At 51.6% G+C, this 115343-nt stretch carries 103 protein-coding genes, 3 pseudogenes and 1 riboswitch (2 of these 107 running past the window's edge); of the genes and pseudogenes, 24 read left to right on the top strand and 82 right to left on the bottom strand.

The features are described 5' to 3' along the window. A protein-coding gene (locus DL346_RS26365; RefSeq protein ID WP_165822689.1) for a PH domain-containing protein crosses the window boundary here: on the top strand, positions 1-528 show its 3' portion. It extends 924 nt beyond the left edge of the window; only the last 528 of its 1452 coding nucleotides appear in the window; its start codon lies beyond the left edge, outside the window; its stop codon occupies positions 526-528. A gap of 44 nt (positions 529-572) precedes the next feature. Beyond that, the gene (locus tag DL346_RS29200; protein ID WP_165822688.1) at positions 573-728 is read left to right on the top strand and encodes a hypothetical protein; all 156 of its coding nucleotides are present in this window, start codon (positions 573-575) and stop codon (positions 726-728) included. 160 nt (positions 729-888) lie between these two features. Here the strand turns inward: DL346_RS29200 and DL346_RS26360 are convergent, their stop codons facing one another. The 5 genes from DL346_RS26360 to DL346_RS26340 form a co-directional block, all read right to left on the bottom strand. Then, entirely contained in the window at positions 889-3078 is a 2190-nt protein-coding gene (locus tag DL346_RS26360; protein WP_420849604.1) for a hypothetical protein, read from the bottom strand. Between the two features lie 94 nt (positions 3079-3172). Beyond that, the gene (locus DL346_RS26355; protein ID WP_338066331.1) at positions 3173-5188 is read right to left on the bottom strand and encodes a glutaminase family protein; all 2016 of its coding nucleotides are present in this window, start codon (positions 5186-5188) and stop codon (positions 3173-3175) included. A 162-nt stretch (positions 5189-5350) separates the two neighbouring features. Then, complete coding sequence (locus tag DL346_RS26350) at positions 5351-5533, bottom strand: twin-arginine translocase TatA/TatE family subunit (protein ID WP_112885363.1); 183 nt, start codon at positions 5531-5533, stop codon at positions 5351-5353. Between the two features lie 32 nt (positions 5534-5565). Continuing rightward, the gene (locus DL346_RS26345; protein WP_112885362.1) at positions 5566-6126 is read right to left on the bottom strand and encodes a RidA family protein; all 561 of its coding nucleotides are present in this window, start codon (positions 6124-6126) and stop codon (positions 5566-5568) included. A gap of 22 nt (positions 6127-6148) precedes the next feature. Next, positions 6149-7753, bottom strand: coding sequence for a flavin monoamine oxidase family protein (locus DL346_RS26340; RefSeq protein WP_112885361.1), 1605 nt, complete (start codon positions 7751-7753; stop codon positions 6149-6151). Positions 7754-8130: 377 nt separating this feature from the next. Between DL346_RS26340 and DL346_RS26335 the strand changes: the two genes are divergently transcribed. Both DL346_RS26335 and tatC (DL346_RS26330) read left to right on the top strand, forming a co-directional pair. Next, positions 8131-8361, top strand: coding sequence for a MerR family transcriptional regulator (locus DL346_RS26335; RefSeq protein ID WP_112885360.1), 231 nt, complete (start codon positions 8131-8133; stop codon positions 8359-8361). Further along, entirely contained in the window at positions 8358-9116 is a 759-nt protein-coding gene (tatC, locus tag DL346_RS26330; protein ID WP_112885359.1) for a twin-arginine translocase subunit TatC, read from the top strand. The genes DL346_RS26335 and tatC (DL346_RS26330) overlap by 4 nt, the downstream gene beginning before the upstream one ends. 41 nt (positions 9117-9157) lie before the next feature. On the opposite strand, the gene DL346_RS26325 is transcribed toward tatC (DL346_RS26330), so the two are convergent. The 7 genes from DL346_RS26325 to DL346_RS26295 all read right to left on the bottom strand — a co-directional run bounded on the left by DL346_RS26325 (position 9158) and on the right by DL346_RS26295 (position 17439). Then, positions 9158-10069 carry an ATP-dependent DNA ligase gene (locus tag DL346_RS26325; RefSeq protein WP_112885358.1) on the bottom strand — a complete coding sequence of 304 codons (912 nt, stop codon included), beginning with the start codon at positions 10067-10069 and terminating at the stop codon, positions 9158-9160. A 157-nt stretch (positions 10070-10226) separates the two neighbouring features. Continuing rightward, positions 10227-11948, bottom strand: a complete 1722-nt coding sequence (locus DL346_RS26320) for an extracellular solute-binding protein (protein WP_112885357.1) — start codon at positions 11946-11948, stop codon at positions 10227-10229. Positions 11949-12011: 63 nt separating this feature from the next. Then, entirely contained in the window at positions 12012-12926 is a 915-nt protein-coding gene (locus tag DL346_RS26315) for a carbohydrate ABC transporter permease (protein WP_112885356.1), read from the bottom strand. Positions 12927-12966: 40 nt separating this feature from the next. Then, positions 12967-13926: an ABC transporter permease gene (locus tag DL346_RS26310; RefSeq protein ID WP_112885355.1), complete on the bottom strand. Its 960-nt coding sequence runs from the start codon at positions 13924-13926 to the stop codon at positions 12967-12969. Positions 13927-14288: 362 nt separating this feature from the next. Further along, the gene (locus tag DL346_RS26305; protein WP_112885354.1) at positions 14289-15515 is read right to left on the bottom strand and encodes a GntR family transcriptional regulator; all 1227 of its coding nucleotides are present in this window, start codon (positions 15513-15515) and stop codon (positions 14289-14291) included. 239 nt (positions 15516-15754) lie between these two features. Next, on the bottom strand, positions 15755-16360 hold the full coding sequence (locus tag DL346_RS26300) for an MSMEG_1061 family FMN-dependent PPOX-type flavoprotein (protein ID WP_112885353.1): 606 nt from the start codon (positions 16358-16360) through the stop codon (positions 15755-15757). Between the two features lie 83 nt (positions 16361-16443). Beyond that, positions 16444-17439: a LysM peptidoglycan-binding domain-containing protein gene (locus DL346_RS26295; protein ID WP_112885471.1), complete on the bottom strand. Its 996-nt coding sequence runs from the start codon at positions 17437-17439 to the stop codon at positions 16444-16446. 143 nt (positions 17440-17582) lie between these two features. On the opposite strand from DL346_RS26295, the pseudogene DL346_RS29965 reads away from it, so the two are divergent. After that, a pseudogene (locus tag DL346_RS29965) lies at positions 17583-18404 on the top strand (stalk domain-containing protein); the annotation flags it as partial. Next, positions 18399-18575, top strand: a complete 177-nt coding sequence (locus DL346_RS29640) for an excalibur calcium-binding domain-containing protein (RefSeq protein WP_240633449.1) — start codon at positions 18399-18401, stop codon at positions 18573-18575. The pseudogene DL346_RS29965 and the gene DL346_RS29640, both read left to right, overlap by 6 nt. Before the next feature lie 154 nt (positions 18576-18729). Here the strand turns inward: DL346_RS29640 and DL346_RS26285 are convergent, their stop codons facing one another. The 5 genes from DL346_RS26285 to DL346_RS26265 form a co-directional block, all read right to left on the bottom strand. Beyond that, positions 18730-19752, bottom strand: coding sequence for a zinc-dependent alcohol dehydrogenase (locus DL346_RS26285; protein WP_112885351.1), 1023 nt, complete (start codon positions 19750-19752; stop codon positions 18730-18732). A gap of 99 nt (positions 19753-19851) precedes the next feature. Next, positions 19852-20391 carry a hypothetical protein gene (locus tag DL346_RS26280; RefSeq protein WP_112885350.1) on the bottom strand — a complete coding sequence of 180 codons (540 nt, stop codon included), beginning with the start codon at positions 20389-20391 and terminating at the stop codon, positions 19852-19854. 210 nt (positions 20392-20601) lie between these two features. After that, positions 20602-22431, bottom strand: a complete 1830-nt coding sequence (locus tag DL346_RS26275) for an ABC transporter ATP-binding protein (protein ID WP_165822687.1) — start codon at positions 22429-22431, stop codon at positions 20602-20604. Beyond that, positions 22406-24250 (bottom strand): ABC transporter ATP-binding protein, encoded by a 1845-nt coding sequence (locus DL346_RS26270; RefSeq protein ID WP_112885348.1) that lies wholly within the window; start codon positions 24248-24250, stop codon positions 22406-22408. The genes DL346_RS26275 and DL346_RS26270 overlap by 26 nt, the downstream gene beginning before the upstream one ends. A gap of 320 nt (positions 24251-24570) precedes the next feature. Further along, positions 24571-25641, bottom strand: coding sequence for a phosphotransferase (locus DL346_RS26265; RefSeq protein WP_112885347.1), 1071 nt, complete (start codon positions 25639-25641; stop codon positions 24571-24573). 149 nt (positions 25642-25790) lie between these two features. Between DL346_RS26265 and DL346_RS26260 the strand changes: the two genes are divergently transcribed. After that, positions 25791-26861, top strand: a complete 1071-nt coding sequence (locus DL346_RS26260) for a Gfo/Idh/MocA family protein (protein ID WP_165822686.1) — start codon at positions 25791-25793, stop codon at positions 26859-26861. Between the two features lie 111 nt (positions 26862-26972). Here the strand turns inward: DL346_RS26260 and DL346_RS26255 are convergent, their stop codons facing one another. Continuing rightward, positions 26973-27914: an aldo/keto reductase gene (locus tag DL346_RS26255; protein WP_112885345.1), complete on the bottom strand. Its 942-nt coding sequence runs from the start codon at positions 27912-27914 to the stop codon at positions 26973-26975. A 209-nt stretch (positions 27915-28123) separates the two neighbouring features. Further along, positions 28124-33367 carry a DUF4350 domain-containing protein gene (locus DL346_RS26250; RefSeq protein ID WP_165822685.1) on the bottom strand — a complete coding sequence of 1748 codons (5244 nt, stop codon included), beginning with the start codon at positions 33365-33367 and terminating at the stop codon, positions 28124-28126. Positions 33368-33584: 217 nt separating this feature from the next. Between DL346_RS26250 and DL346_RS26245 the strand changes: the two genes are divergently transcribed. Beyond that, positions 33585-34706, top strand: a complete 1122-nt coding sequence (locus DL346_RS26245) for a HupE/UreJ family protein (RefSeq protein ID WP_112885343.1) — start codon at positions 33585-33587, stop codon at positions 34704-34706. 1286 nt (positions 34707-35992) lie between these two features. Here the strand turns inward: DL346_RS26245 and DL346_RS26230 are convergent. Then, entirely contained in the window at positions 35993-36694 is a 702-nt protein-coding gene (locus DL346_RS26230; RefSeq protein WP_240633435.1) for an ankyrin repeat domain-containing protein, read from the bottom strand. Positions 36695-37041: 347 nt separating this feature from the next. Here DL346_RS26230 and DL346_RS26220 point away from each other — a divergent pair, with 347 nt between their 5' ends. Both DL346_RS26220 and DL346_RS29630 read left to right on the top strand, forming a co-directional pair. Continuing rightward, entirely contained in the window at positions 37042-37392 is a 351-nt protein-coding gene (locus DL346_RS26220; RefSeq protein WP_112885340.1) for an ASCH domain-containing protein, read from the top strand. Between the two features lie 58 nt (positions 37393-37450). Beyond that, on the top strand, positions 37451-37840 hold the full coding sequence (locus tag DL346_RS29630) for a hypothetical protein (RefSeq protein WP_240633448.1): 390 nt from the start codon (positions 37451-37453) through the stop codon (positions 37838-37840). A 514-nt stretch (positions 37841-38354) separates the two neighbouring features. On the opposite strand, the gene DL346_RS26210 is transcribed toward DL346_RS29630, so the two are convergent. The 15 genes from DL346_RS26210 to DL346_RS29625 form a co-directional block, all read right to left on the bottom strand. Further along, complete coding sequence (locus DL346_RS26210) at positions 38355-39728, bottom strand: hypothetical protein (RefSeq protein ID WP_112885338.1); 1374 nt, start codon at positions 39726-39728, stop codon at positions 38355-38357. 23 nt (positions 39729-39751) lie between these two features. Continuing rightward, on the bottom strand, positions 39752-40993 hold the full coding sequence (locus DL346_RS26205) for an NAD(P)/FAD-dependent oxidoreductase (RefSeq protein ID WP_112885337.1): 1242 nt from the start codon (positions 40991-40993) through the stop codon (positions 39752-39754). Positions 40994-41006: 13 nt separating this feature from the next. Continuing rightward, positions 41007-41327: a MocE family 2Fe-2S type ferredoxin gene (locus DL346_RS26200; protein ID WP_112885336.1), complete on the bottom strand. Its 321-nt coding sequence runs from the start codon at positions 41325-41327 to the stop codon at positions 41007-41009. A 54-nt stretch (positions 41328-41381) separates the two neighbouring features. After that, positions 41382-42437 carry a fatty acid desaturase family protein gene (locus tag DL346_RS26195; RefSeq protein WP_240633433.1) on the bottom strand — a complete coding sequence of 352 codons (1056 nt, stop codon included), beginning with the start codon at positions 42435-42437 and terminating at the stop codon, positions 41382-41384. Between the two features lie 120 nt (positions 42438-42557). Further along, entirely contained in the window at positions 42558-43448 is an 891-nt protein-coding gene (locus DL346_RS26190) for an AraC family transcriptional regulator (RefSeq protein ID WP_112885335.1), read from the bottom strand. Positions 43449-43597: 149 nt separating this feature from the next. Next, complete coding sequence (locus tag DL346_RS29960) at positions 43598-43804, bottom strand: discoidin domain-containing protein (protein ID WP_112885334.1); 207 nt, start codon at positions 43802-43804, stop codon at positions 43598-43600. Between the two features lie 83 nt (positions 43805-43887). Then, a complete protein-coding gene (locus DL346_RS26180) occupies positions 43888-44259 on the bottom strand; it encodes a DUF7402 domain-containing protein (RefSeq protein ID WP_112885333.1) in 372 nt (123 codons plus the stop codon). Between the two features lie 480 nt (positions 44260-44739). Continuing rightward, the gene (locus DL346_RS26175; protein WP_112885332.1) at positions 44740-45348 is read right to left on the bottom strand and encodes an SGNH/GDSL hydrolase family protein; all 609 of its coding nucleotides are present in this window, start codon (positions 45346-45348) and stop codon (positions 44740-44742) included. A 19-nt stretch (positions 45349-45367) separates the two neighbouring features. Then, positions 45368-46444 carry a beta-galactosidase BglB gene (bglB, locus tag DL346_RS26170; protein WP_240633432.1) on the bottom strand — a complete coding sequence of 359 codons (1077 nt, stop codon included), beginning with the start codon at positions 46442-46444 and terminating at the stop codon, positions 45368-45370. Beyond that, complete coding sequence (locus DL346_RS26165) at positions 46444-48210, bottom strand: hypothetical protein (protein WP_112885331.1); 1767 nt, start codon at positions 48208-48210, stop codon at positions 46444-46446. Before DL346_RS26165 ends, bglB begins: the two co-directional genes overlap by 1 nt. An 89-nt stretch (positions 48211-48299) precedes the next feature. Next, complete coding sequence (locus DL346_RS26160; RefSeq protein WP_165822683.1) at positions 48300-50522, bottom strand: helix-turn-helix domain-containing protein; 2223 nt, start codon at positions 50520-50522, stop codon at positions 48300-48302. Between the two features lie 156 nt (positions 50523-50678). Continuing rightward, positions 50679-52385 (bottom strand): type 2 periplasmic-binding domain-containing protein, encoded by a 1707-nt coding sequence (locus DL346_RS26155; protein ID WP_240633430.1) that lies wholly within the window; start codon positions 52383-52385, stop codon positions 50679-50681. A 58-nt stretch (positions 52386-52443) separates the two neighbouring features. Next, positions 52444-53319: a carbohydrate ABC transporter permease gene (locus DL346_RS26150; RefSeq protein ID WP_112885329.1), complete on the bottom strand. Its 876-nt coding sequence runs from the start codon at positions 53317-53319 to the stop codon at positions 52444-52446. Positions 53320-53334: 15 nt separating this feature from the next. Continuing rightward, complete coding sequence (locus tag DL346_RS26145; RefSeq protein ID WP_112885328.1) at positions 53335-54300, bottom strand: ABC transporter permease; 966 nt, start codon at positions 54298-54300, stop codon at positions 53335-53337. Between the two features lie 578 nt (positions 54301-54878). Beyond that, positions 54879-59072, bottom strand: coding sequence for an OmpL47-type beta-barrel domain-containing protein (locus DL346_RS29625; RefSeq protein ID WP_240633428.1), 4194 nt, complete (start codon positions 59070-59072; stop codon positions 54879-54881). A gap of 210 nt (positions 59073-59282) precedes the next feature. On the opposite strand from DL346_RS29625, the pseudogene DL346_RS26135 reads away from it, so the two are divergent. Further along, a pseudogene (locus tag DL346_RS26135) lies at positions 59283-59464 on the top strand (tyrosine-type recombinase/integrase); the annotation flags it as partial. Positions 59465-59547: 83 nt separating this feature from the next. Here the strand turns inward: DL346_RS26135 and groL are convergent. The 8 genes from groL to DL346_RS26095 form a co-directional block, all read right to left on the bottom strand. Beyond that, a complete protein-coding gene (gene groL / locus DL346_RS26130) occupies positions 59548-61185 on the bottom strand; it encodes a chaperonin GroEL (protein ID WP_112885327.1) in 1638 nt (545 codons plus the stop codon). Between the two features lie 77 nt (positions 61186-61262). Continuing rightward, positions 61263-61544, bottom strand: coding sequence for a co-chaperone GroES (groES, locus tag DL346_RS26125; protein ID WP_112885326.1), 282 nt, complete (start codon positions 61542-61544; stop codon positions 61263-61265). Between the two features lie 218 nt (positions 61545-61762). After that, on the bottom strand, positions 61763-62545 hold the full coding sequence (gene tatC / locus DL346_RS26120; protein WP_112885466.1) for a twin-arginine translocase subunit TatC: 783 nt from the start codon (positions 62543-62545) through the stop codon (positions 61763-61765). Between the two features lie 56 nt (positions 62546-62601). After that, positions 62602-62835, bottom strand: a complete 234-nt coding sequence (locus tag DL346_RS26115) for a twin-arginine translocase TatA/TatE family subunit (protein WP_112885325.1) — start codon at positions 62833-62835, stop codon at positions 62602-62604. 114 nt (positions 62836-62949) lie between these two features. Next, the gene (locus tag DL346_RS26110; protein ID WP_112885324.1) at positions 62950-63981 is read right to left on the bottom strand and encodes a molybdopterin-binding protein; all 1032 of its coding nucleotides are present in this window, start codon (positions 63979-63981) and stop codon (positions 62950-62952) included. Continuing rightward, on the bottom strand, positions 63978-64472 hold the full coding sequence (locus DL346_RS26105; protein ID WP_112885323.1) for a MogA/MoaB family molybdenum cofactor biosynthesis protein: 495 nt from the start codon (positions 64470-64472) through the stop codon (positions 63978-63980). Before DL346_RS26105 ends, DL346_RS26110 begins: the two co-directional genes overlap by 4 nt. Before the next feature lie 64 nt (positions 64473-64536). Continuing rightward, entirely contained in the window at positions 64537-65010 is a 474-nt protein-coding gene (gene moaC, locus DL346_RS26100) for a cyclic pyranopterin monophosphate synthase MoaC (RefSeq protein WP_112885322.1), read from the bottom strand. Then, entirely contained in the window at positions 65001-65633 is a 633-nt protein-coding gene (locus tag DL346_RS26095) for a 5-formyltetrahydrofolate cyclo-ligase (RefSeq protein ID WP_112885321.1), read from the bottom strand. The genes moaC and DL346_RS26095 overlap by 10 nt, the downstream gene beginning before the upstream one ends. Positions 65634-65843: 210 nt before the next feature. On the opposite strand from DL346_RS26095, the gene DL346_RS26090 reads away from it, so the two are divergent. Then, complete coding sequence (locus DL346_RS26090) at positions 65844-67784, top strand: ABC-F family ATP-binding cassette domain-containing protein (protein ID WP_112885320.1); 1941 nt, start codon at positions 65844-65846, stop codon at positions 67782-67784. 10 nt (positions 67785-67794) lie between these two features. Here the strand turns inward: DL346_RS26090 and DL346_RS26085 are convergent, their stop codons facing one another. The 24 genes from DL346_RS26085 to DL346_RS25970 form a co-directional block, all read right to left on the bottom strand. Further along, complete coding sequence (locus DL346_RS26085) at positions 67795-70026, bottom strand: YhgE/Pip domain-containing protein (protein ID WP_165822682.1); 2232 nt, start codon at positions 70024-70026, stop codon at positions 67795-67797. Positions 70027-70631: 605 nt separating this feature from the next. Continuing rightward, positions 70632-72227: a 2-isopropylmalate synthase gene (locus DL346_RS26080; protein WP_112885318.1), complete on the bottom strand. Its 1596-nt coding sequence runs from the start codon at positions 72225-72227 to the stop codon at positions 70632-70634. Positions 72228-73065: 838 nt separating this feature from the next. Continuing rightward, entirely contained in the window at positions 73066-74724 is a 1659-nt protein-coding gene (locus DL346_RS26075) for an Ig-like domain-containing protein (protein ID WP_165822681.1), read from the bottom strand. 43 nt (positions 74725-74767) lie between these two features. Then, positions 74768-75703 carry a response regulator gene (locus DL346_RS29825; RefSeq protein ID WP_206098592.1) on the bottom strand — a complete coding sequence of 312 codons (936 nt, stop codon included), beginning with the start codon at positions 75701-75703 and terminating at the stop codon, positions 74768-74770. Positions 75704-75725: 22 nt separating this feature from the next. Beyond that, the gene (locus tag DL346_RS26065) at positions 75726-77369 is read right to left on the bottom strand and encodes a GspE/PulE family protein (protein WP_112885316.1); all 1644 of its coding nucleotides are present in this window, start codon (positions 77367-77369) and stop codon (positions 75726-75728) included. 21 nt (positions 77370-77390) lie between these two features. Continuing rightward, complete coding sequence (locus DL346_RS26060; RefSeq protein ID WP_240633427.1) at positions 77391-78296, bottom strand: type II secretion system F family protein; 906 nt, start codon at positions 78294-78296, stop codon at positions 77391-77393. 24 nt (positions 78297-78320) lie between these two features. Further along, the gene (locus tag DL346_RS26055) at positions 78321-79283 is read right to left on the bottom strand and encodes a type II secretion system F family protein (RefSeq protein ID WP_112885314.1); all 963 of its coding nucleotides are present in this window, start codon (positions 79281-79283) and stop codon (positions 78321-78323) included. 4 nt (positions 79284-79287) lie between these two features. Further along, positions 79288-80712: a TadA family conjugal transfer-associated ATPase gene (locus tag DL346_RS26050; protein ID WP_112885313.1), complete on the bottom strand. Its 1425-nt coding sequence runs from the start codon at positions 80710-80712 to the stop codon at positions 79288-79290. 23 nt (positions 80713-80735) lie between these two features. After that, entirely contained in the window at positions 80736-81584 is an 849-nt protein-coding gene (locus DL346_RS26045; protein ID WP_112885312.1) for a CpaE/TadZ family protein, read from the bottom strand. A 25-nt stretch (positions 81585-81609) separates the two neighbouring features. Then, positions 81610-82326: a Flp pilus assembly protein CpaB gene (cpaB, locus tag DL346_RS26040; RefSeq protein ID WP_112885311.1), complete on the bottom strand. Its 717-nt coding sequence runs from the start codon at positions 82324-82326 to the stop codon at positions 81610-81612. 35 nt (positions 82327-82361) lie between these two features. Next, complete coding sequence (locus DL346_RS26035) at positions 82362-83282, bottom strand: pilus assembly protein TadG-related protein (RefSeq protein WP_112885310.1); 921 nt, start codon at positions 83280-83282, stop codon at positions 82362-82364. 9 nt (positions 83283-83291) lie between these two features. After that, positions 83292-83672: a TadE/TadG family type IV pilus assembly protein gene (locus DL346_RS26030; protein WP_112885309.1), complete on the bottom strand. Its 381-nt coding sequence runs from the start codon at positions 83670-83672 to the stop codon at positions 83292-83294. After that, complete coding sequence (locus DL346_RS26025; RefSeq protein WP_240633445.1) at positions 83669-84178, bottom strand: A24 family peptidase; 510 nt, start codon at positions 84176-84178, stop codon at positions 83669-83671. Before DL346_RS26025 ends, DL346_RS26030 begins: the two co-directional genes overlap by 4 nt. An 88-nt stretch (positions 84179-84266) precedes the next feature. Then, entirely contained in the window at positions 84267-84461 is a 195-nt protein-coding gene (locus tag DL346_RS26020; protein ID WP_112885307.1) for a Flp family type IVb pilin, read from the bottom strand. Positions 84462-84490: 29 nt separating this feature from the next. Next, a complete protein-coding gene (locus DL346_RS26015) occupies positions 84491-84835 on the bottom strand; it encodes a DUF192 domain-containing protein (protein ID WP_112885306.1) in 345 nt (114 codons plus the stop codon). Between the two features lie 84 nt (positions 84836-84919). Beyond that, positions 84920-85012, bottom strand: a riboswitch (cyclic di-GMP riboswitch). 475 nt (positions 85013-85487) lie between these two features. Then, entirely contained in the window at positions 85488-85682 is a 195-nt protein-coding gene (locus tag DL346_RS26010) for a hypothetical protein (protein ID WP_112885305.1), read from the bottom strand. 43 nt (positions 85683-85725) lie between these two features. Beyond that, complete coding sequence (gene tsaD, locus DL346_RS26005) at positions 85726-86760, bottom strand: tRNA (adenosine(37)-N6)-threonylcarbamoyltransferase complex transferase subunit TsaD (protein WP_112885304.1); 1035 nt, start codon at positions 86758-86760, stop codon at positions 85726-85728. After that, positions 86741-87247 (bottom strand): ribosomal protein S18-alanine N-acetyltransferase, encoded by a 507-nt coding sequence (gene rimI / locus DL346_RS26000; RefSeq protein ID WP_276311585.1) that lies wholly within the window; start codon positions 87245-87247, stop codon positions 86741-86743. The genes tsaD and rimI overlap by 20 nt, the downstream gene beginning before the upstream one ends. Continuing rightward, complete coding sequence (gene tsaB, locus DL346_RS25995; RefSeq protein WP_240633425.1) at positions 87234-88094, bottom strand: tRNA (adenosine(37)-N6)-threonylcarbamoyltransferase complex dimerization subunit type 1 TsaB; 861 nt, start codon at positions 88092-88094, stop codon at positions 87234-87236. The genes rimI and tsaB overlap by 14 nt, the downstream gene beginning before the upstream one ends. 3 nt (positions 88095-88097) lie before the next feature. Then, on the bottom strand, positions 88098-88583 hold the full coding sequence (gene tsaE, locus DL346_RS25990) for a tRNA (adenosine(37)-N6)-threonylcarbamoyltransferase complex ATPase subunit type 1 TsaE (RefSeq protein ID WP_112885302.1): 486 nt from the start codon (positions 88581-88583) through the stop codon (positions 88098-88100). A gap of 13 nt (positions 88584-88596) precedes the next feature. Then, on the bottom strand, positions 88597-89748 hold the full coding sequence (gene thiL / locus DL346_RS25985; protein WP_240633424.1) for a thiamine-phosphate kinase: 1152 nt from the start codon (positions 89746-89748) through the stop codon (positions 88597-88599). A gap of 228 nt (positions 89749-89976) precedes the next feature. Beyond that, positions 89977-90846: a YitT family protein gene (locus tag DL346_RS25980; protein WP_112885301.1), complete on the bottom strand. Its 870-nt coding sequence runs from the start codon at positions 90844-90846 to the stop codon at positions 89977-89979. Between the two features lie 227 nt (positions 90847-91073). Continuing rightward, entirely contained in the window at positions 91074-91262 is a 189-nt protein-coding gene (locus tag DL346_RS25975; RefSeq protein WP_112885300.1) for an H-type small acid-soluble spore protein, read from the bottom strand. A 4-nt stretch (positions 91263-91266) separates the two neighbouring features. Next, positions 91267-91452, bottom strand: a complete 186-nt coding sequence (locus tag DL346_RS25970; RefSeq protein ID WP_112885299.1) for a hypothetical protein — start codon at positions 91450-91452, stop codon at positions 91267-91269. Between the two features lie 135 nt (positions 91453-91587). Between DL346_RS25970 and ku the strand changes: the two genes are divergently transcribed. From ku to ligD, 3 genes are read left to right on the top strand one after another with little or no spacing between them, the layout of a single operon-like run. Next, positions 91588-92526: a non-homologous end joining protein Ku gene (ku, locus tag DL346_RS25965; protein ID WP_112885298.1), complete on the top strand. Its 939-nt coding sequence runs from the start codon at positions 91588-91590 to the stop codon at positions 92524-92526. Next, positions 92527-93561 carry an ATP-dependent DNA ligase gene (locus DL346_RS25960; RefSeq protein WP_112885297.1) on the top strand — a complete coding sequence of 345 codons (1035 nt, stop codon included), beginning with the start codon at positions 92527-92529 and terminating at the stop codon, positions 93559-93561. Next, positions 93558-94463, top strand: coding sequence for a non-homologous end-joining DNA ligase (gene ligD / locus DL346_RS25955; RefSeq protein WP_112885296.1), 906 nt, complete (start codon positions 93558-93560; stop codon positions 94461-94463). Before DL346_RS25960 ends, ligD begins: the two co-directional genes overlap by 4 nt. A 927-nt stretch (positions 94464-95390) precedes the next feature. On the opposite strand, the gene DL346_RS25950 is transcribed toward ligD, so the two are convergent. After that, positions 95391-95873 carry a hypothetical protein gene (locus DL346_RS25950; protein WP_112885295.1) on the bottom strand — a complete coding sequence of 161 codons (483 nt, stop codon included), beginning with the start codon at positions 95871-95873 and terminating at the stop codon, positions 95391-95393. Between the two features lie 242 nt (positions 95874-96115). Further along, a complete protein-coding gene (locus DL346_RS25945) occupies positions 96116-97054 on the bottom strand; it encodes an aldo/keto reductase family protein (RefSeq protein ID WP_112885294.1) in 939 nt (312 codons plus the stop codon). 173 nt (positions 97055-97227) lie between these two features. Here DL346_RS25945 and DL346_RS25940 point away from each other — a divergent pair, with 173 nt between their 5' ends. Further along, positions 97228-97560: a winged helix-turn-helix transcriptional regulator gene (locus DL346_RS25940; RefSeq protein ID WP_112885293.1), complete on the top strand. Its 333-nt coding sequence runs from the start codon at positions 97228-97230 to the stop codon at positions 97558-97560. Between the two features lie 78 nt (positions 97561-97638). Here the strand turns inward: DL346_RS25940 and DL346_RS25935 are convergent, their stop codons facing one another. Then, positions 97639-98220: an RNA polymerase sigma factor gene (locus tag DL346_RS25935; RefSeq protein ID WP_112885292.1), complete on the bottom strand. Its 582-nt coding sequence runs from the start codon at positions 98218-98220 to the stop codon at positions 97639-97641. Positions 98221-98310: 90 nt separating this feature from the next. Further along, positions 98311-99444, bottom strand: coding sequence for a glycerate kinase (locus DL346_RS25930; protein WP_112885291.1), 1134 nt, complete (start codon positions 99442-99444; stop codon positions 98311-98313). A gap of 100 nt (positions 99445-99544) precedes the next feature. Here DL346_RS25930 and DL346_RS25925 point away from each other — a divergent pair, with 100 nt between their 5' ends. Beyond that, entirely contained in the window at positions 99545-100234 is a 690-nt protein-coding gene (locus tag DL346_RS25925; RefSeq protein ID WP_112885290.1) for a Dph6-related ATP pyrophosphatase, read from the top strand. A 63-nt stretch (positions 100235-100297) separates the two neighbouring features. Here the strand turns inward: DL346_RS25925 and DL346_RS25920 are convergent, their stop codons facing one another. Together DL346_RS25920 and DL346_RS25915 are read right to left on the bottom strand one after the other, a co-directional pair. Beyond that, positions 100298-101509 (bottom strand): stalk domain-containing protein, encoded by a 1212-nt coding sequence (locus DL346_RS25920; protein WP_165822680.1) that lies wholly within the window; start codon positions 101507-101509, stop codon positions 100298-100300. 101 nt (positions 101510-101610) lie between these two features. Beyond that, positions 101611-102228, bottom strand: a complete 618-nt coding sequence (locus DL346_RS25915; RefSeq protein WP_112885288.1) for a phosphatase PAP2 family protein — start codon at positions 102226-102228, stop codon at positions 101611-101613. 118 nt (positions 102229-102346) lie between these two features. Between DL346_RS25915 and DL346_RS25910 the strand changes: the two genes are divergently transcribed. Continuing rightward, complete coding sequence (locus tag DL346_RS25910; protein ID WP_112885287.1) at positions 102347-103216, top strand: SDR family oxidoreductase; 870 nt, start codon at positions 102347-102349, stop codon at positions 103214-103216. Positions 103217-103239: 23 nt separating this feature from the next. Here DL346_RS25910 and DL346_RS25905 read toward each other — a convergent pair whose 3' ends face one another. Continuing rightward, on the bottom strand, positions 103240-104082 hold the full coding sequence (locus DL346_RS25905; protein WP_165822679.1) for a protein phosphatase 2C domain-containing protein: 843 nt from the start codon (positions 104080-104082) through the stop codon (positions 103240-103242). Positions 104083-104200: 118 nt separating this feature from the next. On the opposite strand from DL346_RS25905, the gene DL346_RS25900 reads away from it, so the two are divergent. Then, a complete protein-coding gene (locus DL346_RS25900; protein WP_112885285.1) occupies positions 104201-104608 on the top strand; it encodes a DUF1761 domain-containing protein in 408 nt (135 codons plus the stop codon). Between the two features lie 63 nt (positions 104609-104671). On the opposite strand, the gene DL346_RS25895 is transcribed toward DL346_RS25900, so the two are convergent. Both DL346_RS25895 and DL346_RS25890 read right to left on the bottom strand, forming a co-directional pair. Beyond that, a complete protein-coding gene (locus tag DL346_RS25895) occupies positions 104672-104947 on the bottom strand; it encodes a DUF6171 family protein (RefSeq protein ID WP_240633423.1) in 276 nt (91 codons plus the stop codon). A gap of 7 nt (positions 104948-104954) precedes the next feature. Next, on the bottom strand, positions 104955-106451 hold the full coding sequence (locus DL346_RS25890) for an alpha-N-arabinofuranosidase (protein WP_112885284.1): 1497 nt from the start codon (positions 106449-106451) through the stop codon (positions 104955-104957). Positions 106452-106680: 229 nt separating this feature from the next. Here DL346_RS25890 and DL346_RS25885 point away from each other — a divergent pair, with 229 nt between their 5' ends. After that, positions 106681-107034: a YmaF family protein gene (locus DL346_RS25885; RefSeq protein WP_112885283.1), complete on the top strand. Its 354-nt coding sequence runs from the start codon at positions 106681-106683 to the stop codon at positions 107032-107034. A 137-nt stretch (positions 107035-107171) separates the two neighbouring features. Beyond that, the gene (locus DL346_RS25880) at positions 107172-107906 is read left to right on the top strand and encodes an MOSC domain-containing protein (protein ID WP_112885282.1); all 735 of its coding nucleotides are present in this window, start codon (positions 107172-107174) and stop codon (positions 107904-107906) included. 117 nt (positions 107907-108023) lie between these two features. On the opposite strand, the gene DL346_RS25875 is transcribed toward DL346_RS25880, so the two are convergent. From DL346_RS25875 to DL346_RS25850, 6 genes and pseudogenes are all read right to left on the bottom strand, one after another. After that, positions 108024-108809: an ABC transporter permease gene (locus DL346_RS25875; protein WP_112885281.1), complete on the bottom strand. Its 786-nt coding sequence runs from the start codon at positions 108807-108809 to the stop codon at positions 108024-108026. A gap of 7 nt (positions 108810-108816) precedes the next feature. Next, complete coding sequence (locus DL346_RS25870; RefSeq protein ID WP_338066329.1) at positions 108817-109623, bottom strand: ABC transporter permease; 807 nt, start codon at positions 109621-109623, stop codon at positions 108817-108819. Continuing rightward, the gene (locus DL346_RS25865) at positions 109620-110597 is read right to left on the bottom strand and encodes an ABC transporter ATP-binding protein (protein ID WP_112885280.1); all 978 of its coding nucleotides are present in this window, start codon (positions 110595-110597) and stop codon (positions 109620-109622) included. The genes DL346_RS25870 and DL346_RS25865 overlap by 4 nt, the downstream gene beginning before the upstream one ends. Positions 110598-110751: 154 nt before the next feature. Next, positions 110752-111315, bottom strand: a pseudogene (locus DL346_RS25860) (extracellular solute-binding protein); the annotation flags it as partial. 580 nt (positions 111316-111895) lie between these two features. Continuing rightward, a complete protein-coding gene (locus DL346_RS25855; protein WP_112885279.1) occupies positions 111896-112375 on the bottom strand; it encodes a DinB family protein in 480 nt (159 codons plus the stop codon). Between the two features lie 132 nt (positions 112376-112507). After that, the gene (locus DL346_RS25850; RefSeq protein ID WP_112885278.1) at positions 112508-113383 is read right to left on the bottom strand and encodes an aminoglycoside 6-adenylyltransferase; all 876 of its coding nucleotides are present in this window, start codon (positions 113381-113383) and stop codon (positions 112508-112510) included. Positions 113384-113552: 169 nt separating this feature from the next. On the opposite strand from DL346_RS25850, the gene DL346_RS25845 reads away from it, so the two are divergent. The 3 genes from DL346_RS25845 to DL346_RS25835 form a co-directional block, all read left to right on the top strand. Next, positions 113553-114101, top strand: coding sequence for a chromate transporter (locus tag DL346_RS25845; RefSeq protein WP_112885277.1), 549 nt, complete (start codon positions 113553-113555; stop codon positions 114099-114101). An 83-nt stretch (positions 114102-114184) separates the two neighbouring features. Further along, positions 114185-115108 carry a GH25 family lysozyme gene (locus tag DL346_RS25840; protein ID WP_112885461.1) on the top strand — a complete coding sequence of 308 codons (924 nt, stop codon included), beginning with the start codon at positions 114185-114187 and terminating at the stop codon, positions 115106-115108. A 140-nt stretch (positions 115109-115248) separates the two neighbouring features. After that, a protein-coding gene (locus DL346_RS25835) for an H-type small acid-soluble spore protein (RefSeq protein ID WP_112885276.1) crosses the window boundary here: on the top strand, positions 115249-115343 show its 5' end (the start). It continues 136 nt past the right edge of the window; 95 of the gene's 231 nt are visible here — the first part of the coding sequence; it begins with the start codon at positions 115249-115251; the stop codon falls past the right edge of the window.

Genomic DNA, 115343 nt, shown 5'->3' with positions numbered 1-115343 from the left:
AAAAAAATATTGAGTCGCACGCTCCAAACCTATTTTCCAACCTGGGACTTTACACTCATTAGCCCCATTGGCAATCCTGCGGATAAAAATTTGTTCCGTAGTCCTAAAAGAAGCATGCTTAGTTTTTGCATTCTCAAATGTATGCTACTGGGAGGTTGTGGGCTATTAACGATTCAGCTTCCTATTCCTCCATCCTATGTTAGTCTCATGTTGTTATTATCGGTGAGTATAAGCTTGATTTGGGGATCCCTACAATATAAGGACGTAGTGATAAATACTTTTCAGCGGAATCAACTATCATTCTCCACAAGATTCATTAATAAGACAACCGTCTTTATGGGAAGACATTGCATACAGCAAATGGTTTACAGACAAAACTTCATACAGTCGCACAACCATCTATGCACGATCATGTTTACAGTTCGAACATCGGCGTTCAAAACTAGGTATAAAGTAAAACATATCGACGAAAAGAATGCCTCGATCATCAATGCCTGGTTTTCTCCCGCAAAAATGACGGATTTATAGCTGATACCTGTAAAAAATGATCCTTTATTACGGAGGAATATATAATGAAAAAATTGTTTGAAGCATTTGTATATGGCGGTTTGACGGGATTCCTGGTCATTCGTATTTTCTTCTATGAGAATAAGGGCGTCATGTTCGCCTTTGCTGGACTTGCCTTACTCGGCGTTATCGGCCGTACTGTCATAAAAAGAAGAGGTTGAGTCAGAAGGGCACTCCCTCTTTAACGGCTGTCGCCGTCCTTGGCGGCATAAGCAACCGGCGCCACAGGTATAAACCTGTGACGCCGTTTTTTTCTCTTTTATATTGCGGCACGCTACACAGGCCGCGTCTTCCGATCGTTCATCGGAAGACGGCTTAGAACTACCACTCCAAGCTGACTGCAATTCCTTCCGGGGCACCCGTGTACCGGAGCAGCACCGTACCGGATTCCGCATCATAGCGGCATTCTGCAGCCGCGCCGCCAGCCAGCGCGCGAACCGGCTCGCTCGCGACAGCGATTCGAGTACTGACGGTCATATCCGACGGGGACTCCGATACGAAGGAGAATCGCGCCGCCTCCAGCTGTTTGTCCCGTATCTTCGAGGAGCTGATAATAATTTCAGGACTTCCGCCCGTCGTCCGCTTCAGACTGCCAAGATCATACAGCAAGCTGTCATCTCCCGGCATGAGCTCCACGCTCTGAAGCACAGGAAGATGCGCCTCAAACAAGTCGATGAACGGACCCTGCAGCACTACATTCTCACGCCCGCCGTCCGCGGCCGTCTCATCAAGCACATGCGTAATCAGGTACGGTCCGCGTTTAATTTGGAGCACTTCATTCTCCTTATAATCGCCCTCCGCTCCGCGAATAGCGAGCGCCCGGCGCACATGTTCCCTCACAACCTTGGCACCATCCGCAGAACGGGAAAGCTCCGCCGGATGCACGGGAAGGAACAGTACGGCACCTTCGCCCACCGCATGCTCGCCTTCAGCCGGATTGCGCCCAAGGCCGAGCGATTCAAACAGATGCTCCTCCGGCCGATCGTACGTGCGGCGCGCTTCGCTGCGGTTCCACCACTCGTTCACCGCATGGAACGGATCAGATCCGTCACCGATGTAGATGAGCACGCCGCCCTCCCTTATCCATTGGCCGATCGACTGATGGATTCCCGGATGCTCCGGTTTCATAAACTCGTAGCTGAGGAGCAAAACCCGGTAACCGTCCAAATATCCGGGGAACGTAAGAATATTGTCGAGCTGCACCGTGCGAAGCGGAATGCCGCTTTTCACCAGAGGCAGCGCAATACCATAGAACGCCGACCAATCGAGCAGCTCCCGCTGCTGCGGAGCGAGCAAGTCGGAGGTCGTCGCGCCGTCTGATTTTAAGACAGCCGTATCTTGCTGCCCTTCCGGAATTACGTCGCCCCGTTGGTACATTGCGGAGTTCGCCAAGCATAGCCCGATGCCGGACGTATACGCTTCGCCCGCCTGTTCCTCTTCATGATGATGCATATCCCGCAGTACTTCCATCACTGTCAGGAGCACCGTCGCATAATCTCCCGGAATCGGTTCTTTGCCAAGGCCGTCCTCCGTCGGGTACTTCCCTTCGAATACGCGCCGAGGCCACGGACAAACCTCGTACTGCTTCACCTCCGGGTGAAGCAAGGAAGCGACGACGGTTGACCGGTAGTTTTTGCGGTAATCGCTCCAGGTGTAGCGAGGATTATCCTCGATCGGATCGTGCAGATACCACATTTCCCGCCCTGTGCCGCGGGTAAGCTCCTGCATATTGCCATATTCCAGGTAGGCGGTTTCGAATGTCCGTTCGCGGCGAATACCCTGGTACACATTCGGTGTCCGAGACGTGCCGGTCCAAATCTGCGCAATGAAGCCGTCGCAGGCCGGCATCGATACAAGCAGCGCCTCCGGGCTGATAATCCGCCACTGCGTATAGTTAATAAGGCTATGCGTAGGCACATAGAAGCGAACAGTACGGCCGTATGTTACGAGCGCGTACTCCTTCATCTGGCTGCAAAGCCGGTCCAGCGCCCTGTAATACATCTGCGCCTTCAGCTTCGATGCGCGGTACTGCGCATCGGGCGAGGAATGAGGCGCGATCCACTCTTCCCCGTAAAAATTCAGCCACTCTCGTTTGAAAGCATCCGAGTAGCCTCCTGCCGCCCAAAACTCCGGCTCTTCCATATGGATCGCTTCTACACCGCAGTCAATTGCCTTCTTTATAAACGTTGCCAAATACTCGGCAAAAGAGATCGTCGGCACCATGTAAGGCACATCCTTGCCATGGAGCAGATGGCTGCCCGCTCTGTCCTTTTGCGCTTCATCCCAATGGTCGCGCCCGTCGAACCGTCCGTACAGATAGTCCTGATACTCTCCCCATGAGACACCTGTCATGAGATGTATCGTATAGCCGGCTTTCTTCCACCCCTCGATCCGGCCCTGCAAATCATTCGAAATGCCGTACACCATCACGAAATCGGTCCGAAGATCATACTTCGGTCCATATGGACGCGCCTCCTGAAAGCCAGTCCATTCGTTCCTCGCCTTCTTCAATCGCTTCATTCCTCCCTAGACTCCGTTATTTTCGCTCTCGTATTGGCGCATCTAGTTTGTATGAATTCTAAATGGAGAACCCGGATCGAACAGGTTACAGTCGAGCCCGCAAGATGCCCTTATCCTTCAGCAGCTTGATGAACATGCCGCCAACGACGCTCCGGTGCTGGAAGTTCAGCTGCCGTGCCGTCAGCGTATCCGTCCAGTCCGAGAAAGGCACGCGATTCGGCGTATCGTTCAGCATGCGCCAAACCGGCTCGATCAAGCGCTCGAAATCGTTTTGGCGCTCCGCCAGCGTTGCCGACCACAAGAGCCAATCCGACTTCGTATAAGTCGCGCGGCTGTCCAGCGGCGTACCGTACACATTGCGCTGCTTTAAGTACCACGCAACTTCTGCCCGGATCGTTTCTTCCTCGAACAGACCGATTTCGAACAGCTGATCCCAGATCAGGTTGTATTTCAAGCTCCAGGTGCCGTCTTGGCCGAACGCCAGCTTCGTATGATCGCCGTCGTCGGCAAGCTTCGCCCACTGCGCCGCCATGTCCTGCGCCAGCTTCAGATAGCGCTCCGATTCGCCTTCGTCGCCTTGCAGCTGCTTCAGGATGGAGAAGCTCGCGACACCCATGACCGCCTTCACCGACAAATTAGCGTTGCGGGCCAAGTGGCCGGCGAAATCGTCCGTGCACAGCTGATTTGCGGGATCGAGCCCGTTCTCCGCCAAGTAGTTGGCCCACTTCGCGAAGAGGTCCATATGCTTGAACAGATAGACCGTTTTGCCGCTAGCCAGTGCGGTTGCCGCCGCCATGACCAGCATATTGCCGCACTCCTCGACGGGCATCTGCCCTTCGATCGCATTTTCGCTGTACACTTGGCCATTTCCGAGCGGATATTGCCCGATATCGTGCGGAGCGAAATCGAAAGGCCATTTCTCGCTTTCGGCATATTTCACGATCGGCCTGATCATGCCCTCTACAAGCGCAGGGTTATAGAGAAGGTACAACGGGACGGACGGGTAGCTGACGTCGACCGTCGCCATGCAGCCGTTGCTGTAGCATTCCTTGGATAAGAAAAGCAGTTCGCCTTCCGTATCCAGAACCAGTTTGTGCGCGGCGATCGACTGCCTGTAGGACAGCGCGAGAATGTCGGCGTATTTCGAGCCGCCGGATGTAACCGCGTCGGCCAGCAATTGCCGATCGAAAGCGGCGCACCGCTCCAGCAGCGACTCGTAATCCGCGAACGCGGCCGCGATCATTTGCGCCGCCGTTTGCCCGTTCCGCTTCCAATACGCTTGCAGCTTCTCGCCGAAATATTCGACGGCATAGACGTCGTCGTATGCGATTACCGCAAGCTCGCTTACAGGCGCGCCGCCTACGCTGCCAAGGTCGTACACAAGCGCCATGACCGGCTGGCTGTCGCGAACGACTTGGGAACCGGCCGGCAATTCGCGCCGGACGAGCGCTTCATTTCGCGCAAAGCGCTTCCGAAGATCGGCCGAATCCAGGTAGCCCTTCACCTGCCCCGACTGACGAGCGCCGAGGTAAAATTGGCCCCAGTCGATCCGGTGGTCATCTCCGGAACGATTCATGTAGTCCTGCCGCTCGTGCGCCATCTGCAGCAAAATCAATCCTTGGTCCTCCGCTCTGCCGCTGATAACGGCCTGATTCGGATGATCGACGCACCATTCCCCGGTGACGTCGAAATAAATACTGACTTCGCGTCCGCGGCCGTCCGCCGAGAACACCTCGAACGCAACGTAAGAGGCCGGTCTCGACAGCACATCCAAATCATCCAGCAGCAGCGGCGACGTGAAGCGAACCGTCAAGGTGACGCCCGACGCTTCGAACGTATACACCGTGCTAAGCGGGGATACCGTCAAGCCGGTTTGTTTCATAGCCGGAGCTTCCGGATAATAGCGCTCCGCATTCGGCTCGGCCAGTCCGGCGAAGCGCCAGACCGTCCCGTCGATGCGGATCAGCCCTGTCATGGCATGGCGTTGTCCCGTCCAGTGGCGGGTGAAATCATCGGTTAGTCGGTCGGCATTGGACCAAACGCTGAAGTACGGATCTATCGTGACTAGAGGCACGGAGGATGGACGAATTGCATTCATCATCGAATTTTGCACCCTTTCATTAAACTATAATAAATATAATAAATATATACTAATACTATGCTCGTTTGATTGTCAATACGGGTTCACCCTGCGTTCCCCCTAAAAAAAGAGCCGACCATAAGCTGCTCAAGCAGCTTAGGTCGGCTCAATTCGTTCGAACCATTACGATTTAGGTTCCGTTATCTCTTCTTTCGTATCGGAGACGAGCTCCTTCGCAGACGATTTGAACTCATGCAGCGTACGGCCGACGGCCCGGCCCAGCTCAGGCAGCTTCGACGGCCCGAATATGATGAGTACGACCACCAAAATCATCATCAAGCCCGGAAACCCTACATTTTGCAGCATATTGTCATCTCCCCATTCTATGAATAGTAGTCTTAGTCTTGATCATGACCGCGCGGGTAAGCGGCGACAGCTTCGATCTCGATCAGCCAATCCGGGTTGACGAGACTGGCGACGCCGACAGTGGAACGCGCGGTCTTGGTCGGATTGCTCTTCGTGTTGAAAAACTTGGCGTACGCCTTGAACCAGCCGTCATAATCGAATTTGCCGTCCTTCGCCGCATCCGGCGCGATATAAACTCGCAAGTACGTGACGTCCTTCAACGACAACCCCTGCTCCTTCAACTGCTTCTCGATATTTTGCAGAATGCTCGTGCCTTGCGCCTCCGTATCGCCGTAGCGTTCGTAAACCGTTTTGCCGTCCTTATTGATGACCGAAGGCACGGTGCCGCTGGTCTCGAAGGTTGCCGCGATCGCCGGCATCGCTACCGCGCTTGCGATGGAGGATGTCGGACTGCCGTAAAACTCAGGCTCGTGGATCGGGGCTAGCGGATATTTGTTTGGCGCGACTGCCGCGGCATAAAGCGTCGCCGTTGCGGTTAAGGATGCAAGCACGACGGCGCCGATGGCGACTTTTAGTTTGCGGTTCATTCTCATCGGTATATCCCTCCTGTGCAGTCTATTCTTTCATGACGCGCGCATGGATGTCGGTGACGACTTCCCGCGCGGACTCGATAGCGCCGGCCATCCAAGCGGTAATGTAGCTGATATGCTCGCCCGCGAGATAAACGCGCCGGTCGGGCCGGCACAGCACCGGATAGTTCGTTTTCCGGTCATCGGCTGAATAAGAGACCCAGGCGCCCATATTGTATTTGATCGTTTTCCAGTTGACGGAGAAGGAAGATTCGAATTCGCTGTAATATTGCGGATGGATTTTGGCCCCTTGGCTCAAGGCATGCGCCTCGCGCTGCTGGAACGTCATTGCGCCGAGCTTATCCGCGTTGGCTCCCATAGCATAGTAGCCTAGCAGAACGCCCTTCTTCGCAAAATAGTTCGTCGGCGGATAGTAGATGGAGGAAATGTCCATGTTCGTGAGCGTGTTGCCGCCGTAGATTTGATCGTCCTCCTCCCAGAATCTGCGTTTGAATTGCAAGCCGATTTTGCCTGCGCTCGCATAATTCGTATTGTTGATCGCCTGCGTCATTTCCGGCGACAAATCATGCTTGATCGTCTTCAGCACGGACAGCGGGATCGTACAGATACAGAAATCGCCTTCGATTTGCTTGGCATTGCCGCTCACCAGGTCGGTGTACGAAACCTGTACCTTCTCGCCGACATGCTTGATCTCGGTCACTTCCGCATTGTGCTTGATCCGGTTGCCGAGCCGCTTCTCGAACGCCTGCGGAATCGCGTCGATGCCGCCAACCGGGTGGAACATCATCATTTGCTGATCATAGCTGTATTCGCTGCTGAAGAAGTTGGCAAAGCCCGAGTTGATGATGGCTTTCATATCGAACGGGTCGCGAATGACGCCGGCATCCAGACGAGAGCCTGGCTCATCCTTGTATCCGCCCCGCGACGAGCCTTTATAGAACAGGTCGGCATCAAGATTGCCCTCGGAACGAAGGTAGGCTACGACCTTCGCCTTCTCCTCCGGCGTGATCGGCAGATCCAGACCCGGCTGATTCACCGCTTTGGCGAGCAGCTCGTTGATGTAGCCTCTCGCATCCGCTTTCGCAGCGCGCTTGCGAACTCGGGTGTTCGATAAGGCACCCACATTCTCGTTGTAATAATAGGCGCTGTCATTCACGTTGTTGAACGGCTCCATCGGGATGCCGAATTCCCGGCAGTATTCCATCGTGACGTGGAATTGCGGGATGCGCATCGGGCCGGCATTGAGATAGTGGCCTTCGTCGAAGCGGGCGACCTGCTTCTGCCCGCCGACTTCCGTTACGGTCGTGCCGCGGCGGACCGACCAGTTCCGGCCGCCGGAGCGCGCCCGGGCTTCGAGAATGACACAGTCATATCCTGCTTTGCCAAGCTCATAGGCCGCGGTCAAGCCGGCAACCCCCGCTCCGAGGATGACAATCCGTTTGCCGGAGCGGTTCGTTCCTTTCAAGTCCCAGCCGTTGGGTGGCGTATACTCCGCCGCCTTCATCGTTTGGGGCGTGAACAGCCCCATCGTGCCCATGACGCTGAATACGGCGGCGGCACCGCCGATTTTCCCGACCGTCGTCAGAAATTGTCTGCGCGACACTTCGTTTGGCGTTTCTTTCGTTTCCATGCGCTTCAGCTCCTTTTGGGGATCATCTGTCCGTCTCTGCGAGAAATGTAGCATGGATTTTTCCGATCGCGCCAATATTTTGTTAGATAACCTTACATAAATAAAATTTATAGGAACCATAGATAAAATCATTCATATTACAGACCACTCACAGGAAAACGGTGTAACTCCGCTATTTGCAAACGGTTACTCGTTTTATATCGGAGCAACAAATTACCAAATCAGTCAATCGACTGGGCACTCAGTCCCATTGATAAATAAAAGCCTTGCTGATATCATCTCGACTCAGGAAGGTATATGTAAGGTTAAGTTACATCATCATCCGCTGTCAGGATCATTTTGGATGCAGCTACTTTCACTAGGGGAGGCGTTCGGCGATGGAGGAGAAGGTAATGAGTATCGGTACGGTATGCGACTTAACCGGATTGACGGAGAGGCAAATCCGGTACTATGAGGAGAAGAAACTGATTTTCCCGGTTAGATCGAAGGGCGGCGCGCGCAAGTACTCGTTCGAGGATGTGGAGAGGGTCAAGGAAATAAACGGCAAGCTGCGCGATGGCTTCCATACGTTCGAGCTGCGCAAAGCCGGAAAGGCGTGCTGCGAATGAGGGCCGGGGAGGAGACGATGACGCTGCTGGCGCATGTCACCGAGCTGCGAAGCCGGATTTGGCGGATGCTCGCTTTCGTTCTGCTGTCGCTATGCGGCGGCCTGTATTTGTCGCCCAAGGTGCTTCGTTATTTGAAGAGCGTGCCGCCCGCGAAGGATATGACGTGGAACGTCTTTTCTCCCTGGGACGGCATTCGGATGTACATGACCATCGCGCTCGCCTTCGCGCTGACGGTGTCGCTGCCTTTTATCCTGTACCAGCTGTGGGGTTTCGTACGCAAAGGACTTCACCCGGAAGAGCGCGCAGCCGCGCTTCGCTATGTCCCGTACAGCGCGATCTGCTTTCTGCTGGGACTCTCGTTCGGCTATTTCGTCGTCTACCCGATGAGCTTCGCTTTTACGACGAACATCACGAAGAGCTTGGAGCTGGTCGAGACGTACGGGGTTGCGCAGTATTTCGGGTTCATGTTCAATATCATTCTTCCGCTTGCCATCGCCTTCGAGCTTCCCGTCGTCGTCATGTTCCTGACGAAAATCGGCATCCTGACGCCGAAGGCGCTTCATCAGATGCGGCGTTACGCATACTTGGTGCTCGTCATCGTCGCCAGCTTGATCTCCCCGCCCGAGCTGCTCTCGCACCTGATGGTCTTCATCCCGCTCGTGCTGCTGTACGAGATCAGCGTCCTGCTCTCGCGCGCCGTCTATGGGCGGCGAAAAAGAAACGCCGCGGCATTGGCCGAGGCGTCCGGGACTTAGGTTTGTTTGAGAGCTGAGAGCCGGGTTCCCTGCTCTCAGCTTTATAGATACGGCCAGACGCAATCCTCCGGCCGCTTGTCCGGCAAGAAGCCGCGAAAAATCGTCGTCCGCAGCTGATGCGTATCGGTACGTTCCAAATACTCGATCCTGCAGCATAGTCGCGGCTCGATCCACTGCGTTTTCTGATCCTTATCGGTGCGGAGCTGCTGCGCAACCGCCAAGAAGGCCTGCTTATCTTCGGGGCGGAATCCGAATTCGACGGTTCCGACAGGCTTGTATTTGATCGTTCTGAAGTGCAATCCGATCGCAAGCGCGAACGGTTCCGTCCGGTAACCGAGGATAATGACGTCGATCGTTTTAAAATGTTTGATTTTCAACCAATCCGGCGAAGTCCTGTCCAGGCAGTACTTGGAGTCCTTCCGCTTCGCGACAATGCCCTCCATGTCCTTCTCGTTGGTTAGGGCAAACAGAGCCTGTCCCGCTCCATCTATAACCATCGTCTTCGTCAGCACTTGCGAATCGACCACAATGTCGGCTAACCGCTCCTTCCTCTGCATCAACGGCTCGCCCATATGCTCCTGCCCCCCCGAATACAGCACATCGAAAACGACGAAGGTTGCGGGGTGCGTCACCGCCGCTTGGGCGATGCTTGTTGATTTACCTAACCTCCCGCGGTAGGAAAAATCATCGAACACCGGCCGGCCCCCGCGCAGGCAGATGCCCTCGCAATCCAGAATCGCCGCGTCCGCTTTGATCGCGGCAGCCATCTCCCGGAGCTCCGGAAACTTGCCCGTCACGAGATTGCCATAACGCGTATAGGCTTCTACTCGCTCGCCCTGCTTATGAATTAGAATCCGCCAGCCGTCGTATTTGGGCTCGAAGATAAAGCGATCGTCGTCGAAGGCTCCCTTGCCGATACTGACGATCATGGGCTTTAACGGTGTAAAGAGCATTTAAGCCTCCCTCCCTACCACCATTGTCGCCTCGATGGCGCTGAAGCAAACAGTCGCAACGACAATAGGCGAATTCGACCGGTATACGACGACAGACCAAACCGCTGATAAAACGGTTTGGTCTGTTTGGCGTCAATCCTTATTCATTAACCTTCTTTTACCAGCCGATGTCGTCACGCGAAGCGGCTTTTTCAGCTACATATTGCGCCATTTCTTCTACGCCGGCAGCTTTAAATTTCTCTTGAATGCCATGCAAAATCTCCAGCGCTTCGTCATCCGATTTCGCGTAGCAGGCTTTGCGGAATTCTTCGTCGAAGTTCAAGCTGGACGTTTCGTCGCGGAACTCCTGGTATTTCGGCCAATCTCTTACTAGATAACTCGCGCTGACCTTGTCGATAATTTGGATCGGCAGTCTCTTCGAGTAGCTAGCCTCGAGCTTCTCCCATTGCGTCTTCTGGTCCTCCGGAATCGGCCAAGTGACTTCAGAGGAGAACGCGCCCATGAAGCTGCCGGAGAGATAGTTGAGACCTTCGTCGCGCTTCACATCCGGATTATCGTCAAACTGCTTCTTCACGTCCGCAATCCATTGCGGCTTGCCATCGGCCATGTTATACGTTTTGCCTGCGATACCCCAGTAAGCGAGCAGACGGCCTTCGTCGCTGTTCAAGTAATCGATCAAACGCAGCGCCGCGTCCGGATCTTTGATTTTCGCGCTCAAGAAGATAACCGGGAAGCCGGAACGGCCTGGCTTCTCGACTTGCGTCACGATGTTTCCGCTCTTGTTCTTCATTGGTCCAAGCAACTCGTACTGCATTTCCGGATTCGTTTTATAAAGCGTTTTTTGCAAGTCGCCGATCATGCTTTGAGCGCCGAATACAGCCAGCTTGCCTGTTGCAAGCTTCTCTTTCGCCGTCGTATCGGTATTGCTGAACGCCTCTGGGTCAAACAGGCCGTCTGTGATCAGCTTTCTCATGTACAGCAAGCGGGCTTCCTGATCCTTGGATTGCGTCCAGTGAATGAGCTTACCATCCTCTTGGCGGAAGTCCGAAATGTTGTAATCGGACCACCCGGACAGGAATTGGCTATAGTCCCAGCCGTTGTGCATCGTGCCGGAAGGAATAACCGGCTTGCCGCTAATATCCTTGAAATCGCCGCTCTTGATCTTCGTCAGCAGGTCGAGCAGCTTATCTTGCGTATCGATATCCGCCGCATTCACGCCCAATGCCTTCAAGATATCGCCGCGGGCATAGAGACCGTAGTTCCAGTTATGAATGCTCTCAGGAGTGCCGTCCGGCGTCTGCATCGGAATGACATATTGCTTGCCTTCAAGATCCGGGCTATTCAAATCGAATTCGGCAAAGTCTTTTGCTACGCCTTGCGTCATCAGTTTCTTCACGTTCGGGTATTTATCGAGATAAGGGGTTAAATCGAGAAGCTGGCCTTCCAAAGCCGCTTTCTTGATGACTTGTCCTTCCCCGCCTGTCGTCGACCAGTACGGCGCATTAACGATATCCGGAACCGTATCCGAAGCGAAAATCGTGTTCAGTTTCTCCACTTCGCTTGTGGTGATCGATTCCAGCTTTAACGTTACGCCGGTTTTTTCTCTAACCGCTTGAGCTACGGGATTATTTTCCTGATCCTGCGGGAATCCCCCACCGCCGCCGTTCCATGCGCTCAGGAAGGATAGAGTGACCTGCTCAGGTGCAGCGGATTCGTTCGAGTTCCCCGAATTTGCATTCGTCGAATTCGTGGTGTTCGTGGTTCCCGAGTTAGATGATGTACCCGAATCATTGTTTCCTCCACATGCCGTCAAAGACAATGCAAGCAGCGGAACCGCAAGCGTCAAGCTAAGAGTTCTTTTCATTCTGGTCTTACGCATTTGACAAGCCCCTTTCGTTAGATAATTTTTTTATATATAAAAGGCTGAGCCTTCTATACTCGGCTACTCTTTAAGCGAACCAACCAGTACGCCTTTTACGAAATACTTCTGAAGGAACGGATACACCAGGATAATCGGCGTCGTAATGATGATAACGAACGTCATCCTGAGCGCCTCGGGCGTTACGCCTCGCAGCGCCATCTGGTTTTCGTTCATGTTTTTAATGGAAGATCCGCTGCTTGAACCCGTCATCGATTGGAAGGACGCTTCGCTGATCATTTTGTTCAGGAACGTGGCAGCAGGCTGAAGGTTCTCGTTCTGGATGAAGAATTGCCCGGTAAACCAGTCGTTCCAGATGCCTACCCCGACGAACAATGCAATGGTCGCCATAACCGGCATCGAAAGCGGGAGAATGATTCTCCAGAATACCCCAAGCTCGCTTGCGCCGTCGATCCGGGCCGATTCCGACAAACCCTGAGGGATCCCATCGAAAAACGTCTTCATAATAATCGCATTGAAGAAGCTATAGAGCGACGGCAAGACAAGCACCCAGTACGTGTTCAGGATATGAAGCTCTCGGTACAGGATAAAGGTCGGAATAAGTCCCCCGCTGAACAGCGTGGTAAAGAAGAAGAAAAAGACGATATATTTTCTCCCCGGCAAGCCTTTCCGGGAAAGCCCATAGGCCAGCAAAGCCGTCAGCAGCGTGGAACCTATAGTAACGATCAATGTTCGGCTTATTGAGATCCAAAATGAATTCAAAATTTGAGGATTGTTGAATGCCTTGGTGTAGTTCTCAAGCGTTGTGACTCTCGGGAAGAAGTAAATGCCACCTTTCATGGCATCATAGCCATCATTGAATGAGAGCGCCAAAAAATAGATAAAGGGATAGAGTGCCGTGAGGCAGAATATGAGCAACAGCGCATAGTTCACGGTGGAATAGACTTTATCGGCTGCCGACAACTTTCTCACACCCATACCCGCACCTCCTTAGGTTCGTAGAATGATTTTCGCCCGATCACCATAGCGATACGTCGCTCACTTTTTTGGAAACTTTGTTCACAAGCACGATAAGCAGCAAGGAAATTGCGGATTTGAACAAGCCGATGGCCGTGGAATAAGCAAATTGACCTTGCTGAATACCTGTCTTCAATACGTAGGTGTCCAAAATTTCCGAGACACCGAGCGTTGCAGGCGTCTGCATCAGCCAGATTTGGTCGAATCCGGCGTTCAGAACGCCGCTCAGAGAGAAGATCAGCAGGATGCCGATCGTCGGCGTCAGACATGGCAGCGTAATCTTAAACAGCTTGCTCCAGCGGCCCGCGCCATCCATTTCAGCAGCTTCGTACAAGTGCGGATCGATATTGGTCAAGGCAGCCAAATAGATGATGGACCCCCAACCTACGCCCTTCCATATATCCGAAATGACGACCAGGGGATAAAATAACTCCGGCTTTCCCATAAAGAAGATCGGGTCCAGCCCCATATGATCCCGGATGTCATTGATAAGCCCTACGTTAGGAGACAGAATTTTTTGCATCAGCGTCACGACTACGACCCAGGATACAAAGTGAGGCAGATAGGAAATCGTCTGAAAGATCCGTTTTATTCTGCCGTGCATCACGCCATTCAACATTAAAGCAAGAATCAATGGCGCCGGGAATCCGAACACCAGTTTAATGGCACTAATGGACAGCGTATTGTATAGCACCGAATAGAAGCTGGAATCGCTCAAAAACTGTTCGAAATATCGAAGGCCCTCCCAAGGGCTCCCCAGTATCCCCAGGTTGTATTTGAAATCTTTGAACGCGATCAAAATGCCGTACATCGGGTAGTAGCAAAAAACCAAATACCAGATAAAAGCGGGAAGCATAAATAAGTAGATGTGCCTGAAACTCCATACTTTGGACCAGGTCTTGTTCTTTGTTAACGGCAAGACCTCGGGCAAGACTTCGGTTCTTGCTTCTTTCGCAATCATTTCTCCTCCCACCTCCTATAGGTAATAGCCAAGCGAAGCTTCTGATAGAAGCCAACAGTCATGCTTTGAAACCGATTACATAAGTCTTTTTGAATTATAATATATTTAATATATATTATCAATGCACTGATTGAAAATGTTGGAATTAAAATAACAGGATTCGTCTTTCTTTTCATTCCAGGTAAACTTACAGACTTCCAGCTTGCCGCCGTCTTACATTTTGTAGGCTATATGGGTCTACTTCACCTCACCTGCAAGCAATTATATATTCTTTTTATAAAATAACATATTAAATATATATTATCAATACAAAAAAGAAGAACCGTTCCGTCTCGGAGGGGTTCTCCTTTCATTGTCTTCTCCTATTTATTTCTCGGCGTGACGCGGTACATCGCGCCCGCACTCCATTTTCCAGCCTGATATTCTCCATCCGGCCTAAACGCTCCTGTCGATTGCCGCACGACAAGCTCGGGTTTCATAAATATTTTGTTATACTCGTGATCTGCCGCTTGATTATCGTTAATAACCTCGATCAATTTAATTGCTGCCTTGTAGCCGATCTCGAACTCGAACTGCTTCACATGCGTGAACATGCTCATATCCTCCGCGATCGCCGTCGGATCGTCGAAGCTGACGAGCGACAAATCATCCGGCACCGAGAGCCCGCACTGCCGCGCGGCCCGGTATACTTGCATCCCCAGCTTGCTGTTCAGCGTAATATAAGCGGTCGCCATCCGATTGCGAATAAACCGATACAACGGATGATCCTCCTGCACTTCGTCGACCGGAGCGAACTCGGTAATGATATGCGCCGGATTAATGAGCGCCCCTTTTTTCTTAAGCGCGTCCATGTAGCCTTGAATCCGCTCCTGTACGGTCACGGTCTGGAGCGGCGAGTCCGAGCAAATCGCAATTTCCCGGTGGCCCAGCTCCCATAAATGATTAACCGCCAGTTCCGCCCCCATACGGCCGTCGCAGGCAATATAGTGCGTCTCCACACCAGGCAAATAGCGGTCGATCAGGACGAACGGATACCCGGACAGCTTCATGCCGAGAATTTCCACATTGTACTGCTCTTCGTCAACCGGAAAGATCAGCATCCCTTCGGCGCCCATGTCCATCAACGTCTTAATCGCATCGTTCTCCACGGAAAGCACGCTGTTCGAGAGCATAATCACGGCCCGATAGCCCTTCTCCATGAGTGCCTTCTGCACCCCCAACGTCAACTGTGCAGCAAAATAATCATAGATCGAAGGCAAAATGAACCCGATAATCCCCGACTTCGCATCCGTCTGGGGTGCCGGCTCCTGACGAATGAAGCCGCTCGCTGCCGGCCGCGTTTCCGGCACGGCTGTCATGTCCGATTGTTCGCTGACGAAGCTGCCTCTACCCGGCACCCGCGTAATGACGTTCTCGTTGGCTAAGCCCGTGAGGGCATTGACGACGGTGATTTTGCTGACATTGAAACGCTCCATGAGCTGCTTCTCGGTCGGAATGCGGTCGCCTTCTTTCAGGCCGCGCGAGCTGATCAGGCTGCGGATATAATCTTGGATTTTTTGATACAGCGGTACCCGATCCATTGTATTCATTACAGCCACCACTCATTCGGATAATTATATATATTCAATATAATATATATCGAACAATATTGCTTCAATTTTTTCAGGAATCTTTATCATATCGCCAAGCCTGCGTTTCTTCCTAAAAAAGAAGCAGCCGATTCGTATCGAATCGACTGCTTCTTTCGCTTGTTACCTGCATTTGAACTTCAGGCTTATCTCGCGGTCAACGGCGTCCTACAAAACGCGGAGGTTCCACTTGCCGTTCGTTATTCAGCATCCTTGCTGATCACATAACCGTTTCTCGTAATATGGTCCTCGAAGATGCGCTGCACATTAGGCAGTTCCGTCCGCTCCAGCCACGACTCGGTCTTCCAGACATCGGACGATTTCAGCGCCCTCGGACAGTGTATAAAGCATTCTTCTACCGTGACCTTGACGGCAAATTGCGGTTGTCTCCCGTTAAGCGCCATGCTTTGCAATAATGCCTCGTTGCGGATCATTTGAGCTCTGCCGTTGATGCGCAGCACCTCGTCCATTCCCGGCAGGATGCAAATCATCCCAAGCCTTGGATTGGATAGCAGGTTGATCATGGAATCAACCCTTCTGTTCCCCATGCGCTCCGGAAAAGCCAACGTGTGCTCGTCCAGCACTTGCACAAAACCGGGCTGATCGCCGCGCGGCGACACATCGCACAGCCCCTCGGCATTCGCGGTCGCCATGAAAAACAGCGGGCATTTGGCCAAATAATTGCGGACATGCTCGTCGATATGATCGATGGTTTTCTTTACGACCGCCTCATGCGGAACCCCTACCAGCTCGCGCAGCCGTTCAATAGAATCGATAATTTCGTCTTCGGAATGAAGATTGGCCATGCTTCAATATTCCCTCTTCCTATTGATAGATGCTACCATCCTACCCGCTGCCGAGGATGATTGCAAGCTCTCTCTCAACTCTATCACAAGATGGCGTTCATCTTCTGCCGCACCAGCGGATAGAAGTTGTTTTTCGCGTCTACCGTTGAATTCCCGCCGAAAAACCCCGTACCGGGACAGGTCTTAATGGCATGGCCCGCACCGTTATCCAGCACTCGCTCCCCTGAATTGATATCCCACCAGTGATGGTAGGTAATGCTGTCTACCGAAGGCGCCAGCCCGTATTTCAGCATCAACAGCGCCGCGACCGTAACAATCGTTTCCCGCTGTTCCGCCGTCATTTGGTTATGACCGGCATCGAAATCCCCGACATTTTCAATCGCAATCGCGTCCGCTTCAATCTTATGCATCGCGGCTGGATTCAGCAGACCGAACGAACCTTCGGGCGGCATGTCGAACGGCCGCCCCACTGCGACTTTTCCATCCGGAAAGGTGGTTAACTGCTGGCTGATCATGCTCCATTTCATCCCGCTGACGTGGAATTCCTCCATTCCCTGCAGCATGGCAAAATGGTTCGACCCGTTAAATTCTTTATAAGAGGGCTGAAACGTATGATGCTGCTGGATCTTGCGAACGACTCGGTTGAATTTTTGATTGAAAATCCAATCCTTAAATTCATCTCTCGTCATAAGCACAAACTTCCCATCCATGCTCAGCTTTCGAGGCGGGATTCTGAGATGCTGCCCGACGCGAATCACATCGGAGCTTAGCCCGTTGGATGCTTTAATAGCGGGGACAGATGAAGTGAAGGACTGTGCGAGCTCCCATAGCGTATCCCCGGAAACGACCTCGTACATAATCGGAACCCGCAACCGTTGGCCGACCTGGAGCAGATCCGTCTGCAGCCCGTTAATTCGCTTCAATTCGTCGACGGTCGTTCTATAGGTTCGCGCAATTTCCCACAACGTATCGCCTGGCTTGATGTCATATAAGTTTCTTGGATTGTTTTGGGCATGAGAGGCATTGACAGGTATCAGCATACCTATTAAGCAAAACAGAAGGCCTAATGTTTTTTTCATATTCGTAATCCTTTCTTGCGTTTCCCAAGCTTTAACTTGTCCAAATAAAGGAAGGAATATGACCCTGAAGCCCGTCATAAACGAAAACTGCCAAGAGAAGGCTATGTTGTAAAGCGACAGTCAAAGGAGTGCCCGAAAACCACATGTTAAAGAAAATGATGCTCATCGCTGCAATGGCCGCCAGCTTAACCGGATGCCTCAGCCAATCCCATGACCGGACGGACAACGTCAATCGCCAACCCAATCCAGTTTCCAGCAAAGGAACAATCGACACGGTCAAGCCTATAAGGTTGAATGCAGTCAGTACAGCTATTCGATTATTTGTTAATGGCTATCAGGCAACTTCCGCACCGAAGATTATAAGCGGGGTAACTTATGTACCTGTACGATCGGCTGGCGAACTGCTGCACAAAATCGTTTCTTGGGACGCAGCGACGAAAACGGTTTTCATAAATGATCAGAATCAGAATCAGGCAAAGCCAGCAAGCAATGCTTTGAAGCTGATTGTCAACGGCAAGCAGGCAAATGTCGCGCCTAAGATTTTAAGCGGCGTTACTTATGTGCCCGTGCGTGCAGCAGGAGAACTGCTGAAGAAATACGTTACATGGGATGCAACAATACGAGCGGTTTACATTAACAACCAGATGCATAACAAAGTCATCTACTTTCCCGCGGTCCGATACCCGCAAACGGCTGCCCACATGAAAAGCGCGATGAAGCGCGGCGAATCACCGATCTGCACCATCGATCGTGGAGGCGCAGACGAGAATCGGGAACAATCGCTCAGCGGCATTCCAACCAAGGAAGGTTATGATCGCGACGAATTCCCGATGGCCATGTGCGCAGAAGGCGGAACCGGGGCGGACGTGGCCTACGTGAAGTCTTCCGATAATCGGGGAGCAGGCTCATGGGTTGGCAATAAAATGGAGAGTTTCCCAGACGGCACGCGTGTATTGATCGTGATTGATACGAATTCGGGGGCTGTCTCCGCACCTAAACCAACTCCGCAGCCAAGCAATGTTTATTACAAAAATTGCACTGCCGTAAAAGCTGCCGGCAAGGCGCCGCTCTACAAAGGCCAGCCCGGATATAGCACAAGTCTGGACCGTGATCATGACGGAGTCGCGTGCGAATAATGGTCATACTACAATCCTCAGACCGGCGATCGCATTTATATTAAGGAGCAAAAAACAACGACCGTTCAACCAATCCGCTACTTAAACGAAAATAGAGGGACCTTCATGTCAGCGAATGCTGACATAAAGGTCCCTGCTCTATCTTTTCGTAACCCTACGACTGCTTCCAATCCAGCACAACTCCGGTAAACGTCTCCGGTTCATTAAGCAGCCCGTCATAGGCCGCTTTGATTTGGCTCGGCTTGACGGTATGGGAAATTTGCTTTGCCAGCTCCAGCTTGCCTTGGCGAATCCAATCGAACACCAGCTGCTGCTTGCTATAGAGCGATACGATGCTCGGCAGCTCGGAATAGACCGGCAAGCACCACTCAAGCCCGCCGCGCATCGTTATCCAACGCACATGCATCGCAGACAGCAGCTCCGTCAAGTTGCCTTCTACCGGTACGCGGGGACTTCCAAGCAGGACGATCTGGCCGAAATTCGCGGTAGATTTCAGCGCCTGCATCACAACGCCGCTATGGCCCACGGCATCAATTGTAATGTGTGCCAGCTTGCCGCCGGTGATCGCTCTAATCTGTTCCCGTACTTCCTCATCGCTGCCGCCGATTGTAATCGGCAATCCGCACGCTTCCGCCAGCCTGCGGCGATGCTCGTTCGGTTCGACGCCAATCACTTTGCACCCCAAATTTCGGAACATCTGCGCGGCTAGATTGCCTACCGCACCGAGACCGAATACGGCGACCCAAGCATTGTGCGGAACATCGCTCAGAATAATGGAAGTCGCCGCTACGCCCGCCATGCGCGAAGAGGCGGCAATGGCCGGATCTATATCCTCCGGCACTTCGATGATAAGCTCTTTCTGGTTGACAATGATGGCGGAGGCATGTCTGCCAAAGGTATAGACGCGCTGCCCTGCCTTCACTTTGGTCACATTCTCCCCGACTTTGCGAACGATACCGACGTTGGCATAACCGGATTTCCACGGATACGAGTTCCAGTTGCCGGGCTTGAATACGCCCGCATCCTTGGCCGTATAATTAGCCAGCTCTGTCCCTGCGCTAATGAATGTAAACTCCGTTTCAATGAACACTTCGTCCGGCCCAACTTCCTCATTCAGGCTCAACGTTTGCAGCTCGACCATATTGGGGCCCGTGACGACGACTTGCTTGATCTCCATTCATGATCAACTCCTGTACCGATTTGGGTTTCAGCCTTTACCGCTCATCGATACTAGTATTCAATATGGCCGAGTGTTCTCCTTTATTTTCTAGCTGACTCAGGGAGCCCATTCACTAGAATGGAGACGTTGAAGAATGAAAAAATTAGAAGCAACCCGAAAAGGGCCGATTGCGATATAAGCCTTGCCTAGCAGAATGTCTGGTCGCTCTGGATCAGGAATCACCAAATAATCGCGGAGAATTCGCTCCACTTTCCACTTTTTATTGCGTAGGCTCGCTCCGTAATCAAGAAGCAGCCCGTGTGGATACAACTGATCTCGGGCGCTGCCGCCTTCGGAAGCAAGCGTTACAGTAAAGAACCCAAATCGGCGCGGAGCTTCCGAAGAAGGCAAATGAATCCATGATTCAGAGACGCCATTTTGTTTAACGGGAATGTTATAGCCTTCCGCTCTGGCACCTCCCGAGAAGAAGCCTTTGATAAACTTTCGAATCCCAAGCATTCCGGGAACCAGTCCCTTGTTTAGTCCCCTATACTCGTACCCGATTAAATCTTCCAGGCGCGGAGCCGTGCCCTGCAGCATGTATTTTTCCAGCTCTTCATTCGTTTGTTGACTCAAGGAAATTAACGTATCGTCCATCTCGTCACCTCCGGTTACTTCCCCGTCACAATTCCTATGTATTCTCTTAAACATAGCTCAAGTTTTCCATGGCGGAAGCGTCGAGGCCCAAATCCGTTCTATCTAGTATATGAATGCATCTATCCTGATCATGAGCGGCTAAAATGAATAAGGCACAATCCCCTCTGCTTTAGAGTGGATTGTGCCTTTTACCGCACGGCTTTAGGGATATCACGCACTAACGTAATACTGCGCCTGCGCGTTCCATAGTTCGGCGTATTTCCCGCCCGCTTCGGTTACAAGCTCATCGTGGGAGCCGCGCTGTATAAGCCGGCCCTCGTGAAACACGGCGATGTCGTGGCAGAACCGACAGGACGAGAGCCGGTGGGAGACGAAGATTGCCGTTTTGTCGCCGATGATCTCATTAAAACGAGAATAGATCTCGAACTCGGCGATGGGATCCAGTGCCGCCGTTGGCTCGTCTAGTACCACAAACGGCGCGTTTTTATAGAGCGCTCTTGCCAGCGCCACCTTTTGCGCTTCTCCTCCTGAAATCTCTACGCCATCGTCGGAGAAATCCTTGTGCAAAAAGGTATCGAGCCCTTTGGGCATGTCCTTTAACTTCTCGCCAAACCCCGCCGTAACAAGGCACTCCTCTGCCAATTTTGCGTCAAAGCTCTCAGAGGAGGCCACATTTTGACCGAGTGAGAATGAATATAGCTTAAAGTCCTGAAACACGACGCCGAATACGCCCATATACGCCATGTAGTCGTACTCCCTGATGTCAACGCCGTTTAATGTGATCACACCCTCCGTCGGATCATAAAGCCGGCACAAGAGCTTGATCATGGTTGACTTGCCGCTGCCGTTCATCCCCACAACGGCAAGCCGCTGACCGACATTAATTTTCATATTAAGGCGCTCAATGGCATAGTCGTCGAAGCCAGGGTACTTAAATGACACGTCGCGAAATTCAAACTCCAGCGCTGTTTGCGGGATTTGTCGGCCTCCGCCGCTCTTTCTCATGTTGTCCGGCAGGTCTAGATAACCGTACATAAGGTCGAGATACTGATTATTTGTGATAAAGTTTCCCAGAACCCCGACAAGCTTGGCCAGCGCACCGACAACGCCGGTAACCGCGCCGATATACTGAACCACGCTGCCTAACGGATACATGCCGTACAGCGCCCGCAAGCCGATAAAGAGATATACGCAGCCGCCCAGCACGGCATGAATGGCTGCCGAGAGCGCGTTATTTCTTCCGATAAAATCGAAGAACCGGTACCAGAACTCCGCTCCGACTGATTTTCTGTAGTGTTCTTCAATAGCTCGCGCCTGATTAAAAAGGCGAATGTCCTTCGCGGCGTTTTTTACCTGCATATACTCGTTAAAAAAATGTACATAGGTGTTTGACTTCGGATTCTCCTCAAACACCTGCTGCAGGATACGATCCTCCCTATTCTTAATGACATACGTAAAGGGAAGTATGAGGAAGATCAGGACGACAAGCAATCCCGTGGCGTATGGCGATGTTATGAACGTCTGCTCATAGGACGAGGCCGATGAAAACATGCCGATCACCAGCACGATCGAAGCCGCCAGCTCGAACAGGGGCTGCAGCAGCTCGGGCAGACTGTAGTGCAGGCGTAAAATGCCCAGTCCGTTGCCGTTTGCCTTTGCCTCAATATCCGCCAGCTTTTCATTATTTTTCGCGTCTTCCACCTGATCGTAATTCAGCTGCATATACCGATTGCCCAGGAAAAAGTAAAAACGCGCCCATAACGTACTGTTCAAGGTTGTAATCCGGCGCGACGCCACGGCGTTTATTGCAGATAGGATAAACGAGAGCCCCACGGCAAGCGCGGCGTACAGCGTGATGCGCCCTATATCGCGTGCTCCTGCCAACTCGTTTATGATCTGGGCGGAAAGGAAGAGCACCGTAAGCGGCTGTACAGCCTTAATAAAGGAGGTGACGTAAGTAAGCGGAATATAGGTTGGCGTCATTCGATTTACAATGGCGTATCCTCGACGAAGGTTACGCCAGATGGAGAGCATCTTCATTTTCGGCAACCTCCTCATCCTTATAATAGCGGGACTGTACGTTAAACATTTCGGCGTATTTCCCGCCGTATCTCATAAGCTCGTCGTGCGTGCCGCATTCGGCGATGCCGCCGTCGTCGATTAACAAAATCCTGTCGCAAAAGCGCGTGCTTGCCAGCCTGTGCGAGATGTAAATCGATGTTTTGCCGGCAGTCAATTCGGCGTAGCGCTGATAGATCTCGCTCTCGGCAATCGGGTCAAGCGCCGCAGTAGGCTCATCCAGGATAATAACCGGTGCATCTTTATACAAAGCGCGTGCCAGCGCCAGCTTCTGCTTCTCTCCGCCTGAAAGCTCGATTGCGTCGTCGTGCACACGCCGCACAAGAAGCGTTGACTCGCCTTGTTCAAGCCCGCTTACCTTTTCCAAAAGTCCGGACAGCTCCAGGCATTTCTTTACCTTCTCATAGTCTGTCCGGTCGGGCGACTGCTGCGAGATGTTTCCGGCAATATCGCAGCAGAAGAGGTGAATATCCTGAAACACCGTAGAAAGCATCGCAAAATACCGGTCTCTGTTAAAGCGGGTAATATCGACACCGCCCAGCGTAATTTCACCGCTTGTTGGTTTATAGAGTCCGCATATCAGCTTAATAAGCGTCGTCTTGCCCGCGCCGTTCGCACCGACTATGGCAATGCGCTCGCCCGGCGTGATCACAAGGTCAATGCCGCAAAGCGTCGGTTCCTTCGCTTCCGGATAGGTATAGGTGACGTTATTAAGAGTGATGGCAGGCGGCAGCATGTCGCCGGCGGGCAGCTCATGCCCTGGGCCGGTGTTTGAGACATCGGGAACGTCCAGATACACTCGAATGTCCGATAATTCGCTAAGAGCTCGCATAAGCTCGCTTGAATGGGTCAAAATGCCCGACAACCATCCCGCAAACGCGCCAATGGCGGCAAAGACCAGCACGAAATTGCCCAGCGTCAGCTCGCCGTTCATCAGCAGGTAAATGAGGAAAGCGTACGCGGCGCCGTCGCGTACGAGGCCGAGCAGGGCATCCGAAAGCTGGGCCTTCATATCTCCCGTCGCTACCTTGTGCTCTTTTTCGGTGCTGGTGGCGATTACGCTTTTAAAAACGCTGCTTATAAGACTGTTAAGGCCATAAAGTCGCACGTCTTTGCCGCCGGAAGGCTCCTTCGATACCTTTTGCATATACCACAGCTTGCCTTGAAGCTTTGACCGCTCTTCGCGCGTTTCCCTCTCAATCTTGCGTGCGCGTGAAAGCGCTAGCCAGTTGATCCCGGCCGACACTGCTAGAAAAAGGATAATAAGTGGATGTACATTTACAATAACCATACCGTATGTAACAAAACCTAAAACGTTTATGACTAGCATCGTCATTGAGCGCGGGATGTTGGACGAGGGAGAGTGATTGCTTTGCATCGCTCGCCACGCCTTTTCGCCCAGCTTAGCGTAGCCGGGGCTCTCCAGCACCTCGAAGTCCATGGTAAGATGCTTGTGCATGGTGGCTTGAAGGTGTTTTAGTATGCTGATGGTACCCACTGATTCATTGGTGATGAGGTCGGCGTAGCTTTTCGCGCAGCTCAAAGCGGCCAGAAGAAGCGCCATAACGCCCACCGACACGATAAACTCGCCGGGTGTTACTCTTGCAGTAAGATTGTCGATGACAATTTTGGGCATAAGGATATTGACGAAGGGCAAGGCGACACCAACAATCGCCGAGACGACACAACAAATAAGCGTAAGGGGCCTTGCCCGCCAGTGCAGCCGCATGGAGTAAACGATGTTTGACCATGGGGAGTACGCCTCTTTCTCTTTTGACACACGAAAACCTCCTAAATGTGTAGTTCTCTATACTAAGTCGGGTTCAGCATAGCGTATCCGCGCGTGTATGCCTATCAAGCGTTAGTTGAGTTGCCGCCTCAACTACATTCGACTGTCGGTAGAATTGTTCAGATTTCATAGAGTCGTTGAATGTTCTCAACAGTAACTCTCCAAATAGTTCAACGAGGCTGCAGCTTGTTCCTGCGGGATAAAGGAAGAGCTGCATGTAATTATGTCGCGCCTCGGCCACTCGGATATTAAAACAACGAAAAAAAGAGGCCGCTCATAAGTTCGGTGAACTCATGAGAAGCCTTAGGTTATTACTGATCGATCCCGACAGTTCTCCAGATCTTCCAATCTTCAAAGAAGGATTGTACGCGGTCTAAGCACTCCTTAGCCCAAATTAAATGCTCTTCGGATCCATTAAAGGTAGCTGCGCAAGCCCCTAATAATCTAAATCCGCAGTAAAAGAGCGCAATGGAATAATCAAGTCGCAGTTGGTCCGCTCCGTAGCCAGAAACGCCACTATCCGTCAATTGGTTAAGATATTGATCTAGCAGGTTATGTTCGTATTTCCGACGGACCATAGAAGGAATCGATAGGCCGATCAAAGAGGACAAATCATATACTCCCTTGATCCTGGCGGGCAATTGCCAGTCGATGACAGCGGCCAACGCATCGTTATCATCAAAAAACAAGTTTCCGAACTGGGAATCGCCATGGATAAAGGTTACAGGCGGTTCGGTTGCGGTCCGTTGCAAACGCTTGGCTGTTTCAATGATTTTGTCGATATTTACGGATATATAATCTAAGAAATCATTTTGCACAGTTCTGGAGAGTTGCAGTAGGGCGAGCTTGGGATAATCGCCGTTAGCGATCATTAATTGAATCATATGCCCCTTCAGCCAGTGTGCATCGGCAATCGGCTTTTCCCACCACTCGCTGTGAAGCCGTGCCAGAAAAGTTACCGTATTCATTAAACGCTTCTCGGTGAATCCGTGATTCAAGCTTCCCGAGTGGTAGCCATTTAGATCTTCCAACACGAGAATGAAGGACTTCTCTTGCGGATTGCAGGAACTGTAGTAGCATTTGGCAAGGGGAATTAGATTTGGATCTGCAAGGTGGGATTGATAGAAGCCGTGCTCGGATGGATAAAAGTATTGATAAATAAAATCAGGCATCACTTGCGAAGCGAATTTCACAATTACGGACTTTGGAGCTCCTGATTCAGCATTTGAATCAAACTTTAGACGCAGCCGCACGAGCGAGGCTGTCATCCCAGTGTGCCCAGAAACTCGTTCAACCGCAAAATCAGCTATTGACCCATAGTCATGAAAAATTCCCTGCAGCCATTGAACAGTTAACTCACTTTCGTTTTTGGGAATGCTCATGTTCTGCCCTCCTCCCCTCCAACTAAATGTACAGTTGAGATTGCCATAATATAACAAGTACTCCGTCAAGGATAAGTTCTAAAAGGGGAAATCTTCAATAATCATTTACGGAACGATTTAACTGATAATTAAAGGGGGAGGCGATGCCGATGGAACAGCAGAAACTTCGCGTCGGAATCATTGGAGCGGGATTCTGGACAGGGTTAATACATATACCTGCATTGCAGGCGTCAAAGAATGCTGAGATTGTTGCGATTTCGCGGCGGAATTCCGAGCTGCTAGAGAAGATCAAGAATGGAACGGGAGTTCAAAGTGCTTATACAGATTGGCGAGAGATGATAGAGAACGAACAGTTGGACGCCGTGATTGTCGCGACGACTCACGCCTCTCATGCTGAACCCACGATCGCGGCTTTGAAAAAAGGGATTCATGTGCTTGTTGAGAAGCCTATCGCTTCAACTTCAAAAGATGCCTGGGCCATGGCAGCTGCGCAAAGGGAATCCGGTAAAATATTGATGGTCTCTTACCAGAGCCGCTATCATCCTGTTTATCAAACAGTCAAAAGAGCATTGGACGCAGGTACGATTGGAACGGTTCGCCAGGTTCAAGCGACTTGTTCGCAAAACATAGGTGCATTTCTAAGCGCTACACCGCAGGAAGAATTGGAAGAACTCATGAAGGGTTTGGGACAGCCCGAATGGTTCAAAAATGCTGGAATAGTACCCGGTGATTGGAGAAGCAATCCGGAAGAAATGGGCGGCGGAATGTTCGCAGATACGGGTTCTCACTTCACGGACCTCGCTTTGTGGTTTGCGGGTTCGCAAGCGAAAACAGTCATTGCATTCTCAGAGCCTCCTGAAAATCCACAAGAAGCGTATTTGAGTGTGCAGATCCGAATGACAAACGGGACACTCATCTCTTTGTCCTCAAATACGATCACGCCTGGAAACATGTTCGCTGCAAAGAACAATTTTCGCATTTTAGGCGACCTTGGCACCTTGAGCTGCGACGGTGAAAGGATATTGGTAGAGAGAGTACGGGATCGCGAGGATTTGCCGGTTGAGGGTCAGATTGTAACTTCTGTTCAAGCATTTCTATCAGCCATTTTGGATGGAGGAATCAATTTAACGCCCGCTGATGAGGCTGCCCGCGTTGTCGAGGTGACAGAGGCAGCGTACATTTCCGTGAAGGAAGGCAGAACCGTTCAACTGCGGAATTAATTTCTAATGTTTTGATTATCGATCATCCGGCAACAGGGGTTCTATCACGGATCGAAGACCCAGCTTCGATTCATTGATAGAACCCCTTGCTAAAATTCTGATGCCAGATGTTTAGCCGAGATTTCTTAGTGCCTTCTTGCTTTCAGCGTCTAGCTTGGTCGCTTCCTCTTCGGTCAGTTCTATGTCAATGGAATGCAGATTTTCGAAGAAATGCTTCTCGTTCTGCGTGCCCACGATCGCCGAGGTCAGGCCCTTCTGGCGCAGCAGCCAACTAATTGCGATTTGCGAGAGAGTGGCATCCTTGGCTGCGGCTATTTCCTCCAAGAGACGGATTAGGTCCGCGGTTTTCAGCAGGTTTTCCGATTGGAATAAAGACCTCTCCTTGCGAAAATCAGTCACTTCTTTGCCTTTGTGGAAAATTCCGGTTAGAATCCCCTTAGCGAGGGAGTTGTAGCTCATGATGCTGATGCCGTTTTCCAAACAATAACCAAGCAAATCGTCTTCAATGCTGCGCTGAAGCATATGATACTCCGGTTGAATCGCGTCGACCCGCCCGTATTGCATGGCCTGCTTCAGTTGAGCAAGCGAGAAATTGGATACGCCGATTGCACGAATAACGCCTTCTTCTTTCAGCTTGCTAAGCTCTCCCATAGATTCCTCGATCGGGATTTCGTTACTGGGCGTATGGATGTAATACAAGTCGATATAGTCCGTGTTCAGCCGGAACATGCTTTGCCACAGGGCCGTACGGATCTCTTTGGGCCGAAGGTGATGAGCGCTTACCTTCGTTGCGATCACGCATTGTTTTCTTACATCGCCTAGGGCTTTTCCTATAATAAACTCTGAGCGTCCCGCCCCATAGAGTTCAGCGGTATCGAACGAGTTTACTCCGTTGTCAAAGGCTTGGCGGAGAAGCCGAATGTTGTCCTCTTCGGGCCTAAGCTCCCAGCGAGTCGATCCGCCTGAGAAAGCGTTGCCTCCTCCCAGCTCCATTGCACCGTACGTAATGCGGGACACTTCCATGTCTGTTCTGCCGAGTTTTGCGTACCTCATTAGTTTTCTACTCCTTTTTTTGTAATAATATTGAATTCGGGTTCATCCCAATAACTCCTCCCAACTTTAGTCAATTTTTATACCAAACTTGGAAATTACATAACGGTTAACAGAAAAAAACGATAGTCCCCTATTGACCGCAAGAAAAACGCCATGAAATTTTTGACCATAAAAAGAGACAGGAATCATTGATTCCTGTCTCTTCAATCCTACTTCGTTGAATTCCCTTTCGGAACGGTCACTGTTGTTGTGGCTGCAGTAACATTTCCTGCTTGATCCGTTACTCTATACGTAATCGTATAAATTCTGCCATCCTCCATGCCTTCTCGTTCAGCGCGTATTCCGAACGTGTAATCTTCACTTCCGATGGTTGCATCTTGAATATCATCGGAAGCCAGGGTTTCGTTGGCCGTAATGGATTCAAGTACAATCGAATCTACACCTGCCAGACTGTCCGTTGCCACCACTGTTGCATGAATTGGAACCATCTTATGATTCGGTACGGATAGAACAGGCTGGTCTACCGAAGCGTTGACAACAGGTGCTGTTTTATCAAGTTTAACCACAACCTCCTGTGATGCTTCCGTATTGCCCGCATTATCCATGCTGCGGTATTCGATTTGATGGACTCCATCTTTCGATAAAACAATAGGCGCAGTATAAGTTGCCCAGCTTTCGCCGTTGATTCGGTATTCAGTTGCTTGGATACCGGATTCTTCATCATAGGCCTTCAATGTTACTGTTACATCGTTTTTATACCACCCGTTTGATCCATCGGGTTTTTCTGGATTTACTTGTGCCGTAGTTGCAGGTGCGCCTGCATCGACTTTGACTTGTAGTTCCCTCGTATCACGAACACGAATACGATTCCCCTCCGCAAATTTACCGGCAATCCCTACAGCCTCCAATGTATCTCCCACTTTTAAATCCGGCACTGGACCTGTTTGGTTCACAATATAGCCATCCGTAAATACGAGCACGTTTCCAGATCCATCATTGATGACATATGAATTGGCATCGTATTTGCTAACGATTTTACCCGAAGCTTTGACTAATAGTCCTTGATTTTCGTCTGAAACAGACTCTTCGGTAGAGACTGCCTTAGGTTCAACCGGTGCGGTTTCGCCAATCTTGATAACATCCGTTGCAAAACTTGTAAACTCTAATTCTTTGTTATTCTCGAAGGTTTTAATATGTCCGTACACACGAACCTTATCCCCAAGCTTCAATGACCCTTCAGGTACTTCCTGAAATGCCATGATGCCGCCAGTCGAGTCTTGTAGATAGAAAGCATCATAGAATGTTCCTGCACCGGTAGTAACGATACCTTCAACAACGACACTTGTTCCATCCGGTTGCTTTCTCTCATCACCAATGGAAGAGATCGTTGTGCCTCTGCCCGCTAACCACTCTATAGAGTTTAGGGCAAACTCATCATTTCCTACTGGATCGTAGCTTTCATCTAATTGCTTATCATTTGCAAAGTTCATGCCGGATACAATGATTTTCCCGCTGCCAATCACTTCGGAGGCAATAGCAGGGATCACGGATCCACCATGATCATCGCTTACATCATCATACTTATAGCCGTCACCAGTTAAACTGTTTTGGTAGGATGTTTCATTCCCGTGTGCCAGAATAGTTACGGTGTTGCTAGTAGTCAATGCTGTACGTCCAGCCCCTTCTAAGGAAGCACCGCTATAATAATTAATAGAAGGTGTCGGCATTTGATCTGTAATATAATTGCTTACAGGCTCCGTATGCAAACGAACAGCAAACTTGGACGTTAACGGGTTGGACCAGAAATTCCCTTCCTTAGTATCATCATAGATTCCATCGTTGTTAAATTGAATGGCTGATCCCATCTGAGTCAATAAATCGTTATTAATGGTTACGTCATTTCTAAAGTTACTCTTATCCGATAATAATAAGGAACCGCCATTTTTAACATAGTTAGCTACAACGGTATTCTCATCTGCTGTTAAGTCAGTCGTTGGGTGCGTAATGATTAATACTTTGACTCCAGCAAGCGTGTCTACCGTGAGCGGACTTGTATTTTCTACTACGGTATAGCCCTCTTTTTCCAATAAATCTCTAAATAACTTAAAGTTGTTCTTATAGGTTCCTGGATCCGTCGATGTGTTCTCATTTCCATGGGCTGCATCGATCATTACCGTTAAACCAAGCGGTTGTTTGATGGAAACTTGCTTAGAAAACTGATTATCCGCCGGATTATCCCCTTGAGGTGCATCAACGACAGCAATGATCGTATGGTTGCCCGCAATCGGATTTTTCCAAGTCACCTGAACCTGTTTTACATTTTTAGCTTGCACAGAATCGATCGTTGCACTCCCAATCTTATTGGCCGGATCCACGCTGTCCAAATAGAAGTTTACATTTAAGTTCGTAAGATCGTTTGTTCCTAAGTTTGAAATACCTGCAGTCAAATTGGCATCTTTACCTGCGACAATTCCGCCTACGACATCAATCCCGCTAACACGTACATCTACAGCTTTATCTTTTGTCCAGATGGGAGCAGAATAGATTCTTTCTCCGTCCATTTGCGTCACGCGCACAACAAACCATTGTTGTCCGCCTGTTACAGGAACTGTAGGATTCCAAGTGAAATCTTTTGTCATCGGTTGTATAGAATCAACGACTTTTTCGCCATTTGTCAGTAATTCTACCTTTTGAATGCGATCATCGCTCTTGTAGCTGGAAGGTAAATAGCTAAACTTCGGATCCGCATTGGATTCTGCAACCGGGTCAGATCCTATAATATCAAAAGCTAGCGTACTTCCATCGACAGTAGCTCCCATGTAGGCTCCATTGGCAAGAACATCCAACTCGAAGTTCGGATCTTCTTCCATGTATACGCGCATATTTTTCATGGAATCCAGCAGGGAATCCTTCGATAAATCATTAGATACAATGACAGTACGTTTCATCGTTTGTCCCCATGTACCATCGTGGTTATCTTCCCCGAAGGTTGGAGCGACATGCCAGCCTAAGTTAAGCGCATCGAAAAACTTTTGCTCTGCATTTGCATATCCATAATTTCCTGAACCATTCCCGACTTCCAACATCGTGAACAGCTTATCCACCTTGGAGTCATATGGCATGAAGTTGTTAAATGCATTCGCAGACATATCCGGATGGTTAAATTGCGCTGCAATATTATCGTAGGTTAATATCCAAGCATAGTAAGAATTCAGATCCTGGTACTTCTTATTATCAATGTTTCGATCGATAAAATTATCCGTACCAAACACGTTGGAATGACCCCATGTCGTGGATGTCATTTCAAATGCAGGGAACACGACAAAAGATCCGTTATTGGTATATTGCGCCGAAAGATCCTTGGTTTTCTGCCACTCCGTTCCGCCGATTCTCTCTGGCATTCCATTGTGAGCAGTAGAATCTTGCCCTAGCTTCTCAGGGTCAATATCATGGGAATGGTCAGAAAAGGCAAACCAATCATAGTCATGTGCTTGCGCGGCTTTTAAAGCTTCCTCCGGATTCCCGGTTGCATCATGGGAAACATTAGTATGGTTGTGAGTTGTTCCACGGTAATGGCTGCCGCCCGCAAACTGCGGAGTGACTTCGAATGCCCACGTATCCTCCGTTTTATTGCCCTTTGTGTCATAAGCAATTACAGTTACGTTATGAGTGCCGATCGTTAAATCATTTGAAATAGGCAGAAGGACTTTATCCGCTGTTATCGTTGCTTGGCTTGTGAAATCCTGGTTATCCACCGAAATGGTTACCTTTGCTGGGTCAACTCCGCTTGGGTCACTCAACATCACCGAAATTACAGGCTGTTTGGATTCAATTTTCGCCAGTCTCGCTGGTTGCTCTCCATTGATCGTTGGACCCGTAGTATCTATCGCTGTAGAAACCGTGAAGGGAGCTGCGGCACTTCCAACTGTCTGAGTTTCTGATTGGCTCTTTGCTTCAATGTAATAAACAAAAGAGTCCCCAGTTAATTCAGTACCAGGAATGGCAGCTGCATAATTGGTTGAATCCGTGCTCGTCATGTCAACCGATTTATACGCACTATCCGCAGGCTGTTTGTAAAACACTTTGACTGAAGTTGCGCCCGTGGCCATTGCAGAAATTTGTAAATCGGCTCCCTTAACCGATTCCTTAATAGGGGTATGTGTCACTGTTAAAGGAAATACTTCAGATACATCCGAGGTGCTGCGCGGGAATAGCTGGTACCCTGAATCATATGGCGATGTACTATCATACTGACCGATTAGTCCAGCAAAGGAATACGTGTGATTGACTTGAAAAGCGCTTAAACTAATACCGGTTGTTGCAATAACGCGAACGGTCAAGTTCTTGCCGGTCGAATCCTGAACGGTTACGTTAGCTGGTAAAGAGGTAGGAACATTCGTTACTTTCCCTGTGATCGTAACTAATTTACCTTCCATTGGCTCTGCGGTTGTAAAAGCATTTAAATCTGCAATCGTCGTATGAATTGGTGCAGGTACCGGGCTTGTCCCTATTTTATCAACCGTTGGCTGTGTAAGCTCGGCTAATCCTTTGTAATTGGTTATCACCCCTGTCACCCGAACGCGATCTCCAGGATTTACGGCGGAAGCATAACCATAAACATTGATCCCGCCAGTAGAATCTTGAATATAGTAAGAATTTGAACCAACAATTTGATTTGCAACCGTTACGGTTCCTTCAACGGTCAACGTTTGGCCCTCGTTTACCAAAGTTCCATCTGCCTCTGTAGCCTTAATGTCACTTATGGTTGGCCCAAGCGAAGGTTCGATAGGGGTTGTAGTGTTCTGTGGATTAGGATCCGCTGCAACAAAATCGTTTTTGTTATCATCCGTATCCAAACCGTTTCCTTTTCCGGCACCGTCCGCGGTTGGATCCGTACCATCATTCGCTTTTCGTTCTACACTCTTTGTGTTTGAAGGAGCTGCCGCAGGGCCACTACCCTCAAACTCACTTGCCGTGGATCCAAAACCTACGTAATCCACAACATTCGCATCTGCTTTTGCTGTTATCGTGTCGGAGGTTTTTGAAAGGGCTGCCTTACCTGCCGTTGCAGATAAATTTAAATTGCCAGTCGCATCCGGTGTCGGTAGATCTAATGTTCCGCCACTGCCTTTTGCGCCTTGAACAAGATAATATCCATGGGCCTTGATCGTGCCTGATAAAGTTGTTTTATTTGAGCCAAAAACGCCCGCTGCAGAAGCATACTGAACCGACCATCCAGTTAGATCGATATCTTGCGAGGTTGGATTGTATAACTCTATAAAGTCATTCTTGTAATTGGCCCCTGCATTTCCTCCTCCACCATAGACTTCACTGATCAGAACATGATTTGCCTGATCGGCATGTGCTTGTCCAACCAACAAGTTTGATAATAGCGTGTTGGCTAGTACGAAGGAGGAAATCGTGACGCTTGTCCATTTTTTTCTTTTCCTCATGAATTGGGTATCCCTCCAATTAAAATGATGGCAATCGTAAATGCCATTACGGACCATGTATAATAGAATAACACTTCAATGTTAATCTAGTATAAAGCTTAAGTAATAATTTATAAGGGAAATAGTTCCAGTGAATTTAGATACTCCTTAACACTCTCTTTACAAACCTACATTAAACTAACTTAGTCCGTCAGTCATATGAGGGGGTTGATATCCGTTGAAGTTTTATCTAAACAAGCCTAGCTATTATCTAGCCGTTTCTATATTCCTGCTCTTCCTTGTCGCTCCGCTATCTACAGCCAGCGCCCATCCGTTAAGTGCAGGGTTCACCGATATTGACATCAGCGAGCAACAAACGCAGCTTACTTATTCTATTGATGCCCTGTCCGTTATTGAAGGATTTGGCGGAGATACGAACAATGATGGCAAGCTGAATGAAACAGAATTAAAGGCCATTGAACATCGTGTTTCAGAATGGGTCGAAGATAGCGTGGTTTTGGAGAAGGACGGGCAGGAACTAAGCTCGGAAGTGACGGGGCCTCTTCTTGAGAACAAAGGTGAAAATGAAATGGTCACGCTCAAATTTCAATATCCCGGCTTCGCGCCTGGGCAAACGATTTCGCTCTTAGATGGAATGTTCACAAGCGGAACAACGGCTTCCGCTTATACCAACTTCTTAACGTCCCAAAACCATGGCTCCGTTAGTGAATCCGTTTTAAGAGGAAAAGATCGGATCTGGACGATGTTAATTACGGAGCAACAGTTAGATCAAGGCCAGCAAAGTCATTCGACTAAAGCCATATCATCTTGGTGGTCTTTCTTTACATTAGGCATGGAGCACATTTTAACCGGTTACGACCATCTTTTATTTTTACTCGCTCTATTAATTCGCCAGCAGACGCTCAAACAATATGTTGCTGTGATCTCAGCTTTTACAGTAGCGCATACGATTACGTTAACCCTGGCCGTGTTAGGCATATTAAATATCCCAACGTATATTGTCGAGCCGGCTATTGCGCTAAGCATTTGTTATGTTGCAGTTGAAAATATCATTCGCGGCAAAACATCTGGTCGATGGGTGATCACGTTTCTATTTGGGTTAGTACATGGAATGGGCTTTGCAGATCTGTTAAAAGAAATGAACATCTCATGGACGCACTTAGCTGCCTCTCTTATTAGTTTTAATATTGGCATTGAGGTGGTCCAACTGGCTATCGTCATGCTCTTGCTGCCTATTCTTACAAGACTGTTTCGTTTTTCGGCATATCGGAAATATGTAAACTACTCCTCCATCGTCATTTTTATTTTAGGAGCAATCTGGTTTCTTCAAAGGGTTTGATTATTAGGTACTTAAAGAAAAAGAGGAGCCGCTGCGGCTCCTCCATGACCATAAACAAAATCCTACCTATCCCTTTCGACTGAGGGGCTGGAATTCATTTTTTGCGACTGTCCTGTAATAAATTTATAAAAGTACACGGTAGCGGTCTGCGACAGCAAGTATATAGGATAGGAATACCATAGGTGATATCCGTTTTTATAGTGGAACACGCCAGCCTTATAACATAACCATTCGAATCCGACGGAGAGCAACGAACACAGCGAAATATATACGACTGTCCGCAATCCTTTTAGCCGAAATAAATCATAGGCATAGATAAAAAAATACCCGAATGGCGCATAGAGCGGGTATACGATGAAATCCATAATCGAATATTGGGGTCCGTCCATAATATCGTACAAGTCAAAAATATGACCTGAGATTGAATTATCCAGTATACTGGCGATCGATGCGCTGAAACACAGCAACAAAATCGTAACAGGAAGAGGAAACCGTTTGGGCAGCAGAAACATGATTCCATAAACCACTATAATGCATGAAATCAGGAAAATGTCATTCGTACCGAATCCGCGCTCGTCAAAAGGCATGAAACTTGTCATCTTACTATCCACGCACCCTTCTGAAGCTTTTCAAACATAGGAAGCCCAAGCACAGCAAGATCAACCGGTACCCGAATAAAGCGGTCATTTGCCAAGATCCATTTAATATGAACAAGCCCATAATACAACTTAACCAGTCAAAAAAGGCAATCACGCAAACCGAAATCAATATAACCGCCATTTTGCCGCGTAAAGTCGATTGATTTATGTAAGCACCAACAATGATCGTCATTAGTGCCGGGATGATTAAACATTGATATAACGAAAATGCGACATAACCCATAGGGTCCTTTGTCACGGAATAAAATTTAATCGGGTCGGCCAACAAATAGCTGATGTTCGTATTTATAAAGTTCAACATCAATAATACGAAAGCAAAATGTTGACGCGAAACTTTGTCGGCCAGCGAAAATAATACTCCGCACAGGAACCAGCAAAAAAACAAATAAAGGGATATTACCATGGTTGTCCCCTTCTTACGTGAAGGTACGAATATTCTTATAGTATTGGAAGGAATGAAATGGGTTATTCAGCTTTCAATGTTCCCATCCATGCTATCGTTAAGCTAATCTTGAAATGCGAATTAACATAAATAAGACTACCTCCTTGGAATTAGGAAGTAGTCTGGAAATGATGGGTGCCATAATGAGTTGATTTAACCGTTTATGTTCCCGTCAGTCCTCACAATCAAGACAAAATCTCAACTATTTCTTTAAATCTTTTTTGTTTCGCGTGTTCCAGGGGCGTTACACCTTCTTTATCTCCTAAATTTTTGTCCGCCCCATGTTCGAGCAATAATCGAACAATCTCCTGATGGTTTTTCCCTCCGCTCGACAATATTACTGCCTCCAATAAAGCAGTCCACCCCAGTTTATTGACATGATTTACTTTTACATCCGTTTTGGTCAGCAAGAGTTCCACCACTTCAACATGACCTTTTTCGCATGCTGGAATCAGTGCCGTTCCACCATATCCATTCAATATGGTCATATCTGGTTTTGTGTTTTCCACAAGAAATTGTACGATTTCCGTATACCCCTCTACACTGGCAATCATAATCGGTGTATTGTCAATCTCTTTGCTCGGTCTATTCACATTTGCTCCTAACGTCACAAGTAATTTCACCATTTCAAAATTATTTCTACTTGTCGCTAATATAATGCCTGTTTCGTAATTAGCATTTCTCAGATTTATATCGATACCGGATTCTACAAGATTTTTCACAGTAACCGTATCGCCGTTTTCGATTGCGGTAAAATACTTTTCTTTGACTTGTTCAATCATGTTGCTTTTCTCCATTCGCAAAATTTTATCCTCATCATTTAGCTTTATGAATCCATATAACAACACAGAAAGGATCGGTAATGCAATTAAAATATATTTTTTCAATAGCATCCCTCTTCGCACATATGGCTTTCATAATGCCATTTTATCAATATGTACCTCCTAGTTCAAAAAAAATCTGCGATAACCCACTCCTCCTAACGTGCAGTAAATTCTGCTGAGACAAGCTAACTCAACCCAGAGCTAACCCCCCATTCCCTTCATCATACACATCCATCATTGCTGGCTGAAGCGGGAGTAAACCTTGAAACGATCATGGCTCGTCTCGGCCACAAAGATGACGTATATAAGTACATTTTATGTTGTTGGGAATAAGTTAGCAGAATTTGTTAACGTGGATAGGACATTCTATATATGTTCAAGTAATTAGATTGCCTAGGAGGATGATAAATATGTCGAATATAAATCAAAGTAATGAATTGCCGCCAAAAACATGCTCGATTGAGCGATTGGTAACGGTTAAGCCGGACGTGGAGAAAGTGATTGCCGGAATTAAAACAGCAACTCGGCGGAATGGGCGGTATGCCGATGTCGGAGAAATCATGGAGCTTCAAGGTCACCGTTTTGTAGTTCAAAAGGTGTATTCGCAATCGCTCGGTGAGCTAACCGATGAGCATGCCAAGCAAGAGGGATACGAGAATGTGGAAGCCTACAAGCAATCGATCTTATCCTATCACCCAGGTATGCCGTGGCTGCCGCATATGCGTGTATGGGTGCATGAATTTAGTCGCGTGCAGGAGTAAATAGAAGGTGGATTTTTGGTATGCGTTGCTGCTCTATATACATATCCTTAGCGCGATTATGTCGATTGGACCCTTTTTTATTTTCATTCCCGTAATGAAGAAGCTTCGGTCGGCAGAAGCCTTAGAGCAAAACGCCTATCTTAATACGTTCCGAACCGCTATACGTTTGGCGAAGCACGCAGGCCATGTGTTGGTTGGTTCCGGAATCTTGCTTGTTCTTGTGGGATCCTGGTCTTGGTCGACATCCTGGATCGTAATGACCATCCTGCTCTTAATTGGGTCCTTACTCTTCCTGGCTCGCGCATTCTCTCCGAAAATACGGAAAATCAATGAACCGGGCCAAGACAAAGCAATCATCATTCGACTGCTTGCTCGATCACTGTGGATATACCTTGTGCTCCTGCTTTGTATGTTAGCGTTTATGGTAGTGAAGCCTACCTTTTGGTAATGAAAAAGTGCCGACCATTTGCTGGGACTGACGGGACTGATCCCTAGATGAGATCAAATTAAAACACCTTCAAGTGAATGCCCCCATGTCGTTAGATATGGAGGACAACTTTGGAGGTGTTTTTGCGTTGGCAGCTAGAGTGAGCTGCTAATGGTTCTTTCTTCGCGTTTGTCCGAAAGAAGGCATGGAACCATGACGCGCGCAATCCGGTAAATAAGTCAGTAATATCAAGGGTTTCACGATTTAATGCTGTAACATCTTATAAGAAAATTAGTTATTTTTTATATCCTTTCGACACCTATTCGGCACCTGTTAGGCACTCGAAAGGATGATCCGTCAGTAAGAGCCATCGGGAGAAATCCTGACGGTTCTTTTTTGTTTACCTCATTTGGCACCACAACTGATAAGTTATTGCTAACAAATGTTCAACAGCGCCTCTGAAGCGACCCCTGCTTTGACAGGGCACCACCTATCGTAAAATATCGGCAGGCGGTGGTTCATGGGAGACAATTTGTTATGATGATGATACCCTATCGCGTGTTCTTTCCCTTCCCGCACGAATTTCTGCAAGAAAGTTAGGCCACCATTCTTTTAAATCCGATTGCCGGCTCAATCTGTCCTTCTCCTCCAGATTCCGCTTCATAACGATTGCAGCCTGCTGTTTAAGCTCTTCCATGTCTTTATACTCAGGAACTAACCACTTTCTACCGATTTGCGCATGCAAGACTTCATCTGCCCAATCGTAATCTTGGAATGTCTTTGCAAGTTCGTTATCAGACTCCTTGGCAACAGCCCATTCAAAGTGCTTTCCGGTAGCTTTGGGCATCAATCCTTGCTCAATGTACCAAAGAACAAGATGTGCCTCGAGCGGCGTCGCAGTACGGTTCAATGCCATGGTTGTTAGAAATTCGACCGGATATTTGTAGAACTCAACGCCATCCTGGTATAAGCCTACTTCCCCCATCATGGAGTGTCTTGCCTCATCCCACAGCTGCCTGCTTAACTCTTGATAATACTCCCACGGTTTGCCCTTGGTTTGATAGATGATTGGCCCCATCCACTCAGGCACGTCCATTTCCCTGAGACGCTTGAATAGGAGCGCGTAGGTTCGCTCGTCCGCAGGGCGGTCAGCATCGAAGTAGTATTGATCAAAGTTCGCTGTTGAATTATACGTATCCGTAAATCTGGCGTCACGCCGAGGCTCGACTTTCATCGAATACGGTTTTCCATCCGTACGCGGCACGGAAGAATGCCAATCCGCGGGCTTGGCCAGATCTCCCGATATCCCTCCTGCTGCATATAGAAAAGACTCCAGATGCTGCTGCCATTGCTGCGCGGCGATCCCGTCGGCATCCGTTCGGATCAAGGCTTGCACGGCAGCTTCACCCCATGGAATCATTTCCTCTTCTTCAACTAGGATCAGCTTCAGCACGCGGCAGGTCGGATGATCGACCAATGGATTTGTCTCCGCTAAATGTTTTCTCATCGAACGAACCAGCTCCGGTTTTACTACTCTATATATGCCTACTAGCAGCTCCAGAGTTGACTCTGCCCGAATAACCTCATGAAAGAGAGCTTCAATCTGTTCATCCGGCACTTTGTCCAAATGCAAGGGTGGTTCTCTCATCTCCGTTATCCGTTTCCGAAGGGCGGCGCTATGCTCCGCATCCAGCCACATGTGCAGCCCGAATGCTCCCTTTACCTCCCATTCAGGTATGTGAGCGATATGTGCGGCAAAGATTTGGTTGAGCTGCGTTTCGGAGTATAAATATCTTCTTAGTAAATTCACATTATGATCGATGTCATAGCCCACTTTGCAGGCGTCTTCATAACTGCAAATGCCGGCTAACGGAAGTAAACCTAAGTTGTTTAGAGCTACTCTTGTCATGTATGATCAGCCCTTTCCGAATATTAAGCATTCACAAGCGATTTCAACTTTACTTCTGTGTTCTGTAAAGCTATCGGATCAAGAACAGCCTGATTCTGATGAATGAGCATTTCTGCTAATCGAATATCCTTGGCGATCTTGGCGTTTAAGCCCACGGCACTTGCCGCCACTAAGCGATTCTCACCAGATAGGTGAAAGTACAATTTGTCGCGCTCACTTAGATGTCGGCACACCGTGAGCACACCGCTATCCGGCAATCCGGTCACTTGCAAGGTTTGATCATATTGATCCGACCAGAACCAAGGGATATCCACGAAGGGCTTCGAAGCGCCAAGCATGTTATGCGCCACATGCGTGCCTTGATCCTGCGCGTTGCGCCAAGCTTCAAGGCGAATTCTCCTGCCCCCATAGAGCTTGTGCGGAAAAGAACAACAATCGCCGGCAGCAAAAATATCGTTGTCGCTCGTTGCCAGATACTCATCCGTATAAATGCCGTTTTCGATTGTAAGTCCGCTTTGGGCCGCTAGCGAGGTTTCAGGTATTGCGCCTATGCCAACGACAACCGTATCGCAGGGGATATCCGTACCATCTGCCAGTGTGATGAGATGGCCCTCTGAGGTATTCATGATTCCTTGAATGCTGATCCCAAGCTTAAAACGGACGCCTGCCATACGATGACGTGCTTCAACGATGCGGGCAATTTCTTCAGGAACGCCTCGCATAAGAATACGAGGTCCAACCTCTATGACAGTGACAGAACATCCTAACTCCCGTGCGCTTGCTGCGACTTCCAGACCTATGAAGCCCGCTCCGATGACGGCAATGTGTTTGCCCGGCTGAAATCGTGTGCGAAGTGCCACCGCATCAGCGAATGTTCTTAGATATAGCAGTCCTGTCGTATCTGAGCCCTCAATCGTTAACTTACGTGGAGCTGCCCCCGTTGCGAGCAAGAGCCGTTCATACCGGATTTGTTGGCCATTGCTCAATTCGACCGAATGGTTCACCCGATCGATTCCAACAACCTGGTTATTCGGTATCCAGCCAATGTTGTGCTCCGATAGCCGAACTTCATCGAGAATGGTCGCAGGCTTAGGCTCTTCTTCGCTGATCAGCGTGAATTTGGAAAGCGGTGGTCGCTCATATGGGGCCAGCGGTTCTTTTCCGATTAGAGTGATAGGGCCGTTCCAGCCCGCTGTTCGAAGCTCGACCGCTGCCCTGGCACCGGTTTCGCCCGCACCGACAATCACCATTCCTAAATCAGACATTGTCGTTATCTCCTTAGATTTGGATGAAAACTTTATTATGCTCCAGCTTTACCGGATACGTCCTTAAATCCACGCATACCGGAGTACGCTTCGCAGCGCCGGTCGTATAATCAAATCGGCCGTTATGCTTTGGGCATTCGATAATAGTGCCCATGACCAGACCTTCTGACAAATGAAACTTCTCATGGGTGCAATACCCATCCGTCGCATAATAGCTGCCTTTGGCTGTGCGGTAAATGGCAAACGTACGGTCTCCGTGATCAAACCGAATGACGTCTTCTTCATCTATAGCATCAGCCTCGCATGCTTCAACCCATTGTAATAATTCCTGCATAGGGCCCTCCATTTAAGTAGATTATTGGTTAGATGCTTTGTTGTGCTGCTCAGCTTACGCACCATAGTAATACGGATTGGCAGTAGCCGGCAAAGGGCGATCCACCACATAGGAAGGATCATTCTTCTGTTTCATGAGCGCTGCAATAACCTCTTTAAGCGCCGCCCACAGACTGGGGCTTGGAGCAGGGTAGTCGAACTTTAGTTCTTCGTGTAAGGCGGGCAGTGCATGATAGGGAACCATAGGGAACATGTGGTGCTCAATGTGATAATTCATGTTCCAGTAGAGGAAACGGAAGAAGGGATTAATATAAATCGTACGGGTATTCAAACGATGATCGAGCACATCCTCACGCAGACCCAGATGCTGCGCCAAACCTACTAATAATAGCAGGATCGGTCCATAGAAGGTTGGAAGCCCGACAAACATAAGCGGCAAGATGCTGCCGATTAGAATCGACCACGTAATAAAGCCGAGTAGAATCAGTGCCCAAATCCGTGAAATCCAAACGGCTTTCCTGAATTCGGAGACCGGAACATAATCTTTCTCAGCAGCAGTAAGTCTTCCGAAGCAATGGGTAATTACGCTTTTGAGGTCTCTAGTACCGCCATAAATGTGGATGATTTCTCCGAAAATAATACGCCAAACCGGTGGTCTGGTCATGGCGATCTCCGGATCGCGACCGACGATATACGTATCGGTATGGTGCCTCGCATGGCTCCAGCGCCAAGGTGTCGGCGGTCTTAAGTCCATGAAGGAAGCGATTTGATACAGCACATCATTCATCCAGGGCGTCTTGAATGCCGTGCCATGACCGCATTCATGCCAGCGTGAATCTGCCATTGATGCATAGCTAATGCCGTAAATTGCAAATGCCGGTATTGCCCACCATGTTCCCCATGCGTAATAGGCTAGCATCCCTGTACCGATCAGCCATGCAAACATGATGATCGTATCGCGAATAGCTGGCCCATCCTTACGCTTCATAAGCTCTTTAAGGCGCTGACGCGGAATTGGGCTGATATACCAATCAGCGGTTGCCAGCCCTTTTTCCTGTGCTAGCTTGTTCTCCGGTCCAGTCAGACTATAATCCCTCATCTTCACCGCCACGGTGATGACCTCCTCGTTAAGAAATAGTGATAACGCTTACTTAAATCATAACGAGAGAAGGCCATACTGTCGTTGAATTAACCGGACATCAGTTTGCACTATACAGACATCTAACAGTAGCTAATGTGGGATTTCCGACAGCTGTGATTTGCGGAATTTACTCGGTGGAACTCCAATTTTACTAGTGAATACTCTCGTAAAATAGTGAATCGACTCAAACCCAGTTTCCTCAGCGATTCGGCTGATTGTCCAATCTGTCTCAAGCAGCAATTCGATCGACTTCTGGACTCTTCGTTCCTGCACATAATGCGAGAAGGTTTGACCCACTTTCTCAGCGAACAGCCGAGATAAATGACGTTCCGTAATATGCAGATAACTCGAAAGTTGCTGCAGACTCAGCGATAAAGTTAAGTTATCCTCGATAAATAGCTTGGCTCGCTGCAAATAAGCAGACACCTGCTGCTTGTCAGTGGTTTCTTCATACTCAAGAGATTGGGAAAATTCGGGATAGAAAGAAACTAACAACGCACTCGCAAAGCATCGAACCGCTTCCTTGACCAGGTAATGATCTTGTTTGCACAAGGTTAATAATGTCCGCCAAGTTTGAGCCGTTATCGTATCATCTGCACTCGGCACGACGATTCTATTATTGTGAAGGAGCTGCAAGTATCGATGGATCGACTCTTTCTTTGAACGGGCTTCATCGATTTCAAACGCCACATAGAGTAAAGCCAACCCATCCTGGCTTTTGATTTGATGCCACATGCCTGGCCTTGAGAAGAACAACGTTCCTTGGAGCAATGGATATTCTACATCGGATTCATAGTAATAGCCTTCGCCTTCCATGACATAACAGACTTCAAAGTAGGAATGGCGATGGAGGGGGTTGTCAAAATGCTGCGGCATCGCGCCCCAATAATGCACCTTAAAGACAAGCTCTTCGCCAATTAATTCAACCGCCGAATCGTTTAATAGTCGGGTCAGCTTCTTGTAGTCCGATTTATTCGCCATATCGGAATCCCCTCACATTCATACTATATAAACTAAAAGCCGCCGACAAAGTCAGTGGCTTTTAGTTTTTGATGGATTTTTAAAAAACGCTAAAGTTAAAGTAGCTTTAATTAGCTCCATTCCCGCTTGTCATCGTGATTCTAACATACCTAGCGGTAGTCGACGAGAACGAATATGTTGGTCGAAACATTCTCTGTTTTAGTAAATACGGTCGTATAATTCACACCATCCATCGAGAGTTCAATCGTAAAATTGGTCGCATAATTAGCATCCCAATCGATGTTCACGCCCGATACCAACTGAGTTTGCCCCATATCCACCTTGAACCATTCTGTTCCGCTGATACGGAAGACCATTTCGTTGAGCCATTTCCGTTACGTTGCTTGATGGGAATCCGGCAGACGAACTGCTTTTGGTCGCGGATTGTCGCAGCGCATCATCAAGTCTTCGCAGGAAAAGTAATCACTTTATGCGCACCATTGATCGGGATGCCGGTGACCGCTTTCGTCGATCCGTCTCTAAAAGTGAGCGTGCCGCCATTCGCGTTGTCCATTGAATTAATCCTGTTATACAAGACGATTGTGTTAATCGTCTTCGCATTCGAATTTTTCCTCCAATCCAGCTTAATCCATGGATTCAGTCCCTCGCTCGATGCCCACTCGTTACGTGCAAATTCAAATTCCCGCTCCTGAATGAACCGATCTACGCGAATGATGTTCAACTGTCCGCCGATCACGATAAGGGTAGATTGAATCACGATCACAGCGATAAAAACTTTTGCGAACAAGGAGCTCTTAATCGGATTCATCATACTCAACAAGATGTATCGCCCTCCAAGCAAAAAGCACTCACTTCAATTTGAGGTGAGTGTCTAGTTATTTCACCTCTGCAGTCAACAAGGATGAAGTGATTCAATTATAGTCATGAAATGTAACCTCGTATAATACAAAAACCGTTATAATATATAGCCCGTAAGATATGAATACTTCGATAAGTATCACAAAGACGTATTACAACCCGACAAACATCTCGAAGAAATATCTAGACTAGCCGAGCTCAATCTTGAACTAACTCCCCATTCCCTTCGTCATACGCACACTTCGTTGCTGACCTGTTCAGCACCAAAAAAGCCGTTTTTTAAATCTTACGATGCTGAACATGGCGTCGGTGTTGCCCTGGAGATGGGTCCAAGAGGAACTGAATCATAGACATTATTCTCACTTATTCATTGAAGAATTGCGGAAGGATCGTCGCCGATTGCCTTCCGCATTGCTTTACAACGGTCCACGCTTTAGTTAAACAATACCCTTTCGATTCCTCGCACCGTAACTTCCTTATCTCCTTCTGGCGAAGGATGGATGCCATCTGGCACTAGACGATCAAATCGCTCTCTATCTTCCTTGCTTATCGCGTTCCATTCTGCAAAGTGATCGATAAGCGTTAGATTTCTTTCTTCAGCAACTGAACGGTAAACTTGATAATATTCGAGAATATGAGGCCGTTTCTCAAGATGTTCGCCTACAGGAGGGTTCATCGTCATAAGAATAATATCGCAAGAAGCGTTGATCTCCAGAATTTTATCAATCATGAACTCTAATCGGCTCCTGCATTGATCCAGGCTCGTTTCATACGGCAAGTACGCATCATTCATCGCAAATTCAATAAAGGCCATGTCGGGTTTATGCGCGAGTACGCGTTCGGACAAGTTTTCAATGCCCCACTGCGACCACATCGCACTTTTTGCACTATTGATTACGTTAGCAAGTCCAGGATATCGGTCCTGCAACTGAGTACGCAGTATGTCTACCCATACCCCGCCTTCAGTCAAGCTGGTTCCATATGCAACTATACACTGCTCTTTACCCGCATCCAGCTGGCGTATCGTCTGAAAGTTTCCCATCGCACTCAGCCTCCGAAACTTAATTTTCCAAGCCTTCAATTAGCATAAGAAGCGTCATCGATTGTCCATACGGCATCGGGCAAATCGGAATATCTCGGTAGTCTTGAAGTGTGCGGCCCATTCCTGTGCCATAGGAGACCCCGTGAACCACGCCATCAGCATCAATTTTAGAAACGACAGCGTTATAGGCTTTCATACCGATCTCTCCATACGATGCAGGCAAATAGCCTTTGCGGACTGCCTTCAGAATGCCGTAGGCGAATGCTGCGGTCGCAGAGGTTTCTGTATACGAGCTCGGATCGTCCAGCAGCGTATGCCACATGCCATCTGCCGCCTGCAGCTCTGCAAGCTTTGACGCTTGCTGCTCTAATGCGGATACAAGCAGCCGCTCCACTGACTTAGGAAGCTCCAGCATTTCCAAATAATCAACAAGTCCGGCTGTGTACCACGAATTGCCGCGAGCCCATAGCGCTTCTGCAAAATGGTGGCGCCCGTTAAACGTCCAACCGTGGAATAGCAGCCCTGTGCGGCGGTCAGTCAAATATTTGAGATGCAGTAGAAATTGGTAAATGCTTTCATCCAAATAATCATCCCGCTTCAGCAGCAGTCCCATACGACTTACGAACAACACAGTCATGTAGAGCGTGTCATCCCATACCTCGCCTTCATTCAGCTGACCCGAAACGACGTGCTGAATACCGCCTTCCTCGGTTCGCGGCATCTCCTTCACGGCATACTCGGCCCACTCGCGGCAAAGCTCCATATAGTCGGCGCGTCCCGTCTCTTCAGCGAGAAAGCTTAGCGTTAGCATCGGGCACATGGTATTTACATTTTTGGAAGGAAGCCCTTCAGCCATTCTGCGATCAAACCAATCGATCAAATATTGCTTGATGTCCGCTCTCTCGGTTTTTCTGTAGTACAGATAGAGGGAAAACAAGCCCACACCCTGCGGCCACTCCCAGTTCTCCATGGAAATGATACCAATCGGGCAGCTTTCTTCTACCGCGCCGCCTTGTAAGTGCTTAAGCTGACCGATCACTTTCTCGATTAAGGCGTGAACTTCGGACTTGTCCAACACTTGGGCTTGTAGTTTCACTACATTTCACCGCTTTCCAGTTTATGAGGATCGATTATCAATTCCGCCAATTGTTCTTCATCCCGATATAAACGGGAGCTCCGAAGCTCCGTATAGGTATCTCGAGGGACCTCGCCGTCTTTATACGATGACTCTACAAGACGCAACCGTGCTGCGAGTGCGGTCGCTTCATCCTGGCTGCTTATGCCGTCCGCATAATAGATCGCCCAGCCTGTCTCAAGCCTCGGCTGCTGCAGCAGCTGCTTGTCTCCAGCATACAGCACTTGCCTTAATCGAAGGGTATCGCCGTCCATTATTGGTTGAAGCACCGGCGCATGGCGTGAGGAGTGACCATAGGCGATTCCTAATAACGGCGTTACTAGCACAGCGGAATTCGGATATCGCAAAATCGTCCATTCGCGCCCATCCGCCCCTGCAAACGTGCAGCGTTCACCTGTCCACCGATTCACAACCCATTCATCAGCAAGCTCACTGGCTTCATTATGTAGGCGGCTCATGCTGCGCACTACCAATAAAGCTTGATTATGCTGCATTGACCTGAGCTGGGTGTCAGGATACCAAGCTTCCTTGAACAAAGCTGGCCCTAAATACGCTTTCTCATATGCTGCCGGATGGGTTCTTACCTGTTCACCATCATGCGCATACCAGCGTAGATAGGAAACCTGATGCCCCTCAACAGCTAGAGAAACCGGATACGATTGCCAAGCCAGCCCCCACGTCGGCCATTGATAAGAGCCTGCTACAACAGGGAACCGGTTTACGCTTCCCATTCTTCCGGTGGTTCCAATCCATGTATGCGCATAGCTCGAATCCATAATCCGTTCCACTCTGCTCCGAGGCACCTTGAGCGTAGCGCCTTCGTTCTCCTTGGCTAGTTCCTCCTCAAATAGCAGATAAGATAAATAATCCCATTCCGTCGTCGATTGAGCCGTTTGCACACCTGCGAGTGTCCACATAAAGCTGCTCGGGTGCACTTCTCCTGCAACTTGATAGCTGCGTATGGTTGGCACAAACTCATATCCATCGTGAAAACGGACGTAATCGATAAGTCCGTTCATGACCGTTCCAATCCTCTCCTTCAGCCGATCGTTCTCCGCACTCAAGGAAACATTGGCAAGCTGAAGCGCGTTCATCGTAACCTGGATATAAATTAGACTAATATTTTCACCCCAGCCCCAGCCTCTGCGTTCCGTGTAGTCGAGCCATCGCTCGAAGAAGGCGAGGCTTGCCTGAAGCTGCTGCGGCAAGCTTCGTAATTTCGAAATCGCCAACAATATCGCACCGTCGCTCACGATTTTGTTCGAATAATAGAAGATCGGCTCCTTCAGCTCATGTTCAAACCAGGCTGCGCTATGCTCGAACATGCGATCCATCATTTGCTGATGAGACGCCGGTACTTGTTCTTCAAGAAACGTCCGCAGCACAACCAGAGGCAGTAGAATAAAGAAGGCCGCATTCGAATCATGAACACGTGTCTCTTCCCGGTACCAGCGAAAAGCTCCATAATGCGGACTCGTCTTGTCCGTAATCTGCAATTCGGCAAGCGACTGCAAAATTTGCAAGCCTTGTGACTCTGTAAGCCTGCCCACCGCAGTGCCGAATGCATAGTATCCGGCTGCCGCACGCCCGTCATGGGCTTCCTTCACTTTCGAGCCCTCTAGCGTATGTCCCGGCTTGCCGATATTGACGAGACCTTCCTCCAGCCGTTGTTTGCTGCTGAATCGCTCCCATCTTTCCTGCCAACAATGATCCGTTGTCATATTCATGCTCAGGTCCTCCAAGCCATTGAAAATAAGTTGCGGCTAATGTACCTCTGGAAAGGACAATGAGTCAATGCACATTAATTTACGATGCACTATTCCTTTCGATATTCACCTGGCGTCCTTCCAACATACTTCTTAAACGAACGAATAAAGGAAAAAGAATGCGTATACCCAACATCCAGCGCGATGTCTTGTACCGGTTTCTTCGTCTCCAGCAGCAGCCGCTTCGCTTGTTCCATTCTTACCTTCGTCAAGTAGTCAACCAGCTTCTCTCCGACTTCCTCTTTGAACAGCCTGCTGAGCTGCGTGGCGCCAATCTCGTATTGATCGCTCAACTGGACAAGTGAAAGGGATGGGTCAGCATAATTGCGCTCCACATACGACTTCACCTCTTGCACGATCGAAAACACATTCCGCTGAGAACGAACGGATTCGATTCGTCTGTATATTCGTGACAGAATCTCTTCAAGCTCGTTGATCAATTCATCCACAGTTTCAAATCGATCCAATAAAGCCGTAATTTCTGTTTGCGCGTCTTGCCGCCAGATATCTCGATACTCGGTTGACAGCTCCTGCATTTCTCTACCGAATTGGTACAGCAGGAAATGAATGATGTCTACGATTTCCGAACGCTCAAACAATTCACCATTCAGATGCATGTCAAGCTTCTTCAACTGGTCCTGCCAGGCAGCATTCATTAATCGATACTGCTCTGCCAGCTGTTTAATGACCTGATGCTGCTCATAAACCCGATGCTCCATGCGCTGATGCAGATCCGCATAGACAATGATTCGGTTCATGCCCAGCGTAGTTTTGTAACGCAATGCTTGAGCTGCTTCATCTCTGCATAGCGACAGATCAGTAATATCGCGTATCGTTCCGCCGAGCCCTATGGTGACTGTAAACTCCAAATTAGCGTCTACCCACTGTCTCAGCGTCTCCAGCCAATTATTGATAGTCTCTTCCCCGTTATCACCGACTGATATCAACACACCGAGCTCCGTATTGGTCAGCCATTCTGCCCATACATGAAGACCTTGCTCCTGAGCCATTTCCTTGAGTACATCCTGCAAGACGAATTTGAGCAAATATTGATCCTTCGACGAGTACTTCTCCTGAAAGCCCTTGAGCTTATCGATTTCCAGCAGCGCAACGGTCATTCGTCCCTTAGTTTCTGGCCACCCTAGCGATGCAGCCTCCCTTTGCCAGTCCTGATCGGTTAACAGCCGCAGCCCTTCCATCACTTCCGTAAACAATATTCTCGTCCGGTAGATAGAGCTTTCCTTTGCTTGCTTCTCGAGCAACGAGGAACGCTCCAGAAGCCGGTCAATGGCTGAGCCAATATAACGATACTCATCTTCCTTCCCATTCCAATCCGATTTGTGTGTGAATTGCTGCACTCTACTTAGCACCGCTTCCAACGGCCTATAGTGATTCCGGCTCGTTCTGACTAGCCACATCGCTCCGATAATAATGCCAATCAGCCCTAATACGATCCAAGAATAGGACAGCGCCCTGAACATGCCGAGCACGCCGCTATCCTTAATCCCGACATGGACTCTCCAGCCGCTGAGCTCGGACATCGCAACAGAAGATTCCCTTAACTCCTTCCATGGTTTCGTACCCAATTGAGCCGCCACGGACATATCCCCTCGAATCCACTGGTCTTGTGAATCGGCCAAATAAAGCAAGCTGATATCCGATTGGGACATTTCCTTGAACAGCTTCTCCAACGTATCCGTTGCCACGTTCACGACAATAAGACCTTGACTTCCACTCAGCAAGGGAACTCGCTTTACGAGCGATACCACTCTTCTGCTTTGTTCATTTTTAAACTCATTGAAAGGACGGGGATCTGTCCATGGATAGGCGCTTTTGGCCCCAGATGCCGCATGACGGATGAACTCCCGATCTCCATACGAATCGAGCGGAATGAATATATTGGAAGACAGCACCTTGTGATCATACGTGCGATACAGGTAAACAGAATGAACCATTGGAACCGTTCCTATAAAATCCTTCAATTTCTCATTCACCTGATAGGACAAATAGGTATCGTCCTTATGACTCGGATCAAAGAATGCACTAAATTTCTCATTCGTCAAAATCTCTTTAATCATCAGCTGATCGATCATGCGAAGATTGTAATTCAAGTTTTGAAGCACATGCTGCGCAAACATATCGTTCGCCTTCACTGTCTGCTTGCGTGTCAGCTCGTAGATCGTCCCGAAAAAAACTAGAAATAATACCGATACGACGAAAATGAGTATCGGTACATATGAAAACAGCAGTTTGCGGTATCCGTTCCGTTTCATGCGAATCCTCCTAAACATCTCTCTGAACGTAATTGTAGTCAACAAACCGCCATTCGTCTCCTAGTATTTTCGGGAATCGACAAAACCCGGACAACCGCTCAGCGGCGCCCGGGGGTGGGGGAGGGCCTCCTTGATCAGGAAGCCCCGAATGCACAATTACTTAATCATCAATTCGTACATATCCTTCGTCAAGAACGCTTTATCTTTGTTCTCCGCATACCATTTCGAATACCATTCGTCAACTTGAGCACCATTTGCTTGTTCCCAAGCCGCCTTTGCATCAGTCAACGCTTGGTCCGTTGTATAGGAAGAACCGGAGATAATTGCCTTTTGCCAAATATCGAGAATCGTCTTGAACGCGTTAGTCGTCACCGTTTGCAGCTCAACAGGAAGCGCTGGCATTTGTTCCGGATGTGTCAGATAAGCAACTGGACGGTCCTTGCTGAGGTAGGCCTCAAACGCTTGTGTGCGAAGCTGGAACAAATCCTTCTGTGTTTGTGTCGGGTTTTCGATAAGACTAATATCGTTACACTTTGTGAAAGTATCCAGGTTCGTTTGGGAAAGCATCATCAGGTCGCCGCCACTGACTTTAAGCTTATTGGTCTCATCGGACGTTGGTACTGCGCAGCCGTCTTTCAGCGTATAGTTCGTTCCTTCGATACCGAATGCCAACGTTTCTGCAGTCTTCGGCGTAACCAGGAAGTCCACATACTTCATAATCGACTCGGGATCCTTCGCCGTCGCATTGACAGCAGCCGTCATCTGAACCGGGTTACCGATTGCCGGGCTGAATTGTCCGAATGGGCTCTTCGGAAGCTGAATAATCATAACCTCTGCATTCGGATCGGCTTGCTTAAGAGCATCGTAGGTAGCGGCATCATTCCATGATCCGCTAGCTCCATAAATGCCGAGCTTGCCGGTCGTCCAATCCTGCTTCGCCTTCTCGCCCTTGCTGTCCGTCAGGAAGTCCTTGTCGACAACGCCCGCGTCAAACAGCTTCTTCTTGAAGTCGACTGCAGCTTTCGTACGATCCCAGTCGTGAACCAGCTGTCCGTCAGCTGTCGGATACCAAGGGTACTTCTCATAGATGGTAAAGATGTTGCCGAACGAATAGTCAACAATCATACCGCTGATGAAGCTCAGGGCCATACCGTAGGTGTCCTTATTGCCGTTGCCATCAGGGTCCTTCTCGGCGAACGCCTTCGCAACCTCAAACAGCTCGTCCGTCGTCCTCGGCACTTGAAGGTTCAGCTTCTTCAGCCAGTCATTACGAATCATCAACACATGGTTCGGTTGAAGGCCGTTTACACGACCGAACTCATACATCTTGCCATCAGACTTCGTAGACAGCTTCTTAAGGCTTGGGAATTTCGTCAACAGCTCCTTATAGACTGTGCTATATTTCTCGATCATATCGTCGACAGGCATAAGCTGCTTCTGATTGAATAATTGATTCCGATAGGCTGTGTCATATTCGAAAATCAAATCCGGCGCCGAGCCTGAAGCGAACAACACATTGTACTTGGCCTGGGACTCGAAACGAGGAATCGGTACATAGCTTACATCAGCAGGTCCATTCTCATTGATCCACTTTGTCCAGCGGTTGTTATCTACAGTCCCTTCCTCAGGCGGATAATTTCCACGATCGTAGACCGATGAAGTAAAGCTGCCTCTTGGAGCAGGCTCAGCCTCTTTCGTATTACTTTGTGTATTATTCGTTTGTTCAGCCGTATTTTGCTGCGTATTCTCAGTGCTTGCTTCATTATTGTCGGCTTTCGAACAGCCTGCAAGCACCGTAGTCAACATAAGCGCGGAAGCGATTGAACCGTAAACCAGCTTTTGCTTGATCTTCATCGTTTTCATTGAAGAAATCCCCTCTCTATCATCGCATTCGAATGATGTTCAACTTCACCAGCCGCGGTTAGCCTTTAATCGCCCCTATCATCGCCCCCTTGACAAAATACTTTTGGAGAAACGGATACACGATTATCAATGGAATAATCATAACCATAATGCCTGCAGATTTAATGCCTTCCGGAGCGATCATATCAAGATCCTCTTGCCTTAACGTCGTTAACGTCGCAATCAATGACTGGCTGCGTATCATATTCTGCACATTGACGGTCAAGTTGTATTTATCGGTATCATTGATATAAATCAAAACGCTCATAAAAGCGTTCCAGAAGCCTACACCATAAAACAATGCGATTGTAGCCAGCATCGGGAGCGAGAGCGGGAGCAAAATTTTAAGTATAAACGAAATCTCGCCACAGCCATCGATCCGTGCTGCCTCTTCCATTTCCTCCGGCATATTTTCAAAGTAAGTTTTCATAATCAGCATGTTATAAACGCTTACAAGAGCCGGCAGCCAAATGGCACCATACGAATTAATCAAACCAAGCGAATTAATGACCAAGTAGGTTGGAATCAATCCGCCGCTGAACAGCATCGTAAACACAATTGCCAGTGTCAGAGGCTTTCTTGCATAAAATCCCCTTTTGGATAGCGGATATGCAGCGAGTACCGTAAAAAGCAGGCTGAGCGCGACTCCAACGACGGTCAGCGTAACGCTGTTCATGAATGACTTTAAGATTGAGCTTCCTTTAAACAGCATCGTATAGGAACTGAATGTAGGATCAACTGGCCACAATGACACGGCTCCAGAGATCACTGCCTCGTCACCGCTTATCGACATGGCTGCTACATTCACTATTGGCAATAGGCAGCTTAAACCCGCTAATGTAAGCAAGAGATAGTTTACTGCATAGAACCATCGTTCTCCTCTTGTCGCTTTCACAATGCTCCTCCTTCCTTACCACAGACCCTGATTAAATTTGCGAGCAATCATATTGGTCAGCACGACGAGAATAAATGCGACTACCGATTCGAACAATCCCATCGCCGTTGTCAAGCCGAATTGGAAGCCCTGCAAGCCAACTCTATACATGTAAGTGCTGATGACCTCGGAGACCGCTGCAACCGCTGAGTTCTGGAGTGTAAACACTTGGTCAAATCCAACCTCCAGCACATGGCCCATATTCAAAATCAGCATCAATACGATTGTTGGACGAATACCTGGCAAAGTAATATGCCAGATTTGGCGCATCTTACCCGCCCCGTCCATGCAAGCGGCTTCATAGAGGCTTGGATCGATGGTTGTCAGTGAAGCAAGATAGATAATTGCCGCAAAGCCGGCGCTTTTCCAAATTCCCGATGCTACGAATACGGTGATCCAGGAGCCTTCTTTATAAAGAAATGGGTAGGTTGCGCCCGTCAGCTTTTCTAATAAATGATTGACGATCCCGCTTTCTTGGGAGAACAGTGTAATGACCATTCCGCTTACAATGACCCAGGACAGAAAGTGCGGCAAGTAAACCAAGGTTTGCACTGTTTTCTTGAACCATAGTTTTCGCACTTCATTAAGGAAGATGGCTAGCATGATCGGGAATGGGAAGCTGACAAACATGCTAAGCAAGCTCAAAGTCAGCGTATTTCTAATCGTTGATATTGCTGAGGGATCGCGGAATAGCATCCTGAAATTATCCAGGCCAACCCACTGACTGCCCCAAACGCCTTCGTAGACGGTGTAATTCTTAAAGGCGATGACCAATCCGGCCATTGGCGCATATTTAAAAATAATGAAGAATAACGCGACTGGCGTGAACATGATCAACCATGGGATATTCATTTTCAATCTACGTAATCTACTTGATGGGCTTGTCGATCGTCCTAATTGATTGTGTGTTCTGATTGATTGTCGGATCGTTGTTCCTCTCATACGCGTCACCTCGATTTGCTTGCGAATTCAATTCCTCGCTGTTGTAGCCACAATGTATCGCAAAATGTGTTGCGCGGGCAATGCACATGAATTTACAAGTCAACACTTGCAAAAAAGCCAGTGAATATAAGCATTTCCAGTCGATGCACATCCTCAGATGCACATTTATTTACGATACACAATTACGATCCATCAGCTCTAGACTTCAATTTGTGCCACAATTTTCTTGCGCACAAATAGAGGAGATCCTTACCGCCTTGTTTCCACTTGGCCAGCTCATTCACAGCACCTTCTTGATATCCGCGGAGCTTAAAATCAACCGGTTGCATTTATCAAGCTTTGCATTATGTACTGATCGGAAGATTCCCACGAAAAAAGCTCGTACAGCGACAGCTGCCGAGCCTGATCCGTAACTACTTTGCAACGACTTCAAGGATAAGCGTTTAACCAATGGTACGGGGCATGGCAGCTGTTTGTTTGTTCCTCCGTAACGGTAGGAATGTCTTCCCCCTGTAAAATATTTTTTTCTTATTGATTGCCGGGTCTACTGCCAAACTCGCACTCAATCGAACTACCTATTAATTTTCGCCAGATTGATCATGCGGCACTGTGACAGTTACGGAAGTAACCGTTTTGTTGCCTGCTTTATCGGTTGCCGTGTACGTGATTGTATAGATGCGCGACTTCTCAGCACGCAAGCTAAAGGAAGTGGCCGCTGTACCGAAATTGGCCTGGATGTCGCCTTGGCCGCTATCTGGTTGATTGCTCGTGATGGACGTCAATACCACGGATTCAACGTCCGATGTAACATCACTAGAATTCAGCGTGGCATTGATCGTAACCATTGTATGATTCGCCGGCCAAATCGACGTCTTATCCAACTGGATGGAAAGCGCTGGAGCTGTCTTGTCAACTTTAAATTCGATAGTTTTGGTTAGTTCTACATTGCCTGCCTGATCCTTGCTGCGGTATCCGAACTTATAAGTTCCGTCACCGAAAGCTGGAATGGAGCCGGTGTAAACGATCCATTCACCGTCATTCACCTGGTATTCCGTAGCTACGGAGCCTCCGTAAACGCTGGCGCTTACGGATAAGCTTACGGTCACATCCGTAGTATACCAGCTGTTCTTGCCGTTAGGCGCGGTCGGACTTAATGTTGCGGTGGTTGTAGGAGCTATCTTAAAGATGTTGCTTACCGTAATGCTGGTTACATTCGATACATTTCCTACTGCATCAGTACCTCTTGCATATACGGTATCATTGTCGGAAACAACCACCGGTTCGGTGTAAGCTTTCCACGCGCCGTTATCTCCTACTTTGTACTCCTTCACCGTCGCATCGGACGGATAGCTAATCATTACGGAGACGCCTTGGTTAGTCGGCGCTGTTGTATCTACAGCCAAGGTTGCATCGATAGGTGCTATATGATCGATATTGCTGACCGTGAAGTTCGTCTCTTTCGACACATTGCCCGCAGCATCCGTTCCTCTTGCATAAACCTTGCAGTTTTCGGAGACAACCACTGGAGCGCCGTATGCCGTCCATTCGCCGTTTTCTCCAACTTTGTATTCCTTCACCGTCGCATCGTCCGGATAGCTGATCGTTACGTTAACGTCCTTATTGGTTGGCGCTGTAATGTCTGCAGACAACACGGCGTCGACTGGTGCTGTTTTGTCGATAGAAACGTTAACCGTATGTACCGTTTCCACATTGCCGGCATTATCAGCGGAACGGAACTTCAATTCGTGTATACCATCGCTAAGCGTAATTGGGGATGTATATACCGTAAACCCGCTGCCGTCCAGCGAATACGCTGTGGAAGAAACTCCGGACAAGTCGTCCGATGCGCTGAGCGAAACGGTTGCGTCCGAAATGTACCAGCCTCCCGTTCCGACAATCCCGTTTAGGTCAGCGACAGTGTCTGGATTAATAGAATCTCGCAGTTTCAAAACCCTCAGCGTAAACGACTTCGTATCGACCGCCGCTCCTTTGGCGATCGTCGCGGTCAATGTGACAGTCGTGTCTGCAGCGTTCCATGCCGGACGTGTTACAGTGCCGTCGGCTGCAATAATCGCCGGGTTGTTGCTGCTCCATGTAACCGTCGTCCCGTTCACACCTGCTGTACTTAAATAGACATTCTGTGTAACGCTCGCTGCGAAGTCACCATCGGCATAACCGACGCGAAGCGATTGTTTATCCAACGAAATGATATCTTGGTCTGAAAGGAGCTGGGGTTCCGACTTTACGTGCAGATCATCAATATAAATGGTGCCTGCATTGCCGCTGTATATCCCGTTACTTAAAACGGTAATATTTCCTGTACCTGATGCGCTTTGCGAAGGCGCCTGACTCAATACTTTATTACCGTTAATATATAAGTCGTACTTATCGGTAATTGTATTAAATACAATTTTGATGGTATACCATGTATTTGCTGTATAAGAAACAATGTCATACCAGTTGGCATCAGACTTCATGTAGGCGATTTTGCCGTTATTTTTAAATGTAACTGCCGCAAACGTCTTAGCGCCATCACCTAAAAAAGCGATATATGCGTAAGCATTGGTTTGTGAAGCCATGGCTTTTATTTCAAAGCTGCCGGCTGTAATAGGACTAAATGTTCTACTTCCAGCCCCGCCCTGGCCTGAGGTACTTCTAGACATCTTTACGCTCTTATCGGCAGCGCTCGGTACCTCGACAATTTGTGTAGTTCCAGTTCCTACTGCAGGAACTGTCCAATTCGCCGGAGCGCTTCCAGTTATTTCATTATTAAAATCTTGAAAAAGCTCGTAAGTTGGATCCGTCACCATTGGTGGAACCGGGTCTGGTGGCGTTATGGAAAGCGACTTAATATCCTGGTAAGCGCTTTCTAAGCCTGCTTGATTCATAATGTTCAAAGCGTTAGCTGGCCAATTGCCATTTGTGACAACAGTCGTATTACTGACAGTAGTACGGATTCCACTATTTACAGAATTGGATGTTGTCGTATACGTATTGTTCACATTGATATCATGGATCGTATTTATCCAAATATGAAGATATCTAGATGCATTGTTGACAACATTGTCTGTTATCTCATACCAGCTGCTGGCCTCATCCGGGTACAAGGCTCCAAATGGGTTAAGCTGGTTTTGAATATAGTTGTTCGAGATATATGACTTGTTCGTGTCAGAGCCGCCAGTAGCGCCAAGTGTATAGATCCCTCCACCGTCTCTTAATACTGCCATATAATCATGAACATAGTTATATTGGATATTCGTTCTTTGATGGACAGTTGTGGGGAACAAAGTCCATCCCCAACCTACATGGATGCCTGAATAAGGAACATTGCTAATTTCATTATGTGTAATATCCATATCCTGAGGTAAGCTGGCTGCTATGGCTGTTGAAGCAAAGTATTCCAATCCGATTTTGTTAAAATAGCTATTATTTACATCATTATTTCGAAGGATCGCACGAGTATCTGTGGACTGAGCGTAGTTTTCCGTTCCAGCTGTATACAGACCTGTGTAATCCCCCACCTGTATACCATTGCCTGAGATATCTGTAAATACCGATCCAACTACCAAATTGTCTTGAGATCCGGCATACATGTTCAGTCCGCTTCCACCAAGATGTTCGAATATGTCTCTTTCGAACTTAATAGAAGTGGCATATTTCAAATTGACTGCAGCATTGACGATGGATTCTCTAGCTACATCGTTTCCATTTTCATCCTTTACATAGTCCCTTAAGACATTGTTCTGCGCATCTGGGAGTCCGCCGTCCCCATTTACTCTTAGATAAGTTGCATAGGAAAAAGTAACCCCATTGAATTGGATATTGCTCGCTTTATGATCAAGATCAGAGCCTTCAATTCTTACTAATTCTTCCAAGGTCGGCACTACTATCGAAGCCGTTGAAATATTTTCTTCAGCTCTTGGTTTATAGTAGAAATAGTCGGTAGATCTGTCCAGGTACCATTCCCCTTCTGCATCGAGCAACTCGTAGGCATTCTCAATGTACCAAGGAAGGCCATTTGTATTGTGGGTTCCGCCAACTGAAGTCCCCCCTTTATTGGTTACGAATTTCCAACCAGGCTGCTTCATCGTGAATGTGGTTGTTGTTCCGTTATTCGAAATCGTGCTGACACCAATTCTCGGCGCAGTCCATTCATTTTTATATACAAACTCGATGTCACTCTTGTTTCCCCAGTTGTGCATAGGAATCGTGCTATTGGCTAATACATTGCCGGTTGCAGAATAACCCGATGCTTTAACAAAGGTAAGTGGTGAAGGCGCTCCTGTGCTTTTCGCCCGGGTTGCCCTGCTTCCATTCACGAATAACTGCCTGGTTTCAATGTCTCCGCCAGCATACGCACTGTAAATATTTTTGCTAGCATCATACAACGTCCAGCCTGTAATTTGCTTACCACCGCTGATAATCGGCTTCTCGCCATTGTAGGCGGAATAGATGATGTTGAATCCATTCGTTCCCGAATCCTCTTCAGTAAAGGAGAGCGTAGATGTCAGCGTATACGTGCCGCCTTTAAGGTACACATGGATATCGTTCGTCATATTGGAGTTCATCGTTCGAACTACGTCGCGAGCATGTTCTATGGTTTGGAATGCAGAAGCGGTGGATAGCCCATCGTTAGTATCTTGACCGTTTAGAGGATCTACGTAAATAGCAAATTGTGTATCCGCTTTCACAATTGGACCTGGAATTACGATTGTTGCTGAGAAAATTAAAGTAAGTGAGAGCAAATACACATATAATTTCTTAATTGACATTGTTCTCCTCCTAGGCTTTTTTGTCAGACTGACAACGAAGTACGTCTCCAAGTTAAACTCAAAAACCTCCCTTCCTTAAATTTAAATCAAGTATAAATACAGTTAGATGAGTAGACAATGCACAAGAATTTACGATACACATTAGAAAGGATCACGGCTGCATAGCAGTCGTAATTCCTTTAAACTAACGTTTTCAGATGCGTCGCAGAGCCCCATTCACTTCGTCATACCCATACATCCCTGTTAGCCGAATTGAAATTCGAGTTGCATGAAATTATGGCACGACTTGGCCACAAGGACGACGATACGACAAAGAACGTATATCTGCACGTACCAAATCCACGAAAAAAGAGGCATCCCACAAGTTCGGTGAACTCATGAGAAGCCTCTAATTTTCTGCCGATGTTCCCTTTAGTTACCCTCAGGATACCCCGACACCTCAAATCCCTTATAAATCAAGGGCTAAGGGCGCTTATTACATCATGCCGCCCATTCCGCCCATACCGCCCATGCCGCCCATATCAGGCATGCCGGCTTTCTTCTCTTCTGGCTTGTCAGCGACAACCGCTTCAGTTGTCAGGAACATAGCCGCAACGGATGCCGCGTTTTGCAGTGCGGAACGCGTTACCTTCGCAGGGTCAACGATACCTGCTTGGAACATGTTCACCCACTCGCCGGAAGCAGCGTTGTAGCCGATACCGATTTCTTCTTTTTTCAGACGCTCAACGATAACGGAGCCTTCTTGACCCGCGTTTGCCGCGATTGTGCGAACCGGCTCTTCCAGAGCGCGAAGCACGATGTTTACGCCTGTTTTCTCGTCGCCAGAAGCATTTACTGCCGCAACTGCTGCATATACGTTCACGAGTGCAGTACCGCCACCAGAAACGATACCTTCTTCCACCGCTGCGCGAGTGGCGTTCAGAGCATCTTCGATGCGCAGTTTGCGCTCTTTCAGTTCTGTTTCAGTCGCTGCGCCAACTTTGATAACCGCTACGCCGCCAGCAAGCTTAGCAAGACGCTCTTGCAGCTTCTCACGGTCGAAGTCGGAAGTTGTTTCTTCCAGTTGCGCACGGATTTGGCCGATACGAACATCGATGTCTTTCTTGTCGCCAGCACCGTCAACGATGATTGTGTTTTCTTTAGTAACGCGGATTTGACGAGCTGTACCCAGTTGATCCACAGTTGTTGCTTTCAGCTCGAGGCCGAGCTCTTCCGTGATCACTTGGCCGCCTGTCAGAGCAGCGATGTCGCCAAGCATAGCTTTGCGGCGGTCGCCGAAGCCAGGAGCTTTAACAGCTACGCAAGTGAATGTACCGCGCAGACGGTTAACGAGCAATGTTGCCAATGCTTCGCCTTCAACGTCTTCCGCGATGATCAACAATTGCTTGCCGGATTGAACCACTTTCTCCAGAACCGGAAGGATCTCTTGAATGTTGGAGATCTTCTTGTCTGTGATCAGAATGAATGGGTTGTCCAAGACAGCTTCCATTTTATCTGTATCCGTGATCATGTAAGGGGAGAGGTAACCGCGGTCAAACTGCATGCCTTCAACCACTTCAAGCTCCGTTACGAAGCCTTTGGATTCTTCAACCGTGATAACGCCGTCGTTGCCGACTTTGTCCATTGCTTCAGCGATCAGTTGGCCAACTTCGTCGTCAGCGGAAGAAATTGAAGCAACTTGTGCGATCGACTCTGTACCAGCGATTGGCTTAGCGATTACTTTCAGCTCTTCAACAGCTGCGCGAACAGCTTTCTCGATACCTTTGCGAATAACCATTGGGTTAGCGCCTGCAGTTACGTTCTTCAGGCCTTCACGGATCATTGCTTGAGCAAGAACTGTAGCTGTAGTTGTACCGTCACCGGCAACATCGTTTGTTTTTGTAGCTACTTCTTTAACGAGCTGTGCGCCCATGTTCTCGAATGCATCGTCAAGCTCGATTTCTTTGGCAATGGTAACACCATCGTTTGTGATTAGCGGGCTGCCGAATTTCTTCTCCAATACCACGTTGCGGCCTTTAGGACCAAGTGTAACTTTAACAGCATTCGCAAGTGCATCGACACCGCGCAGCATCGCGCGGCGAGCGTCTTCGCCGAATTTAATGTCTTTCGCCATTATAGATAACCTCCCGTATAATCGTTAGTTAGGTAATTTCATTAAACATGTATGTGGAGCCAGCCTTGCAAAAAGGCTTAACCCAAGATCGCGTGAATGTCGCTTTCTTTCATAATCAAAAGCTCTTTGCCTTCGTATTTCACTTCAGTACCGGCGTATTTGGAGAACAACACGCGGTCGCCTTCCTTAACTTCAAGCGCAATACGTACGCCGTCCTTAATCGCTCCGCTGCCTACAGCGACGACTCTGCCTTCTTGCGGCTTTTCTTTCGCTGTTTCCGGCAACAAGATGCCGCTAGCAGTTGTTTCTTCTTTCGCGATTGGTTCGATCAATACGCGCTCACCCAAAGGTCTGATCATGAAAAATAGCCTCCTTTTGATATTAATGCTGCAATTGTTGTCTTGTTAGCACTCACACTCGGCAAGTGCTAATAACCATTTCTAATAATACCGATTTTGTTTACGGATTTCAAGTCTTTCGCGTCCATTTCACATGAAATTTAGAATGCCCCGAACGGTTGGCTTAGTCCGCTTTTCAACCGCAAACAAAAAAAGCCGGCATTCGCCGGCTTTCAACATTATGTGCCATATTCCTCTTCCCAAGCCCTGTCGGCTTGCAGCTGTTTCTTATAGACAACGCCCGAGAGCATCACGCTCAGTTCATAGAGCAGAATAAGCGGTATGGCGACCAGCGCATCGGAAATAAAATCCGGCGGCGTCACGATGATTCCTACAATGATGAGCAGGAAGTAAGCGAGACGTCTCATCTTCTTCAGCCGGAGCGGATTGACGATCCGCAGCTTCGTCAGAAACATGATGACGATCGGCAGCTCGAAAAGCAGCGAAATCGGAATGAGAATATTGAACAGAAACGTGAAATATTGAATGACCCCGTAGTTCTCCTCCAGGTTCAGATGCTTCGCCACATCCGTCGTAAAGTTGAACGCCATCGGGAAGACTACATAATAAGAAAACGCCAAACCGACCAGAAACATAATCAGCACAAAAGGTACAAACAACAGCGCCGCTCGCTGTTCTTTAGACCCGAGAGCCGGCTTCACGAACGCCCATAACTGGTAGGCGGCCGTCGGAAGAGCGAAGATCAGCGCGATGACGAGCGCGAATTTCATATACATGCCGATGCCGTCCCACAGGGAGAAGGCGTAGAACTTCATGCCCTTCACCGGCTCCTGATTCAACATGAATTTGTACACCGGATCTGCCAGCACTAGACCGAGAACCATCCCGAGGACAAGGATAACAAGAATAATGATAATTCTGCGCCTCAGCTCGCCGATATGGTCGAGCAAGGTCATGGGCTGGTCGCCGCGAGCGGCTTCCCTCGCCTGCGATTCATCCATTTCAACCACCGCTGCGCTCACCTCTCATTCGCTTCAAATAAAAAAAGAAGGCCCCACTATTCAGGGAGCCGCTTGTTGTCATTCTGCTCGTCACGATTGACTTCCACCCGTTGTACCGGCTTGCGATTGCGATCATCGTCGTCTTCCATGATATCTTTCGCGCCGGCTTTGAATTCCTTCAGCGTACGCCCGAAAGCGCGTCCCAGCTCAGGCAGCTTATTCGGCCCGAACAACAACAGTGCCACGATTGCAATCAGCAGAAAACCCGTAACGCCAATTCCGCTAAACATCGTCTGATTACCTCCTTCAAGATGAGTTGTACATTTACGAAACTCTGCTTCAAGCAAGCAGAAGAGAATTAGTCGCTTCGTCAAATACAAGTCGTCTCGGCAAGGAGCGACGGATCAGCAGCCGTGAAGGCCCCCGTAACCCATCGAGACGATATCTTCTCTTGTAATGGTGTCGCCCGCAAGAATGCGTGGCAAGAGCACGTTAAACGAAGTATAAGGATCATGCATGACACAGCCTGGCAGCCCCATGATCGGCACGCCGTCCAGGTAGCCCATCAGAAGCATCGAGCCCGGAAGCATCGGCGTTCCGTAGCTGACAATCCGCGCGCCGGCTTCCGCAATGGCTGCGGGCGTACGATCGTCGGGATCCACCGACATCCCGCCAGTTACCACTATCATATCATAGGACTGCTCCAGCAAGTAGTGTATTTCCTTGACAATTATATGGCGGTCGTCCGGCGCGAAACGCTGCTCGGCAATCTCGGAGCCGAGCGAATCCACAATGCGGCGCACGGCCGGCCCGAACTTATCCTGAATGCGTCCGGAGAACACTTCGCCGCCTGTTGTCAGCAGGCCGATCCGTAACTTGCGGAGCGGCTGCAGCCGAAGCGGCGACTGCCCTTCGTTGCGGGCACGGTAACCGCTGATCAGCTTTTCCACGGCTTGCACTTTCTCCTCGGGAACGACAAGCGGGATAACACGGGTCGCGGCCAGCTGACCGCCCGGCATGACTACCGCATGCGTACGGAGCGTTGCCAGCGCGATATCACCTAAACCGTTAATCGCGTGAACAATTTCAGGGTCGATCATGGCGATGGCAGGCACATCGAGCGCAGACTTCACCGCCACCTTGCCCTCATGCGGCTCCGACAACTGCAAGCCTTCGCCCTTCAGGGCCGCCGCCATTCGCTTTGCCGCATCATCCTCGTGCAGCTCGCCTTCGCCAAGCTCCATAATATAAATATGCTCCTTGCCTATATCAAGGAGCTTAGAGATGTCTTCCTCTACAATAATATGACCCTTCTTAAACAGTCTTCCCTTAAATTGCCCGGGAATAATCTGCGTCAAGTCATGCGCAAGCCGAAGTCCGACCGCTTCCTGCACCGGCACTTCCTTCAGAATCGTTCCGCTCTTCGGCTTCGTCATTCGTTATGCTCCCCCATTCGTCCCGAAAGAATATTCAGCGCATGGGGCAGCTGGTCCATAATCGCCATCAGATTCTCATGCACGCCCTTTGGACTGCCGGGCAAATTGATGATAAGCGAGCGTCCGCGGATGCCGCATACGCCTCGCGAGAGCATCGCCCGGCGCGTGCGCTGCATCGCGCCCATGCGCATCGCCTCCGCGAGACCCGGAACGTTGCGGTCAATGACCTTCAGCGTCGCTTCCGGCGTCAGATCGCGCGGCGCAAGTCCCGTCCCGCCTGTCGTGATCACAAGGTCTGCTTGAAAATAATCCGTCATCTCGATAAGTGCCGCCATGATTTCATCCTGTTCGTCAGGGACAATCCGGTAATCGACGATTTCGCCGCTGAGCTCCTCTTCGACCAATTCCCGAATTACCTGAGCGCTGGTGTCTTCCCGCTCGCCGCGCGAGCCTTTATCGCTTGCTGTGAGCAACGCCACTTTCCACGTCATGAGCTTCTCCCCCATTCGCATTTTCAGAAAGATATGCCATGTACAGCATGAAATTTAAACTCCGTTAAGTGTTTAGACTATAATCGCCGTTCTTGCCGCCGCTCTTGGCCGTCAGGAGAGTCGGTCCGATTAACATATCCTTCTGCAGTGCCTTGCACATATCATAAACAGTCAGCGCAGCTGCAGAAACAGCCGTCAATGCTTCCATCTCCACGCCTGTCTTGCCGGTGGTCTTTACCGTTCCTTCTATGTACAGCTCATCCTTGCCATTATCCGCAAACGCCAAATTGACGCCTGTCAGCGGCAGAGGGTGGCACATCGGGATCCAGTTCGACGTATTCTTTGCCGCCATAATGCCGGCCACTTGCGCAACGGCCAGCACGTCTCCTTTGCCGATCGTGCCCGCTTTAATCCGGGATAATGTTTCGGGAGCCATCGTTACCGTCGTGCGCGCGGTTGCGGTGCGGGCCGTTATCTCCTTGTCGGAGACGTCTACCATCCGCGCCCGGCCCTGCTCGTTGAAATGCGTCAATTCCACGCTTTGCTCCTCCTTGTTAGGCCATGTTCGGTAATGACCGCATCTACATAAGCATCATGGTCATCCATAGGAATGGGATCATCGGACCACTGCGCCTCATATCCAAGGCCGATCCACTCCGGCATCGGTCTGCCCGAGTCGGCCGCCAGCTTGACTAAGCGCTCGTGAAACCGATCGTAATAGCCGCCGCCATAGCCTAACCGGCCGCCGCGTTTATCAAACGCAAGACCCGGGACAAAAACGATATCCGGCATCCAATCCGGCTCGCAGCGCTGCGCGGCCGCTGGATCGGGTTCTTTAATCCCGTATGCGCCTGGCGTCAGCTCATCCCAAGCCTGCAGCCGGTAAAGTTCCATCCCCCGGCTCGCCTGAATGCATCTGGGTGCCGCGACCTCGATGCCTTTGCGCCAACACCATTCGACCAGCAGCGTCGGGTCGAGCTCCGAGCGAAACGGAACATAGATCATGACGCTGCGGACAGTCGGTCCCGGCCGTTCCTGCAGCCATTCCACCGCGCGCTGGCAGGCCGTATCCGACCAAGCAAATCGCATCGGTTCGGGATAACTGTCGCGCTTCTTCGCCGCCGACTGGCGGGCTGCTTTTTTCTCCACCGATTGACTCATTCAGGTCACCGCTTTGCCCGTATATTGACCGCAAGTTACGTCAGTTCCAGCCATAGTTGTTATTTAGTTTACCACTGTTGCCCAGATTTCGCCAATAAGCCTGAGGTATTCCCCGGCCTCGCCGAAAGCCTCGAACCCTGTCGCGTTATGCTGCTTTTTCATGTACACTTAGACGTATAGGAATTCAACTTATTTGGAGGTTCACGTATCATGCTTCTGCAAGTTTCCGATATTTCCAAAAGCTACGGAGTAAGCAGCGTACTCTCGAACATCACGTTCCAGGTGCAGCCCCGCGAGCGGGTTGGACTAGTCGGTGTCAACGGCGCAGGCAAATCGACGCTGCTTCGTATTATCGCCGGAGAACTGTCTGCAGATTCCGGAACCGTCTATAAATCGAAAGAAACGACGATCGGCTATCTGGCGCAATCGAGCGGCCTGCAGTCCGACAAGACCATTGACGCGGAAATGCGCGCCGTATTCGCCCATCTGACGGAAGCGGAGCTGGAGCTTCGCTCGCTTGAGCAGCAAATTGCCGATCCGAAGCTTCACGACGACGCCAAACAATATGAAGCGGTGCTGAACCGGTACTCAACGCTCTCCGACTGGTTTCGCGAGAAGGGCGGATTCGAGGTCGAGACGAAGATCCGCGGCATTCTGCACGGCATGGGCTTCGGCCAGTTCCCTCCCGATACGGTCATTTCCACCTTAAGCGGCGGCCAGAAGACGCGATTGGCGTTGGCGCGCATTTTGCTGCAATCGCCAGACTTGCTGATGCTCGACGAGCCGACGAACTATTTGGATATTGAAACGCTTACATGGCTGGAAGATTACCTGCGCGGATATGACGGCGGCATCTTGGTCGTATCCCATGACCGTTATTTCCTCGATGCGGTCGTGCAGACGATCGTTGAAATTGAACGCCACAGCGCGAAGCGGTATACAGGCAATTACTCGCGTTTTATTGAAATTAAAGCTGCCGAGTACGAATCGCAGATGAAGCAATTTGATAAACAGCAGGAGGAAATCGCGAAACTGGAGGATTTTATCCAACGGAACATCGTCCGTGCCTCCACAACGAAGCGAGCGCAGAGCAGACGCAAGGCGCTGGAGAAAATGGATCGTCTCGACAAGCCGCTAGGCGATCTGAAGAAAGCGAGCTTCTCTTTCGAAATCGAACGCCAAAGCGGTAACGACGTGCTCGACGTGCGCGATCTGTCGATCAAGTTTCAGGAGAAAAGCGAGCCGCTGTTTCAGCATGTATCCTTCCGTCTGGAACGCGGCGACAATGTCGCTTTGATCGGCCCGAACGGAATCGGCAAATCGACATTGCTCAAATCGCTTGTCGGCGAACAGTCTTACGAGCAGGGCTCGATTCGCTGGGGCACGAACGTCAAAATCGGTTACTACGACCAGGAGCATACCGGCCTAAACCACCACAATACGGTGCTGGAAGAGCTATGGAGCGCGTATCCGCATATCGAGGAAGCCCGCATTCGTACGATTTTGGGCAACTTTTTGTTCAGCGGCGACGATGTGAAGAAGAAAATCGGCTCGCTAAGCGGCGGGGAACGCGCACGCGTTTCGCTCTCGAAGCTGATGCTTGCACGCGCCAACATGCTTATTCTGGACGAGCCTACCAACCACTTGGACCTGTACAGCAAAGAAGTGCTTGAAGCCGCGCTGATGGATTATGACGGCACGCTGCTGTTCATCTCCCATGACCGGTACTTCCTTAACAAAATGGCTGAACGGATTGTCGAACTTAGCCCTCAGGGAACAGAGCATTTCCTGGGAAATTATGACGAAATGATCCAGAAAAAACGTGAAATCGAAGAGCTCCGGCTGGAAACGCTGTCATTTGCGCAAGGAAAACAGGGAAAGCCCGCGGCGGTGCCGGAAGCGCCCCTTGTTTCCTCCTATGAAGCCGACAAGCAGGCGAAGCGTGACGAACGCAACAAACAGCGCAAACAGGAGCAGCTGGAGAACGAAATTTCCCGCCTCGAAGGGGAAATTTCGGTGCTTGAGGAACAGTTGACCGATCCGGATGTTTACAACGATTATGTTCGCGTGCAAAGCATCCAATCGGATATGGATTCGCTCAAAGCCCAGCTGCAATCCGTCTACGAGGCTTGGGAAGAGCTGCTTGCATAACCCCCGGGACTCATACGGCTGGCCTCACTTCCACCAGTTTGATTTCCGCCATGATCTTGCGACGTTTCAGCAAGTAGAATAGAAGAAGCGAACCCACACCGAATCCGGACAGCACGACCGCTGTCCGGATTATTTCATTCCAGCCCCCAATCGAGATCAGATGGCGCAGCCCCTCAACCGCATATGTCATCGGCAGCAACGGATGGATGGTCTGGAAGAAAAGAGGCTCCAGTTCGACGGGATACGATCCGGCGCTCGAAGTCAGCTGAAGCATCAGGATTAGGACCGCCGCAAACCGTCCCTTTTCGCTGCCCAATACCGCAATCAGCATAAAAAGAATGGCCGTAAACACGAGCCCGACTAATGCCGCGTATACGTACAATGCAATCGGCGCTACGACGGTCGGTATACCCAGCCCGGTATGCAAAATAAAGACGGACAACAGTGCCTGGCAGACACTCAGCGTCGCCAGCGCAATATATTTGCTCACGATGTAGGACAGCGCGCCATGCGGCCGCTCCAGCACCTGCCAGATATCATTCACGAAGAACAGCACAAGCGAACCGACCCAAAGCGACAGCGCGATAAAATAAGGCGCAAAGCCGACGCCATTGTTCGGCACCGGATGCAGGTTATGCTCCTCAAGCCTCACTGGATCGTTAATGACCGCTTGACGCGTTTCCGCCCGTCCGTCCTCCGAGGCCATGCCCGCCGCGTCCGTCAGCTTGTCCGACAACTCAGCTTGGCCTCGATGAATCTGCTCCAGTCCTGCCGTTAAAGCTGCCGCGCCGTCCGCAAGCTTGGCATGGCCGGTCTGCAGGGCAGATATACCTCCGCCAAGCTGCTCCAGCCCGTTTTTCAGCTTATCGCTTCCCTGCTGAAGGCGGGTTACGCCGCTGCTGACTTCGTTTACCCGCTCGTCAATCGTATTAACCGTCTTATGCTGCTGCCCCAGCAGCAGTGAAACCCGATCCACAGCCGACCTAAAGTCATCTGTCTGGTTCATAATCTCGTCCATACGCTGCTGTAATTGCGCCGTACGCTGTTCCAATTGACCGACGGATTGATTCATGGCAGCAGTCTGCTTGTCCATGGCCTGTATAATGTCAGAAAGCTCCTCTTCTGCCGCAGTCCCCGACTGCTGGGCGTCTGTCAGCGCTTTGTTCAGCTGCTTAAATTTCGGATCATCGGACAGCTTCGAATAGCGTTTGCTCAGCTCCGGAAGAAGACTCTTTGCTTGCTCGAGACGATTATTCACTTCATTAATGTTGGCATTTGCGCTCAGTAGCATCGATTGAAGCTGATCCAATTCGTTTGCCGACTGCTTAACGGCCCGAAGATCGTTCTTATAGGCTTCCGCATCAGCGGTAAGCTGTTCCAGGGACTGCGATAGATTGGGCTTTGTCGTGCTCAGCTCCGACATAAGACCCGGCATGGATTGTTTCGCTGCCGCCAGCTTGCCGCTCCAATCCTTCCATTCCGTGGATACGTGCCGCGACCAGGTACTTAACTGCGTCAAACCTCGTTCCATCTGGTCAGCTCCAGCCGTCAATGCCTGTACGCCTCCGGATAGCTGCGCGATGCCGGACGCCCCTTGCTGAAGCCCGCCCGATAAACGGCTCGCACCTTCATAAGCACGCTGTGATGCATCCGACAGTTTGACCGCCCCGTCGGCCGCCTCCTTCAGCCCTTCCGCACCGTTTAGCACCTGGTCGAAAATAACGGTCAAATAATTATCCTGCAGCTCCTTGCGCAAATCATTCTGAATGCGATCCGCAATCGCGCGGACCACATTGGCGGTCAGCATATTTGCCCCTTCGTTCAGCTCGATCTGCAGCGGGGTCGGCCTCGGCTGATCGCCGCTGACGCTGAAGGCATGCTCGGAGAAATCAGGCGGGAGATAAAGCGCCATCGCATACTTCCCGCCCAGGATGCCGGCATGGGCCTGTTCGCGGCCGGTTTCTTTCCAGCTCGTTTTCTGATCCGCGAGCAGCTTGTCCGTCAGCTCCAGTCCCAAATTACGCTGTTCCCCGCTTCGTTTCGCACCCGCATCTTCATTCACAATCGCGAGCGGAAGCCGATCGGTGTGGTCGGACGGATCCCAGAACGCCCATAAATAGATGAAGCTATACAACAGCGGGAGCAAAAGAAGTCCCAGCAGCGACATGCGAACCGCCCGGGAAAACCACATCCTCTTGACATCCAGCCAGGCCAGCTCCAAACCGCTTCTACTCTCTCGCATGATGGTTCCATCCTTTCGTCGGCTTTTGAGAATTAGCATTCACCCCGGATAAAGGAACCATTCCAACAATGGAAGCGAGGTTTACGGCGGCTTATGCGATCTATCCCCTTTTTCCACAGGTCTATCCACAGCCTTGGATGAATTGTCCGGCAATTCTAACAGTATTCGACAACGAAAAAGCTTTAATTGTTAATGTTTCTTTAATCTTTTACAAACCTGTGGATATGGCCCATGGTTGATTACCCCCATTATCCACATTATCCACAGACAGGCTGTGAAAAACTTATCCCGCTTTTGTTCACACGGCACATGCCCGATTTTTGCGGGTTTGAGGGGCTTGTACACATCGTCCTTAGAAGCTGTGGGTAAAGCTGTGGATAACAGGTGTAGGTTGTGGAAAGTGGGCGGAAACGGATAATCGATAATATAGAATGGATAGTAAAAAGCAGGGTTCATCACCCTGCTTCTTGATTAACGGTATGGTAGCGGCACTAGCCAGCCGAACGAAGAGGTGAGAGCACGACTTCGTGCTATCACCACTATCGCAGTGGAATCTTGCGTCTATTCGGTGATTGAGTGCACGATTTCGTGCAAATTCGGCTCGCTTAGCTGCTTTTCTTTTGCCCGACTAACGTTTCGGACACAGCAGCCTGCTTGCTCATGAGCAGCTGATTGCACGCACTGACATACGCTTCAGCCGCCGCCAAAATAATATCGTTATGAACGGCCGTCCCCGAGTACCGCTGATTGTTATGCACAATGCTCACGATTGCCTCGCCTCGCGCGTCTTCCCCTGTGGACAGCGAATGCAGCTCCAGGTCCTCGAACTCCGCAGCCACCGGAATCGCCTGCTGCAAGCAGTGGATGACCGCTTCAAGCGGTCCGGTACCCGCGCCGGTCAGCGTCCGCTCTTCCTGAGAGTCGCGCTCCCGGACCGTAACGGAAGCGATTCGCGAGCGCTGCGTTCCCGCCAGTACTTGCAAATCCACAAGCGTGTACGGATCGTGCTGTATCGCGGTCGATTCGCTGGCCAGGCGAACGAGAACGTCGTCGGGGACGATTTTCATCTCGTCGGCTTTTTCAATAAATCGGTTGTACACATCCAGCAGCTGATCGTCATTCAATTCGATGCCGAATTCCGCTAAACGGTGCTTAATGGCATGACGTCCGGAATGCTTGCCCAGCACGATCATGCTGCGCGGGATGCCCATCGCTTCCGGATCCATGATTTCATAGGTGTTCCGGTTCTTGAGCAAGCCGTCCTGATGGATGCCCGACTCATGCTGGAACGCGTTCCGGCCCACAATCGGCTTGTTGTACGCAATCGGAAAATTCATCGCCCGGCTCACCATGCGCGACGTCTCGTAAATCTCGCTCATGACGATGCCCGTCTCTGCGCCGATCGCCGATTTGCGCGTCTCGATCGCCATCACAAGCTCCTCCAGCGAGCAGTTTCCGGCCCGTTCGCCGATGCCGTTAATGGTGACCTCCACTTGCGTCGCGCCTGCGTTAATCGCCGCCAAGCTGTTCGCCACCGCAAGGCCGAGGTCGTTGTGGCAGTGCGCGCTGTACTGGACTTTGTCTCCGCCTCTGGCGCCTGCCCGCACCGAGCGGAACAGTTCGCCGTACTCCTCGGGAAGCGCATAGCCGAGCGTATCCGGCAGGTTAATGACCGTCGCGCCTTCGGCGATGACCGCTTCCACCATCTCGATGACAAAATCGCGCCCCGAGCGGCTTGCGTCCATCGGCGAGAACTCAATTTCGTCGACGAACTGTTTGCCGTACGCAACCATTTCGCGGGCGATCGCAAGCACCTGATCGCGCGATTTCTTCAGTTGGAAATCCAGGTGGATGTCCGAGGAAGAAATAAAGAGATGCAGGCGGCGGCGGGCTGCGTCCATCGTGGAGCGCACGGCCGCGTCGATATCGCCTTTGATCGCGCGGGCGAAGCCAACGATCTCAACGCCTTGCAGCTCGCGGGATATTTGCTGCACGGCTGCAAACTCGCCTGGGCTCGAAATCGGGAAGCCCGGTTCGATGATGTCGACGCCCAGCTTCGCCAACTGGCGGGCCAAGATGATTTTTTGCTCCGGACGCAGCGTTGCTCCCGGCGACTGCTCGCCGTCTCGCAAGGTCGTATCGAAGATGCGGATGATGCGGTTCTCGGATTTTACTTGATTGGATGAATGGTTAATGGTCATAAGGGTTAGCCTCCTAAAGGTTTTTGTTTTTGTTTGGGATTTCGAATAGAAAAAAGCCTGCCGTCTCCTGATAAAAGTATCAAGAGACGACAGGCTTCTATGAAGCTTGCCGCGGTACCACTCTCGTTGCCCGGCCCCTCTCGGAGCCGAACCCGCTTATGCAGCGTTAAATTGCCGCCGGCTGCAATGCACCCGATGACGGAGGTTAGCCGTAAGCGAGGTACAGGCCGGCAAGCGCGCCATTCCCTCGTTCCGCTCCCAGGCGAGTTTCGGATCTCCTTCGGCTGCGTCGCACCACCCCGCAGCTCTCTGCATGTTCCCGGATTTGAATCCTACTGCTCCTGTTCATTGCGTTTCATCTATATGAGATATCGTTGTGTTTCGTTTGTCCTGACACTTCACCGAAAATCAAAAAAAGCCTGCCGTCTCTTATTCAAGAGACGACAGACTTTATAAGTCCGACGCGGTACCACCCTTGTTGACGTTCCCCCCGGACATACTAGCCGAAGTGCGCGGAACGCCCGCTTAAGCATGTCATCGATTCTAGAAATCGAAGCCATGCACCCGATCACGAGGGTCAACCGTAAAAACGTACGCGAGCTGCCCGTTAGCCTTGGCCTTCGGCCGACTGCGATGCTCGTTTCCGTTATTCCGCTCCCAGGCGAGGTTCAAGCGGCCTTCGACTGCGTTGCACCAACCCGCAGCTCTCTGTTCCCGGCTTCACGCTTTACTGCTCCTGTTCGTCGCGTTTCACATATTTTTGAAGTGTTGTTGCCTATTATATACTCGCCCGAATCGTCTGTCAATTCTGAAATTTAAACATCCTATGATTCGGTCATTAAGGCTTAGTAATGACAACTTTGACTTCAGTTGGAACCACTTGAATGTTTATGATTTTTTTATGCCCTCCATCTTTCGATGTAAGCTCCAATTGCGTTTCACCCGGTTTTAATCCGGTAAGGGTGAATAATCCGTCTTTTCCTTTTTTGACTTGTACGATCTTCGCACCGTTAGTTGTTAGCAGCTTGTAGGTTATTTCATTATTAATCGTTAGGATTGGAAGTACTTTGGCAGTAAATGAATAGTTGCTTCCCATAGTTACCTTCAGGGAAGTGGAAGGAACATAAATGCTCTTGGCGATTCCATAAACGGTGACGTTGCAAGTGGCTACTTTCTTGCCATCGGTCGTTGTCGCCGTGATGATCGCCGTACCGATGGACAGCCCTTTGAGCTGTCCTGTTTTAGGATTCACGCTGACAACTTTGGAATTGCTCGATGTCCACTTCACTTCCTTCAAGAAGGCGTTAAGCGGCATAACCGTAGCTTTCAGTTGTTCGGAACCGCCGACAGGAAGCTTCGTTTTCGTCTTATTCAGCTCCACGCTTTTCACTGTGGAAACCACGGTAATTTGCAGAGTATGCGTGAGGAGCTTTGCTTCTTCTTTAAGAGTAAAGGTAAGCGTTGTCGTTCCAGCGCTCAATCCCTTGAGTTTGCCTTTGGAATCAATGCTTGCGATTCGTTTATCGGCATTTATAACAGACCAGTGATAATGATCCAGTGCCCGGAAGTCATTTGGATCCCCTATAAAGAACAATGGGAATTCCTGCCCTGCTTTTAACGTTAGGGAACTGAGCTTCTTGCCGCTTTTATCCGCAACGTAGAAGTGTTCGATATTGGATGTAACCCGAATGGTGATCACTGTCGAATGACGTTTGTCTTTAGTCATTAATGTTACAGAGGTCGATCCTTCGTGAAGAGGAGTAATCACGCCTTTCGAGTCGATTTTGGCGATTCTCGGATCAGCGATCGTATACCAAAACTCCTGGTTATACCCGTTGTTAGGAACCACTTGGGCATTAATGGTTTTCTTCTGTCCGACAGGCAAGACAAACTCCTTGGATACTTGAATTCCCGTAGTATTACTGCTAACCGTAATTTTACAGGTCGCGCTATACCCGCCATCCGTTGTTACAGCAGTTATCGTTGCTTCCCCTATACCCGTCGCCGTAAGTTTACCGTCTTTACTTACGGTAACAATATTCCGATCGGTGGTCTGCCACTTTACTTCTTGTAAATATGCATTATATGGCTTGACGTATGCTTTCAGTTCTGAGGTTTGACCCAGTGCAAGCGAAAGAGTTGTCTTATCCAGTTCGACACCCTGAACCGTTGAAATAACTTGAACCTGGAGTTCAGCCAGCGGATTGGCAATTCCATCGATGCTCGCCCGAATGGTTACATTCCCTTTCGAAACTCCGATAAGGGTATCATTTGAATCTACTTTGGCAATGTCTTGATCGGAACTGATCCATTTGATCTTCAAACCATTGGCTTCTTCTTCGAGAGCAGGCAGTTCAATGATGGCCTGGAGCGGGAGTTTCTCGCCTACCCGGAGACTGAAGGACATCGTATCTGCGGATACATGATAGGGGATAGATAATGTGAAAACCATCAGGAAACACATTACCCAGACGATTGGCATTTTAAGATGTTTCAATCGGTTTTTCATCCTCTCTCTTCATTTTCAGACGCCGCGCAGCCTACTGCCGGGCGCCTAAATGATTGTCAAGCCAACCTGCCAGCTCCCGGAAGCCTTCCAGCGTGAATGGAATCACCTGCTTTTCCGCGTTCCCGCTCGTTCTTTCGATCACCAGCTTATCCTCGCTTTCCGTACACACGACGGAATAAGCGACCGTTTCCCCATCTTTCTCCTCCTGCCATTGACACATAATGCTGCTTACGAAGCTCTTCAATCTTGTTCTCTCCCTTCTAGTTTCATTTTCTGCCGGTGCTGCATGACGAATTGACGGCATCTCCTCCGCCTTGGGAACTGATTCCTCTCTCACAGGCTCTAGTTCCAAAGTCGCTGAAGCGACAGCGGTCATCGCTGCTGCCTCTTCAACGATCTCCAATGCGGCACGGACAGAAGCATCATCTGCATCCGCAAGCTCCTCTGTGTGTTCTTCCGTCACCGTATCAACAGGAACCTCAGCTTCAGCTTCAGCCTCAACTTCAACCACAGCTTCAACTTCAGCTTCCGCTTCAACTTCCGCTTCCACGCCAGCCTCTTCCTCCTGAACTGCCGCCTCGGTTTCCGTCTTCGCGGCAAGATAAGGCTCCGCGTACTTGCGAATTACTTCCTGCAGCCGGCTCGTATTGAACGGCTTCATTAGATAGCCCTTCGCCCCGGCATCCATCGCTTCGAGTACGAGCCCTTTCTCGTTGCTCGCCGTGCAAATCAGAACGACGGCTTCCGGATTAATGCCTAAGATCGACTTTATCGCTTGCACGCCGTTCATTTCCGGCATAGTCAAATCCATCAGCACGACATCCGGACGCAGCTCATCATAAAGCCGGATCGCTTCCTTGCCGTCTGCCGCCTCGCCAACCACTTCATAACCAAACTGACGCAAGCACTCCGAAGCCATCTTGCGCATGAAATTCGTATCGTCTACGACTAAGAAACGGTAAGCCATCGCCCTTGTCCCCCTATTGCTGTTATTTCAACACCTTAAGCGCTTCCTCAACAGTCGTGAGCCCTTCCCTGGCTTTAAGCAAACCGTTGTAAAGCAGCTCCTTATGGCCGTTCTGGGCCGCCTGCTTCTGAATGTCCGCAATCGGCTTGCCGCTAGCAATTCGTTCCTTGATCGCGTCATCGATCGTCAACACTTCCTGAATAGCAACAACCCCTTGATATCCGGTTTCGCCGCAAGCCCGGCAACCGCTTCCCCGGAACACCGCCGGTTTTCCGCTCATCTGCGTAAAAATAAAAGACCTGAAATTCCCGATCGTCCCTTTGGATGAGCTCTTGGCCGAGTCGGCATTAACGAGACCTGCCGCTTCCAGCTGGCGCATTTCCTCGTCGCTCGCGGGTACGGACTGCGCGCATTGTTTGCAAACTCGGCGCACAAGCCGCTGGGCAACAATGCAGTGCAGCGACGAAGCAAGAAGCTCCTTATCGCAGACGACAGCCATTAACCTGCCTAAGGAATCAAAGGCATGTTTGGCGGTCATCGTACCGATGATGGAGGGGCCGAACCGTGCCGCAGATAGAGCCGTTGCAACGGAAGCCGCATCCGTCAGGCCGTCAATCCACACCAGATCGGGCTTATGGCGCAGGGCTGCACGCAAGGTGCGGTCGACCGTTAAGCCGGACTCTTCTTTCAGCTCCACCTGGGTAATGCCGGGTATTACTTTGGCGATCGGACTTTCCAGCGTAATGATTTTACGGTGGGCCGGCCGTTTATGGTCGATCATGGCTTGCGAAACCGCCGTTTTGCCTGATCCCGGAGGTCCCGCTACGATGACAATCCCCCCTGTTTGCTGAAGAGCCTGCTCCAGCTCCTTAAGGTCGCGCTCGACAAAATCAAGCTCATGCAGCTTCAACGGCGGTGAATACGGGTCCGATATTGCCAAATAAAAGCTTTCTCCGTAAAGCGTGGGCAGCGAAGAAGCTCTAACCGCAAGCGGCGTATGGTCGACGATCGTCTCATACCGGCCGGTTTGAGGCAGCGGCGATCGGTCAATCGGCATCCCTGCCAGCCGTTTTATTCGTTCGACCAAGAGCTGCTGCTTGGCTTTCGTAATCCGGCCGTGCTCATGGATCGACTCGCCGATTCGGAATCGTACGGTCAAACCGTGCTCGGACGCTTCCAAATCGATGCCGGACGCCTTGCTTGCGATCGCCGCCTTAAGAAGCTCGTTCCATGCTTCCGTCGATTCATCCGTTCCGTAAAAACGAATGATCGACTCGGTAATTTCCGCACGGGTCGCCAGCATGGGCAGCACTTGAAGCCCGGAAACCATTTGGATTTGCTTGACCGCCTCATGATCGAGCGGATCTTGCATCGCCACCCGAATCCTTCCCCCGTCCCTGCCCACCGACAGCACCTGATGCTTGCGGGCAATCGTCTCCGGAATCAAATGGACAACGGCAGGATCGAATGGCATCTCCGCCATCATGACGACGGGCACGCCTAGCTGAAACTCTAGCGCCTCCACGAGCTGCCGCTCGCTGATCACCTGATTGGAAACCAAGATTTCCCCAAGCTTTGACGAACTGCTTCGCTGCTCTTCGAGCGCAAGCCCAAGCTGCTGCTCCGTAATCAAACCGTTCATCACCAGAAGTTCGCCGATTCGCATATGGGCCTCCCTCCTTTCAGGCTATTTTTTAGAAAATGTCTCGATAAATTGAATGGCGACCGGGCCTAGAAGGACGATAAACAAGCTAGGGAAGATAAACAGCACAAGCGGAAACAGCATTTTGATCGGCGCTTTCATCGCTTCCTCTTCCGCGCGCTGCTTGCGTTGCTGGCGCACCTCGTGGGACTGAATCCGGAGTACCTGTACCATCCCGATCCCCAGCTTCTCCGCTTGCAGAATGCTGCTGATCAGCACTTTGATTTCGTCTAACAGGAGCCTCTCCTTCACGCCCGAAAGCGCTTCGCGCCTTGTCCGGCCGAGCCGGATTTCCTCCAGGCAGTGCCTAAATTCCTCGGCCAGCACTCCATTTTTCTTGGAAATCAGCTTCGTCAGCGCCGCATCGAAGCCAAGGCCCGCTTCCAGGCTGACGGTCAACAGGTCTAAGACATCCGGCAGCTCCCGGAGCGCGAATTTGCTGCGGCTCTTTGCCTTCAAGCTTAAATAGTAGTCCGGAAGCACGATGGCGATGAGCAGGCCGGCAAATGCGAAGAGCATGATTACGCCGTTATTCATGTTCAGTAGAAATCCATAGAAACCGGCGATCCCCGGCATCGCGAGTATAAGCGTAAGCTGCAGCATCCGGTAATCGACCGGTGACATGCCAAACGGTCTGCCGGCCTGCAGCAATCTCAGCTCAAGCCGTGCTAACTTGCGCTCTTCCAGCGTCCGGCTGAACCCGCGCCGAAGCTCTCTCCACACGGGCAGCAGCGTACGGCTCAGGAAGGTGGCTTCTCTCTCAGCCGGAAGCATGACCGCCGTCCCAGCATCGGACACATGCCCGGTGATGTGCGACAGCCTTCGCTTCAGCAGCTTCTTCCTTTCGTCCCGAAGCACGAAGAGGGCGTAGATCGTCAATGTGACCGTCATGCAAAATGCCGCGTATAGCACTCCTTACACCTCGATCGTCGTAATTTTGCGTATGAAAAACAATCCGATGCTGCCGGAAATCAGCCCCGCGCACACCATCGCAATGCCGATGGTGTGATGAAATAAGGAACCGATATAGCTAGGCTCGATCATGTACAACAAGAGTCCTAGGACGAACGGCAGCAAGCCGATGACCACCCCTGACATCCGCCCTTGTGCCGTAAGAGTCGTGATCTGGCGTTGAATTTGGCTGCGGTCGCGGATGGTCTGCACGATCGTTTCGAGAATGACTGCCAGGTTACCGCCGATTTGGCGCTGAATGAGAATGGCCTGAATCATGAGATCCAAATCCTCGCTTGGAATCCGATCCTTCCATTCGTTCAGCGCATCCTCCATGCTCGTCCCGTACTGCATGTCCTTCAGCACAATCTCCGTTTCGTCCCGCACGACGCCTTCCGACTCGTCGCAGACCGTCTTTAATGCCTGCGAGAAGCTGAAGCCTGCGCGGAGAGAGCCGATTACCGTGGTCAGCATATCGAGCAGACCATCATTGAATTCGGCGAGCCGCTTTTTCCGCTTGCGCCCGATCCATAGACGCGGCAGCATGAAGCCGGCAGACGCGCCGACTAACAGAAACAGCGCTTGGCCAAACAGCAAATAAAACAACCCGCCGACGACCGCCGTGCTCATCCATCGGAAAATAATAAACTCTTCAGGTTTGAGCGGAACACCTGCAAGATTCAGCATCGTTTCCAGTCTTTTGCCCTTCTGCTTCGTTAACACGCGGTCTCGCACCGTTGTTTTGTACAGCTGCAGCGAGACGAGAAGGTTGAACTTCTTCCGGCTCAGCTTCTTCTTGTCGTTCAGCTCCAAGAAGCGCTTCATCCGCTTGTCCATGCGGCTGTTGGACATAAACAGCTGCTGCAGCAGCGCGCAAAAAAACAGAAAGCTGCTAAGCGCGAACATGCCCAGGAGAATCCAAAGCATGACTTCACTCCTCTTCTATAAACACGGATGCCGGGATATGGATGCCCGAGGTTTCCAGCCTTTCGTAGAACTTCGGACGTACGCCGGTCGGCACCAGCTTGCCGATAATCTTGCCGTTCGCATCCACGCCGATCTGTCTATACGTGAAAATATCCTGCAGGACGATGATGTCGCCTTCCATGCCGAGCACCTCGGTAATATTCGTGATTTTACGGGAGCCGTCCTTGAGACGGGATTGCTGGATAATGAGATCGACCGCACCCGCGATCTGCTCGCGGATCGCCTTGACCGGCAGCTCGATTCCGCCCATGAGCACAAGCGTCTCAAGTCTAGCGATCATATCCCTAGGACTATTGGAGTGGCCTGTCGCAAGCGAGCCGTCGTGACCGGTATTCATGGCCTGCAGCATGTCGAGCGCCTCGCCGCCGCGCACCTCCCCAATCACGATCCGCTCGGGACGCATCCGCAGCGAGTTGCGCACGAGATCCCGAATCGTAATCGCCCCTTTACCCTCGATATTAGGCGGACGAGACTCCAGCGACACGACGTGCTCCTGGCTAAGCTGAAGCTCCGCCGCATCCTCTATCGTCACGATACGCTCGTCGGCCGGAATGAACGAGGACAGGACGTTCAGCGTAGTCGTCTTCCCCGATCCCGTGCCCCCGCTGACGAAAATATTCAGCCTCGCCTTTACGCAGGCATCGAGAAAAATCGCCATATCTCGCGTGACCGTGCCGAAGTTGATCAAATTCTCGATCGTATACGGATCTTTGGAAAACTTTCGGATCGTGATCGTAGGCCCGACTAGTGCCAGAGGCGGAATGATGACGTTCACGCGGGAGCCGTCGGGAAGCCGGGCATCAACCATCGGGCTGCTCTCATCCACGCGGCGGCCGATAGGCGAGACGATCTTCTCGATGATATGCATGACGTGCTCGTCGTCACGAAACTGCACGTAGGAGAGCTCGATTTTGCCGTTTCGCTCCACGTACACCTGATTAGGGCCGTTCACCATGACCTCCGTGACCTCGGGATCGAGCAGCAGCGGATTGATCGGACCGAAGCCGGTCAAGTCATGGATGATTTCGTCGACCACCTTCTTCCGGTCTACTTTTCCCCGAAAGCCTTCATCCTCGGAGATCATTTGAATGGCCATCGCATCGATCTTCGGCAGGATGGCATCGACATCATCATCTTTCAAGTCATGCAAAATCTGCTTGTGCAGCTTGTTCTTAAGCTCCTGATGCTTGGAGATTTGCCCCGCCTGTTCCTTCGGGCGCGGGTCCGTTCCCCGGACTTGGCGGAAGGTTGTCAGCAAATCCTTCTTCGCCGGCTTGCTCGATTCAGCGGCGGCAGCCGTTTCGTCGGCCGCCGCGGCGTCTGCGCCCAGAAGCGCGGCTTTGGCTTGAACTTTATCGAGAAGACTCATGTTGTGCATCCTCCTCAGAAGAGCTAAGTCGTCGTTTTCGGCGTTTTATGGAATAACTGTTGGAAGAAGGACCCTTGTTTGGCTGGCTTAAACAATGAAATTTCCCGGCGGGAGACCAGTTGTTCCGCCAGCTTGAACACTGCCTTGGAAATGTCCGTCTTGGCGTGGTTCGCAACAAAAGGAATACCGACATTCAAAGACTGCGCAACGAGCTGCGGCTCGCTCGGGATGTACAAGGGCGTTTCAAAGCCCAGTATTTCCGACACATCCGAAGCTTTAATGACGCTTTCCATCGTGGAACGGTTGATGACAAGCTGCGTTTTATCCCTGTGGCCAAGCAGCTCAAGCGTCTCAAGCATCAGCTTGGTGCTCTTGATTGCAGCCATTTCCGGCGTTGTCAGCAGGAAAATCTGATCCGCCTTCTCAATGAATTGAATCGTTTTCTCCTGCAGTCCGACCCCGGTATCCACGATGAGATAATCGTGCTGCGCCAGCAGCAAATCAACGGCGCGGTCGATGACAACGGGGGTAATCAAGTCAGCGAATTCGGGCCTATCCGGCGCAGCCAGCACCTTCACCCCGCTGCTGTGGTGAATGAGGTAATTGGCGAAGGTGTAGCGATCCATGTCCGCGATCCCTTCGGCGACGTCCTTAATCGTGCAAGTCGGATGAAGGTCCAGCGAAAGCGCAATATCTCCGAACTGAAAGTTTCCGTCGAGCAGCCCGATCTGAATGTTCTTCTTGGTTAACGCAACCGCAAGATTGGCGGCCAGGACGGTTCTCCCGATACCGCCTTTCCCGCTGCAAACCGCGATCATTTCGCCCCGCTTGGCGCCCGGCTGCAAGACACTGCCCGTATCTTCTTGGTTCATCGCTTGTTCCTCCCGTGCCTATTGCCTATTTCTTCTCCGTGCTCGTCTGATCCTTGACGATCCGGCTGTTCAGCATCAAGCTGACGGTCCAGTCCGGATTTTCGTCGGCGTTAATGACCTTCACGCCGTCTTCGGGCTTTAATTCCAACGTCACCTGCGCATATTCCGCATAAGGGGTATCCGCAGCGGCTTCGACCATTCTTCTGCCGATCGCAAGAACATGAGCATTCTCGAGCAGAACGGTTGAAATGTAGGGCTTCGGTTTGTCCTTATTCGTTGCATCCAGCTTCGTTTCGTCCACTCTCGTATAGACGACGTCGACGTAATCGCCCGGTTCGATCAGGTTCGACACCGACTGAACGATGTTGACCCCGATTGAGACGGCGCGGTATCCGTCCCTCACCTTTTTGCTGACGAATTGCGCCTCTTCCTCTTGATCCTTTAGGTGGTTGGCCAGCAGCATCTCGCCTGCGGCGAGATCGGAGGCCGATATTTTGCCTTCGGCATCCGCCTGATTGCGAAGCGTCTTGGCATGAACGGCAGATGCCGGTACTTGAACGATTTGCAGCATGCCTGCGGTCAGCTTCGTGTTCTTCTTAATGTCCTGCTTAACCGCAACGACTCTTACGAGGCTCTCCTTCGCGGCGGGCACTTCCTTGTACTGCTTCATGTAATTGAAGAACAGCACCGTCGTCACGATCCCCATCAGCAGGGCAGCGATTAGTACGAGCTTTGATCTCATCTGGTGTCACCTGTCCTCAAGCAAAAAGTATGGAGTTATTTCACGAGCTTAATGACATAAGCGCCTTTGGTTACCGCACCCGGTGCGGCATAGCCCGTGCCGGTCCGTTCGATGAACATGCCGGTAATCGATGTATCGTTGCTGGACATCGGTTCGGAAATGTAGAAGTAGGCGAAGCCCGTTACTTTGATGGATTTTAGTTGATTGGAGTCATGCTCATAGGGCTTATAAACGGGAATGAGGATGATCCGGGGAGAGTCGCGGTGCGAGTAATCTCCGGGAGTATACGGATCGGAATCTATTCGAAGCTGTACGCCCTCCCTCGTTTTTCCCGCAACGTTACCGGTTTGCGTTTCGATAATATCGCCGATCTCAATATTATCCTGGTAACCGTACTTAAGGTTGTTCTCATAGGTACTTGCGCCTGTGCCGCCAAGCGCCAATATGCCAAAATATCCGGTTTCTACGCCTGAGCTGTCCACTTTAAGCTTATAGGGCTTATAGAATTCCAGCTGGATCGACTCGTCGATCCCAAGCGGAGCCGCTCCCGCGGCGGCCGTCATCGGCATGATCTGCGCTTTAGCCTTCGCGCTCACGAGGACGCTCTTCTTGCCGAGCAGTTTACCGAAACTCAGCGGAACTTCCCTCTGCAGATTGACTTGAACGCTCGACTTCAGCAATACATCCGTTCCAGCTAGACTGCCTTGCTCATCATTCTGAAGCAAAATATCATTCACTATGGCCTCGACATTGGTTTGCCCGGCCGTCAGTTCTTGCGCCCCCGATAGCGCAGCTGCATTCGCAGCCTTCTGCAGCTGGCTCTTCTCGGCGTACAGCGTGCTGCCGTCGACAACCAGCCCGGTAACGGTAAGCAGCATCGTCAGTCCGAATCCGATCAGCACAACCGTGCTGCCCCGCTGTTCCCGCATTAGCTTTTTCAAAAGCGCGATTATCATGACCACTTCCTATTCCACCCGTATGGTCGAGTTCACTGAAAGAATCGGGGTCGGCATGATTCCCTTGATGATCGGCGTGATCATCGGAAGCTCGTAAGAGAGTGCCACCTTCACGTTATCGCCGGATTTTCTTGCGGATTCATTCGGCGAGATGGTCACCTCTAGGTCATCCGGATTACCGATGATCAAATGATCCTTCGCATAGGTCTCGATTTCCGCATCGCTGCTTCCCAACCCGCCCAGCCGCACCGCTTCCTGCGCCGTCATATTCAAGCTGGCATAGGCAAACATGAGGCGGCCGATGTCGACGATGCCGCAAATGAGCAACAGTACCAAGGGAAGGAGCAAGGCGAATTCCACCATCGATTGCCCCTTCTGTTCTTTGATCATCCCAGTCCCCATCCTTTCAGACCCAAGCAAACCGCGGTCCCCCCTGCAATGGCAACGCCATAGGGATACGCTCCTTCCGTCCAATAGCCTCGAATCTGGGGCTTAACTCGAAGTTTTAAGCATATGAGCACATACCATACGAATTGCAGGCGCTCCCGAAGTCCTTTCTTAAAGAGAACGATAGCCAGTGCCATAACCCCACCGAAAAGCGCCATGTAGATGGATGTGGCAGCAACGAACGCCGCGCCTTTAAGCGCGCCGATGACGGCAAGCAGCTTGACGTCCCCGGCCCCCATTCCTCCTAAAAAATAAGGGATGATTAGAATTCCGAGCCCGAGGGTAAAACCTAGTAGGGAATGCCGAAGCCCTGCCAACCCGTCAAAGTAAAGGTGCAGGATCACTGCAAGAATCAGCGCAGGGAATAGGACCTTGTTATAAATCTTCCTGTTCTTCAGATCGGTCACCAGGCAAATGGTTAGGACCGCGAGCAGTACTGCATTGACCATCACGGACGGTTCCTCCGTTTCATGCGCGTATGAAAAAGACCATACGTTGAATCAGATCAACGTATGGCCCTAGAGCAAACTCAGCCGCTTATGGCGTTTCTGTCAATCCATCAACACCGGTATCGACTGCTGTTTCCGCATTTTCGAACAGAGCAACGATCTTGCCGCGAAGAGCAACCAAAATCGTTACGACCGCTACCGCGATCAGGCCAAGCACCAAGCCGTACTCCGTCATGCCTTGACCTTGCTCTTCTTTTACCAGACCGATAAGTTTGTTCATCATTTGAAATTTCCCCCTAAAGTGGTTTTGGTTTATTGGGTAAACATGGCCGTTTGTCCGATACATATTCCCGCGCTGGCAATCGTTCCTGCAGGCAGCTCGACAACGGAATGGGTGCCCCGAATGTTTGCGCCGATTTTACCCGGCCTCAATTCTTGCTCCAAGCCTATCACGATGTTGTCTTCGCTAAGATGCAGAACATCAATGGGATACTTCATGAAAAACGAATGCACCCCTTGGCATGGTCGAATATGCAGGCCGTTTCCTTCCGCGAGCGAATCCGTCAGCATAAGACCTCTTAGTCTCCTAAGAAATGTATGCGCTTCCACGATTCGATGACCAACTAACTGGCCGCTCTCCTGGATCAACAGCTTCATTTCGACACAACCACCTCCCGGAAATGTCAAATAACCCACCTTTAGCCCGAAAGGAGGGTTCCCTAAAGAAGCTCCCCTTCATCTTTCGGCAGCTGGCTGGCATGGTCGCATAGGTATGCGTCCGAAGCCCCTTTAGCTTTGCGTCACCGGCTTTCGACGGCTTTGCCTTTATCGAGATTCAGCGGATTTTCCGTTCGCCGATTCGATTGATTTCATCATACGGCTGACAAGTTCTACCTAAAATCCTGCTTTATCCTCAATTTTCCGTATAATTTTGACATGCTTTTAGACATAAATCGATCGTAGTCCAAATGGACGACATTTTGTTGAATTATGGCGTATCGATCGGAAACAATGGGTAAAATTACCTTATATCATCCGGTTGTAGAACGATTTCACTAACCAACTACGCAAAAGCGGATTTTCGCCCAAAAACCCGCGTTCATTACTTTAGTCATCTAACAGGCTAAAAGTACGAATCATTTTTTGACGGCTTCATATGTCGATTTTTATGTATGCGAGTCCTAGCCGGTACCCATCTCGAATAAAAATAGAACCTTCCGTTCCACTTTGATCGTGGGCAAGAAGGTTCTTTTTTCGACGTCATCTACGACCTAACCGACTAATCTTCATCGTACATCAATAAATTTTTTTATTTCTTGTAAATCTTGTACAGCAGCAAGAGGATGCCCCATGGGACAATGTACGTCGTGATCCACTCGAATGCATACACAAGCCGCCGCTCGCCTTCACTGAATTCATCCGGTCCGCCAATCATTGCGCAAATAAAGACGAAGATAAACAAGACGCTTAAGGTGCTTGCTAGAAACAAATTTTTGGATTTCAAGTTATATAGTCCCCTAAATAAGAGAGTTTTAGGCCGGGGGAGCCTAACTCCGCACCGACCATTCTTCGAGCGACAGACCCGGCTCGGCCTTCATGTCCAGCGGCGTAAACTCGCCGCGCATCCACTTCAAATGCGCGGCGGCGCCGATCATCGCGGCGTTGTCCGTGCACAGCTTCATCGGCGGAATCAGCAGCGTGATCCCTTCTTCCTTGCAGCGCTCGGTCAATGCCGCGCGCAGCCCGCCGTTGGCGGCCACGCCGCCGCACAGCAGCAGCTGCTTGGCGCCGACCTCGCGGACAGCTCGCAGCGACTTGGTCACGAGCACGTCGATGACGGAGGATTGAAAGCCGCGGGCTAGAGCGGCCTCGCGCAGCGGCTCGCCTTTCATTTTGGCTGAATTGATAGCCGCTAGGACAGCCGATTTCAAACCGCTGAAGCTGAAGTCGTAGGAGTCCGGCTCCAGCCATGCGCGCGGCAGCTGAAATTCTTCCTCCGACTGCTGAGCAAGCCGGTCGATGTACGGCCCGCCCGGATACGGGAAATTGAGCGTCCGCGCCACTTTGTCGTACGCCTCGCCGACGGCGTCATCGCGGGTGCGTCCGATAATGCGGAACACCCCTTCGCTCTCCAGCACGACTAGCTCGGTATGCCCGCCTGACGCAACGAGCGCCAGGCACGGATATTCCATCTCGTGCACCAGCTGGTTCGCATAGATATGGCCGGCGATATGATGCGTGCCGATCAGCGGCAGATCAAGCGCCATTGCCAAGCTCTTCGCGGCTACAATCCCGACCAGCAGCGCGCCAACGAGTCCTGGCCCTTGCGTAACCGCAACGGAGGACAGGTCGCGGAACGTCGCCCCGGCTTCCCTCAGCGCCTGCTCCATGATGAGCGTTATCGATTCCACGTGCTTGCGCGAGGCGATTTCCGGCACCACGCCGCCAAAGCGCTGATGGGTGTCGATTTGGCTCGACACGATATTCGAAATAATCTCCTTGCCGCCGCGCACGATCGCGACCGCCGTTTCGTCGCAGCTCGTTTCCACGGCAAGAATCAGTTCATTTGTCGTCGTCATCATACAGGTGCTCCACTTCGTCGTAGGACGGCAATTCCGCCCACATGATGAGCGCGTCCTCCTTATTATCTGAATAATAGCCAGGCCGGATGCCGGACGGCTCGAAGCCCAGCTTTCGGTACAACCCCTGCGCGATGGCGTTGGTCACCCGTACCTCCAGCGTCATCCGCTTCGCGCCGAACAGCACGGCCGTGCGCATCAGCTCCACCATCAGCATCTCGCCCAACCCGTGGCCGCGGTACGGCTCGCGAACCGCCACGTTCGTCACGTGCGCTTCGTCCATGATCGTCCACATGCCGCCGTAGCCGATCACTTCTCCTTCATAATCCATGACCATATAGCGGGCAAAATGATTGTTGGTCAGCTCATTGACGAACGCTTCCTCCGACCATGGGGAAGTAAAGCTTTCGAGCTCAATCGCCACGATCGTCTTCACGTCAGCCATTGTCATCTGCCGGAAAACGAGCCGGTTCACATCAATGACCGTCACGCGTACCCGCTCCTTCCGTGGCCGAACCCGGGCCCTGACGCAGTGAGGCTGTACGCTCCTGCAGCTTCACTTCCGCCTCGGTCAGCTGCGTATAATTCGGGATAAACGTATGCGCTTCATCGGATTCCCCGGCAGCAAGCCGCGCCAGGCCGAGCGCGGCTACCGACCGCCCTTCCAGAACATATGGGATGCCGAGCACCTCGATGTCCGGAGACAGGCTCCGCAGCCTGTCAACCTCCGCTTGATGCAGCTGGAGCTCGCCGACCACCCAGATCGCAGCTGGCTTCGAAGCAGCCTCCAGCGAGCATGCGTCCGCAGCCAGCTTGTCTGCCCAATCGTTCATCATGCGGATGCCGTCTTTGGCCAAGCGCTTCCACGATCCCTGCGTAGAACCAGCGGCCTCGAATGAGGACGTATACACCTGGCCGCGCCGGGCATCCATGATCGGCACGATCCATACCGGACGGACCGTGACGCGGTTCTTCGCCGACTGCCAAGCCCCATAGCCGAGCGCTTCTAGGCTCGAAACGCCGACGAGCGGTTTCTGCCAGACCCAGGCTAATGTTTTGCCGACCGCAACCGCAATTCGCATGCCGGTATAAGAGCCCGGCCCTTGGCCGATCGCAATGCCGGCCAGTTCCTCCGGTTGAATCCCGCATTCCGTCAGCAGCGACTTTACGACCGATACCGTATGAACGGAATGGTTCCGTTCCGCCAGCGATTGAATGTCGCGCAGCACCTCATCGCCGCGCACGAGCGCCGCCGCGAGCGAAGCGGTCGACGTATCCAGCGCTAGCACGAGCAAGTCCTCCTTGCTGTCCGGCGCCCGCGTAATCATTTCACTCATCTCTTACTTGCTCCCATCTCTTGCCTGTAGTTGCCGGCACCAAGCCGCATACGGCATGCCGATCCCCGTTATCGTGATGCGCCGCTCTTCCCCGCCCAGATGGGCGATGTACAGCTGAAGCCGATCCGGCGGCAGCAGCGCCTCGATTAAGCTGGCCCATTCGACGATGGTGACGCCTTCGCCGAAGAAATAATCGTCCAGACCGAGCTCGTCCGCCTCTTGCTCGGAAAGCCGGTAAACGTCCATATGATAGAGCGGCAGCTCCGTGCCTTGATATTCTTTAATGATCGTAAACGTCGGACTGTTCACGACGCCTCGAACGCCGATCGCCGCTGCAAAGGCTTTCGAGAATCGCGTCTTGCCCGCGCCTAAATCGCCGTCCAGCGCCAGCACCGTTCCCGGTACCGCCAGCTCGGCCAGCTTTTCCGCCAAGCGTACGGTATCGGCTTCGCTCTCCGCCGTCCAGGTCCATTCGTAGCTTTCGTTCATAACCAAGCCGCTCCTAACCTCCGAAATGATTGTAGCCGCGCTTGGCGACTTTCTCCCGCACCGGCGAATAGCCTGCTCCTCGTCTTCCGCCAGCTTGCACGTGATCCAGGTCGCGGATCAAATCCACGCCCGGGCCGACTGCCTCCACCTCTCCGATGATGTACATCGGCAGGCCGGCTTCGGCCAGCTCGGCCTTGGCCGCCTGCGCATCGGCGGCCGCCATCGTGCCGAGCAGCACGTAGTCTTCGCCGCCGTAGAGGATCCACTCCAGCGGATCCACGCCGCAGTCATGCGCGTAAGCGGTCATGCTGCCGCTTCGCGGCAAGTCCGACTCGCGCAGCGCGATCGTCACGCCCGAAGCCTCGGCGATTTCCCAGGCTTCGCTGGCGAGCCCGTCGCTGACGTCGTTCAGCGACGTAACGGTGCCGCGCGCGGCAAGCATCCGCGCCGCGCGCACCGAAGGCGCCGGCCGGCGGTGCGCCTGCACCAGCGCGGCCATGCCGCCTTTGGCCGCCGGAGGCGGCCATAACGGCGGCGTCGCGCCCGTGCCGCCGCCAAGCGCCGCAAGCCCGCCGGAACCGCCGGCGGCTGCGGCGAGCAGCGCATGCAGACCGGCCGCGGCCATCCCCGCCGCTCCGGTCGCAAACACGGCGTCGCCGGGCACAGCCCCTGCCCGGCGGACCGCCTTGCCGGCCTCGACGGTACCCGTCACCGTCACGGCCAAAACCAAATGCAGCGGCGAACTCGTCGTATCGCCGCCAATCACCGCGACGCCGTAACGCTCGGCGCACGCGTACAACCCATCATAGAGCCGGCGCACCCTTGCCGGCTCCCACGCCTTCGGCACGCTGACGGACACCAGCGCATGCCGCGGCACCCCGCCCATGGCCGCGATATCGCTGATGTTCGCGGCAAGCGCCTTCCAGCCGATGTCCTCCGGCTCCATCGTCGCATCGTTGAAATGGACGGTCTCCACCATCGTGTCGACCGCCAGCAGCCACTCCAGCCTGCCGGCGTCTTTATCCGGCGGCATCCCGACGACGGCCGCATCATCGCCGATGCCGAGCACGACGCCTTGGCGCTCCAGCAGCAGCTGGCTCTGCCGGCCCTCGTTCCAATAGCGAATTCGCGCAAACTCGTCCAGCTTTCCCGCCTCCCGTTTCACGGCCGCCGGGCGCAGCCGGAGATTTACCGCTTCGTTGCAGCGATGATCATCGCTTCATTGAATCGTTGATAACCGCTTTTTTTATAGCGTTGATCAACGCTTCATTGTTGAGACTATTATATCGGTCAGCACGAAGAGCCGCAACAAAAGCAGGCAAGGCTGCGCTTTTTGACGCACAGCCTTGCCTGTCGTTGCCGTTCCATCGGGCAGCCCTTGTCTGGCTGGCCGCTAGTGAATGGCACGCTTCTTGAAGCGGCCGCCTTTGACGTCGTGAATGTTGCCTACCGCGAGGAACGCCGTCGGATCGACCTCCTGGACGATCGACTTCATCTTCGCTTCCTCCAGACGCGTGATCACGCAGAAGATGACCCGCTTAGATCCGCCGGAGAATGCCCCTTCGCCATGCAAATACGTGACGCCCCTTCCAAGCCGGCTCATAATCGCATCGCCGATTTCCTTGGCCTCCTTGCTGATGATCCACACCGATTTCGACTGGTCCAGACCTTCCAGCGTCACGTCGATCACCTTGAAGGCGATATAGTAGGCGATCAAGGAGTACATCGCGCTGTCCCACGAGAAGACGAAGCCCGCGCTGGCCAGAATGAAGAGATTGAAGAACATCACGATCTCGCCGACGGAGAACGGAGTTTTCTTCGTGAACAGAATCGCGATAATTTCCGTGCCGTCGAGCGAACCGCCCGAACGGATAACGAGACCTACTCCGATCCCGAGAATGACGCCCCCGAATACCGGTGCCAGAAACGGGCTGTAGGTGAGAGCCTTGACCGGGTGCAGCAGCGTCGTGCCGATGGACATAATCACTACCGCGTACAGGGTAGAGAAGGCAAAGGTTTTGCCGATTTGCTTGTAACCGATGATCAGAAACGGAAGGTTGAATAAGAACAAGAAAATACCGAGCGGCAAGCTGGATAAATGCGAAACGATAATCGAAATACCGACAATGCCGCCGTCAATGATTTTGTTCGGCACGAGAAAAATTTCCAAGGCGACGGCGACGAGCGCCGCGCCGATCGTAAGGACGATAATCCGCGTCAGCAGCCCGAGCTTGCTGAGCTTATCATGCTGTTTGCCCACCATATCTTTTCCCCCCTCAAATAAAGAAACGCAAAATTCACGCTTATTTATCCATTATACCCCATTTCGGGCTGAATTCCAATTATAAGCATGGCCTTACGTGGTTTATATTCGTTTATGTCTCTGAATCGTCAAATATCGATTGTTTCTATATGCAGCCCAGCTGGCCGTAAAAAGCCCCCGAACACAAATTCAGGTGTCCGAGGGCTTAGCTCCTATCCCGCCTGCGACTATTCGCCGCCTTCTTCCTCCAAACGGTCGACCGGTACGGTTTGCGTATTGTGCGGGTCGGAACCCACCTGCACCGTAGCCATGCCGTTTACTTCGTCCACATTTTCGATCCATACGGACTGTCCGCCCATATGTACCGTGATCGTTTCTTCCGAGCTGTAAATCTGCACCGCGCGTTTTGTATCCATCTTGTCAGTCCCTCATTTCTTGCTCCATGGTGTCCGTGGTCGACTCGGCGATCAGTCCGTTGTTCAGGGTGACCTGTCCGCCTCCCAACCCTTCATTCACCATCCGGTCGATGTCCATAAAATAGTCATCGCGGCCTTCATGCTGCTTATCGTTGCTGTTCCCAGTCGGAGAGTTGCCCGCTTCGGTCATGCCATATGCCTCCTTCAGATGATGATGTTGGTTCTTGCTACACGAAAATATGCCCGAATCGGCTTAGTTTCATGCATAACGGGAACACTGAAGTTAGAGGACTACGTTCCATTTTCAATATAAGGGGGAAAACGCATGCATACGGTTTGGAAAGGGGCCATCAGCTTCGGTCTCGTACATGTGCCGGTCAAAATGTTTTCGGCTACGGAGGATAAAGACATTTCGCTCAAAATGATCCACCGGGATTGCGGCAGCAACATTTCCTACATCCGCAAATGTCCGACCTGCGACGTCGAGGTCGATTGGGATGCGATCGTCAAAGGCTACGAATACGAGAAAGGCCGTTATGTACTGCTTGAGAAAGACGAGCTGGAGCAGCTGACCGGCGAGGCGACCAAAACGATTACGATATTGGATTTCGTCGCGCTTGAGGAGATCGATCCGATCTATTTTCAAAAAACTTATTACCTCTCGCCCGATCAGGCCGGCGGCAACGCCTATAACCTCCTGATGGAAGCGATGCGGCAATCGGGACGGATCGGCATTGCCAAAGTATCCATCCGCTCGAAGAGCTCGCTTGCCGCGATTCGGATCATAGACGATTGCCTGGCGATGGAGACGATCTTCTATCCGGACGAGATTCGGTCCGTCGATCAAGTACCGGGTCTGCCGGAATCCGTTAACGTCAACGAGAAGGAGCTCATGATGGCTCGCATGCTGATCGAGCAGCTCTCCACTCCGTTCGAGCCGTCCAAATATACCGACGATTACCGGGCGAAGCTGATGGACCTGATCCAGCACAAAATCGCCGGCGAGGACGTTCGCGTTGCGCCGGAGCAGCAGCGCACCAATGTGCTTGACCTGATGGCCGCGCTGCAGGCGAGCCTCGAGGCGGTCAAGCTTCCGCCGGACGCGAAGGGCGGGCTCGATACCGGCGCCGCCGCTGCGGCCTTGGCAAACGCGGGTGCCGGGGCGGCAGCCGGAGCCGCAGCGGCCGATGGCGGCAGCGAGGTCGTGGCGAAAGTGAAGAAGCCTCGCGCGCGCAAAACATCGAAGAAGGAAACGGTGTCTTAAATGATGGAGCAGCCGTTGTCCGAGGACTCGCTTGCCGAGTTGGACTTGCCTCATCGGAGGCATGATGCGCAGCCGCTTCCCTTGCCCGTTGAACCGATGGCCCCGCTGTCCGATGACGAACTTCCTATCGGCAGCGAGTGGGTTTATCAGCTGAAGTGGGACGGCGTGCGCATCCTGGCCAGACTGAACGGTTACGGGCAGGTGGAGCTGTTCTCGCGCAAACTGTATCCGAAGAACGGCACCTATCCCGAAATTTCCGCCCTATTGGAGTCAAAGGCCGGGGAGCTCGGCCTCTGTTTGCTTGACGGCGAGGTCGTCTGGTGGGACGGCGTTCGGCCGAATTTTCAGCAGGTGCTGAAGCGTGAACGCTCGTTGGGAGGGACGGCGTCTGCAACTTCCGCCTCCGCCCCGTCCCAGTCCCCGGCGTCCAAAGGCGGACTTGTCTATGTCCTGTTTGATCTGCTTGCCGATGCGAGCGGCGATCTCCGTCACCTTCCATATGAGGAGCGATACAGACGGCTGACGGAACTGTGTCCTTCCCAAGACCCGCGTTTGTTCGTGACCGATACGTTCCAGGATGGCGCCGCCCTGTGGGACTGGGTGCAGGCGAATAACTGGGAGGGCGTCGTCAGCAAGCGGGCGGACAGCGCTTACCGCGAAGGGAAGAAGCATCGCGATTGGCTCAAAAAGAAGACCGCGCTCGTGCTCGATGTCGACATTGTCGGGCTGAAATGGCGAAACGGCATCGTTGCAAGCCTCATCATGGACTACGAAGGCGGCTACCTGGGCAGCGTTTCGCTTGGCTTGAACGATGCGCTGCGCCGTGTATTGGCGTCGACGTTCAAGCCGCAGCATTCGCATCTTGCGGTCGTGGCATGCCCGTTTCCGGCGGTGCCTGACGATCTCAAGCGCGAGGACGTGCAGTGGCTGTCGCTGCCGTTTAAATGCCGGGTCACGGGCCTGGAGCTGACCTCCGCCGGGCAGCTTCGCCATCCGAAGCTCGTTACCTTCCTGCCGAAGGAGCCGCTGTCATGAGCCGGGCCGTGAAAGGAACGATTGTCATCGACGGCCAGGAGCTGACGGTGAGCAATCCCAACAAGCTGCTGTGGCCGGAGATGGGCATTACGAAAGCGATGTTTTTGGAGCGTCTGGCCGTGCTTTCGCCATGGCTGCTGAAACATTGTCAAGACCGGCTGCTAACGACGATCCGGTTTCCGGACGGGGTGGACGGCAAGTCCTTTTATCAGAAGAACTGCCCTTCTCCCGCTCCGCCGTTCGTCGAAACCGTGACCCGCGACAGCATCTCCTACGTCAAGCTGGCGTCGCTGCCCGTCCTGCTATGGCTCGGCAATCTGGCTTGTCTCGAATACCACGCTTCGTTCGACCGGGTCAGCGATCCCGAGCATCCGACGGAGTGGGTGCTTGATCTCGACCCGACGCTCGAGGAGGAACCCCGGATCATGGAGGCCGCGCTTCTGGTCGGCGATTTGCTGCGGTCTTTGGGCATCAACTCGGTGCCCAAGACATCCGGCGCTACGGGCGTGCAGATCATCGTGCCGCTGGTCAAGGATCTGACCTTCGACGAGCTGCGCCGTATCGGCGAATTTGTCGGCGCGTTTCTGGCGGATAAGCATCCGCGATTGTTCACGATCGAGCGTCTGAAGAAGAACCGCGGCGACCTGATTTACATCGACTATTTGCAGCACTACCAGGGCAAAACGATCATCGCCCCCTACTCCCCCCGCGCTCGCCGTGCCGCCAGCGTCTCGACGCCGCTCCATTGGGATGAGGTTCGCCGGAACGTCGCCATCACCGACTACCATCTGTTGAACATCGACGAGCGTCTGCAAAAAGAAGGCGATCTGCTCGACCGCGTTGCGCCTCAGTCGCTCCGCTCTATTTTGGATTTCATCAGCGGCAGCGGCGCGCGGCGGTAAGCTCATACGGCTAAACATTTGGGCGGTTAATCATATGTGCGGTTAACGAAAAGGAGAGCGGATATTTCCGCTCTCCTTTTGTTTAGGTGACATAATTTCGCCACTGCATCCGCCCTGCTCCGTCTCGCAGCTAACGAATCCAATAACGCTTAATCGTGATAAAAATGCGGTATTTTAACGCTAACGAATTCCAAAAGCCTTATTTGAGCAAAAACCAGCCTGCCGAGCCAAATAGAGCTTAAATAACGTTTCTGGAGTTCGTTAGCTTCGTCTGCATGGTGACTTCCCGGCAAATAAGCACTCCTGAATTCGTTAGCGTCGGCGCTATCAAGCCAAACCTAAACATCAAGCTTGCCGCTGATTCCAGCCTTCGATAGCAGCCTATTCGCAATCGACCAACTAATCGCTCTTTTTCTCGCTCAATAGCAGCATATCCGCCCCAGTTCCGCATCCACCTTGTCCAGCGCCACAAGCTTCGGTTTTTCCGACTCCTCAACCCCATTTTCCCGCCATTTCACCTTCGAGAGTCAGTTTTTCCGACTTTTAGTATGCGAATGGAGGGCAGATTTGTTAGTTCCAGCATCGAGCGTCGGTTTTTCCGACTCTCAGCCCCATTTCCCCGCCATTTCGTCTTCGAGAGTCGATTTTTCCGACTTTCAGCATGCGAATGGAGGGCAGATTTGTTAGTTCCAGCATCGAGCGTCGGTTTTTCCGACTCTCAACCTCATTTCTCCATCATTTCGCCCACGAGAGTCGGTTTTTCCGACTTTCAACATGCGACTTTCACCGGCTAGAAAATGCGTACCTCTAGGCACGCCACCATGCTGGGCGTACAACGAATAAGACCTCGGGATTTCTCCGAGGTCTTATTCGCTAAATATTGAGAAGACGCTATTTATATCCAGGGCGTCCCGTTTTTAAGGGATTTCATCCGTTCACTTCATCTTCATTATCAGATGCAAATCCAGCGTAATCCACGTTTACATTAGCAGAGGAAGAGCGATAGGAAACAATATAGCTGCCAGCTCGCATACCTTGCGGATAAGCGGTAAGGCTTCTCCATGTAAAAGATGTTCCCGGCTTTACCGTTTGTGTAAAATACACTTTGTTGGTGTCAACGTGAGTCACTGAAATAATGGCATCGCTTGTACCTTTATTATTAAAGTACAACTTTACATGCCCGTAACCACCCGGTACTACAAAAGAAGTGCTAGTGATTTTGGCACCGCTAGTATTACCAGACCATTGGTTCCCTATTACAAAGGGAGTAATACCAATGCGATCGTTAGTCTGATTTACCATTTGCGAGTTAGTTGTAGGTACCTCCCCAGATGCACCGACTATTGCTGGAACCGTCAAACTCGTAGCCAATGCTAAAGATAAAACGGTGAATTTTGCTTTCTTCTTCATGGTTTAACTCCCACTCTCTATGAAATTATTACTCTGGTTGGAGCCCTTTTCATCCCCAGCCTTGGATAAAAATGGCTACGAATAAAGTATCACATTATCTTGGAAGTGTCTACCAATTAATTATAAAATTTTGTTAATTATGCTAAAAATTATACATAATTCGAATCCCATCATAGAAGCGCGGCCTTGTCTAACCAAAAAAAGCCGGACCGGCCAAAGGCCGATCCGACTCCCCATTCCTATTATGCCAAAATCGTCTCGATGCGTGCCACGACTTCCTCGGACAGCTTGACGCCGGAAGCGCCGACATTCTCGACGACCTGCTCCGGACGGCTTGCGCCGACGATGGCGCTGGCCACGTTCGGCTGGCGAAGAATCCACGCCAGCGACAGCTGAGCCATCGTGATTTCCAACTCGGCTGCGATGTCGGACAGCGCGCGCACCTTCGCGAGCTTCTCTTCCGTAATGCCGTTACGCATCCAGTCCAGCTTCGTCGCGCGGCTGCCTTCCGGCAGGTTCGCCACCGACGTGTACTTGCCTGTCAGCAAGCCTTGAGCAAGCGGGCAGAACACGACTTGCGAGATGCCGTTCTTCTCGCCGTAAGGAATGACTTCCTTCTCGATATAGCGGTTGAACATGTTGTACTCCGGCTGGCTGACTACGATGCGGTCGAGCAGATAGCGATCCGCCGTGCCGAGCGCGTCGGCCATTTGCGAAGCCGTCCACTCGCTGACGCCCGCATACAGCACTTTGCCGGAGCGGATCAAGTCATCGATGGCGCGCAGCGTTTCATGCAGCGGCGTCTCTTGGTCGTAGCGGTGGCAGTAGAAAATATCGACGTATTCCAAGCCCAGACGCTTCAAGCTCGCATTCGCTTGCTCCATCACATGCTTGCGGGACAAACCGCGGTCATTCGGGCCATCGCCCATCGGCCAGAACGCTTTGGTCGCCAGCACGTAGGATTCGCGCGGGAATTGTTTGATGGTTTCGCCGAGCAGAATTTCCGCCGCGCCGCGCTCGTAAACGTTCGCCGTGTCGAAGAAGTTGACGCCGAGCTCATACGCCTTCTCGATCGCCTTTACGGCATTTTCGCGCTCTACGTAGCCGCCGTATGTAAGCCAGCTGCCCAAGCTGATTTCGCTGACCTTCAGTCCGCTTCCGCCTAGTTTTCTATAGTTCATGTTCCATACCTCCTATGGGATGAATGCTGTTGCCTCTTGCTGCCTTGGCCGACATAAACCCTATTCTAACGACATTATTATCAAATTTAAAGTAGTGAAATAAACATCATTATATTATACTTAATATATCTACTATACTTATCGTAACTACTAGACACTGGAGGGTGGTTCTGATGTCCGCTAACAATTATGTGCCGAAAGAACCGGCTTTTATCGAATGCAATATTGAAAAAACGCTAGATGTCATCGGCGGAAAATGGGCCTTTCTCGTGCTTCGCGAGCTCTTCTGCGAGAAGCGCCGCTTCGGCGAGCTCCAGCGCCTGATCCCTTCCGTCAGCCCGCGGGCGCTTACCAGTACGCTTCGCCACCTTGAGACCCAAGGGGTGCTCGAGCGACATGTTTATCCGACCGTCCCCGTCACCGTCGAATACTCGTTGACCCCTAAGGGCACCGATCTACATCAAATATTGCACGAAATGAAGCTCTGGGCAGCCAAGTGGACCTAAAAAAAGAGCAGGATCGTCACCACATGTGACAGACTCCTGCTCTTTCGTCTACCCGGGCACGAAAATAATTCGAAGGATCTACAGCTCGCCGGTCATCAGCGCCGTCGTCCAGCGGTCTACGGTAAAGGGAAGCGGCGCGGCGTTTCTCCTTTTGCCCATACGGCTTCGAGAAACGCCGGTCTCGGGCTGGCGCCCGCGCTTGCGGAGCGTCGATTTGGAACGGTGCAGCACCATTTTCACGGCGGGTACGGTGCATTGCAGCGCATCGGCGATATCTTGATACGAATAGTCGAACACCTCAGCCAGCAGCAGCATTTCCGTCTCGCGCGGGGACAGATGTTCCGCCATCCACTCCAGCATCCCCCGAACATTCGCGTAATTCGCGTCGTAATGAGGGAGCTGGAGCGCCTCGTCGATCGGCACGGTGGCGGCGCGGCGCCTGCGGTGAGCGTCGATCTGGATATTGCGCGCGATCTTGTACATCAGCGAACGGGGATGGTTAAGAATGCCGTTGTCCCGGTAATGCTTAAATGTCCGAAGCAGCGTCTCCTGAAGCAGATCCTCCGACTCCCATTTGGATGCGGTCAAATAATTGCAGTATGTCCGCACATGCCGGAGATGCGGCTTGATCGCTTCTTCGAACTCGGACCACGGCTTCATGCGTCCTTACCCCCTTGCTTTGTCATGATTCACCTGAACTGCCCTTAGTCTAACAGTCCATTGTGAACGCCATGTGAAAAAGAAAAGGATTTAGCATGAATGTTGCAGCAGCCGGAAAAGCTGGGCGGTGCAGGCCTCCGTCCAATCGAGCGTCTTCGCCATCGCTTCCTCTAGGCTGCAAGGCCCTGGCACGATCGAGAACGCGCTTGCCTTGCCTAGCCTTGCCAATTCTTCCGCAGGCAGCGCCCGCATCCCGCAGAGAATGATGACAGGGACGCCGAACGGCTCGGCAGTCCGGCAGACCCCAGCGGCAACCTTGCCCGACAGCGTCTGCTCATCCAGCTTGCCTTCGCCGGTAATGATGTAATCGGCTTCCTTGGCAGCCGCGGCGAAGCCGAGCGCTTCCATGACGACGTCGATGCCGGGCTTCATTGCCGCGTTCATAAAGCCGAGCAGGCCGGCGCCCATCCCGCCCGCCGCGCCGCCGCCAGGCACCGTCAGCACGTCAATGCCGCGTACGGCGCGAATCAGCTCGCCGTAGGTCCGCAGTCCTTCATCAAGCTTGGCGACCATGTCCGGCGTCGCCCCTTTCTGCGGGCCGAAGACGGCCGAGGCGCCTAGCGGCCCGCACAGCGGATTCGTCACGTCGCTGGCGATCGTGATTTGCGACGCCGACAACCGCGGGTCCAGTCCGGCGGCGTCTAATTCCGCCAGCATGGCCAAAGCACCGCCGCCCTCAGGGAGCGGCTGACCCTGCTTGTCCAGCAGCCGCAAGCCGAGCGCGCGCAGCATGCCGGAGCCGCCGTCGTTCGTCGCGCTGCCGCCAAGACCGATTATATACTTGCGGTAGCCGTGATCCAGCGCATGCTTCATCAGCTCGCCCGTGCCGCGGCTCGACGTCAGCATCGGATGCCGCTCCTCCGGCTTCAACAGCGGAAGGCCGGAAGCCTGCGCCATTTCGATGACGACGGTCTCGCCGTCGCCGAGCACGCCGTACGCTGCGGTCAACGCTCGACCGAGGGGGTCGGTTGCCTGTGCCTCGACACGCTTGCCCTTCGTTGCATGCACGAGGTTATCCATAATGCCTTCCCCGCCGTCCGCCAGCGGCAATTCAAGCAGCTCCGCCGCAGGCATCACGGAACGGATGCCGCGCGCAATGGCCGCGCAGAGCTCCCGCGCCGTTGCGGAGCCTTTAAATGAATCCGGCGCAATGACGATTCTCATCCCTTATCGACTCCTTGCCCAATTTTTCCTTATGCTGCTATTATAGCGTGCCTTATGCCATGTATAATACAATCATTCGTCTTTTGAGAGGGGATTCGGTATGGAAACGGCAATCGACTGGAGAAACGGCGCTAGAGGGCGCGATTTTGTCGCCTCGTTCAGCGGAGGCAAAGACAGCGCTCTTGCCCTGTATAAAGCCATGAAGGACGGAAGAGCGCTCGGACTGATCGTCATGCTGGAGGAGGAAGGGCAGCGTTCCCGTTCCCACGGTATGCCGACGGAGCTCATTCGCGCCCAGGCCGATGCCATCGGACTGCCTGTCTATATGGCGGCAGCAAGCTGGTCGGACTATGAAGCGCAGTTTCTGAGCCTTCTGGAGCAGGCCAAAGGGCAAGGAGCGGAAGCGCTGGTAACGGGCGATATCGAACGGACGCCTTATGGCTGCTGGCAGGACGAGGTTTCGAGAAAGGCCGGGCTGATGCTGGGGATGCCTCTGTGGGAAATGGACCATCGCGAGGCTGTCGAAGCGTTCATTGACCTTGGTTTCGTATCGGTCGTCGTAACGGTTAATTTATCGCTCGGGATGAGGGAGAACGATTTGGGGCGAACGTTGACCCATGAATTCATAAGTGAGCTTATCGCGCGAGGCATCGACCCATGCGGGGAAGGCGGAGAGTTCCATACGACCGTCATTGACGGGCCGATCTTCAGGCAGCCGCTTCGGGTGCGGCAGCTCGAGATTGTGAAGCACGGCGAATATGCCTTTTTGCCATTGGAGTTGGACAAGTAGAACGATAAATGAAAAAAAGGGCTGTCCCTAAGCCATTGGCTTCAAGGGACAGCCCCTAATCAACTATTCTTCTAAGTCGTTGTACAGTTCAGCCGAGCCCGGCAAAAGCAGCCATTTGCCTTCAACCTTTTGCAGGTTGTACAGATTGATCGATGTGACCGGCATCACTTCGCCGTCGAAAGTCACTTCGATCGTGTGCTGCGCAAGCAATGCAGCCTTGTCGCCTTCAAGCTCAACGATCGCGCTGCGGTCCACTTTCATGGTTAGCGTAACTTCTGTGTCCGCAAACAACTCTTCGATTTGGGCAACATCTTCATTGAAGCCTTCAGACCCCGGAACGAGCGTCGCTTTGTACGCGTTGATATCTTTTGCGTTTACAGCGTTGGCATTGGCTTGAATCAGAGCCTCGATTTCCGCTTTAGCCGCTGCATCCGGCGCCGCTAGTTCCTGCTTCCACAAACCGTCAACGTCCAGGACGCTGTTCGATAGCATTTCCACGTCGTAAATGACCCATTTGCCGTTTTCTTTGTGCATCGTATACAGCATTTCATTCTCGACATCCGCGAAGAAGCCGTTTTTGCCTTCTTCATTTACTTTAACGGATTGTTCAACGGTGTAAATAACCGCTTCCGTCGAAGAAAAAGATTGGATCGATTTTTCGCTGAACGTCGTCTTCGTTTGTACTTTCGAGAACAATTCTTCCAAACCGCTTTGTACCATCTCGCGAATCGGCGACATGGAATGGAACTGCGCCATGTACGCGTTCAGATCTTGCGCATCCTCCGCTGCCGTCAGCTTGTCCAGCACGCCGAACAATTCGGCTTTCTGCTGAGCCGTTGGCCCTTTGTCCACGATCGTGACGATTTTCTTCACGCCATCCCAGCTGACAATCTTGTCGGACAGCGTAGCGATGAAGCGAACGCCGACCATCGTGCGGCCGTTCAGCAGCTTCATTTCGCCGTTTACAGGCACCTTCTGCCCGTCAACGAGCGCCGTAGTGCCGCTTGGCTTCATTTCGATGCTGCGTGCAGGCGATTTCGCCTTGATCAGCTTCGTCGAAGCGTTATAATCGATGGAATAACCGAGCTTTGTGAAAAGCGTACGGAATTCCACGTAAGTTTTGCCATTCAGAAGAACGGGCGGTGTAGGAAAAATAACCCACTCTCCATTTAGTTTGACTTTAATCGTCTGACTTGCGGTTGCTGCTGAAGCCGTGCCCGCCAATGCCGCAAATACGACCAGCACGGCAAGAATCGCGCTTAACCAACGTTTCATGTGAACCCTCTCTTTCATCTCTCAAAAAATAGAATCATTACCTTCTAATAGTATACGAGACTCCAGAGGCTGACAATCATCCAAATGTTAACGAATGCGCGTTATTTCCCGGTGCGCGCCCAGCTCCGGAATAACCGGATGCACAGCGCCACCCAGCACGCGCTTACCCAGTAGCCGGCTAGTATATCCGACGGATAATGAACGCCGAGATAGATGCGGCTGAGGCCGATGCCGATAATCATCGCAGCGCTGAACAACAGCAGCGCAATACGCCAGCTTCTTCTGGGAATGTGCCGCCAGAGCAGGTATGTAATAAGAAAATAAAACGTAAAGGACGACATCGAATGACCGCTCGGATAGCTGAACCCTTGCTGCTCCACGATCCGGTGAATGTCCGGACGAGCTCGATGATAGATCGACTTAAGCAAGCTGTTGAGCAGCGTCGAACCGAGCAAGCCTCCCAGCAGCAAGACAAGCTCTTTACGGTGCTTCAGCACGATGAACAAAATAATGGCAATGACGAGCACGGCCGGAATGAAAATCGAGGAAGACCCGATTTTGGATAACACCTTCGCAATGGCAGTCAGCGTATCGTTCTCTTGACCTTGAACCGCTGAAATGATTGCCTCATCAAACCGTTTTAATTGATTATGGGACACGAGCATAGACAGCCCTTGAAACCCCGCGATTGCGAGAATAAGCAGGATCAACCACAGCATAAAGGAAGCGACCTCCGGATTAGGAATGAAAATGAAATTTTCTGCTTAGCTGACCGGGGTTGTCAGTCAATACAGGGTAGACTGTTCGTAGCGAACAAAAAAGGAGTAGATGAAAGCTATGAAACCGCTTGAAGGAAAAGTGGCCGTAGTCGCCGGGGCGACGCGCGGCGCCGGCCGCGGCATCGCCGTCGCGCTCGGCCGTGCCGGCGCAACCGTCTATGTCACCGGCCGCAGCGTCCTGGGGAGCTTGTCGGATATGGGCCGCAGCGAAACGATCGACGAAACGGCGGAGCTCGTCTCGGCAGCCGGCGGCAAAGGCATCGCCGTTCGCACCGACTTTACGGTGGAAAGCGACGTCCGAGCGCTGTACGACCGAGTGGCCGAAGAACAGCAGGGGCGGCTCGATATTCAAGTGAACGACATCTGGGGCGGCGATCCGCTCACCGTTTGGAACGAACCGTTCTGGGAGCATTCGCTTCACGACGGACTGCTCATTCAGAAGCGCGGCGTCCATACGCATATGCTAGCCAGCTATTATGCGGCGCCGCTCATGATCGCCCGCGGCTCCGGTTTAATCATTGAAATCACCGACGGCAACGACTACCGCTACCGAGGCAACCTCTATTACAGCTTGGCCAAGATTTCCGTCATTCATCTCGCGCAGGCCATGGCAGCGGATCTGCGGCCGCATGGCGTGGCAGCGGTTGCCTTAACGCCGGGCTTCCTTCGTTCCGAAGCGATGCTGGACCATTTCGGCGTGACGGAAGCGAACTGGCGGGACGCGGCGGCGCAGGACCCGCATTTCCTGCAGTCGGAAACGCCTGCTTATGTCGGCCAGGCTGCCGCGGCGCTCGCCGCCGATCCGAACGCGCTGCAGCGAAGCGGCCAAGCGCTGACCTCCTGGGACTTGGCGGAAGAATACGGCTTTAGCGACGCGGACGGCAGACGGCCTCATTGGGGGCGGTACGCTGCGGAGCACGGGTTCTGAATTTTAGCTTTGGCTTCGAGGGGTTACAGCTCGATCCAAAGCGCGGTTTTATCGTCGGATTTCTTCACGCGCGGATATCGCGTGCAGTCCGGGTCGGATTCCTCCAGTTCCGTGAGCCACTCGATATAGCGCGGCAGCCCCTTCTCGCGGACGAGTCCCGCAATCTCGCCGGCACTGTCCTTGTCCGGCTCGCCCGGAAGCTTCGGCATGTAGAGCCCATCGGTGAAGAGCAGCAGCGCCTTCACGTTCGTCCGGCTGATCCGGCCGAATTCCGCGTGGTCGGGAAACGCCGGATCGCCGTTTATGACGCCGTAACCGTCATCGGTATTGGCCAGTTGCCGGCCTTTCCTTATGGTCGGCATGCTATATTCGAACAGCTCCGCCCTGCTCGTTAGTCCGGCGGCAATGCCTTCGGCCCATACCGCTTTCGTACGGTCGTCCACATGCGCCAGCTGATCGTTCGTGACAATGCGGATCGACCTGTCCGCGTAATAGACGGCGAGCATGCAGTCGCCGGCTTGCGCAAACTCGATCCATTTGGGTGATACCCGCACCAAGGCGACGCAAGCGGTCCACAGCTCTTCCTTTCGCTGCGGCGAGATGCCCGCTTGCACCATCGCGGCACGGAGCGAGTCGTTGGCGCTGACGAGCAGATCCATCAAGCTGTCCGCCGAAGCGGCTTCATTGCACGTGCTGGCCACAAGCTGAGCGGCCAAATAGCCTCCCGACTCTCCGCTTGGTCCGCTGTATGGCACGAGCGAGGTTGCGCCGTCGATGACGCCGTAAAGCTGCAGGGCATCGTTGAGGATGATGGCATCCTCGTTCCATGTGCCGACCCCTTTTATAGAAGCTGACGTAATGTTCATGTCGTCCCTCCAACTATTGGATTCGTTTCCATCGTAATTACTGGCGGTAGATTTTAGCATATGATAGACTCCAGATAAAGGCAATGAAAAACACGAATCTAGTTGCGGGGGCGTTCATTTGGTTGATTTTGCGGAGGTTAATTATCTAGCTGTACTGATCGCGACAATCGTTACGATGGTGCTTGGGTTTCTATGGTACTCGCCGGTTCTCTTCGGCAATGCGTGGATGAAGCAGGTCGGGCTAAAGAAAGAAGACGTATCCGGCGGCCATGCAGGCACGTATGCGTTAACGGCGTTCACGGCGATTATCGGCGCGTTTCTGCTCGCGCTCGTGCTCACGATTACAGGCGAAGATCCTACCGTCTCGGCAGGTTTAACGGTCGGACTCATTGTCGGGCTTATGGTTTCGGCCAAGATCGGCATGAACTACTTGTTCGAGGGACGCTCGCTGCTGCTGTTTCTCATCACCGCGGGCTACCACCTGGTCACTTTCGTGCTGACTGGGCTTATCATCGGCCTAATTTGAAACAAAAAAAAGACCCGAATCGGCGCTTTCTGCCGGTTCGGGTCTTCTTATGCGGAGCGGCTGCTACTGCCAGCGCGATCCCTTCGGATGCGGGCACTCCTTTGCAGCCAGCTTCGCCCGCACCCGGACGAAGCAGCCGCAGTGCGCGCAGGTTGTGCCGTATTGCAGCGAAGGGCATTCGCCGCATATGTCGAGCCGGGCCGCATATTGCGCATCCGGGACGCAGTCGCCGGGATGCAGCGCGAGCTTGGCCAGTATCCGCTGCAGCTGCTCTTCATCGGCGTGTACGGAGGCGCTGCACCCTTTGCAGCCTTCCCGCTTCGTCATTTCAGCGTGCATTGGCGCCCTACCCTACGCGCAGCACGGCTACCGATGCCGGCGGCAGCGTCACGGCGATCGTCCCGTCAGCGTTTTGTTCGATAGCCGTCAGCTCCGTCGGTGACACCTGTTCCGGCTGTTCAAACGAATTATGCGCGTTCAAAGCACCGCCTTGCAGCAGCGTTCCGCTGAACTTGAGGCCATTATCGGGCTGACCCGCAAGCCCTCGCAGCTCGAACTTCAGTTCCGCCGGCTCGTCATGGCTTAGATTGCACATGCTGATATGGATCAGGCCGTCCTTGCCGCGCGAAGCCGATACGCTCGTCTGCGGAATCGATGAGCCGCCTGCGCTGTAGTCATCCGCTTGGTGGCTGACGTCCAGCGCCTCCGCATCGTGGTGAACCTGAAACATGTCGAAGACATGGTAGGTCGGCGTGAGCGCCATCCGCGCGCCTTCGGTCAGCACGACGGATTGCAGCACGTTGACGGTTTGGGCAAGGTTCGCCATCCGCACGCGGTCGCAGTGCTTATGGAAAATATGAAGCGTGGCCGCGGCGACTAACGCGTCGCGCATCGTATTTTGCTGATAGAGGAAACCGGGGTTCGTTCCCGGCTCGACGTCATGCCAAGTGCCCCATTCGTCCACGATCAGGCTGATCCGCTTCTGCGGGTCGTACTTGTCCATAATCGTGCTGTGCTTCTTCAACAGCTCGTCCATGACCAGCGATTTGCGAAGCGTTTCGAACCACTCCGATGTCTCGAACTCCGTTGCCGAGCCTTTATGTTGCCAGTTATGCGTGATCGTATAATAATGGAGCGTCAGCCCGTCCATATAGCGTCCCGCTTCGCGCATCAGCACTTCCGTCCAGTTGTAATCGAAATCGCTCGCGCCGCACGCGATGCGGAAGATCCGGTTGCCGCCGTAATTGCGCACGTACGTCTGATAGCGTCTGTACAGGTCCGCGTAATATTCCGGCCGCATATTGCCGCCGCAGCCCCAGTTCTCGTTGCCTACGCCAAAATAGCTCACCTTCCACGGCTCCTTGCGCCCATTGGCCGCACGCTCATTCGCCATCGGCGATTCCCCGTCGAAGGTCATGTACTCCACCCACTCCTGCATTTCCTGAACGGTTCCGCTGCCCACATTGCCGTTAATGTAAGGCTCGCAGCCAAGCAGCTCGCAAAGCAGCAGAAACTCATGCGTGCCAAAATGGTTATTCTCGACAACGCCGCCCCAGTGCGTGTTGATCATCCGCTTGCGCGTTTCCCGCGGCCCAATGCCGTCCCTCCAATGATACTCATCGGCGAAACAGCCGCCAGGCCAGCGCAGCACGGGAAGGCTCAGCTTTCGAAGCGCTTCCAGAACATCGTTGCGGATCCCCTTCGTATTGGGAATGTCGGAATCCTCGCCAACCCAGATGCCTTCATAAATACAGCGGCCTAAATGCTCGGAGAAATGACCGTAAATATTGCGGTTAATGCTGCCTGTGACGCGGTCCGTGTTAATGACGGTGACGTTTGCCATGCGGGTGAACCTCTCCTTTGGATATCGTTTTGAATTAATAAAAATATTAATCAGTAAATAAAATAATTATATATCCTATTAAACACGAAGACGATCTGTTTTTCAATGCTAGATTGGAGCTTGAACGCAGCAGGTACAAATGCCTTACCTGTCAAATGCCCCAGAACATCCTTTATACAGCCGCAATAGCATATGGAGAAGTCACCTTACTAAGGGAGGCAGGCAGCACATGAAAAAGCGCACATTCAGCAAAGTGACGAAATGCCGGAGAGCGCAGCGGCATGACCATGAATTTGAAGGCAGCACCAAATTGGCCGAGGAAGGCGATGACCGCCATAACCATCGATTCGCGGGAGTGTCGGGGCCAGCGATCAAAAGAGGTAGCAGCCACGTCCATGAAATCGACCTCACTCGTACCGATTTCTTCGGGCACTTTCATCAGCTGAAGAAGATTACGACCGGACCCGCCATTAAGGTCGGCAACGGGAAGCATGTCCATTTTGTCAAAGGCGCGACAACGTTAGCCGACGGGCATGTGCACCAGTTCAACTTTGCCACGCTGATTGATTCGCCGCTAACCTAATTTGGACGCCATACGAAGCGCCGGCCTAGCCGGCGTTTGTTGTTTTGTGACAGATGGACGAGCGCTGGCTATAATGGATAGAAATGGACAACCTTATGCCATACCAAATTTACTGGAAGAAAAGAGGATTTTCCGTGATGCAAACCCGTATCGGCACCCTTGCGGCGTTGAACCGCTATCCCGTTAAATCGTTCGGAGGCGAAGCGCTGCAAAGCAGCCGGATTGAGCCGTACGGCTTGTACGGCGACCGCTCGCACGCCTTTATCGATGAGACGAAAGAAGGCTGGGACCGTTATTTCACGGCCAGAACCGCGCCTGCAATGCTGCGCTACAAAGCGGCCTTAAGCGTAGAAGAACCTGGCGAGTCCGCGCATTTTCCCGGGCTGCGCATCACCGCGCCGGATGGACGCGCCATGCAGTGGGACGATGCCCTTTTGCAGGAAATCCAGCCTTACTCCCGGCAGAAACTGACTTTGCTTGCGCATACGCCGCAGTCGCTTGATCTGCTTGCCGTTGATACAGCCAGCGTCCTCATCATCACCGATTCGTCGCTTCGCAAGCTCGAAGCGATGTGGGGCAAGCCGCTTGACCCGCTGCGGTTCCGGGCGAATATGCTGATCACGCTGGAAGACGGAGCCTCCGATGAAAATGGATGGCTTGGCAAGCAGCTGACTATAGGCAGCGCGCGGCTGCAGGTCGATGAATGTTGTGAGCGGTGCTCTCTTATTACTGTAGATCCGGCTTCGCTTGAACGCGACCCCTCGCTTTTGAGGACTGTGAACGAACGGCTTCAGCTGAACTTCGGCGTTTATGCTTCAGTCAGGCAAACGGGGGACGTACGAGTCGGCGATGCCGTTTATTTGATGGACTAGTTTGCGTACGACGTTGCGTCATAGTATAGGATAACTCTCGTGAGGGGGGAAACGCCGCTGAGAGCACGTTTTCGTGCTCTCAACATACGGCAACAGTTCCCTCATCTTGAACTCCCCCTAAGACCCGGTCGACCGGTAATGCCGGACGCCGACGCGCCAGACGAGCAGGCAGGGCACAAGGAACAGGAAGCCGGCAAGCGGAATCAAAGCATACATTGGATGCCCTCCGCCCCCATCCCGCTCCAAAATATAAAGCAGCGGCAAGTAGTTAAAGCAAGCGAACGGAATGACGAAGGTGAACACGCGCTTCACCCACTTTTGATAGATATTGAGCGGATACGAAGTCATCTCCCGCCCGCCGTCCGTGAAAATATTCGCGATTTCCAGCCCCTGCACCGTCCAAAAGCTGACTGACGCGGCGAGAATGAAGATTGCCAGAAAAATAACGATCCCGCTCACTACCATCAGCACGAGCGTCATCATTTTGAGCAGCGTCCAATCGACCTCAATGTTAGAAGCAGCCCATACCAGCATGGCGGCGCTTAGCAGCAGCCGGCCGAGCCGGGCGAACTCGAACCTCGAGCCGAAAACTTGCACGACGGTGCTGCGCGGACGAACGAGCAAACGGTCGAAGTCCCCGCTTATCACAAGGCTAGAGAACACATCAAACCCGCGTCCGAACACCTCGGCGCAAGAGAACGCCAACTGCGTCACTGCAAAGCAAAGCGCCACCTCATAGAAGCTCCATCCCCGCAGCTGCCCGAACCGTTCAAACATGAAGTACAGCCCGGCAAACGTCGTAAACGGCGTTAAGCATTGCCCCAATGCCAGCAGCAGGAATGAAGCGCGGTATTGCATCTGCGATTTCATGATCATTTTCATATATTTGAAATAAAGCCGCATAAACCCCTTAACCTCCTTGCACCACAACGCGCCGCAGCGCCCGGTTCATGGTATAGTGCCCGAATGCCGCCAACGCGGCCAGCCAAGCCAATTGCGCCGCCAGTCCCTTCAAGGCGCCCAGCTTCGAAATATCGCCCGTAAAGACGCGGAACGGAAAATCGGCGGTCCAATGAAACGGCAGCAAGTACACGATGTCCTGCATCCATCCTGGCATCAGCGGAACAGGTATGACCATTCCGGCCAGAAACTCTCCGAATATGCTGAACATCAGAAGCGAGCCGCCAGGCGACATCGTGACGAACACCGATATGTAAATCAGCATCGAAAGCGCAACGACCATCAAGAAGCCTGCGATAAGTACGGCGAGAAACAGTAGAAACGTAAGCAAATCGGGAGGAAGCTCAAGGCGGTAAGGTTCAGGCAAGAAAACGGTCACGATCAAAATCGGAAAACACCTGAGCAGCGCGCTCGACAACCGCTGTGCGAGCAGCTTGGCATACCAGAAGCCGTAGATGCCGCTAGGCCTGCACATCTCGTAGGCAATGTTGCCGCTTGTAATGAGCTGGAACAGCTCATTGTCTCTCAACCAAAGCATAACCAGCGCAAGAAACGCCTGCTTCAGCCAGGTGTAGGTGATCACTTGGGACAGTGTCATAGGAGGCACTTCGGTGGAATGGGCGTAAAACGCCACGAAAATCATAATGAACATCGAGCCGAAAAAAAACTGCGTGCCGATTCCGGCCAGCGCGGCTGCCCGATACTGCAGCCCGGTGTAGATTCTCAGCTTGAAGACGGACAAATAGGCCCTCATCATAGCTGATACTCCTTATACATTTGCACGATGATGTCCTCGATCGGCTGGGTGTCGATGGCCACGTCAAGCAGCTCGACCTGTGCCGACAACTTCGCGATTGCTTCCGAGATCATCACCTGCTCCGTATCGACGCTGAGGATGGCCCGCTCCGGCGTCCACGACAGAAGCGACGCGCCCGGAATGTCGATCGGACGGTTGTTCTCGTGATAGTCGGCAGTGATCGTTCGCTTCGTGCCGAACCGGCTGCGGAGGCCCTGGACGTTGCCGTCATAGAGCAGATTGCCTTTGCCTATCAGCAAAATGCGGCTCGCGAGCGCCTCGATATCGTTCATATCGTGCGTCGTCAGGATGACGGTGACGCCTTTTTCTTTGTTAATCGTCTTAATAAACTGGCGCACCGCGATTTTGGAGACAGCGTCGAGCCCAATTGTCGGCTCATCCAGAAACAGAATGCTTGGGCTATGCAGCAATGAAGCGGCGATCTCACAGCGCATCCTCTGACCCAAGCTGAGCTGGCGGACCGGCGTTTGCAGCAGATTGCCGAGGTCGAGCGTTTCGGTGAGCAGCGCCATCGTGTTCTTGTATTCCGCCTGCGGGACATTGTAGATGTCGCGCAGCAGCTCGAATGAATCGGCGACCGGCACATCCCACCACAGCTGCGAGCGCTGGCCGAAGACAACGCCGATATGCTTCACGTACTTGACCCGGTCCTCCCAGGGAGTGAAGCCTTTGATGACGCAGGAACCGCGGTCAGGCACCAGAATGCCGCTCATGATTTTGATCGTGGTGGACTTCCCGGCGCCGTTAGGCCCGATGTAGCCGACAATTTCACCCGGCGCAATGTGGAACGATACGTTCTGCAGCGCTTCGACCGCCGTATACTCCCGGTGGAACAGCGATTTGAGCGCATGGCCAAGACCCGATTGCCTTTTGGCGACCAGGAAGGTTTTGCTGATCCCTTCTACGGTTATCACGTTTTGATACCTCCGATATATTGAAGATTTTTGAAAAAGCGACAGGGAGAAGATAGTATCACTGCACTGCTTAACCTGTCAACAACAATTTCCAAATCCATGTACACAGATGAAAAAAGCCCGCTCGCTGCAAGCAGCGAACGGACTCATCGACCTACTTCCGGTGCATTTTAAACTCCAAGAACAGCTCGTTGTAGTGCGAAAGCATCTTTTTGCCCAAGTTCCGGTATACCTCAAGCTTTGCGGTCAGCTCCGGATTCGGGTAGAACCGTTCATCCGATGAAATTTCCTCCGGCAGCAGCTCCATCGCTTTCTCGTTCGGCGTGGAATAGCCGACATATTCGGCGTTCTGCGCGGCATGCTCGGGATCCAGCATGAAATTGATGAACTGATGCGCGCCCTCGATATTTTTCGCCGTCTTCGGAATGACCATGTTATCGAACCATAGGTTCGAGCCTTCCTCCGGCACGACGTAGGTCAGCTTGTCGTTCTCGCCGATAATCTCCGAAGCGTCGCCCGACCAGACGACTCCGATCGCCGCCTCTTCGTTGGCAAGCAGCAGCTTGATCTCGTCTCCGACAATCGCCTTGACGTTAGGCGTCAGCTCCTCGAGCTTCCTTTTCGCCTCCTGCAGATGGACCTCATTCGTATCGTTAAGCGAATAATGCAGGCTGTTCAGCCCGAAGCCGATCACCTCGCGAGCTCCGTCGACAAGTAGCGATTTGAGGGAGAAATGACGCTGAGCGTCGGAAGAGCCGACTCGCAGCACCACCGGTACTTTAAGAGAGGCGAGGCATCTGGTTCCTCTCTTTGCGTTATTTTGCCGGTTTCCCGCCAAAGAGAGGTATCTGGTGCCTCTCTTGGCCCTATTTTGCCGGTTTCCCGCCAAAGAGAGGTAACTGGTACCTCTCTTTGCGTTATTTTGCCGGTTTTCCACCAATGAGAGGTAACTGGTTCCTCTCTTGGCCCTATTTTGCCGGTTTCCCGCCAAAGAGAGGTACCTGGTACCTCTCTTTGCGTTATTTTGCCAGTTTCCCGCCAAAGAGAGGTAACTGGTACCTCTCTTGGCCCTATTTTGCCGGTTTCCCGCTAAAGAGAGGTATCTGGTACCTCTCTTGGCCCTATTTTGCCGGTTTCCCGCCAAAGAGAGGTAACTGGTACCTCTCTTTACGTTATTTTGCCGGTTTCCCGCCAAAGAGAGGTAACTGGTGACCCTCTTACCGCCGCCTTTCCCGTAAATTACAAAAGGGCAGTATCCCACACCTGGGATACTGCCCTTCGATTGGTGCCACCCGAAACTAACTCCGGGCAAGCAGCACCTTATATAGCTTGATGACGCTCAAATGCATCCCTTCATGATACAAATTCATGCTGAGAAACTCCTCCGGCGAGCCGAGCGTAATGCCGGATGATGTCGTATACGGCTGCGGAACCTTTTCGCGCAGCCGGACCGTCAGCGCTTCTTCAATGCGCCCCAATTGGCTCGCAAGAAGTCCCTTAAGCTCCTCAAGCGTGGGCACCGCCGCACCTTCCGGCCAATTCAGCGGTGAGCTGCCGAATTCGAATAGCTCCTTGAATCCATCCGGCCGATTCAGCGGCAGCCCGATGTACTGGAAAGCGAACCGTTCCAGCACCACGTAAATATGCCCGAGCTGCCAGCGGATCGAATTGCGGAAGCCGTCCGGAATCCGGTCCGCCGTCTCCTCCGTAATGCCGTCCATGAGCTTTAGCGTTTGGCTCCTGACGAATTTGAGCTGCGTGAATAGAAAGTGTTCCATCGCGACCTCACTCCTATCGATCATTGATATGTCCACGATACCACAATTATCCAGCCGACGGTGAAGGGATTGACCATTTTATGACGAGCGTAATGTGCCTATACAATCACATGGACTATGGGGCTAAGCAATCTAAAACTGCTCCGCATCCTTCGGCAGCCGCTGAATTTTCCGCATATAGGAAGTGACCCGTTGGTCAAGCGCATGCGGGTAATCGAAGCCCAGCTTCCCGCCTACGTCGACCGCCAGCTTCCGGAACAAAGCTGTCATCGCGTACATCGCCTGCCAATTCTCTTCAAGATCAGCCCCCGCATAGGTCTGCTCCAGCTCAGCCCACGTCTGATCATCCAAGTAGCGTTTGAACCATCTGCCGTTTTTGCCCGGATTGACGGTCCAATTGTTGTTCGCGCCAATGTGCCATTCGATGATCGGCATGAACATTTGAAACCGGATGACGCTATCCAGCATGTACTTGGCAAAATAAAGCTCGTCCCGCCACAAACTCTTCGCCACATACGTGATATCCCACCAAAACTCCTTCACCGCCGTGTTATAGGCTTCCCGGGACGGCTTCTCGGTCACAAACCCATTGTGCCTTGGCTGCTTCAAGCCGGACGTGATGCCGTCTTTGTCCAACAGCACGCGGTAGCCGATATCCAGCTCCTCCGGCAGCAGCGGCAGCTCGATGACCGCTTGCAATTGCTTGACGAGATAAACGGCAAAATCAATCCTGACGCCATCCTCAAACAGAACGAGCCTCGTAATCGAATCCTCCTCGTCCTCCCTGTACTCCGTCATGATCGTGCCGAACTGCGTGATCCACGCGTCGCTGCCGCGAAACGGAGCGACATCCGTAACGACAAGCTCGATGTCATAGTCCGATAGCAGATCGACCGTAGCTTCGGGATTCGTGCGGGAGCTGGTCATCAGCACGGCGCGTATCATGCTGTTTCTTTCTGCCCAAGGAAGCAGCGCGCCGAGCATCTCCTCCATGTTGCGCATGCGCATGTTTACATTCACTCCTTATCGTTCATGCAGGCTTTCCCACCGGTAACTTGGCACTCCTTTTCATCTTACCAAGTCAATCAGTTATCCGTACAGCGCAATTAACATTGTATCCCAGCCCTGCGGATGTTTATAATTAGGCAGTGAATCATTGAGAAAAGGATGAGCGGCCATGTGGACTGAGCTATGGAAATTATTTATTTCGTTCGGCAGGGCGACGATGCTGGGCTACGGAGGCGGACCGTCCATCATTCCGCTGTACGAAAATGAAGTGGTAAACCGGATGCGCTGGATGACGACGGAGGATTTCGGGCATGCGCTTGCATTCGGCAACTCGTTGCCAGGACCGATTGCGACGAAGCTCGCCGCATATATCGGGTTCAAAGTAGCCGGCTGGTTCGGAGCGGCCGTCGCGCTGGCCGCTGTCGTGCTGCCGACCGCGCTCTTGATGATCGTGTTGGTCGGAGTCATGGCGAAGCTGCAAAATAACAGCATTATCAAAGGAATGATTCGCGGCATCCAGCCCGTGATCTTCGTGATGATGGCGATGCTGGCTTATGATTTTGCCAAATATGCGATGAAAACCTCCCCGGGCTTTATTACGTTTATCCCGTTTCTGCTGGCTGTCGGTTTCTTCATCATGGTCTACTATCTCAACTTGAACGCCGTATGGGGCATCATCGGCGCGCTGCTGATCGGGGCTTTATTCCTGCGGGGGTAACATTGGGCATCGGGTTCGGTACACACATCTTCCCTTTTTTTCATAGACTAGTAATATGACATGAATAGAATGGAGTGTGTGTGATGCAGCCAATGAGTTCAAGTAACGTGAAAGCCATCGACGTATCGCACCATCAGGGTGTCATCGACTGGCCGAAGGTGAGGGCTGACGGGGTTCTTGCAACGTTTATAAAAGCTTCCGAAGGTACCACATTTGTAGACAATAAATTCGCAACCAACGTGAACGGCGCGACCGCCGCGGGCATCAAAACCGGGTTTTACCATTATGCGCATCCGGAGAACAATGACGCGAAGGCGGAAGCCGCCCATTTTGCCAATACGATCAAAGGGTTTAAAGCCACTTTCCCCTATGTGCTCGATGTGGAGGGCGACGCCGCTGAAGTACCGTCCGACCAGCTGACGCAGTGGTGCGTGGATTGGTTGAACGAAGTCGAACGGCTGACCGGCCATCCGACGATGATCTATAGCGGAGCCTATTTTGCCAAGAGCTTCTTGGGCCAGCCGCTCGGCCAATGGCCGCTATGGATTGCCCACTATGGAGTCAATAAGCCGATGGATAACGATACATGGGACGAATGGGCTGTATTCCAGTATTCGGATAACGGGACTGTCAACGGCATCGGCGGCAACGTCGTCGACTTGAATGCCATGGAAAAGGCGTTCTATGACCGCTACGCCGTTCCCCCGAAGCCGAAGCCGCTAAGTCCCGAGGATACGATCAAAATCGTCGTCAACGATCAACTGGCCGCTTACGGCCGGATCGTCGACGGCAGCGCCTACATGCCGCTGCGCCAAGTCGGCGATGCGCTTGGCGTTCCGGTGCACTGGGATGAAGCAACTTCGACGCCTTATGTAAACGGGAGTCCGGTCTCCAACTACAAGCTATTCGACGACCATACGTATGTGCCCGCCCGTTCTACCGCCGAGCAGCTCGGCGCTACGGTATCTTGGGATAACGTAAACAAGAAGGTTTATATTTATCGATAAAATGAACCCCTGCCGGGTTGCCTGGCAGGGGTTATGCTGTTCTTCCGTGCTTTCTCTTTCCAAAAATGCCAAAGCTTGAATAGCCGCCCGCTCCTTCGCGAACAATGTAACTGACATTTCAGCCAAGGAGGCCGTATACGATGAACGCGCAGCGCGCACAAGAAATCGCAGAGTCTTCGACCATGGTCGAAGTGACTTGCAACGGGGTACCGATCTACATCCAGCATGTCGATGC

The sequence above is a fragment of the Paenibacillus montanisoli genome (assembly GCF_003268025.1).
GTDB lineage: Bacteria > Bacillota > Bacilli > Paenibacillales > Paenibacillaceae > Paenibacillus_Z > Paenibacillus_Z montanisoli.
Note: the sequence above shows the minus strand (reverse complement) of the source record. Positions and strands in the feature narration are given on the sequence as shown.

Coding starts and splice junctions, on each gene's coding strand:
- tsaE (WP_112885302.1), bottom strand. CDS start 88,583: ATGAACGAAAGCTACGAATGGACCTGGACGGCGGAGAGCGAAGCCGAT.
- DL346_RS26250 (WP_165822685.1), bottom strand. CDS start 33,367: ATGAGGAAAAGAAAAAAATGGACAAGCGTCACGATTTCCTCCTTCGTA.
- groL (WP_112885327.1), bottom strand. CDS start 61,185: ATGGCGAAAGACATTAAATTCGGCGAAGACGCTCGCCGCGCGATGCTG.
- DL346_RS26115 (WP_112885325.1), bottom strand. CDS start 62,835: ATGTTTAGCGGAATTGGCGTTACGGGTTTTCTGCTGATTGCAATCGTG.
- DL346_RS25915 (WP_112885288.1), bottom strand. CDS start 102,228: ATGCTGTGGTTGATCCTGCTTATTCTCGCAATCGCGGGGTTTCAAGGG.
- DL346_RS26165 (WP_112885331.1), bottom strand. CDS start 48,210: ATGAATATGACAACGGATCATTGTTGGCAGGAAAGATGGGAGCGATTC.
- DL346_RS25845 (WP_112885277.1), top strand. CDS start 113,553: ATGTGGACTGAGCTATGGAAATTATTTATTTCGTTCGGCAGGGCGACG.
- DL346_RS26335 (WP_112885360.1), top strand. CDS start 8,131: ATGGAGGAGAAGGTAATGAGTATCGGTACGGTATGCGACTTAACCGGA.
- ligD (WP_112885296.1), top strand. CDS start 93,558: ATGAGCCGGGCCGTGAAAGGAACGATTGTCATCGACGGCCAGGAGCTG.
- DL346_RS26350 (WP_112885363.1), bottom strand. CDS start 5,533: ATGCTGCAAAATGTAGGGTTTCCGGGCTTGATGATGATTTTGGTGGTC.
- DL346_RS26060 (WP_240633427.1), bottom strand. CDS start 78,296: ATGACGGTCACATTGACGATCTACGCCCTCTTCGTGCTTCGGGACGAA.
- DL346_RS26105 (WP_112885323.1), bottom strand. CDS start 64,472: ATGACGTGGAAAGTGGCGTTGCTCACAGCAAGCGATAAAGGCTCGCGC.
- DL346_RS26085 (WP_165822682.1), bottom strand. CDS start 70,026: ATGCGAGAGAGTAGAAGCGGTTTGGAGCTGGCCTGGCTGGATGTCAAG.
- DL346_RS26035 (WP_112885310.1), bottom strand. CDS start 83,282: ATGATAATCGCGCTTTTGAAAAAGCTAATGCGGGAACAGCGGGGCAGC.
- DL346_RS26050 (WP_112885313.1), bottom strand. CDS start 80,712: ATGAGTCTTCTCGATAAAGTTCAAGCCAAAGCCGCGCTTCTGGGCGCA.
- DL346_RS26220 (WP_112885340.1), top strand. CDS start 37,042: ATGTCGAATATAAATCAAAGTAATGAATTGCCGCCAAAAACATGCTCG.
- DL346_RS26200 (WP_112885336.1), bottom strand. CDS start 41,327: ATGCAGGAATTATTACAATGGGTTGAAGCATGCGAGGCTGATGCTATA.
- DL346_RS26145 (WP_112885328.1), bottom strand. CDS start 54,300: ATGAGAGGAACAACGATCCGACAATCAATCAGAACACACAATCAATTA.
- DL346_RS26205 (WP_112885337.1), bottom strand. CDS start 40,993: ATGTCTGATTTAGGAATGGTGATTGTCGGTGCGGGCGAAACCGGTGCC.
- DL346_RS26155 (WP_240633430.1), bottom strand. CDS start 52,385: ATGAAAACGATGAAGATCAAGCAAAAGCTGGTTTACGGTTCAATCGCT.
- DL346_RS26275 (WP_165822687.1), bottom strand. CDS start 22,431: ATGAAGATGCTCTCCATCTGGCGTAACCTTCGTCGAGGATACGCCATT.
- DL346_RS26045 (WP_112885312.1), bottom strand. CDS start 81,584: ATGAACCAAGAAGATACGGGCAGTGTCTTGCAGCCGGGCGCCAAGCGG.
- DL346_RS26325 (WP_112885358.1), bottom strand. CDS start 10,069: ATGCTCTTTACACCGTTAAAGCCCATGATCGTCAGTATCGGCAAGGGA.
- DL346_RS25950 (WP_112885295.1), bottom strand. CDS start 95,873: ATGAAGAAGAAAGCAAAATTCACCGTTTTATCTTTAGCATTGGCTACG.
- DL346_RS25880 (WP_112885282.1), top strand. CDS start 107,172: ATGCAAACCCGTATCGGCACCCTTGCGGCGTTGAACCGCTATCCCGTT.
- DL346_RS26190 (WP_112885335.1), bottom strand. CDS start 43,448: ATGGCGAATAAATCGGACTACAAGAAGCTGACCCGACTATTAAACGAT.
- DL346_RS26295 (WP_112885471.1), bottom strand. CDS start 17,439: ATGAAAAAAACATTAGGCCTTCTGTTTTGCTTAATAGGTATGCTGATA.
- DL346_RS25875 (WP_112885281.1), bottom strand. CDS start 108,809: ATGCGGCTTTATTTCAAATATATGAAAATGATCATGAAATCGCAGATG.
- DL346_RS26305 (WP_112885354.1), bottom strand. CDS start 15,515: ATGAATACAATGGATCGGGTACCGCTGTATCAAAAAATCCAAGATTAT.
- DL346_RS26280 (WP_112885350.1), bottom strand. CDS start 20,391: ATGGACGATACGTTAATTTCCTTGAGTCAACAAACGAATGAAGAGCTG.
- DL346_RS26080 (WP_112885318.1), bottom strand. CDS start 72,227: ATGACCATTAACCATTCATCCAATCAAGTAAAATCCGAGAACCGCATC.
- tatC (WP_112885466.1), bottom strand. CDS start 62,545: ATGGATGAATCGCAGGCGAGGGAAGCCGCTCGCGGCGACCAGCCCATG.
- DL346_RS25850 (WP_112885278.1), bottom strand. CDS start 113,383: ATGCGCATGCGCAACATGGAGGAGATGCTCGGCGCGCTGCTTCCTTGG.
- DL346_RS26315 (WP_112885356.1), bottom strand. CDS start 12,926: ATGGGTGTGAGAAAGTTGTCGGCAGCCGATAAAGTCTATTCCACCGTG.
- DL346_RS25935 (WP_112885292.1), bottom strand. CDS start 98,220: ATGAAGCCGTGGTCCGAGTTCGAAGAAGCGATCAAGCCGCATCTCCGG.
- DL346_RS26285 (WP_112885351.1), bottom strand. CDS start 19,752: ATGGAGATCAAGCAAGTCGTCGTCACGGGCCCCAATATGGTCGAGCTG.
- DL346_RS26055 (WP_112885314.1), bottom strand. CDS start 79,283: ATGCTTTGGATTCTCCTGGGCATGTTCGCGCTTAGCAGCTTTCTGTTT.
- DL346_RS29825 (WP_206098592.1), bottom strand. CDS start 75,703: ATGGCTTACCGTTTCTTAGTCGTAGACGATACGAATTTCATGCGCAAG.
- DL346_RS25930 (WP_112885291.1), bottom strand. CDS start 99,444: ATGAGAATCGTCATTGCGCCGGATTCATTTAAAGGCTCCGCAACGGCG.
- DL346_RS26255 (WP_112885345.1), bottom strand. CDS start 27,914: ATGAGGTACGCAAAACTCGGCAGAACAGACATGGAAGTGTCCCGCATT.
- DL346_RS29625 (WP_240633428.1), bottom strand. CDS start 59,072: ATGTCAATTAAGAAATTATATGTGTATTTGCTCTCACTTACTTTAATT.
- DL346_RS25925 (WP_112885290.1), top strand. CDS start 99,545: ATGGAAACGGCAATCGACTGGAGAAACGGCGCTAGAGGGCGCGATTTT.
- DL346_RS26260 (WP_165822686.1), top strand. CDS start 25,791: ATGGAACAGCAGAAACTTCGCGTCGGAATCATTGGAGCGGGATTCTGG.
- DL346_RS26020 (WP_112885307.1), bottom strand. CDS start 84,461: ATGATGAACAAACTTATCGGTCTGGTAAAAGAAGAGCAAGGTCAAGGC.
- DL346_RS25910 (WP_112885287.1), top strand. CDS start 102,347: ATGAAACCGCTTGAAGGAAAAGTGGCCGTAGTCGCCGGGGCGACGCGC.
- groES (WP_112885326.1), bottom strand. CDS start 61,544: ATGATCAGACCTTTGGGTGAGCGCGTATTGATCGAACCAATCGCGAAA.
- DL346_RS26175 (WP_112885332.1), bottom strand. CDS start 45,348: ATGGGAAACTTTCAGACGATACGCCAGCTGGATGCGGGTAAAGAGCAG.
- DL346_RS25840 (WP_112885461.1), top strand. CDS start 114,185: ATGCAGCCAATGAGTTCAAGTAACGTGAAAGCCATCGACGTATCGCAC.
- DL346_RS29960 (WP_112885334.1), bottom strand. CDS start 43,804: ATGGTCTTCCGTATCAGCGGAACAGAATGGTTCAAGGTGGATATGGGG.
- DL346_RS25920 (WP_165822680.1), bottom strand. CDS start 101,509: ATGAAACGTTGGTTAAGCGCGATTCTTGCCGTGCTGGTCGTATTTGCG.
- tatC (WP_112885359.1), top strand. CDS start 8,358: ATGAGGGCCGGGGAGGAGACGATGACGCTGCTGGCGCATGTCACCGAG.
- DL346_RS26180 (WP_112885333.1), bottom strand. CDS start 44,259: ATGATGAATCCGATTAAGAGCTCCTTGTTCGCAAAAGTTTTTATCGCT.
- DL346_RS25945 (WP_112885294.1), bottom strand. CDS start 97,054: ATGAACTATAGAAAACTAGGCGGAAGCGGACTGAAGGTCAGCGAAATC.
- DL346_RS26065 (WP_112885316.1), bottom strand. CDS start 77,369: ATGCGAATCGGCGAACTTCTGGTGATGAACGGTTTGATTACGGAGCAG.
- DL346_RS26210 (WP_112885338.1), bottom strand. CDS start 39,728: ATGACAAGAGTAGCTCTAAACAACTTAGGTTTACTTCCGTTAGCCGGC.
- DL346_RS29630 (WP_240633448.1), top strand. CDS start 37,451: ATGTCGATTGGACCCTTTTTTATTTTCATTCCCGTAATGAAGAAGCTT.
- DL346_RS26110 (WP_112885324.1), bottom strand. CDS start 63,981: ATGACGAAGCCGAAGAGCGGAACGATTCTGAAGGAAGTGCCGGTGCAG.
- DL346_RS25855 (WP_112885279.1), bottom strand. CDS start 112,375: ATGGAACACTTTCTATTCACGCAGCTCAAATTCGTCAGGAGCCAAACG.
- DL346_RS25870 (WP_338066329.1), bottom strand. CDS start 109,623: ATGATGAGGGCCTATTTGTCCGTCTTCAAGCTGAGAATCTACACCGGG.
- DL346_RS26345 (WP_112885362.1), bottom strand. CDS start 6,126: ATGAGAATGAACCGCAAACTAAAAGTCGCCATCGGCGCCGTCGTGCTT.
- DL346_RS25940 (WP_112885293.1), top strand. CDS start 97,228: ATGTCCGCTAACAATTATGTGCCGAAAGAACCGGCTTTTATCGAATGC.
- DL346_RS26355 (WP_338066331.1), bottom strand. CDS start 5,188: ATGATGAATGCAATTCGTCCATCCTCCGTGCCTCTAGTCACGATAGAT.
- DL346_RS26030 (WP_112885309.1), bottom strand. CDS start 83,672: ATGATCAAAGAACAGAAGGGGCAATCGATGGTGGAATTCGCCTTGCTC.
- DL346_RS26320 (WP_112885357.1), bottom strand. CDS start 11,948: ATGCGTAAGACCAGAATGAAAAGAACTCTTAGCTTGACGCTTGCGGTT.
- DL346_RS26025 (WP_240633445.1), bottom strand. CDS start 84,178: ATGGTCAATGCAGTACTGCTCGCGGTCCTAACCATTTGCCTGGTGACC.
- tsaD (WP_112885304.1), bottom strand. CDS start 86,760: ATGATGACGACGACAAATGAACTGATTCTTGCCGTGGAAACGAGCTGC.
- DL346_RS26310 (WP_112885355.1), bottom strand. CDS start 13,926: ATGATTGCGAAAGAAGCAAGAACCGAAGTCTTGCCCGAGGTCTTGCCG.
- DL346_RS26265 (WP_112885347.1), bottom strand. CDS start 25,641: ATGAGCATTCCCAAAAACGAAAGTGAGTTAACTGTTCAATGGCTGCAG.
- DL346_RS25885 (WP_112885283.1), top strand. CDS start 106,681: ATGAAAAAGCGCACATTCAGCAAAGTGACGAAATGCCGGAGAGCGCAG.
- DL346_RS25970 (WP_112885299.1), bottom strand. CDS start 91,452: ATGACCGAAGCGGGCAACTCTCCGACTGGGAACAGCAACGATAAGCAG.
- DL346_RS25890 (WP_112885284.1), bottom strand. CDS start 106,451: ATGGCAAACGTCACCGTCATTAACACGGACCGCGTCACAGGCAGCATT.
- DL346_RS26300 (WP_112885353.1), bottom strand. CDS start 16,360: ATGGCCAATCTTCATTCCGAAGACGAAATTATCGATTCTATTGAACGG.
- cpaB (WP_112885311.1), bottom strand. CDS start 82,326: ATGAGATCAAAGCTCGTACTAATCGCTGCCCTGCTGATGGGGATCGTG.
- DL346_RS26015 (WP_112885306.1), bottom strand. CDS start 84,835: ATGAAGCTGTTGATCCAGGAGAGCGGCCAGTTAGTTGGTCATCGAATC.
- DL346_RS25960 (WP_112885297.1), top strand. CDS start 92,527: ATGATGGAGCAGCCGTTGTCCGAGGACTCGCTTGCCGAGTTGGACTTG.
- DL346_RS25980 (WP_112885301.1), bottom strand. CDS start 90,846: ATGGTGGGCAAACAGCATGATAAGCTCAGCAAGCTCGGGCTGCTGACG.
- DL346_RS26095 (WP_112885321.1), bottom strand. CDS start 65,633: ATGAGTCAATCGGTGGAGAAAAAAGCAGCCCGCCAGTCGGCGGCGAAG.
- DL346_RS29200 (WP_165822688.1), top strand. CDS start 573: ATGAAAAAATTGTTTGAAGCATTTGTATATGGCGGTTTGACGGGATTC.
- DL346_RS26090 (WP_112885320.1), top strand. CDS start 65,844: ATGCTTCTGCAAGTTTCCGATATTTCCAAAAGCTACGGAGTAAGCAGC.
- DL346_RS25905 (WP_165822679.1), bottom strand. CDS start 104,082: ATGAACATTACGTCAGCTTCTATAAAAGGGGTCGGCACATGGAACGAG.
- DL346_RS25895 (WP_240633423.1), bottom strand. CDS start 104,947: ATGCACGCTGAAATGACGAAGCGGGAAGGCTGCAAAGGGTGCAGCGCC.
- ku (WP_112885298.1), top strand. CDS start 91,588: ATGCATACGGTTTGGAAAGGGGCCATCAGCTTCGGTCTCGTACATGTG.
- tsaB (WP_240633425.1), bottom strand. CDS start 88,094: ATGAGTGAAATGATTACGCGGGCGCCGGACAGCAAGGAGGACTTGCTC.
- DL346_RS26160 (WP_165822683.1), bottom strand. CDS start 50,522: ATGAAACGGAACGGATACCGCAAACTGCTGTTTTCATATGTACCGATA.
- DL346_RS25975 (WP_112885300.1), bottom strand. CDS start 91,262: ATGGATACAAAACGCGCGGTGCAGATTTACAGCTCGGAAGAAACGATC.
- DL346_RS26340 (WP_112885361.1), bottom strand. CDS start 7,753: ATGGAAACGAAAGAAACGCCAAACGAAGTGTCGCGCAGACAATTTCTG.